We start from the raw sequence: 115,343 nt of genomic DNA on the forward strand, positions 1-115,343 counted from the left end.
ACGCGGCGCTGGTCAACATGGGCTTGACGGAAGAGCCGCTGCGCCTGCTGTTCAGCGAGTTCGCCGTGTTTGTCGGCCTGCTGCAACTGCTGCTGCCGCTGATGCTGATGTCGCTGGCGGGCGCGCTGGAAAACCTGCCGCGCGACGTGGAACCGGCTGCCGCCACCCTGGGCGCCAATCCATGGCAAGTATTCTGCAAGGTCACCCTGCCGCTGACGCAGGAAGGCCTGGTTGTCGGCGGCACCCTGGTGTTTACGGGCTGCGTGACGGCCTATGTGACGCCGGCGCTGCTGGGCGGCACCAAGGTGCTGATGCTGGAAACCCTGCTGTACCAAAAGGTCAGCGTGGAGAGCGATTTCGGCGCGGCGAACGTCATCGCCGTCATCCTCGTCTGCATGACCTTGCTGGTGAATGCCGGCCTTAAACGTATTTCCTCGAGCCGGAGTTCCGTATGAAAGAAAGCCTGTTTTCACGTGCCGTTTTATGGCTGGTATTCCTGTTCCTGCTGGGGCCTTTCGCCATCGTCGTGCTGGCCGGTTTTTCCGGCGGCGAAACCCTGGCGTTTCCGCCCGAGTCGTATTCGCTGCGCTGGATTCTTGAAGTGTGGTCGGCGCCCGAGTTCCGCCGCGCCTTCCAGACCAGCCTGGAAATCGGCCTGATCGCCACCGTCATCGCGCTGTTGCTGGGCATACCCGTCGCGTATGCATTTTCGCGCATGCCGCCGCCGGGCATCGGCGCCATCCGGCAGATACTGACGTCGCCGCTGATCATTCCCGCCATCCTCGTGGGCCTGGGCTTGCTGCACCACCTGGTGCTGACCATCAATGCGCCCGTCTACGTGGGCCTCTTGATCGGCCATATCGCGCTGCTGATTCCGTACTCGGTGCGCGTCGTGTACGCCAGCCTGGTGAACCTGCGCGTCGATATCGAGGATGCCGCCATCACGCTGGGCGCGTCGCGTTTGCGCGCGTTCTTCATGATCGTGCTGCCGAATATCCGCAACGCCGTGATCGCCGCCTTCTTCCTCGCCTTCGTCACCTCGTTCAACCAGGTGCCCGTCTCGCTGTTCTTGACGGGCCCGGGCATCAGCACCTTGCCGATCGAGATGCTGGGGCATATGGAAAACAGCTTCGACCCGTCGATCGCTGCCCTGTCGACCTTGCTGGTCTTGTTCACCATGGCCTTCGTGATGGTGACCGAGAAGGTGCTGGGCATTTCTAAATACATGTAAGAGGCAACACACCATGAGTTATCTGGAACTGCACAAGCTGAACCTCGGCTACGCCAAGAACACGACGTCCGTGAAAGACCTGGACCTGCACGTCGAGCAGGGCGAGCTGATTTCCCTGCTGGGCCCCAGCGGCTGCGGCAAGACCACCACCATGCGCGCCATCGCCGGCCTGATGCCGCTGCAGTCGGGCCGCATCGTGCTCGACGGCCGCGAAATCGGCAAGCTGGCGCCGAACAAGCGCAATATCGGCATGGTCTTCCAGTCGTACGCGCTGTTCCCGCACTTGAATGTATACGACAACATCGCTTTCGGTTTGCGCTTGCGCAAGGTCGCGCCAGCTTTGCTGAAAACGAAGGTGGAAGCGGTGATCGCCGCCGTCGGCCTGACGGGTTTTGAAACGCGCCTGCCGGCGCAGATGTCCGGTGGCCAGCAGCAGCGCGTGGCGTTGGCGCGCGCCATCGTCGTCGAGCCGGCCCTGCTGCTGCTCGACGAGCCGCTGTCGAACCTGGACGCCAAGCTGCGCGTGCAGATGCGCGCCGAACTGCGCCGTATCCAGCGCGAGCTGGGCATCACCATGCTGTATGTCACGCACGATCAGGAAGAAGCGCTGGCCCTGTCCGACCGCATCGTCGTCATGAATGGCGGGCGCATCGAGCAATTGGCCGCGCCGGAAGCCGTCTTCAATACGCCGTCGACGCGCTTCGTGGCCAACTTCATGGGCTTCGAGAACCTGTTCGACTACCGCGACGGCGCGCTGCACCACGCGGGCGCCAGCCTGCCGTACACGTCGCCCGTCGCGGCCGGCACCACGGTGCTGGGCTGGCGTCCGGACAAGGTGCGCGTCTGCGCGCCCGACGACGCGGCGGGCCAGTATCCGGGTACCGTGCTGGCACGGGGCTTCCTGGGCGACACCGTCGAATACCTGCTGCAAACGCCGCTGGGCCAGGTCAAGGGTATTTGCGCGGCCGGTGGCGCCGCCTGGCGCGAAGGCACGGCCGTCTCCTTCGTGCTGCCGTCCGACAGCGCCCTGTGGCTGGGCGCGTAATTTCTTACTGGAAAGCATCATGACCCAATCCTTGAAAAAGATCTGGCTCGATACCGATCCCGGTTTCGACGACTGGCTGACGATGTTGCTCTTGGGCAGCAATCCCGATATCGAGTGGCTGGGCGTGAGCGTGGTGGCGGGCAATGCGCCCGTCGATATCACCTACGACAACGCCTTGCGCATCAAGGCCCATGATGGCTTGACGGTGCCGATTTACCGCGGCTGCGAAGAGCCGCTGGCCGGCGTCATCGAAACGGCGCAGCGCATCCTCGGCGACAGCGGCATGCCGACGACGGGCGAGATCCTGCCGCCCGGCGCCGCCACGGATGCTGCCGGCCACGCCGTCGACGCGCTGATCGCCGCCGTGCGCCAGTATCCTGGCCAGATCACCATCATGGCGATTGCGCCGATGACCAACCTGGCGACAGCCTTGAGCCGCGCGCCGGACATCGCGGAAAAAATCGTCGAAATCATCCTGATGGGCGGCTCGACCGACCAGGGCAACCACACGGCGGCGGCGGAATTCAATATCTATGCGGATCCGGAAGCGGCCGCCCAGGTCTTCCAGGCCGGCATCCCGCTGCGCATGTTCGGCTTGAACCTGTGCCGCCAGCTGCTGGTGACGAACGTGGAAGTGGAACGCCTGCGCGCCATCGGCACGCCGCGCGCGCAGCGTCTGGCCGGCTACCTGGAAGCGTATGTACGCATCCGCAGTGCCGACGGTTCCGTGCCCATGCCCATGTACGACCCCGTGGTGGCCCTGTACCTGGAAGCGCCGCAGCTGTTCCAGTTCCAGAGCGCCCACGTGGCCATCGAATTGACGGGCGAACTGACGCGCGGCATGACGGTGTGCGAGTTCCGCGTGCCGCGCCGCGCACCCATCAACACGCAAGTGGCGATGCTGGCCGACGGCCCGGCCGCCATCGAGCGCCTGATGCGCCGCCTGGCCGCCATTCTCGTCTGACCCACTTCACTACGAAACGAGCTTCATGTCTAATTCACCCCTGAGCATCGAACAGTTTTTACGCGCCATGCCGAAAGTGGAGCTGCATTGCCACCTGTTCGGCACGGTGCGGCAAGCCACTTTCCGTGCGCTGGCCGCCAAGACGGGCAATGTCGTCACTCCCGAGGAAATCGACGCGTTTTACACGCGCGGCGACAAGCCCGTCGGCGTGCTGCGCGTGCTGCGCGCGCTCGACGCGCACCTGATCGTCTCGCCGACGGACCTGTATTGCCTCGCCTACGAATACCTGGAAGACGTGCATGGCCACGGCGTGCGCTACGCGGAATTCTTTTGGAACCCTACCGGCACCGTGCGCGTGTCGGGCATCCGCTATGACGCGGCGCAAGACGCCATCGTGGCCGCCATCCGCGACGCGCAGCGCGATTTCGGCGTGATCGGCCGCCTGATCCCCAGCATCGACCGCGAAGCGAGTCCCGCCGAAGCCGTGCAGATGGTGGAATGGATGAAGGCTTACCGCGCGCCGGAAGTCATCGGCATCGGCATCGATTACCGCGAAAACGACCGCCCGCCAGAACTCTTCATCGAAGCCTACCGCGCTGCGCGCGAGGCCGGCTTCAAGTGCACGGCGCACGCGGGCGAATTCGGCATGCCGTGGATGAACGTGGAGACGGCCATCGAGCAGTTGCAGGTGGACCGGGTCGACCATGGCTACACGATTGTTGATAATCCTCAATTGGCGCAGCGCTGCGTGGAGCGCGGCCTCGTATTTACGGTCGTGCCGACCAATTCCTACTATCTGCGCACCCTGGCGCCCGAGCGCTGGGCACTCGACCACCCGATCCGCGCCATGGCCAAGCTGGGCCTGAAACTGCATCCGAATACGGACGACCCGACCCTGCACCACGTGACGCCGACGGGCGCCTGGATGATGATGCGCGAATTCGGTTTCGGCCTCGATGACATGCGCGGCTTCATGCTCAATGGCCTCGACGCGGCCTGGATAGCCGAATCCACGCGGCGCGACTGGCGCGCGGAATTTGCGCGTGAATTCGACGCGCTGCGCGCCCGGCTCGTCGAGTAAGTCAGGCGGACGCTGGCGGCGGTGCCAGCAGCGATGGAAACGCCCGCTGCGGGCAGCTTTGGCGCTCGCACACCTTGCAGCCCGTGCCGATGGGCGTGGCGCTGGTGGGGTCGTGCAAATCGAGTCCCTTCGAATAGATCAGCCGGTGCGCCTGCGAGATATCGCAGCCCAGCGCCACGGCAAAGGTCTTGCCCGGCGCCCGGAAGCCCGGCGACGCCGTGCTGACCTGGCGCGCGATCCACAGATAGGTGCAGCCGTCGGGCATGCTGGCCACCTGCGTCAGTACCTGGCCCGGATGGCTGAAGGCGTCGTAGACGATCCACAGCGGACACGTGCCGCCCACCCTGGAAAAATGGAAGTCCGTGGCCGACTGGCGCTTCGAGACATTGCCGGCCCGGTCGACGCGCACGAAGAAGAAGGGCAGTCCCGCCGCCTCGGGGCGCTGCATGGTGCTCAGGCGGTGGCATACGGCTTCGAAGCCCACGCCGAACTGGTGCGCCAGGCGCTCGATATCGTAGGCGCGCGTTTCCGCCGCCTGCAGGAAGCGCTGGTAGGGCATCAGCAGGGCGCCGGCGAAATAATTGGAAAAGGCCAGGCGCGCACTCGTTTGCGCGGCCGCGCCGGAGAATCCCGCCGCCAGCACCAGGGCGTCGATCAGCTCGCTGTGCTCGAGCAGGCTGATCTGCGCCGCCATCTGGAACGCGCGCTGGCCGCCCGTCAGGGTGTCGGGCAGCCACAAGATGTGTTGCTGGGCATCGTAGCGGTGCTTGCGCACCATGCCCGCGTCGCCATCGGACAGTTGCACCCGGATGCCGTGGCGTTCCAGCAGACGCCCTTGCAGCGCATCGAGCGTGCGCAGGGCCGGATCGAGTTCGCCCGCCACGCTTTCCGCCGCTCGGTCCAGCTCGTCGATGTAATTTTGCCGCCGGTTCAGGTATTCGCGCACTTCCTCGTCCGTGGACGGCGCCGCCGAACTGGCGCCGCGGCTGCCATCGTCGAGGCGCGCGGCCAGCGTGTCGGCCCGCTCCGCCATGACGCGGTAGCGCCGCTGCAGCAGCAAAATCGAGCGCGCCAGTTCCGGCATGTTTTCCACCAGCATCTTCAATTCCGCCATCGAGGTGGGCGGCGCGTCGGGCAATTCGCCGAACACGTCGCGCACGTCGGCCACCAGGCTGGCGCTGTCGTGTTCGGAAAAGATTTGCGGATCGACCCCCAGCACGCTGCCGATGCGCAGCAAAATGGGCACCGTCAGCGGGCGCTGGTTGCGCTCCATCTGGTTCAGGTAGCTGGGCGAAATGCCCAGGGACTTGGCCAGCGCCACCTGCGTCATGCGCCGTTCCTCGCGCAGGCGCTGCAGGCGCACGCCCATGAAAACCTTCGCCATCGCGCTTCTCCTTCCCCGGTTTGTGGAATCTGCAAATTTACAATCTTTGCAGATTAACAGATTCAGCTTTGCATTATCTCGCATTTTCACGCCTTGTTTGCGGCCCGTATTGTGCGAATAATGCAAACAGACCTATACCCCCAACGAGGAGACACCGAGTGACCACGCAAACTGCCATCCCTACCGTTCCACTGCTGATCAACGGCGAGTGGGTCGAATCGACCACCACCGTCTGGCGCGACGTCGTCAACCCTGCCACGCAGGAAGTCCTGGCCCGTGTGCCGTTCGCCACGCCGGAGGAAGTCAATGCCGCCATCGCCTCGGCCCAGCGCGCCTTCAAGACCTGGCGCAAGACGCCGATCGGCGCCCGTGCCCGCATTTTCCTCAAATTGCAGCAGCTGATCCGTGAAAACATGGCCGACTTGGCCGCCACCCTGACGATGGAACAGGGCAAGACCCTGCTCGACGCGGAAGGCGACGTCTTCCGCGGCCTGGAAGTGGTGGAACATGCGGCCAATATCGGCACCCTGCAAATGGGCGAGTACGCGCAAAACGTGGCCGGCGGCGTCGATACCTACAGCGTGATGCAGCCGCTGGGCGTGTGCGCGGGCATTACCCCGTTCAATTTCCCCGCCATGATCCCCCTGTGGATGTTCCCGATGGCGATTGCCTGCGGCAATACTTTCGTGTTGAAACCATCGGAGCAAGACCCGCTGGTGACGGAAAAACTCGTGCGCCTGGCCTTGCAGGCGGGCATCCCGGCCGGCGTGCTGAACGTCATCCACGGCGGCGAAGACGTGGTCAATGCCCTGTGCGACCATCCGGACATCAAGGCCATCTCGTTCGTGGGTTCGAGCAAGGTGGGCACGCATGTGTACCAGCGCGCCAGCCTGAACGGCAAGCGCGCGCAATGCATGATGGGCGCCAAGAACCACGCCGTCGTCTTGCCTGACGCAAATAAGGAACAAACCCTGAACCAGTTGCTGGGCGCAGGCTTCGGCGCCGCCGGCCAGCGCTGCATGGCCGCGTCCGTCGCCGTGCTGGTGGGCGAAGCGCGCGACTGGCTGCCGGAACTGGCGGCCAAGGCGCAAACCCTGACGGTGGGCGCGGGCAAGGACAATCCGGACCTGGGTCCCGTGATTTCCTGCGCAGCCAAGGATCGCGTGCACAGCCTCGTCGCCAAGGGCATCGAGCAGGGCGCCGTGCTGACGCTTGATGGCCGCGACGTGAAGGTCGATGGCTATCCGAACGGCAACTTCGTCGGACCGACGATTCTGTCTGGCGTCAAACCCGGCATGGTCGTATATGACCAGGAAATCTTTGGCCCCGTCCTGATCGTCGTCGAAGTCGATACCCTGGATGAAGCGATTGCCCTGGTGAATGCGAATCCGAACGGCAATGGCACTGCCCTGTTCACGCAAAGCGGCGCGGCCGCCCGTTATTTCCAGGAAGAAATCGACGTGGGCCAGGTGGGCATCAACGTGCCCATCCCCGTGCCCGTTCCCCTGTTCAGCTTTACGGGTTCGCGCGGCTCGAAACTGGGCGACCTGGGCCCGTTCGGCAAGCAAGTCGTGCTGTTCTACACGCAGACGCAGACGATCACCCAGCGCTGGTTCACGGACGCGGCCTCGGTGGGCAAGGTCAACACCACCATCAGCCTCAAATAAGGAGCTGGCATGGACTTTGAACTGAGCGACGAGCAGCGCGAGTTCCAGCAGGCGGCGCGCGCGTTTGCCGAAGGCGAACTGGCGCCGCACGCGGCGCATTGGGATGCGGAATCGATTTTCCCGGTGGAAACCATCGCCAAGGCGGGCGAGATGGGCTTTTGCGGCCTGTACACGCCGCAGCGCTGGGGCGGCCTGGGCCTGTCCCGCCAGGATGCGGCCATCGTCTTCGAGGAGCTGGCCGGCGGCTGCACCTCGACCACGGCCTACATCACGATCCACAACATGGCCACCTGGATGCTGTCGCGCTGGGGGCAGGAAGCCCTGTGCGACGAGTGGGTGCCGGCCCTGGCGGCCGGCCAGAAGCTGGCCAGCTATTGCCTGACGGAACCGCAATCAGGCTCCGACGCGGCCTCCCTGCGCACCAAGGCAGTGAAAGAGGGCGATTTTTATGTTCTCGACGGCACGAAGGCCTTCATTTCCGGCGCGGGCCAGACGGACATGCTGATCGTCATGGCGCGCACGGGCGGCGAGGGCGCGGCCGGCATTTCCGCGTTTGCCGTGCCGGCGAATTTGCCCGGCATCGTGTATGGCAAGAAAGAAGAAAAGATGGGCTGGAACAGCCAGCCCACGCGCATCATCAGCTTCGACCAGGTGAAAGTGCCTGTTGGCAACTTGCTGGGCGCGGAAGGCGAAGGCTTTGCCATTGCCATGAAGGGCATCGATGGCGGACGCATCAATATCGCCGTGTGCTCGGTGGGCACGGCGCAGGCGGCCCTCACACGGGCGCAGACCTACATGAAGGAGCGCACGCAGTTCGGCCGCGAGCTGGCCCAGTTCCAGGCCCTGCAATTCAAGCTGGCCGACATGCTGACGGAGCTGGTGGCGGCGCGCCAGATGGTGCGCCTGGCTGCCTGGAAACTGGACCAGGATAGCCCGGACGCCACGGCATATTGCGCCATGGCAAAACGTTTCGCCACGGATGTGGGTTTCAATGTGGCCAACGATGCGTTGCAATTGCATGGCGGCTACGGCTATATCCGCGAGTATCCGCTCGAGCGCCACGTGCGCGACACGCGGGTGCACCAGATCCTGGAAGGGACGAATGAAATCATGCGCCTGATCGTCGCGCGAGCGATCTTGAAAGACGGCGCCACGGAGACCTTACGATGACCAGAGTGTATACCAATCTGCTGCTGGAACGCCGTGGCCATACGGCCCTGGTGACCCTCGACAACCCGCCCGCCCACACGTGGACCCTGGCCAGCCTGAATGCGCTGAGGGACCTGGTGGCCGACCTGAATCTTGATCCGGACGTGTATGCGCTCGTGATCACGGGCGGCGGCGCCAAGTTCTTCTCGGCCGGCGCCGATTTGAAAGTGTTTGCCGACGGCAACAAGGACACGGCGTTCGCCATGGCCGCCGCCTTTGGCGAGGCGTTCGAGGCGCTGTCCGCGTTTCGCGGCGTCAGCATCGCCGCCATCAATGGCTACGCCATGGGCGGCGGCCTGGAATGCGCGCTGGCGTGCGATATCCGCATTGCCGAGGAACACGCGCAGATGGCCTTGCCGGAAGCGTCCGTCGGCCTGCTGCCGTGCGCGGGCGGCACGCAGCACTTGCCGTGGCTGGTGGGCGAAGGCTGGGCCAAGCGCATGATTCTGTGCGGCGAGCGGGTCGATGCGGCCAAGGCCCTGGCCATCGGCCTCGTCGAGGAAGTCGTGCCAACCGGCAAGGCTGCCGCCACGGCGCTGGCCCTGGCCGCCAAGGTGGCCCGTCAAAGCCCCAGCAGCGTGACGGCGTGCAAGACCCTGATCCAGGGCGCGCGCAGCCATCCGCTGGTCGCTTCCTTGCCCGATGAACGCACCCTGTTCCTCGGCCTGTTCGATACGCAAGACCAGAAAGAAGGCGTGCAAGCGTTCCTGGAAAAACGTCCGGCGGAGTGGAAGAATGGTTGAGACCGTTAATATTGTTGAAACTGTGAAAATCGACGAGCGCGATTGTCCCGGCGGCATGAAGCTGGGCGTCATCACCCTCGATGCGCCAAAATCCTTGCACGCGCTGACCCTGGACATGATACGCGCCATCGATGGCGCCCTCGTGCACTGGGCCGGTGACGACGCCATCGCCTGCGTGGTACTGCAATCGTCGACCGACAAGGCCTTCTGCGCGGGCGGCGACGTGCGCAGCCTGCGTTCGGCCGTCGTCGAGCAAGCGGGTGTCGTGCCGAATCCGCAGGCGCTGGCCTTCTTTGCCGAGGAGTACCGGCTCGACCACCGCATCCACACGTATGCGAAGCCGCTGCTGGTGTGGGGCGGCGGCATCGTCATGGGCGGCGGCCTGGGGCTGATGGCGGGCGCCAGCCACCGCGTCGTGACGGAAGGCACGCGCATCGCCATGCCGGAAATCACGATTGGCTTGTTCCCGGACGTGGGCGGAAGCTGGTTCCTGGGCCGCATGCCGGGTCGCAGCGGCCTGTTCCTGGGGCTGACGGGGGCACCGCTGAACGCGGCTGACGCCTTGTTTGCGGGCCTGGGCGACTATTTCCTGCGCCAGGAAGAGCGGAACATGGTGCTGGACGCGCTGGCGCTGACGCAATGGCAAGCCAGCCCGCAGGCGAACAGCGAGCAGCTGGACCGCCTGCTGCGCGGCTTCTCGGCTCCTGCGTCCTTGCTGCCCGTGTCCGAAGTGCGCGCCAACTTCGACGCCATCGCCGCGCTGACGCAAGCGCCCACCTTGCCCGAAGTGGTGGCCGCCATCGCCGCGTATGACGGCGATTCGGCCTGGCTGCGAAAGGCGGCCCACTCGCTGCACAAGGGCGCGCCCAGTTCCGCCGCCCTGGTCTGGGCCATGCGTGTACGCACGCGTCACATGAGTTTGGCGCAAGTGTTCCAGCTGGAATTGATCGTTGCCGTGCAGTGCTGCGCCCATGCGGACTTCAGCGAAGGCGTGCGCGCCTTGCTGATCGACAAGGACAACGCGCCGCAGTGGCAGCCAGCCAGCCTGGCCGACGTCGGCGACGCGTATCTCAATGGGTATTTCACGGCGCCGTGGGATAGCCATCCTTTGCGCGACCTACATTAAAAGAACAACAGGAGACTTCAAAAATGCAACATATCGCTTTCATCGGCTTGGGCAACATGGGCGCGCCGATGGCCCGCAACCTGGTGGCCGCCGGCTTCCACGTATCCGTATTCGACCTGACGCCGGCGGCAGTGGCGTCGCTCGTCGAGGCGGGCGCCACGGCGGCCGCGTCCGCCAGCGCGGCCGTGCAGACGGCCGACGCCGTCATCACCATGTTGCCAGCCAACAAGCATGTGCAGGAGCTGTACCTGGCGGCGGGCGGCGTACTGGACTCGGCCAAGCCCGGCGCCCTGTTCATCGATTGCAGCACCATCGCCGCCGATGTGGCGCGGCAAGTGGCGCAGGCGGCCAGCGAGCGGGGCTTTACCATGATCGATGCGCCCGTCTCGGGCGGCACGGCGGGCGCGGCGGCCGGCACCCTGACCTTTATCGTCGGCGGCAGCGAAGCAGGCTTGCAGCAGGCGCGTCCCTTGCTGGAAAAGATGGGCAAGAACATCTTCCATGCGGGCGAGGCGGGCGCGGGCCAGGTGGCGAAGATTTGCAACAACATGCTGCTGGGCATCTTGATGGCGGGGACGGCCGAAGCGCTGAATCTTGGCGTGGCGCATGGCCTGGATCCGAAAGTGTTGTCCGACATCATGGCCAAGAGTTCGGGCCGCAACTGGACACTGGAAGTGTATAACCCGTGGCCCGGCGTCATGGATGGCACGCCCGCGTCGCGCAATTACACGGGCGGCTTTGGCACGGCGCTGATGCTGAAAGACCTGGGCCTGGCGCAGCAGTCGGCCCTGTCGGCGAACGCGCCCACGCCCTTGGGCGGGCTGGTGCGGCAGATGTACCAGATGCATGCGCAAGCCGGTTATGCGCAGCAGGATTTTTCCAGCATCGTGCAGATGTTGCAGCCGGGCTTGAATAAACCCGCGTGAGAAATTCTGGGCAAAAAAAAGCCCGCTGGTAAAAGCGGGCTAAATCCAATTCTTGGAAGAGTTGGAGGAGACAGATGCATTATGCTGCATCGCCACATATAACTCCAATTTATCTTTGGAATATCAATTATAGATTCCCATGATATCTCTTCCCGGTAGCCGCCTGGCGGCTACCGTTGCCGCAACTCAGACGGGTTTGCAGGCGATCTTCACCGTCGTTACATTCCCTTCGCCCATGGTGCCTTTTTCGGTACCTGGGGCCAGGTCGCACTGCAGACCCTTCGGCTGAACGGAGACGCTGACGGCATAGGTGTCGCCATAGTCGACTGGGCCGGCCATGGTAAACGTCGTGGTGTCCTTGGCCACCGTTGTTATTGTACTACCGTTAATCAGCACCAGGCCATCCACGGTCAGGCCGGAAATCGTGCCGCCCACGGTATATTTGTTTTGCAAGCAAGTAACAGCGGCGCTGATATTGATGTAATGACCAGCCGAGCCGGAACCGCCGCTGATGCTGCAAGTCATGTGGGCCGGTTGTTTGTTGAAGGTGATGTTGTAGTCGGTGCCATAGTCGATGCGCTTGATAAAAGTGAACGACGTTTTGCCCGCAGGAACCGGGAGGGTGTCGCTGCCATTTGCCAGGATCAGCCCTTCATTGGTCAAGCCAAAGATCGTTCCGCCGACCTCATACGAGGCCTTGCCGCCGCAAGCGGCCAGTCCCAGGGTCAGCAGCAGCGCGGCGAGTGGGCGCAAGCAGGATAACTTCATGTATTTCTCCAAAAAATAGGTGACGGATCGCAAGGATTACTGCGGCGTGCAGTCAAGTGTGGCCGCGGTCGTGGCGGCAGAGCCCATCGTGCCGACCGTATCGCTGGCGTCGGTACTCTTTGAACCCTGGAAGCGGCACGTCAGGCCCGTTGGCTGAGCCAGTATGGAAATACCGTACGGGGCGCCGTCAGCTACCGAAGTGAATGTGTAGGCGGTGGCGCCAGCCGACAGGGTGATGCCTTTGGGGCCCATCACCAGGCGCAAGCCATCGGCGCTCAGGCCTGTGATCGTGCCATTCAGCGGGTAGCTGTTGGTTGTGCAGCTCACCAAGGCCGTGTTCACGGAATAGCTCGATGCCTTGCCGGCGCCATTGGCGATGGTGCAAACGGCGCCCTTGGGCTGTTCCGCGATGGTAATATTGTAGCGGTCATCGTTCTTGACCAGCTTGGTGAAGACGACGGTGCCCTGGCCCACAGGAACCGGCAAGCGTTCCCCGTCATTCAGGAGAATCAGGCCATCCTTGGCCAGGCCGCTGACTGAGACTTGCAGATACAGGTTGCCGCCGCTGCCGCCGCAGGCTGCCAGGGTGACGGCGCAAGCCGCCGCCAGCATCGAGCGCAGGTACAAATTTTTCATACATTCTCCAAAACGAATTAAGTTGGGTAGCGCAACGCGGACGCTGGCGCCGCATTGGAATGGCGCCTATTTTAGTCTATCTGGCAAGCTGGATGACCTTGCCTTGTATCACCCTGTAACAATTTTTCGCCGGGAAGCGCTGGCCCGGCCCCATTTCACGGGGGCGCAGCCATGCCGGCGGCGTCGATCGGTGCGACAATAGACGCACCCTGCGCAGCGTGACGCAGCATCCCATTGTGAGTCCCATGTCCCTTGCCCCTGTAAAACCCGCCGTGCCGCCCAAGGCCATCCTGTTCGACCTCGACGATACCTTGTGGCCCATCGCGCCCGTGATCGCCGCCGCGGAAACCCTGCTGCACGACTGGCTGGCCACGCATGCGCCCAAGGTGGCGCGGCAGTTTTCCATCGAGGTGCTGCGCCAGCACCGCCTGGCCATGCTCAAGGAACAACCGCATTTCCATGGCAACCTGATCGAGTTGCGCCGCGCGGGCCTGCTGGCCGCCTTCGAGGCTGCCGGCGAGGATCCCGCCCTGGTCGACGGCGCTATCCTGCAATTCCTGGCCGCGCGCAACCGCGTCCAGCCCTATGACGACGTCTTGCCGGGCCTGGCCTGGATGCGCCAGCGCATGCTGGTCGGTTCGATCTCGAATGGCAATGCGGACCTTGACATTATCGGCCTGGCGCAGCATTTCAAGGTATCGATCGCCGCCAGCGATTTTGGCGTGGCCAAGCCCGACGCCAGCATCTTCCTGGCAGCTTGCGCCGCGCTGGACGTCGCGCCCCATGAAGCCGTGTATGTCGGCGACGACCTGTATTTCGACGTGACGGGAGCGCAGGGGGCGGGCATGCGCGCCGTCTGGATGAACCGCAAGGGCAGCGATGCGCACCTGGCCACCGGCGTGCAGCCCGACGCCATCTGCGCCAACTTTGATGAATTGTTGCTGTGGCTGCAAGGGCAACTGGAAGATTGATCGCCGCAGGCCGGGCGAACGTGCATAATAGGCGCTGTTGACGCACGTTCGGCCGCTTTCGTTGCCGCTTGCTTAACAAAATACTTGCCTAAATAAAACACCATGCAACTCGATACACGTGCCCAAACACTGCTGAAAGCCCTGGTCGAGCGATATATCGCCGACGGCCTGCCGGTCGGTTCGCGCGCCTTGTCGAAAATTTCCGGCCTGGACCTGTCGCCGGCCACGATCCGCAACATCATGGCCGACCTGGAAGAGCTCGGTTATGTGTCCAGTCCGCACACCTCGGCCGGACGCATCCCCACGCCGCGCGGCTACCGCATCTTTGTCGACACCTTGCTGACCGTGCGGCACCTGGACGAGCACTTGGTGGAATCGCGCATGCGCCTGCAGACGCCGCAACCGCAAAAAACCATCGCCAACGCGGCGCAGATGCTGTCGTCGCTGTCGCAATTTGCCGGCGTCGTGCTCAGTCCGCGCCGCGAATCCGTGTTCCAGCAAATCGAATTCCTGCGCCTGTCGGAAAAACGCATCCTGCTCGTCATCGTCGCGCCCGGCGGCGACGTGCAGAACCGTTTATTGCTGACGGAGGCCGACTATACGCCGGCGCAACTGGTGCAATCGGCCAATTACATCAACCAGAATTATGGCGGCCTGTCCTTCGACGCCGTGCGCGTGCGCCTGCAGGGCGAATTGCGCCAGTTGCGCGACGATATGGGCAGTTTGATGCAGGCGGCCGTGGAAGCGGGCAGCGAAGCGATGGCCGACCATAGCGATGACATGGTGATTTCCGGCGAGCGCAACTTGCTCAGCGTGAGCGATCTGTCGTCGAACATGCATTCGCTGCGCCAGATGTTCGACATGTTCGAGCAAAAAACGGGCTTGATGCAGTTGCTCGACGTGTCGAGCAAGGCGACGGGCGTGCAGATTTTTATCGGCGGCGAATCGAACCTGGTGCCGATGGATGAGATGAGCGTGGTGACGGCGCCGTATGAAGTCAACGGCAAGATCGTGGGAACGTTGGGAGTGATCGGGCCGACGCGCATGGCTTACGAGCGCGTCATCCCGATCGTCGATATCACGGCCAAGCTGCTGTCAAGCGCGCTGAGCCATCATTGATCATACTGCCTGGCGCGCCGGCCGTTCCCTTGCGGAAACGGCCGGCTTGGGTCAGGCTGTTTTGTGCGGGCAAGCCGTCTTGATGCAGTTGCCATAGATGGCCAAAGCGTGTTCGGCGATCTTGAAGCCGCGTTCTTCGGCGACCTTTTGCTGGCGCACTTCGATGTCTTCGTCGAAGAATTCTTCGACCCGGCCACAGTCGAGGCACACCAGATGGTCGTGGTGGGAGCCTTCGTTGAGCTCGAAAATCGCCTTGCCGGTTTCAAAATGGTTGCGATTGAGCAAGCCGGCCTGTTCGAATTGCGTGAGGACGCGGTAGACAGTTGCCAAGCCGACATCCATATTGTCGGCCAGCAGAATCTTGTAGACGTCTTCCGCGGTCAGGTGGCGTACCGGGCTACTCTGGAAGATATCGAGTATCTTCAGCCGTGGCAGGGTGGCTTTCAGGCCGCTTGCCTTGAGATCACTAGGATTGTTACTCATGTTTGTTGCTCGTATGTGGGTCAGGTGCTTTATCATATAGCGTTTTGTCGGGGAGTGCCAAAATATGCTTTTTTTTGGCGGGCCGGTCACTCCTGGCGTTTTGTTCATCCAATTGAGGTCATTTATGCGCGTAACACCGGCTGTATTGCCATCTCTCTGGCACCGTATTCCATTTCGAGCACCAGTCTTGGCAGGCATGGTCTGTGTCGCGCTGGCCATGTCCGGCTGCGCCAACCGTGGCATCCTGGGCGAAAAGCCGGCAGCTGCTCAAAAAGAAGGCAAGGAACTGGTTCCCGAACAGGGCGCACAAACGACCACCATTACGCCGCTGCAAAAATTCATGTGGTTTTTCTCGCCCTACCGTCCTGACATTCAACAAGGCAACTTTGTCTCCGAAGAGATGCTGGCCCAGTTGAAAGTGGGCATGACGCGCGACCAGGTGCGTTTCGTCCTCGGCACCTCGCTGCTGACTGATATCTTCCATGCCGACCGCTGGGATTATCCATTCCGCCTGGCACGGGGCAGTGGCGAAACCACCAGCAGCCGCGTGGTCGTGTACTTCGGCAAGGATGGCAAGGTTGAACGTTTCGAAGGCGGTAACTTGCCGACGGAGAAAGAATACATCGACCGCATCGCCGGTCCGTCGCCGTTCGCCAAGGTCGCCAAGGCCGACGCGCCAGCCGCCGCCGTGCCGTCGCCCGTGGCGCCGAGCGCCGTGCCCGTGCCGGCCGATGCCGCCCCTGCCATTCCTGTGAGCAAGCCGGAAGTGACGCCTGCACCTGCCGCCGAGCCTGCACCTGCACCTGCTGCCGAACCCACCAAATAAGTTGCTGTAAGAGAATAAAATGACTGAACTGAAAATTGCCATCGCTGGCGCCAGCGGCCGCATGGGCCATATCCTGATCGAAGCGGTCAGCAATGCGCCCGACGCCGTGCTGGCCGGCGCGCTCGACCGTGCCGGTTCGCCATCGATCGGACAGGATGCCGCCGCCTTCCTCGGCAAGCCGGCCGGCGTGCTGACGCAGTCCGACCTGGCGAAGGGCCTGGCGAACGCCGACTTCCTGATCGATTTCACGCGCCCCGAAGGCACTTTGCAGCACCTGGCGTATTGCGCCGAGCACGGCATCAAGATGATCATCGGCACCACCGGTTTCGATGACGCTGGCAAGGCCGCCATTGCCGCCGCCGCCGAAAAGACGGCCATCATGTTCGCGCCGAACATGAGCGTGGGCGTGAATGTCACCATGAAATTGCTGGAACTGGCCGCGAAAAGCTTGTCCGAAGGCTACGACATTGAAATTATCGAAGCCCATCACCGCTTCAAGGTCGATGCGCCGTCGGGCACGGCCCTGCAAATGGGTGAAGTGGTGGCCGGCGCCCTGGGACGCGACCTGAAGGAATGCGCCGTGTACGGCCGCGAAGGCGTGACGGGCGAACGCGACCCGTCGACCATCGGCTTTGCCACCATCCGCGGCGGCGATATCGTGGGCGACCATACGGTGTTGTTTGCCGGCATCGGCGAGCGCATCGAGATCAGCCACAAGTCGAGCAGCCGCGTCACCTACGCCCACGGCGCCCTGCGCGCCGCGCGTTTCCTGGCCGACAAGCCCACCGGCCTGTTCGACATGCAGGATGTGCTGTCGCTGAAGAACTGAGGAAGACCATGGCCACTGCCATCCTGAATGGAAAAGACATCACCGACGCAGCGAGCTTCCACGCGCAATGCGTGCAAGCCTTCGGTTTCCCCGAGTTTTACGGCAACAGCATGGATGCCTGGGTCGATTGCCTCAGCTACCTGCGCGACGACGAAAACATGACGCAATTCCGTTTGAAGCCGAACGAAGTGCTCGACATCGTGGTGCAGGACGCCGAAAGCATGAAGGCGCAAGTGCCTGATTTACTGGAAGAAATCACGTTTTGTATCGCCGGCATCAACGAGCGCTATGAAGATTACGGTGAAAAACCGGCGCTGAAACTGGTGCTGAAATAAGGCTGAAATAAGGCTGAATCAATAAAGAACGCCGGACAGTGTTGCCACTGCCCGGCGTTTTTCTTTAGACGACCTTGCGTTCGCGCAAGCCGTCGATCTGGCCGCCATCAAGGCCCAGCCATTGCTGCAACACCTCGTCCGTATGCTGCCCCAGCAGCGGCGGCGGCAAGCGGTACTGCACCGGCGAGCCCGACAGGCGCACGGGATTGGCCACCAGCGCCACCGTGCCCGCCGTCGGATGCGGCATCTCCACTTTCAAGCCGCGCGCCACCACTTGCGGGTCGGCAAAGACCTGGTCGATGCGGTTGACGGGGCCGCACGGCACGGCTTGCGCCTCGAAGGCGCTGATCCACTCGGCCGTCGTGCGCATGACCGTGGCCTGGCGCATCAGCGGAATCAGGATTGCGCGGTGCGCCACGCGCTGCGGATTGGTGGCGAAACGTTCGTCCTGCGCCCATTCCGGGTGGCCGGCGACGGCGCAAAAGCGCGAGAATTGCCCATCGTTGCCGATCGCCAGAATCATGTCGCCGTCGGCCGTGGGGAAGTCTTGATATGGAACAATGTTCGGATGCGCATTGCCCATGCGCTGGGGCACCTTGCCGCCGCACAGGTAATTGGCGGCCTGGTTGCCCAGCGCGGCCACTTGCACGTCGAGCAGGGCCAGGTCGATATGCTGGCCCAGGCCCGAGCGTTCCCGTTCGGCCAGCGCCGCCTGCACGGCGATGGTGGCGTACAAGCCCGTCAGGATGTCCGTCTGCGCCACGCCCACTTTTTGCGGCCCGGCGCCCGGCTGGCCGTCGGGCACGCCCGTGATGCTCATCAAGCCGCCCATGCCCTGGATCAAAAAGTCATAGCCGGCGCGCGCCGCGTACGGCCCATCCTGGCCGAAGCCGGTAATCGAGCAATACACGAGGCGCGGGTTGAGTTCCAGCAAGCTGGCCGCATCGAGGCCGTATTGCTTCAAGCCATCCAGCTTGAAATTTTCCAGCAGCACGTCCGCCTCGGCGGCCAGCCGGCGCACCAGGGCTTGCCCTTCCGGGGCGGCCAGGTCGATGCACAGGGAACGCTTGTTGCGGTTGGCGCACTGGAAGTAGGCGGCCTCGGCGGTGTCGCGGCCATCCTCGTCTTTCAGATACGGCGGCCCCCAGGAGCGCGTGTCGTCGCCGCGGCCCGGCTGTTCAACCTTGACGACGTCGGCGCCCAGGTCGGCCAGCATTTGCCCGGCCCACGGGCCGGCCAGCACGCGCGACAGGTCGAGCACGCGCAAGCCGGTCAGCGGTGCGGGCCGCAGGGTGGAAGCCAAGGCGTCCATTAGTTGAACGCGGCGATGCCGGTGATGGCGCGGCCGATGATCAGCGCGTGCACATCGTGCGTGCCTTCGTAGGTGTTGACCACTTCCAGGTTGACCAGGTGGCGGATGACGCCGAACTCGTCGGAAATGCCGTTGCCGCCCATCATGTCGCGCGCCACGCGGGCAATGTCCAGCGCCTTGCCGCAGCTGTTGCGTTTCATGATGGACGTGATTTCCACGGCCGGCGAGCCTTCATCCTTCATGCGGCCGAGGCGCAAGCAGCCTTGCAAGCCCATGGTGATTTCCGTCAACATGTCGGCCAGTTTCTTTTGCACCAGTTGATTTGCAGCAAGAGGGCGGCCGAATTGCTGGCGGTCCATCGTGTACTGGCGTGCTTTCAGGTAGCAGTCTTCTGCCGCGCCCAGTGCGCCCCAGGCGATGCCGTAGCGGGCGCTGTTCAGGCAAGTGAACGGGCCTTTCAAGCCGCGCACGTCCGGGAAGGCGTTTTCTTCCGGGCAAAATACTTCATCCATGACGATTTCGCCGGTGATGCTGGTGCGCAAGCCGACCTTGCCGTGGATTTCCGGCGCCGACAGGCCTTTCCAGCCTTTTTCCAGCACGAAGCCGCGGATCGCGCCTTCATCATCCTTGGCCCAGACGACGAACACGTCGGCAATCGGGCTGTTGGTGATCCACATCTTGGCGCCGGAGAGACTATAGCCGCCCGGTACCTTGCGCGCGCGCGTGACCATGCTGCCAGGGTCGGAGCCGTGGTTCGGTTCCGTCAGGCCAAAGCAGCCGATGTATTCGCCGGTCGCCAGTTTCGGCAGGTATTTCTGTTTGGTTTCTTCGTTGCCGAAAGCGTTGATCGGCACCATCACCAGCGACGATTGCACGCTCATCATTGAGCGGTAGCCCGAATCGACGCGCTCGACTTCGCGCGCGGCCAGGCCGTAGCAGACATAGTTCAGGCCGGCGCCGCCGTATTCCTCGGGAATGGTCGTGCCCAGCAAGCCCAGTTCTCCCATTTCGCGGAAGATGGCCGCGTCCGTGCGGCCATGGCGGAACGATTCGAGCACGCGCGGCACCAGGCTGCCCTGGCAATAGTCGCGGGCCGCTTCCAGCACGGCGCGTTCGTCGCCCGTCAGTTGTTCTTCCAGCAGCAGGGGGGAATTCCAGTCGAATACGGTTTTGCTCATGACAGGCCTCGCAGGTGAGCGCCGGTGATCGGCGCAAGATTGAATATGGCTCATGGTAGGTTTTTGCCTAGCCTTGCGCAAACGATTTTTTCGCACCCAGACATGCGTGCTACGCATATCTTGCGGCATACTGGCGTTCTTTTACCGGCCGGATATTCCCATGTCACGCAAAATCCCCATGCTGCAAGCGCTGAACTGCTTCGAGGCGGCCGCGCGCCACCAGAGCTACACGCATGCGGCGCGCGAACTGTCGCTGACGCAAAGCGCCGTGTCGCGCCAGATTTCGTCCCTGGAAACTTTTCTTGGGGTGCAACTGTTCCAGCGCACGCGCCATGGCGTGCTGCTGACCAGTGCCGGCGCCGCGTATGCACGGCAGATCGCCGCCCGCCTCGATGGCTTGGAGCGCGACACGCTCGACACCATGGCGCGCCAGGGCGGCGGCGGGGCCTTGCAGCTCGCTTCCGTGCCCACGTTTGCCACGCGCTGGCTGATGCCGCGGCTGTCTTCGCTGGCAGGCTTGCATCCGGACATCGTCGTGCATATCGACGCCTATACAAAACCGTTCATGTTTGCCGATACGGAATACGACGGCGCCCTGTACGCGGGCACGCCCGAGCAGCTGGCGCGCTGGCCCGGCACGCGCGCCACCTTGCTCATGCACGAAGAAATCGTGCCCGTCGCCAGCCCCCGCCTGCTGGCGGCGCGCAGTCAGTGGCAGCCGCAGGATTTATTGGAATTGACCTTGTTGCAACAAAGTACGCGCCCGGGCGCCTGGCGCCAGTGGTTTGACGCCATGCAGGTCGAGGGCGAGGGGCGCGACGGGGCGCACTACGGCGCCCGCTACGAACTGTTTTCCATGCTGGCCATGGCGGCCGTGCAAGGGCAGGGCGTGGTCTTGCTGCCACGCATGCTGGTCGAAGCGGAACTGGCGCGTGGCGAATTGCAGATCGCATGCGAGCGCCCACTGCGCGGTCAGCGCGCGTATTACCTGATCACGCCTGAAACGGCGCATGAAAAGACGGCCTTGCAGCAGTTCCGGCTATGGCTGCAGGGCGAAGCGGCCTGAGGCAATTCAAACCACCTTGGCCGTATCGAAATGGGGATTGTCGATCAGGCCGATCTGGTTGCCGAACGGGTCGAGCAATTCCACCGTGCGGATGCCGTCGCCCACGTCCGTGATCGGGTGGTGCAGGGTGCCGCCCAGCGCAACGATGCGCTCGACTTCCTGTTCGATGCCGTCCACGCCCCAATACGTCACGCTGCCCTGCGTGCCCGCTTCGCCGCCCGGCAGCAAGCCCAGCTCGAAGCCGCCGATGGCAAAGCCGACATAGAACGGCTGGTCGAAATAGGGCGCCGTGCTGAAAACCTGGCTGTACCAGGCCTTGGCTTTGTCCAGGTCGGGGACGGGATAGGTGACGGTGCGCAAGCCCTTGATCATGTTCTGCTCCTGTTGGTTGAAATGCATGACGCCATGATGCCACCGGCGCGCGCCGCGCGATTGGAAAAATGGAAGGTGGTCATGCACGCCGGCCCGTCAGCCACGCCTCGGGCGAGCTGCGGGTGAAATCCTGGAAGTCGTGGATCAGGTGCGACTGGTCGAAATAACCATATTGCAAGGCCACTTGCGCCCAGTCCGGCTGTCCCGCCAGGCTTGTCAGGCCCTGGCTGGCGGCGCGAAAACGGCAGATGCGGGCAAACAGCTTCGGGCTGATGCCGACTTGCTGGCGAAATTGCAGCGCCAGGTGCTGGCGCGATACGCCCAGTTGCTGCGCCAGGCCCTCCACGCGCACCTGGCCGGATGCGCGCTCGATGGCCGCGATGGCATGTTCGGCCGCGCCGGCCTGGCGCCGTGGCGGCGCGGTGCGCAGGCGCAGCAGCAGATAATCTTGCAAAATAGAAATTCTTTGCGCATTGGACAAGGACTCGCTCCACAGCGCGTCAGCCAGGCGCGCCGCCAGCTCGCGGCCCCACAGTTGCTGCAAGCCCGTGCGGCCATCGCTGAGTTCGCACAACGGCAGCTGGAAAAAGCGTGCGGCCGCGCCCGGCTTGAAGCGGGCCGCCACCGTCTGCACGAGACCCTGGCTGAGGACGGCAATCGGCGCCGTCATCATGCCTACGGCAAAGCTGGCGTCCTGCTGGTCCTGGCACAGGATGTCGATGCAATTGTCTGGCAAGACCTGGTGCGTCAGGGGCGTGGCGCCCGTTTGCACGCGACACGTCCAGACGCAGTCCAGCCATGGCCACAGGGCGGGGATGGGCGGATATTCCTGGTAGACGATCATGGTCGGCGTTGATGCAAAGAACAAGATTGTGGCATATGTATTGTTGCATACGGCATAGCATAATTGTGCGCCGGCCGAAATATGCGAGACCGGGCCGCCGGCGCGCCGCGCTATCGGGCGGCGACAACCAGTATAATGCTCGGTTCATATCCACTATTGGCCGCACATCATGCAAGATAAATATAGTCCCGCCGACGTCGAACAAGCCGCCCAATCGCACTGGAAGGCGATCGACGCCTATAAAGCCGTCGAACACGACCCGCGTTTCCCAAAAGGCAAGTATTTTGCCTGCTCGATGCTGCCTTACCCTTCGGGCAAGCTGCACATGGGTCACGTGCGCAACTATACGATCAATGACGTGATGTACCGCTACCTGCGCATGAATGGCTACAACGTGCTCATGCCGATGGGCTGGGATGCGTTCGGCATGCCGGCGGAAAACGCGGCCATGGCCAACAACGTGCCGCCCGCGCAATGGACGTATTCGAACATCGCCCACATGAAGCAGCAGATGGAATCGATGGGCCTGGCCATCGACTGGTCGCGCGAAATGACCGCCTGCAAGCCTGAATACTACAAATGGAACCAGTGGATGTTCCTGAAGATGCTGGAAAAAGGCATCATCTACAAGAAAACCGGTACCGTGAACTGGGACCCGATCGACCAGACCGTGCTGGCCAACGAACAAGTCGTCGATGGCCGCGGCTGGCGTTCGGGCGCGCTGATCGAAAAGCGCGAAATCCCCATGTACTACGCGCGCATCACCGATTACGCGGAAGAGTTGCTGGCATATGTGGATGACAAGCTGCCGGGCTGGCCCGAGCGCGTGCGCACCATGCAGACCAACTGGATCGGCAAGTCGACGGGCGTGCGCTTCGCCTTCCCGCATGACATCAAGGACGCGAATGGCGCCCTGATCGGCGACGGCAAGCTGTATGTGTTTACCACCCGTCCGGACACCGTCATGGGCGTGACCTTCTGCGCCGTGGCCGCCGAGCACCCGCTGGCCATCCACGCTGCGCAAAGCAATCCTGCGCTGGCCGCCTTCAACGCCGAATGCAAGCTCGGTTCCGTGATCGAAGCGGACATGGCAACGATGGAGAAGAAGGGCATGCCGACCGGCCTGTTCGTCACCCATCCGCTGACGGGCGCGCAAGTGGAAGTCTGGGTCGGCAACTACGTGCTGATCACCTACGGCGATGGCGCCGTGATGGGTGTGCCGGCGCACGACGAACGCGATTTCGGCTTTGCCAAGAAATACGACCTGCCGATCAAGCAAGTCATCGAAGTCAAGGGCCAGGAATTCTCGACGGACGCCTGGCAGGAATCGTATGGCAGCAAGGACGGCGTTTGCGTCGCTTCCGGCAAATACGACGGCCTGCATTTCGCGTCCGCCGTCGATGCGGTGGCCGCCGACTTGGCCGAACTGGGCCTGGGTGAAAAGAAAACCACGTTCCGCCTGCGCGACTGGGGCATTTCGCGTCAGCGCTACTGGGGTACGCCGATCCCGATGATCCATTGCGCCGATTGCGGCGTGGTGCCGGTGCCGGAAAAAGACTTGCCGGTGGTGCTGCCGGAAGACTGCGTGCCGGACGGCACGGGCAATCCGCTGAACAAATACGAAGCCTTCCTGCAGTGCGACTGCCCGCAGTGCGGCAAGCCGGCGCGCCGCGAGACGGACACCATGGATACCTTCGTCGATTCGTCGTGGTATTACATGCGCTATACCTCGCCAGGCTCGAACGACGCGATGGTCGACGCGCGCAACGATTACTGGATGCCGATGGACCAGTACATCGGCGGCATCGAACACGCCGTCATGCACTTGCTGTACGCGCGCTTCTGGACCAAGATCATGCGCGACTTCGGCCTGGTCAAGTTCGACGAGCCATTCGTCAACCTGCTGACGCAAGGCATGGTGCTCAACGAAACATATTATCGCAAGGACGCGGTGGGCAAGACCACCTGGTTCAACCCGGACGACGTGCGCCTGTCGCTCGATGACAAGGGCCGTCCGCAAAGCGCCGTCCTGGTGGCCGACGGCCAGCCGGTAGAAATCGGCGGCACGGAAAAAATGTCGAAGTCGAAGAACAACGGCATCGACCCGCAAGCGCAGATCGAGCAGTACGGCGCCGACACGGCCCGCCTGTTCACCATGTTCGCTTCGCCGCCGGAACAGACGCTGGAATGGTCGGGCAGCGGCGTCGAAGGCGCGAACCGCTTCCTGCGCCGCGTGTGGAACTTCGGCTACGCCCAGTCGGCGACGATTCAAGCCGCGCTGGCCGGCGGCGCCGCACCGGCCACGGGCGACGCGCAGAAAAACCTGCGCCGCGAATTGCACAAGCTGCTGCAGCAAGCCGATTACGACTTGAAGCGCATCCAGTACAACACCGTGGTATCGGCCTGCATGAAGATGCTCAACACGCTGGAATCGGCCAAGCTGGACGATAGCGCGCAGTCGAAGGCGCTGATCGCCGAAGGCTTCTCCATCTTCCTGCGCCTGCTCAACCCCGTCGCGCCGCACATCACCCACGTGCTGTGGCAGGAACTGGGCTACGCGGGCGTGCACGGCGACCTGCTCAACGTCGCCTGGCCGCAAGTCGACCCGGCTGCATTGGAGCAGTCCGAGATCGAGATGATGATCCAGGTGAACGGCAAGCTGCGCGGCTCGATCACCGTGTCCAAGGATGCGGACAAGGCCAGCATCGAAGCGGCTGCGCTGGCGTGCGAAAGTGTGCAGAAGTACGTCGAGACCACGCCGAAGAAGATCATCGTCGTGCCAGGCAAGTTAATCAGCATCGTGGTGTAATCATGACGACTTCCTCTTCCGTATCGCTGTTGGGCCGCCGCGCCGTGCTGGCCTTGGGCCTGACTGTTTTGCTGTCGGCCTGCGGCTTCCATTTGCGCGGTTCGAACGGCAGTTTCATGCTGCCGTTCGCGACGATGTACATCGGCTTGCCCGACACGTCGCCGCTGGCGATCGGCCTGAAGCGCTATATCCGCGCCATTGGCAGCACGGAAGTGGTCAACACCAGGGATGGCGCCGACGCCGTCCTTGAAGTGCTCAGCGACCCGGAGAGGAATCAGACCAAGACCATTTTGTCGCTGAACAAAAATGGCCGGGTACAAGAGTATCAACTCGGCTACTCGATCAATTTCCGCGTGGTGGACAAGGCCGGCAACCAGTTGCTGGCGCCGACGACCATCAGCCTGGTGCGTCCGATCACCTTCGACGACTCGCAGGTACTGGCCAAGGAAACGGAAGAAGCGGCGCTGTACCGCGACATGCGCAATGACCTGGTGCAGCAGATCATGCGCCGCCTGGCCGCCATCAAGCCGGTGCTGCCGGCCATGTCGGTGGCGCCAGTGGCGCCCGTGACGCCGGTTGCGCCGGCAGCCCCGCAGCAGTAACGGGGACGCCATGCAATTGCGGATAGACGCGCTCGATGGGCATGTGGCCAAGCCGCTGGCGCAGCTGTATGTGATCACCAGCGACGAACACCTGCTGGCGCTGGAAGCGGCCGACAAGATCCGCCGCGCGGCGCGTGCGCAGGGATACTCCGAGCGCGACGTGCTGACGGTGGAGCGCAGCTTCAAGTGGGGCGAGCTGCTGGCGGCGAACCAGGAGCTGTCGCTATTCGGTGACAAGAAAATGATCGAGTTGCGCATCCCCACCGGCAAGCCGGGCAAGGATGGCGGCGCGGCGCTGCAAAGCTACGCGAAAAACCTCAGTCCCGACAACCTGACCCTGATTACCTTGCCCAAGCTGGATTGGGCCACGCAGAAGGCGGCCTGGGTCGCCAGCCTGCAGCAGGCGGCCGTGTATATCGACATTCCGAATGTGGAACGGGCGCAGTTGCCGGCGTGGATAGGCCAGCGCCTGGCCGCGCAGGGACAAAGCGCCGAACGGGCCAGCATCGACTTCATCGCCGAACGGGTGGAAGGTAACTTGCTGGCGGCGCACCAGGAAATCCAGAAACTGGGCTTGCTGCATGCCGTGGGCAAGCTGACGTATGAACAAGTGCAGGACGCGGTGTTGAACGTGGCCCGCTATGATGTCTTCAAGCTGTCCGAAGCCATGCTGGCCGGCGATCCGGCGCGCCTGGTGCGCATGCTCGAGGGCTTGAAAGGCGAGGGCGAGGCGCTGCCGCTGGTCTTGTGGGCCGTCTCCGAAGAAATCCGCACGCTGTTAAAATTGAAGGCGGGCATGGCGCAAGGGCGTCCATTGGGCGCGCTGCTGAAGGAATACCGCATCTGGGGGCCGCGCGAGCGGATGATGGAACCGGCCCTGCGGCGCATTTCGCTACCCGTGCTGGAAGCGGCGCTGCAGCAGGCGGCGCAGGTGGACAAGATGATCAAGGGCTTGCGCGCCAAGGGCTACGCGGGCGATGCCTGGGATGCCATGCTGCAGTTGGGCCTGAAGATCGCCCGAGGCTAGTTTTTTACTATATGGATACGAGCATGGACATCACAGAATATATGCAGGACGTGGGCACGCGCGCACGCGCCGCCTCGCGCGCCATGGCGCGTGCCGACAGCGCCACGCGTAACCGCGCCTTGAGCCTGATTGCCGCCGCCATCGTGCGCGATGCCGACCTGCTGCGCGCGGCGAACCAGCGCGACCTCGATGCGGCCGCTGCCGCCGGCCTGGCGCCGGCCATGCTTGACCGCCTGACGCTATCCGACGCTGCCATTGCCACCATGGTCGAAGGCTTGACGCAGATCGTGTCGCTGGCCGATCCGATCGGCGAAATCTCGAACATGAAGTTCCGCCCGACGGGCATCCAGGTGGGGCAGATGCGCGTGCCGCTGGGCGTCATCGGCATCATCTATGAAGCGCGTCCGAACGTGACGGTGGATGCCGCCGGCCTGTGCATCAAGAGCGGCAACGCGACGATCTTGCGCGGCGGCTCGGAAGCGATTCACTGCAACCGCGCGCTGGCCAAGCTGGTGGCCGAGGGCTTGCAGGGAGCCGGCTTGCCGGCCGATGCCGTGCAAGTCATCGACACCACCGACCGCGCCGCCGTCGGTGCCCTGATCACCATGCCGCAGTACGTGGACGTCATCGTGCCGCGCGGCGGCAAGGGCCTGATCGCGCGCCTGATGGACGAGGCCACCGTGCCGATGATCAAGCACCTCGATGGCATTTGTCACGTCTATATCGACGCCAAGGCCGATATCAGGAAGGCGATCGATATCGGCTTCAACGCGAAGTGCCACCGCTACGGCACCTGCAACACCATGGAAACGCTGCTGGTGTCGCGCGCCGTCGCCGCGACCGTGCTGCCGCAGCTGGCCGAACTGTACCTGACCAAGCAGGTGGAACTGCGCGCCGATCCGGAAAGCCATGCGATCCTGGCCGCCGCTGCCTATCCTCACCTGGTGGCCGCCACAGAGGAAGACTGGCGCACCGAATACCTGGCGGCGATCCTGTCGGTGAAGGTCGTCGACGGCATCGACGAAGCGATGGACCACATCAACCAGTATTCATCGAAGCACACGGAATCGATCATCACGGAAGACTACAGCGATGCGCTGCGCTTCCTGCGCGAAGTCGATTCCGCCTCGGTGATGGTGAACGCGTCGACGCGTTTTGCCGACGGTTTTGAATATGGCCTGGGCGCCGAGATCGGCATCTCGAACGACAAGCTGCATGCGCGCGGCCCGGTGGGACTGGAAGGCCTGACCTCGCTCAAGTACGTGGTCTTTGGCCACGGCGAAGTACGCAAATAGTCTCTTTCGCGGGCTGCCCACAAGGCGGCCCGTGCTCTCGTTTCTCTCCACTTCTGACACTGGGAACCCCATGCTCTTTCTCTGGACCAAAGCCTTCCACATCATCTTCGTCATGTCCTGGTTTGCCGGCCTGTTTTATTTGCCGCGCATCTTCGTGAACCTGGCGATGGAGACGGAAACGGTGGCCACCGAGCGCCTGTTGCTGATGGCGCGCAAGCTGTACCGCTTCATGTCCCTGCTGGCGCTGCCGGCCATGGTGCTGGGGTTGGCGTTGATGTGGATGCTGTACGGCGGGGGCGAAGGCCGCATGAAGATGCCGGGCTGGATGCACGCCAAGCTGACGTTCGTGGTGCTGCTGCTCGGCTATCACCACGCTTGCGGCGCCATCCTGCGCAAGTTTGAAAAAGGTCTCAACAAGCGCAGCCACACCTGGTTCCGCTGGTTTAATGAAGTGCCGGTGGTGATGCTGCTGGCCGTCGTCGTGCTGGTCGTGGTCAAGCCTTTCTAAGGGAGTCGAGATGAGTGCAAGTCAGAACAAAGTCGTGCAGTATTTCTTCGCGCCCCACTCTCCATGGACTTACCTGGGGCACGCACGCCTGATGGCCATCGCCGCGAAGACGGGCGCACAGATCGACGTGCGACCCTTCGACCTGGGCAAGGTTTTCAGCGTCTCGGGCGGCCTGCCGCTGGCCAAGCGTGCACCGCAGCGCCAGGCGTATCGCCTGGCCGAACTGGGGCGCTGGTCGGCCTTTTTGCAAGTTCCCCTGACCTTGCAGCCCAAGTTTTTTCCCGTGTCGCCGGAAGCGTCGGCCAAGCTGATCATCGCCACGCGCCTGGCGCACGGCGTGGAGGCGTCGCTGAACCTGGCGCACGCCATCATGCGCGGCTTGTGGGCGGAAGAGCGCAACATCGGCGACGAGGAAACACTGGTGCAGATCGCGCTCGACGCCGGTTTCGATGGCCGCCAGTTGCTGAAAACGTCGGAAACGGCCAGCGTGCAGGCCGAATACGACGCCAACACGGAGGCAGCGACCGCCGCTTCCGTGTTCGGCTCGCCGTGGTACATCGTCGATGGCGAAGGGTACTGGGGCCAGGACCGCCTCGATTTTGTCGAACGGGCGCTGGCAGGGTAGTCAAGCAAAAGCAGTTTTTTTAAACGTAGTAAGCAGCGCCTGTAATTTAGCGGGCGTTCAACACAATGGAATAAGGGTACACCAACCATGGCTTCATATTTTTGCCCATGCCCGCGCGGTATGGAAGCGGCGCTGGCCGAGGAACTGGGCGAGATCGCCCACGATAGTTCGACCATGAAGGTCCACAACCAGGTGCCGGGCGGCGTACACTGCTCGGGCGACCTGCTGGACTCCTATCGCATCAACCTGCATTCGCGCATCGCTTCGCGCGTGCTGATGCGCATGGCCCATTCCGGCTACAAGACGGAAAACGATATTTATGACCTGACCCTGGCGCAATCCTGGGAAGACTGGTTCGGCGTGCACCACACGATCCGCGTCGACGTCACGGCCGTCAAATCGCCGCTGCGCAGCCTGGAGTTCACGACCCTGAAAATCAAGGATGCGATCTGCGACCGCTTCCGCGACCAGTTCAACGAGCGTCCGTCGGTCAACACCAAGACGCCGGACATGCGCATCGTCGGCTTCCTCGACGCGCATACGTTTACCGTGTACCTCGACACCTCGGGCGAAGCCCTGTTCAAGCGCGGCTGGCGCGAAGAGACGGGCGACGCGCCGCTGCGCGAAAACCTGGCCGCCGGCCTGCTGCGCGTGTCGGGCTGGAAGCCTGGCATGGTGCTGTTCGACCCGATGTGCGGTTCCGGCACCATCCTGGCCGAAGCGGCGCAGATGCTGCAGGGGATTCCGCCGGGCGCCTCGCGCCAGTTCGCGTTTGAAAACTTCCATGACTTCGATCCGGCGCCGTGGAATGCCATGAAAAACGCCATCAAGGTCAATCCGCTGCCCGCCGAGCCGACCATTTTCGGCAGCGACATCTCGGGCGACATGGTCGCCATGACACGCCATAACCTGCGTTGCGCCGGTGTGCGCTTCGACGTGCCCTTGAAACAGATCGAGGCGCAGGAAGTCAAGCCGCCAAGCGACGTGCCGGGCATCATGCTGACCAACCCGCCGTACGGCGAGCGTATCGGTGTGCGCGGCGACAGCACCATCCCGGAAGACGAACTGTCGACGTCATTCTATTCGGCCATGGGCACGACCCTGAAGCAGCGTTTCGCCGGCTGGACCGTGTTCCTGTTCACGGCCGACCTGGGCCTGCCCAAGCTGCTGCGTTTGAAGGAAGCACGCAAGACGCCATTCTTCAACGGCGCGCTGGAATGCCGTCTGTTCCGCTTTGATATGGTCGCCGGCTACAACCGTAGAGAAGAAGCCAAACCGAAAAACATCTGATTAAACCTACTGCGCGTTGCCACTTGCGGCTTGCGATGCTCACCGTACTTTTGTACGGTTGCGCTTCTCGGCCACAATTGGCGGCCGCTCGCTACGGTTTTCTCAGGTGTTTTACGCGCTAAAAAATGCAGTATCACGCGCGCGGACCGTAACCGGTCCGCGCGCCACTTTGGATCCGCCATGTTTCCCACCCCTCCGGCCGATGTGCCGCCCGACCCGGTTACCCCCGTTCCTCCTCCCACGCCGAGCCACATGGCGCCGCTGAGCCGCGGTGCGCTGGCGATGATGCTGGCCGGGCTGTCGATGCTGGGGCCCCTGTCGATCGACACGTACCTGCCCGCGTTTGGCGCGATCCAGGGTTCGCTGCAAGCGTCGCCGCTGGAAGTACAGCAGTCGCTGACGTTCTACATGCTGGCCTTTGCCGGCATGGTGCTGTGGCATGGCGCGATCTCGGATACTTTTGGCCGGCGCAACGTCATTCTTGTGTCACTGCTGATGTTTGCCATCGGCTCGCTCGGCTGCGCTTCCGCGCACACGGTGCACTACCTGTGGTTCTTCCGCATCATGCAGGGCGTCTCGGCCGGCGCCGGCGTGGTGATCAGCCGCGCCATCATCCGCGACCTGTATGCCGATGCGGCGGCGGCGCGGCTGCTGTCGCTGGTGACGATGATCTTTTCCATCGCCCCGGCGGTGGCGCCGATTCTCGGTGGCTGGATCGTCATCTGGTTCGACTGGCGCTCGATCTTCCTGTTCCTCGCCTTTTACACGCTGGTGCTGCTGGCGTTCTGCTACTGGCGCCTGCCCGAGACCCTGCCGATGGAAAAGCGCCAGCCGTTCAATCCCCGCTTCCTCGCCTCGAGCTATGGCCAGATCCTGCGCTCGCCCCTGTTCCACATCAAGGCTGGCATCGTCGCCCTCAATTTCGCGGGCCTGTTCCTGTTCATCACGGCCGCGCCGGAAATGCTGCCCAAGCAGCTGGGCCTGGGGCCATCGCAATTCGGCTGGCTGTTCATTCCCTGCGTGAGCGGCATCTTCATGGGCGCCGCGGCGGCCAACCGCATCGCCGGCAAGGTGACGTTCGCGCGCCAGATCGGCATCGGCTTTGCTTTTCTGCTGTGCGCCGCCAGCGTCAATGTCGTGTATCACCTGTTCCTGCCGCCCTCCTTGCCCTGGTCGGTGCTGCCGCTGTTCTTCTACACCTTCGGCATGTCGCTGGTGGGGCCGGGCGCGACCCTGCTGGCGCTCGATCTGTTCCCGCATATCCGCGGCACGGTGGCTTCGTGTCAGTCGTTTGCCAGCACCTTGCTGGGCGCCGTGGTGGCCGGCGTGATCTCGCCGCTGCTGTCCGGTTCCGTGCTGTGGCTGGCCTCGGGCCAGTTGGCGTTTACGGGCCTGGCGCTGGCGCTGTGGCTGATATCGCGGCGCTTTCGTCACCGTTTGCTGGGTTCCTTCAAGGCATAAGTTTCCACTGCAGAACGCTAGATTTATTTCAACTTAATTTTCTATATTGCAAGTAATATTCGGCGCTTATGATAAGATGACTTCTTTTCCCGGCATCCTCTCAGGCGACATTTTTTGGGTTACAGGAGTAGAGGATTCCTCTGACGTGGCCGCGCTTCGCTGCTAAGCGCTCATCCTTTTCGAACCGGCAATGCCTGATACGATGCATCAATCTGATCAAGATATTCGCAATCGCCTGCTGATTGCCCGCCTGCCGGCCATGCCGCAGATACTCATCAAGCTGATCGCCCACCTGCAGGCCGACGATGCCGGCATGCCGGAGCTGGCCGCCCTGATCGCCAAGGATGCGGGCATGACCAGCAAGATACTCGGCGTGGCCAACAGCTCGGCCTACCATCGCCAGGGCAAGGTCGTCAGCCTGGAGCAATCGCTCGTGTCGCTGGGTACGGACATGATCAAGACCCTGGTCATCAGCGAATCCGTCTTTCAGACCTTCAACAGCTTTCCCCATTCCGGCAGCACGGATTTGCGCGCCTTCTGGAAAAGTTCGCTGTCGGCCGCCGTCATGGCGCGCGCGCTGGCCAAGGCCATGGCCTATCCGCACGTCGAGGAAGCGTATCTGGCCGGCTTGCTGCACAACGTGGGCCGCCTGGCCTTGCTGGCCACGGCGCCGAAGGAATACGCGTTCAATTTCACGGCGCGCGACGATGCCGCCCTGTGCGCGGTGGAGCAGCGCACCTTGCAGATTACGCATGCTGAAGCGGGCGCCTGGCTGATCGAGCGCTGGCATCTCGATTCCTTCCTGGCCGACAGCGTGCTGTATCACCACGAACCGCTGGCGCGCCTGGAAGCGAGCCATCCCCTGATTCGCATCGTGCGCCTGGCGCACCTGCTGTGCTGCCATGCCGATGATGCGGAATCGATCACGCAGGCGGCAAGCCTGTGCGCGCTGGATGTCGACGTACTGCAAGACCTGGCCGGCAGCGTCGCGCGCCAGGTGGCGCAGGCCGCGCAGCACCTGGGCATCGACCTGGCCGGTGCGGATGATATCGCCACGCCACCCGCGTATGCGCCGCCATCCGTCGATCCGGTGCAGCAGCGCCTGTCCGATGAAGTGCGCAATATGGTGCTGGTGTCCGAAGTGGGCCAGACCTTCGCCCGCCAGCAGGGAGAAAGCAGCCTGCTCGAAGCCATCACGCGCTCGGCGCGCATCCTGTTCGATTTCGACACGGCCGTCATCCTGCTGCAAAACCCCACCGGCCATGCGCTCGTCGGCGTTGCGGCGGGCGAACATCAGCAGCGTCTGGCCGGCTTCTCGATCCCGCTGGCCAAGGGCGGGCTCCTGGCCGCTTCGGCGCTGGAGTGCCAACTGGCGTTCCTGAAGCGCGACATGCCGGCGCTGGGCATCGTCGAAGAGCAGTTGTTCCGCATTCTCGGTACCGACAGCCTGGTTTGCGTGCCGCTCGTGGCGGGCCAGCGCAGCCTGGGTGTGCTGATCGGCGGCGTGGCGGCGTGGCAGATTCCCGCCTGCCAGAAGCGTGAGGGTTTTCTGCGCGCGTATGCCAACCAGGCCGCCACGGCGCTGGAAACGGCCATCAGCGCGCGCGGCCTGGCACGGCGCCAGCTCGATCACGTGGCCGAGGAATACCGCGCCGCGTCGCGTCGCGTCGTGCATGAAGTGAATAACCCGCTGTCCATCATCAAGAACTACCTGAGCGTGCTCGATCACAAGCTGGAGAAGCAGGAGCCGGTCACGGGCGAGATGTCGATCCTGAACGAGGAAATCGACAGGGTCGGCCAGTTGATCAGCGGCCTGGCCGACCTGCAGCCGGTGGCGGCCAGCGGCGTGACCGATTGCGCGCGCGTGGTCGACGATGTGCTGCGCCTGTTCCGCGCCACCGACTTCCTGCCGCCGAAGATCGAGGTGGTCACGCGCATGCAGGATGCACCATGCGAAGTGGAGGCCGATGCCGACATGCTCAAGCAAATCCTGCTCAACCTGCTGAAAAACGCCGTCGAAGCCTTGCCCGATGGCGGGCGCATCGAAGTGGCGAACCGTGGCCACGTCAACCGCGACCGTCGCCTGTACCTGGAATTGTGCGTCAGCGACAATGGCGCCGGCCTGGCGCCGGAAGTGCTGGCCAATCTGTTTTCCCCTGTGCGCAGCAGCAAGGAAGGGGCGCATCACGGCCTGGGCCTGTCCATCGTGCATGACCTGGTCACCCGCCTGCATGGCGTGATCGGCTGCCGCAGCAGCAAGTCCGGCACCTCGTTTGAAATTCTGCTGCCCATTCCCTTGCCAGCGAGTGCTGCAGCCGCGCTGCCCGCGCCCGGCAATACCGCTTTGTCTTCGTAACGTCCATGAACTCCTCCGCCATTCCGTTTGACCTGGAAAACAGCCCGCGCATCCTGCTGGTCGACGACGAGCCCCGTTTGCTCGCCTCCCTTCACGAATTGCTGAAGGACCGCGGCTACCAGCTGTACACGGCCACCTGCGGCAGCGAGGCGCTGGCGCAGTTGTCGAAACTGCGCTTCGACCTGATCCTGCTCGACTTGCGCCTGCCCGACATGAGCGGCCATGAAATCATGGACCACATCAACCGGCGCGGCATCGAGGGCGACGTGATCGTCATGAGCGGCGACGTCGGCATCGAGGCGGCCATCGGCGCCCTGAAACGCGGCGCTTACGATTATCTGCGCAAGCCCTACAGCCGCGAAGAGCTGCTCAAGACGGTGGAGAATGCGCTGCAGAAGCGCAAGCTGGCGCTGGAAAACGAGCGCATCGCGCTGCAGCTGGAAAATTCGGAAAAGATGTACCGCTACCTGGTCGACAGCTCGCCCGACATCATCTACACCCTGAACCACGAAGGCCGCATCACCTTCATCAACGATCGGGTGCACCAGTTGCTGGGCTTTAGCCGCGAAGAGCTGATCGGCAGCCATTATTCGATCCTCGTGCACGATGAAGACCAGGAGCGGGCGCGCTATGCCTTTAATGAGCGCCGCATCGACGAGCGCGCGTCGCGCAATGTGGAACTGCGCCTGAAGTGCCATAGCGGCAGCGGCAGTGACCGTACCTTCAACAACACCCTGATGACGGTTCCGCTCAATTCGATCGGCATGCACAGCCACGATCACGAAGCCCGGAAGCAGGAATACTTCGGCACCTACGGCGTGGCGCGCGACATCACCGACCGCAAGCGCGCCGAAGAAGTCATTTCCTACCAGGCCTATCACGACATCCTGACGGACCTGCCGAACCGCATGCTGTTCAAGGACCGTCTGGGGCTGGCCGTGATCCAGGCGCGGCGCAAGCTGACGGAGCTGGCTGTGATGTTCATCGACCTCGATCGCTTCAAGCTGGTCAACGATACCCTGGGCCACGTGAAGGGCGACGAGCTGCTGCAGCAGGTGGCGCTGCGCCTGAAGGATTGCCTGCGCCGCGGCGATACCCTGGCGCGCCAGGGCGGCGATGAATTCACCATCGTGCTGCCGGAACTGCGCGACCGCCAGGATGCGCGCCTGATTGCCGACAAGTTCCTCGAATGCCTGCACCAACCCTTCGACCTCGATGGCAACCAGGTGCATATTTCGGCTTCCATCGGCATCGCCATCTATCCGGGCGACGGCGAGACCATCGACGAACTGCTGCGCCACGCCGACATCGCTATGTACCAGGTCAAGGCGCTGGGCAAGAACGGCCACAGTTTTTATCACGAGTCCATGCTCGACGTGTCGCACCAGAAGATCGCGCTCGAACAAAGCCTGCGCAAGGCGCTGGAACTGAACCAGCTGGAGATGTATTACCAGCCGCAGGTGGACGTGATGACGGGCCGCATCGTCGGCGCCGAAGGCCTGATGCGCTGGAACCATCCGCAACGGGGCTTGCTGACGGCCGGCGAATTCCTGCCGTTCGCCGAGGAAAACGGCTTGATGCTGCCGATCTCGGACTGGATGCTGGGCGCCCTGTGCCGTGATCTGGTGCAGTGGAATGCGGCCGGCGGCGAAGCCGTGCGCCTGTCGCTCAATCTGTCGCCGCAGTACCTGGACCGGGGCGACTTTTTCGAGAAGATGCGCGGCGCGCTGACGCGCTATGGCATCGCGCCGGAAAAGATCGAAGTGGAGATCACGGAAAACATCTGCATCCGCAACCCGCAGTATGCGATCGAGCAGTTGAACAAGCTGTGCCAGCTGGGCGTGTCGGTGGCCATCGATGATTTCGGCACCGGTTATTCCTCGCTGTCGTACCTGCACCGCTTCCCCATCCACACCATCAAGATCGACCAGTCGTTTGTGAAGGAAATCCACGACGAGCATGGACACTATCCCGTCATCCTGGCCATCATCTCGATTGCGCGCGGACTGGGCCTGCACCTGATCGCCGAGGGCGTGGAAACGGAAGGCCAGGCGCGCTATCTGCAGGACAAGGGCTGCACCACGATGCAGGGCTATCTGTACCACCGGCCCATCTCGCTGGGCAGCTTCATCGGCGTGCTGCAGGAGCAGAACCGCCTGATCGCCGATGCCGCTCCCGCGCTGTCGCAGACGCTGGCCATCGAAGCTTGACCATGCCGCTTGCCGACCCCCGCTACACGGCTGCTCATTACACGGCTGACTACCTGCGCCTGAAAGGGCTGGCCGAGAAGGGCAATGCGAACGCCCAGCACAGCCTGGGCTTCATGCATTTCAATGGCCAGGGCATTGAGCAAAGCTATGCGCTGGCGCTGCACTGGTATGGCCTGGCCGCCGCGCAGGGCCTGGAGCATGCGCAATACAACCTGGGTGTGATGTGCCAGAAGGGACAGGGCGTGGCGCAGGATTTTGCGCAGGCGGCGCACTGGTACCTGCAGGCGGCCGAGCAAGGTTACGCTGCGGCCCAGTACAACCTGGGCTGGCTGTATGCAAAGGGCCAGGGACTCGCGCAAGATAGCGGGCAAGCCATGCTGTGGTTCAGCCGTGCGGCGGAACAGGGCGACGCGGGCGCACAGAACAATCTGGGCATGATGTATGACAATGGCAAGGGCGTGCCGCAGGACTTCGTGCAAGCCATCGCCTGGTACCGCAAGGCGGCCGAACAGGGCTATGCACGGGCGCAGTTCAACCTGGGCCTGCGCTACGATAATGGCCAGGGCGTGCGCCAGGACCGCCAGCAGGCGACGGCCTGGATGCGCAAGGCGGCCGAACAGGGCTATGCGCCTGCCCAGTTCAACCTGGCGCTGCGCTATGAAAATGGCGACGTGCTGCCGCAGGACAGCGGGCAGGCGATCACTTGGTACCGGCGCGCGGCCGAGCAGGGCCACGCCAGTTCGCAATTCAACCTGGGCTTGATCTACGATAATGGCCAGGGCGTGCCCTGCGATAAGCAGGCGGCACTCGCGTGGTACGTGAAGGCAGCGGGCCAGGGACACGCGGCGGCCCAGCATAACCTGGGCCTGCACCATGAGCATGGCGCGCAGGACTATACCCAGGCACAAGTGTTCTACCGCCAGGCGGCCGGGCAGGGTTTTCCCGCAGCCCAGTATCAGCTGGGACTCCTGTATGAGCATGGGCAGGGCGTGCCTGCCGATGCGCAGGAAGCCATCTTCTGGTACCGCAAGGCGGCCGACCAGGGACATGTGCGGGCGCAGTTCGACCTGGGCCTGCGCTATGAACATGGCCAGGGCGTGCCGCAGGATCTGTCGCTGGCGCTGGAGTGGTACCGCCGCGCCGCCGAGCAGGATTACGCGCCGGCGCAATACATGCAGGGCGTGCTGCACGACCGCGACGATGGTCCGGCACCCGATAGCCAGCTGGCCTGCGCTTGTTACTGCCGCGCGGCCGCGCAGGGCCACAGCCTGGCCCAGTTTGCGCTGGGCCTGAGGCATGACAATGGCCAGGATGTGCCGCAGGATTATGCCGCGGCCTGGGACTGGTATGCGCTGGCCGCGCGTCAGGGCCATGCGCGGGCGCAAATGAATCTGGGCTTGATGGCGGCCAGCGGCCAGGGTGGCCCGCTCGATTTGCAGCAGGCGTATATCTGGCTGTCGATGGCGGCGGCGGCCGGCGTGGCGGGCGCGGAAAAATCCCTGTGCCAGACGGCGGCGCGCATGCGCGAGACGGATCTGGCGCGGGTGCGCGAACAGCTGGCGGCGATAGCAGCCTAAACTATGCCGCCGGCGTTAGCGTGCGCGGATACAACAGCCGGTGTTGTATAGTCCCTTCCCTTCGCCATCTGTGGCACCCCTTGTTTCCCCCAACACGCAAAAAATTGCTGCAGTATTTGCAGTTTTGATGTGCTAAGGTTCCAGCAGAAGGTAGTCTGTCTATTCTTTAGAAAAGGAAAACTATGCGCCTGAACCCTTTCCCTGGCCGTTCGGCCGTCCTCCTGTGCGCGTTGGTGTTGCTGTCGTCGGGCGCAGGCGCCGCCGGTCCCCTGGATGCCCTCAGTAACCAGGATGCGAGCAATGGCTTGAAGGCGGCGCTGGAAGCCGGATCGGCCGCCGCCGTTGCCAAGTTGGGCATCGAAAATGGTTTTCTCAATAACGACAAGGTGAAGATCAAGTTGCCCGGCATCCTGGAACAAGCCAAGCCCTTGCTGAAAATGACGGGCCGCGGCCAGCAACTGGACGATCTGGTGGTGTCGATGAACCGTGCCGCCGAATCGGCCGTACCCATGGCCAAGCCATTGTTGCTCGACGCTGTCAAATCGATGAGCGTGAGCGATGCAAAAAATATCCTGTCCGGTGGCGATACCTCCGTCACGGATTTCTTCCGCCAGAAGACATCGGCACCCCTGGCCGTCAAATTCCTGCCCATCGTGAAATCCGTTACCGACCGTTCCGGCCTGGCCAGCAAGTACAACAGCACCATGAGCCAGATCGGCAAGACGGGACTGATGCCGCAGCAGCAATCGACGGTGGAAGGCTATGTCACGGACCGTGCGCTTGACGGCCTGTACCTGATGATCGGCGAGGAAGAAAAAGCCATCCGAAGCAATCCGCTCGCATATGGCAGCAAGATTATCGGCAAAGTATTTGGCAGTTTGAAGTGACCTTTCCCGCCTGCCGCAGCGCCGCAGGCGGCGTTTGCGGTGCAGGGGCAGGTGTGGCGCTAGGGAAACAAGTTAAGCATTTGCTACAAGAAAACAATGTTAAAATTCCGCGACATATATTCCTGAGGCATGATTAAGCAACGATCTGTTGCCCGGGAGTGCCTAGTTTTAGTGGCGAACTGATACGTGGCATTGCAAGATGCCCGTGGGTTGGCCTTTTTTCGTTTCATTCACTTTTCCCCAAGCTCATTGATTTTCTGAAGACATTGTCAGGAATTCCAGGTGCAGGATCTTTAGGTAGCCGGATTTGTTAAGCGTACTCAGAAAATCAATCAAATATACCTGGTGTGGCTGTCTGGTGCTTGGCGCGCCTTCGGTGATGGCCGCGACCCCGAATCATGGTGGCCAGTCCGGGTATATCAATATGCCCAGCGCCGTGGTGGAAACGGATGGTACCTTCAGCGTCGGCTACAGCTACGACAGCCCGTATGGCCAGTTATGGGCGACGGCGAATATCCTGCCTTTCCTGCAAATGACGGGACGTTATGTGTCGATCACGGGCATACCCGGTTTTACCAATGTGCCCGGTGAATATGGCAGTGGCTATGGCCGCTACAAGGATAAAGTCGTCGACGGCAAATTGCGCCTGTGGACAGAAACGGAGTGGATGCCGTCCGTTGCCGTCGGCATGACGGATTTGTTCGGTACCGAGCTGTTCAAGGGCCAATATGTGGTTGCCACCAAGACATTTGGCGTCAGCAAGAATATCGAAGCGAGCCTCGGCTATGCTCATAAACGCCCGGACGGGGTGTTCGCCGGCGCGCGCTGGACGCCGGCCGCGCTGCCACGCTGGTCGGTGGTGGCCGAATACGATACAACGAATTACTTGCGCGACTTCCGTGCCAGCGAAACGGACGCCGGCAAGCGCCGCAAAGGCGCGTCCGTGGGCCTGGAGTACCGCTGGGGCTGGCTTGCCTTGCAAGCAGCCCGTAACCGCGACCAGTTCAGCGTGAACGCCTATATCAGCATTCCGTTTGGCGAACGCGAGTTTGTCCCCAAGGTGTACGAACCGCCGTATTTCGTGGATGACAAGAATCCGCCACCGCTGCCAAGCAAGGAAGAATGGCACCGCGACGCCGTGTATGGCGCCGACCTGGTCAATGCCCTGGTGAAGCAGGACTACAAGAACATCCGTGTCGAGCAGGAAGGCAATGTCCTGAGCCTGAGCCTGACCAACAGCCGGATTTCGAACATGGGTCGCGCCGTTGGCCGTGCCGCGCGCACGGCTGTCGCCTTCGCGCCAAAGGGCGTGACGACCTTGCGCATCACGTATACCAAGCTGGACCAGCCAATCGCCACCTACGAATTCTTTGATTTGCCAAAACTGAATGACTATTTGGCAGGCAAGATCGACCGCAAGGCCTTCCTCGACGTCGTGCTGCTGCGCTACCCTGAAAAAAGCGATGTCATCCGGGACGATCAGCAAGGCTGGCTGCAGGAATTCCTCGACAAGCCGGCACCCGTCGTTGCCGCAGCACCTGCACCAGTACCTGCGCCCGCGCCGGTACTTGCCGCCGCTTCCGCGACTGCCATGGCGCCCGCGGCGTCTGCTCCTGCCGTTTCCGCACCGGCTCCCGCCAACGCCGCCAATGTCCTGCAGGACGATGGCAAGCTGGCCGTCGGCGTTGGCGTCGATGGCGACGTGGTGCAAATCAAATCGCTGGACCGGGAAGCGAACCGTTTCAAGGTCGCTCCCAAGGTGGGCTTCTTCTTCAATGACCCGAGCGGTGCCTTCCGTTATTCGATCTCGGCCGTGGCCAACTACGACCGCCGCCTGGGCGACGGCCTGTACCTGAATAGCGCCGCCAGCCTGCAGTTGCTGGAAACCGTATCGGGCGTCAAGCAGCCATCGAACAGCAATTTGCCGCACGTGCGTACCGATATCGCGGAGTATTTGCGCGGCGGGCGGTTCTCGCTGAGCCGCGTCTTGCTGAACAAATACAACAATCCCGCCGAGCGCGTGTATACCCGCATGTCGGCCGGCCTGTATGAAGACATGTTCCGCGGCGTGGGCGGCCAGGTGCTGTACCTGCCGAAGGATAGCCGCTGGGCGGCCGACGTGGCTGTCGATGCCTTGCAGCAGCGTGGCTACAAGGGCTTGCTCGATTCGCGCGACTACAAGACGGTGACGGCGATCGGTTCCCTGCATTACCGCTTGCCGCACGATATTACCGTGACGGCGCGCGCCGGCCGCTTCCTGGCCAAAGACACGGGCGTGCGCGTGGAGTTCAAGCGCCGCTTCCAGTCCGGCATCGAAGTCGGCGCGTGGTACACGCATACGAACGGCAACGACATCACCAGCCCTGGCACGCCGTCGAAGCCGTATCAGGACCGTGGCATCTTCCTGTCCGTGCCGCTGAACAGTATGTTGCCGATGGATACGCAATCAACGGCCGGCTTTGCCATTGCGCCATGGACGCGCGACGTGGGGCAGATGGTGGCCTCGCCTGGCGACCTGTACGACATGTTCGAGCGCCCGCGTGCCGACATGCACAGCTACGATGGCCTGGGCAACTTTGCCGAGCGCCCGGACGAACAGCACCTGCCTGCCGTCAATCCGCCAGACCGGCCGTTTGTCAGTCCATGGCCCGCCATGCGCGCGCGCCTGGAGCAATCCGCATCTGCGACGCCCAGCGCCCCTGAGTGGCTCAAGGCGACGGCGGTGGTCGGGGGCGTGGTGCTGGCATCAGCCCTCAGCGACAAGCCCGTCGACCGTTTCGTCAAGAAGCACGAGGATTCCAAGGTCTACCGCAACTGGGACAAGCTGGGCAAGGCCATGCCATACGCGGCAGTGGGCGCCGCTGCCGCCGCCTTCGCCTTGGGCGATGAGCGCATGCAAAATACGGGACTCATTTCCCTGCAATCGGTTGCCGTGGCAACGGGCGTGGCAGTGGCCGGAAAATATGCGTTTGGCCGCGCCCGACCCGAGGAAGACCTCGGGACGTGGAGCCGCGTCGGCAGCGGCAGTTCCCGTTCGAACTCGTCGTTCCCTTCCGCGCATGCCGCGATCGGCTTTGCTGCCGTGACGCCATTTGCCAAGGAATACGATGCGCCCTGGCTGTACAGCGTGGCCGCCGTGGGTTCCGCCGGCCGCGTGTTTGGCCGCAAGCACTGGGTGTCCGACACGGTCGCCGGCGGCATCCTGGGCTACGCCATGGGCAGCTGGCTGTGGCACGCGCAGCGCGACCAGAGCAAATCGGGTTTGTCGATCAATCCCGGCCCGAAAGAAATCAGCGTGACTTGGCAGGGCAAGTATTAAGCGCGCATGGCGCTCCCTTTACTCATACAACATTCATCCAGACAAAGACCAGCATGAAAAAGCAATTTCGTACTCCCCCGCCTTTCGTGAAACACATGATTTTCTCGGCTTTCCTGCTGGGTGCAACTTCGGCCTATGCCGTCGAACAGGAACTTGGCGTAACTGACATGCCCCGCACGGATATTTCTCGTGCACAGGCGAATGAAATGGGCGGCAGCAGTTTGCCCAGTATTCGCAGCGGACGCGGTGAGCAGCGTCAGGCAAAAAAAGTCCCCGTCAACAGTAACGGCAAACGGAGCATTGTGGGTACTGGTACTGATGTTGATGCGCCAGTCGGGGCTTTCGAAGAGTATGTCGATGGCGTGACCGGTAAGAAATTGAGGATCTTTGGCCAGGATCTGTTCGGCGACGTGCCGTCCACCTTTGCGCCGCTCGATGGTGTCCAGGTGAACCAGGAATACGTGATTGGCACGGGTGACGAGTTGCAGGTACGCGGCTGGGGCATGGTTGACATTGACGTCAGCGCCACGGTTGACCGCAGCGGTGCGATTTTCATCCCACGCGTCGGCTCCATCAAGGTCAGCGGCGTGCAGTACAAGGATTTGCAGGGCTATTTGAAAAAGGCCATCGGCAAGATATACACCAATTTCGACTTGACTGCGAGCATTGCGCAAACGCGTGCCGTGCAGGTCTACGTGGTTGGCCATGCCGTTCGTCCCGGTACGTATACCCTCAATTCCATGAGCACCCTGCTCAACGCCCTGTTTACCTCGGGCGGTCCGGACGCTACCGGCAGCATGCGCAGTATTCAGCTCAAGCGCGGCAAGGATACCGTCACCACGTTCGACCTGTATGACATGCTGGTCAACGGTGACAAGAGCCGTGACGTCACCTTGCGCGACGGCGACGTGATCTATATTCCTGAGGTGGGCCCGCTGGTGGCCTTGACGGGCAGCGTGAAGCAACCGGCCATCTTCGAGTTGAAAGGCAACGCGACACTGGCTGATGTACTGAGCTGGGCCGGCGGTTTTGATTCGGCGGCGGAAACCAAGCAGATCGTGGTCGAAAAGAACATCGACAATCAATATAAAACCGTGCTGGAACTGGTAGCCGACAAAGGCGTTTCCAACAGCCAGTTGGCCGGCATTGCCGTCAAGCCTACCGATATTCTGCGCGTGTTCGCACCAGGCGCTGTACCCGTCCAGGCACAAATCCAGAATGAATACGTGCGCGTGGCTGGCGAAGCAAAGCAAAGCGGTATTTTCCTGTTGAAAAAAGGTGAAACCTTGCGCGAACTGATCGCCCGTGTCGGTGGTGCCAATGAAAACGGCTACCTGTACGCCACCCAATTGAACCGCGAATCCGTACGCCGCGCCCAGCAAATCAAATTGAACCAGGTGGCCGACCGCTTTGAGCGCGACCTGGAATCGAATGCCACCCAGCGCATCTCCTCGAGTGGCGACAAGGAGAATGCGGCAAAAACGGCTGCTGAAGTCGAGCAGCAGCGCCGCATCGTGCAAAAACTGCGCACCGTCAAGGCAGAAGGCCGCATTGTGCTCGATTTGCCTGGCGTCGATACGCAAGTGAAAAACCTGCCCGATTTGCCCTTGCAGGACGGCGACTCGATCCTGATCCCGCGCCGCCCCGGCACCGTGGATGTGCTGGGTTCTGTCTTCCAGCAAAACGCGTTCGTTTATCGCTCACAGCGCACGGTCAACGACTATGTACAGCAAGCTGGTGGCATCACCGCGAATGCGGATAAATCCGAAATGTACGTGATTCGTGCGGATGGCACGGCGAAAAGCGGCCAAGGCACCGGCTGGTTCGGTGGCCTCGGCGGCACGGCGTTGAATCCGGGTGATACCGTCGTGGTGCCTGAAAAAATCGAACGCAGCACGTTCATGCAGAGCTTGAAGGAATGGACAGCTATTTTTTATCAGTTTGGTTTGGGTGCGGCTGGTTTGAAGGTGCTGAAAGACTAATGTCAAGTAGATGCCAGGGTATCTTGATAGTTATGCGATATGCGTAAGACAAACGAACCTTGGTGACGCTGAAAATATGACGGGTTATCAACCGAGAGAAAAAGATGTCTGAGCAATTAAAAAATAGAGAGCAGAGCGTACCGATGAATGAAAATAATGATGAAATTCACTTATTGGATATATTGACTGCACTTGCCCGGCAAAAAAAAATATTGTTTATGGTGCCGTTGGTAACGGGAGTATTGGCAATCGCTGTTGCATTCCTGATTAAGCCGACTTTTTTATCGACAGCAGTCATTTTACCTCCTCAGCAGCAAAGCTCGGGAGTCTCTGCCATGTTGGGACAGCTTGGCGGGCTGGCTGGAGCCGCCGGCGGCATTGCAGGGTTGAAAAATCCTAATGATTTGTATGTTGCCATGTTGCAAAGTCGAACCATCGCAGACAAACTGATAAGTCAATTTGATTTGAAAACACGCTTTGATGTGGAAACATTAGACGAGGCGCGCAAGAAATTGGACGGCATGGCGACTGTCGTTAATGATAAAGCCGGAACTATTTCTGTGCTTGTCGAAGATAAAGATCCGAAATTTGCGGCCCAAATAGCCAATGCCTTTGTCATTGAGCTGTCGAATTTGACCAAGGGCCTTGCGATAACCGATGCTGCGCAGCGCCGCCTGTTTTTTGAAAAACAGTTAGTCGCGGTTAAAGACGACTTGGCGAATGCCGAAATTGCTTTGCGCAAGACACAGGAAAGTACTGGCATGCTGCAATTGGATGGACAAGTCGAGGGCATTATCCGTAACGTTGCCCAGTTGGAAGGAACGATTGCAGCCAAAGAAGTGCAACTGAATGCAATGCGGAGCTTTGCAACAAATAACAATCCAGATCTTATGCGTTTGCAGGGGGAAATACAAGGATATCAAGCTCAACTTGGTAGATTGAAAACAGGGAAATCATCCAAGGACGGCGATTTGATGGTGCCAACCGGAAAGATTCCTGAGGTGGGGGTTGAATATATACGAAGCTTGCGTAATGTTAAATATCAGGAAACCATATTTGAATTGCTGTCAAAACAGTATGAGTTGGCAAAAATAGACGAGGCCAAAGAATCGTCGAACATACAAATTCTCGATAGTGCAGTACCGGCAGAAAAAAAATCAAAACCGAAAAAAATGATTATTATTATTTTGGGATTTGTCGGTGGTGGATTCTTGGCATTGTTTTTGGCATTGATGCGTGATGCATATTTGCGGTCTGCTCATGATGAGGGCAGCAAATATCGTTGGAGCGCTCTGAAAAATGCTTGGGCGGGAAAAAATAATTGAATAGCGGGTATGCCTGGGCCTGCCTGCGGGTAGTAAATTGAAGAGTAAGGGAATTAAATGAAAGCTGTTATTCTGGCGGGAGGATTGGGAACCCGTATTAGTGAGGAAACATCAACAAAGCCCAAGCCGATGGTGGAAATTGGTGGCAAACCGATCCTCTGGCATATCATGAAGTCCTATTCTGCACATGGTGTTAATGATTTCATCATCTGTTGCGGCTACAAGGGCTATGTCATCAAGGAATATTTCGCGAATTATTTCCTGCACACGTCGGACGTGACGTTCGATATGCAGAATAATCAGATGGAAGTGCATGCGCGCAATGCCGAGCCGTGGAAAGTGACGCTGGTCGACACGGGCGACGAGACCATGACCGGCGGGCGTCTGAAGCGTGTCCAGCCCTACCTGGAAGGCGAAGAGGCATTCTGTTTCACCTACGGCGATGGCGTGAGCGATGTCAACATTACTGAATCGATCGCCTTCCACAAGGCGCACGGCAAGCTCGCCACCCTGACCGCGACCCAGCCGCCCGGCCGCTTTGGCGCGCTGAATCTGGATGGCAACAAGATCAACAGTTTCCAGGAAAAGCCGCAAGGCGATGGCGCCTGGATCAACGGCGGCTATTTCGTGCTGTCGCCGCAAGTCATCGACTATATCGCCGAAGACAGTACCGTGTGGGAAAAGGCGCCGATGGAGCGCCTGGCGCGGGAAGGCGAAATGCATGCCTTCTTCCATCATGGCTTCTGGCAACCGATGGATACCCTGCGCGACAAGGTACATCTGGAAGAACTGTGGCAATCGGGCAAGGCCCCCTGGAAGGCGGCTTGATGAATCCTGCATTCTGGCAAGGAAAACGTGTTTTCCTCACCGGCCATACCGGCTTCAAGGGTGGCTGGCTGAGCCTATGGCTGCAGCAGCTTGGCGCCGACGTGACCGGCTATGCGCTGGCGGCACCGACCACCCCCAGCCTGTTTGAGGTCGCCGACGTGGCCAGTGGCATGCAGTCGATCATCGGCGACGTGCGCGATGGCGACGCAGTCAAGCGCGCCATGGCCGCCGCGCGCCCGGACATCGTCATTCACATGGCCGCCCAGCCGCTGGTGCGCTACTCGTACGCCAATCCGGTGGAAACGTATTCCACCAACGTCATGGGCGTGGTGCATGTGCTCGAAGCCGTGCGCGCCACGCCTGGCGTGCGTGCGGTGGTGAACGTCACCAGCGACAAGTGCTATGAAAACCGCGAATGGCCGTGGGGCTACCGCGAAAACGAGGCCATGGGCGGCTACGATCCCTACAGCAACAGCAAGGGCTGTGCCGAACTGGTGACAGCCGGCTACCGCAGTTCCTTCTTCCATGCCGACAAATACGCCGAACACGGCGTGGCTCTGGGCAGCGGCCGCGCCGGCAACGTCATCGGCGGCGGCGACTGGGCGCTGGATCGCCTGATCCCGGATATGCTGCGCGCGATCGGCGCCGGCGAGCCGGTAATGATCCGCAATCCCCATGCAATCCGCCCGTGGCAGCATGTGCTCGAGCCGCTTAGCGGCTATCTGACCCTGGCGGAAAAGCTGTATACGGCAGGCCCCGTGCATGCCGAAGGCTGGAACTTCGGTCCGCACGATACCGACGCCAAGCCCGTCGAATGGATCATCGAGCGCATGACGCAAGAATGGGGCGCGGGCGCCTCCTGGTCGCTCGATGGCCAGGATCATCCGCATGAAGCGACCTATCTGAAGCTCGATTGTTCCAAGGCACGCGGCCAGCTGGGCTGGCATCCGCGCTGGGACATCGGCCAGACCATCGCCAAGATCGTCGAATGGCATAAGGCCTGCGACCAGGGCGCGGACATGCGGGCAATGACGCTGGCGCAAATCGCCACCTATCAAAATACCTGATTAATTACCTAATAAATTGAAGGCTGTATCATGAGCGAACAACTGACCCAACAACAAATCCGCGAGCAGATCGCTGCCCTGGTGGCGCAATACGGCGCACTGGCCAGCGTGCCGAAACCCTTCGAGCCGGGCGTGACGGTGATTCCACCGGCCGGCAAAGTCGTCGGCGCCCCCGAGATGGGCCTGATGGTCGAAGCCTCGCTCGACGCCTGGCTGACCACGGGGCGTTTCAATGACGAATTCGAACAGCGTCTGGCCAAGTTTATCGGCGTCGAATTCCTGATCACGGTGAACTCCGGCTCGTCGGCCAACCTGGTGGCCTTCTCGGCGCTGACGTCGCCGAAACTCGGCGCGCGCGCCATCCAGCCCGGTGACGAAGTCATCGGCGTGGCGGCTGGTTTCCCGACCACCGTCAATCCGATTTTGCAATATGGTGCGGTACCCGTCTTCGTCGACGTGGAACTGGGCACCTACAATATTGACGCCAGCAAAATCGAAGCGGCCATCACGGACAAAACCAAGGCCATCATGCTGGCCCATACCCTGGGCAATCCGTTCAACCTGGAAGTCATCGTCGCGCTGTGCAAAAAGTACAATCTGTGGCTGGTGGAAGATTGCTGCGACGCCCTGGGCGCCACGTACAACGGCCAGATGTGCGGCACCTTCGGCGATATCGGCACCATGAGTTTCTACCCTGCGCACCACATTACCATGGGTGAAGGCGGCGCGGTGTTCACTAACAATCCGGAACTGAAAGCGATTGCCGAATCGTTCCGCGACTGGGGCCGCGACTGCTATTGCGCGCCAGGCAAGGACAACACCTGCGGCCAGCGCTTCTGCTGCAAGCTGGGCACGCTGCCGGACGGCTATGACCACAAGTACACCTACAGCCACCTGGGCTACAACCTGAAGATTACCGACATGCAGGCCGCCTGCGGCTTGGCGCAGATGGACCGCGCGGCCGGTTTCGTGCAGGCGCGCAAGGACAATTTCAACTACATGAAAAATGGCCTGCAGAGCTGTGCGGAGTTCCTGATCCTGCCGGAAGCGACGCCGAACTCGGATCCCTCGTGGTTCGGTTTCCCGATCACCCTGCGTCCGGAAGCGAATGTGGACCGTGTCAGCCTGCTGACCTTCCTGGACCAGCACAAGATCGGTACGCGTCTGCTGTTCGCCGGCAACCTGACGCGCCAGCCGTACATGATCGGGCGTAACTACCGTGTCTCGGGCGAGCTGACGAATACCGACCGCATCATGCACGACACGCTGTGGATCGGCGTCTTCCCGGGCCTGACCCGCGAAATGATGGATTTCTCGATCAGCAAGATCGAAGAATTCTTTGGCGTGAATTTCTAATACATCTGAGTATGCATATCGTCGCTGAACTTTTGCAGAGCACTCTTTTGTTGCAACCAGATCGCTTCGATGAGATGTGGAGCTTTTTTGTCAAAACCTGCAATGAAAAATTATTGCCCGCGCTCGATATCGATTTTGAGTTGAAAGACGACGTTTAGTATGCTTCTCAAGTACAACATGCTCGCGGTTCTCGGCGCCGGAATTGGCCTGATGAACTCGGTGCTGGTATGGAAACTGTTTGGTACGGATATTAACTCTGATATCTGGTTATTGAATGTTGGAGTTATAGCGATACTAAGCTTGTTGGTACTGATTGGAGTAGAGCAGTTCCAGGTATTTTATACCGAGATATATCTAAGAAATAAAGAGGATGCTGCTGATTTCTTGGGAGGTGCATTTGTATGGGCAATAGTCAGTGGCTTAGTATTTAGCGCAGTTTGCTTTGTAATTGTTGATGCAATAATGGATGGATTTGCAGGAGGATTTGGAAGGCAAGCCAAGGAACTTGCCATCCCCGTATTTTTAATATTACTAATCCAGGTAGCTTTTTCGCCGCTGCTTCATGTAGTGCGCTGCACCTTGAATGTGCATCACTATTATGGTGCATCTTATTGCCTATCCTTGATATTGCCTTTAGGTCAATTATTAAGTTTGCTTGTTTTTATTTTTCTTGATGAGCATGATGTTGTTGAACTTGCTAAATGGAGCAGTTTTTCGATATTGGTGCAGTTGGTGTTGTATCCATTAATTTTGATCAAATGGGCAAGTTTCCCCAAAAATATAGATGCAAAATTTTTCATTTCGTTCATAAAAAATAGTTTTACGATGCGCATTGGACATTCCTTTCATAATTTCTTTGTCGGAATGATATTAAACAATGCGCTTTCATATCTGGCGCCAGGAATGATATCCATTTTCCAATATGCCAAGAAGTTTTCGGACGGTTTGGCTGGCGTTGCAATAGGCCCGCAAGCCAATATATATCATGCCAGGCAGGCCAAAGCATGGGTTGAGCGTGATAAAAAACTATTTTATGTCAATGTAAAAGTTTATTTGAAAAATACCCTCCCGATTTATATGGTGGGAGTATTTTTAGTTTGGTTTATTATGCCATGGCTTCTGGAGATTCTATCCCAAGGACGTGATGCCGACAGCGTTATCGGGATTAAATTTGTATTTCTTGCTTTGGCTGCATGGCAAGGAATTATTTCGATAGAAACAATATTCGCGGGAGTCGTCGTTATCGCAAAGCGCAGTATGATTCTATGGATGGTCAATGGATTATTTATTATCAGCTTTTTTGTTACGGTAAAATTTATTCCAAATAATTTTTCTGTATGGTGGCTTGCCATTGCTGGACTGCTAACCCAGTGCATAAACTTTATTTTTTACGCTGCCTTTGCATGGCGATTAACCAATAAACATTTTCCATAAAGATAAATTATGCATTTGCCAAAAATTAGTGTGGTTATCCCTACTTATAATCGTGCTAAATATCTTGATCAAACAATAGGTAGTGTAATCTGCCAAAAGAATGCCGATTTCGAAATAATAATTTCTGATAATTGCTCAATTGATAATACTTTTGAGGTGGTCGAAAAATATTTAATGAATCCACGTGTTAAGTATTTTAAAAATGCAACAAATATTGGGATGGTAAATAATTGGAAAGAGGCAGTGTTTAATCGCTCTAGCGCGGAGTGGTTTATTATTTTATCGGATGATGATTATTTTGTTAATGATGATTACTTGAGAAGTGTATTAAGCTGCATAGAGAAAAACGAAAATATTGTACTTGTGTACGGTGAAGGTACTATTTTTGATGAAACAAAGAAAGAAAGTACATTTCTTTCCTTGCCATTTCCCGATGTTGTTTCAGGAATAGATATTTTTATGTCGCGGGGTACAGTGAAACCCCAAGATGCAACTTTATGCAATATGGCATTCAATCGAAGATTAGCGATGGAGTTGAATGCATTCTCCAATCCGGATAATTTATCCTGCGACTCTGAATTGTACCTAAAATGTGCATTGCTTGGAAATGTTGGTATTGTCAAGGGAAACAATTCTGTCTATCGGTTTCATTCAAGCAACTTGGTTAATACAATTTCATCTTCACCATCGTTAAGATTGGGAAATCTCGATTTTATTTTTAATGTGCATGATTTTGCAAAAGATAAATTAAATGCAAGTCAGATTCATAAATTTCTTGAGAATGTGAATGCAAAAAATGGAGTCCAATCATGCTTGTTGAAATCTGCAGCTATTGGTTTGGATCAATACATCCTGTGCAAAAAATATTTGCTTGAAAAAAATCATGGTTTGACAAAATTATTTATTGAAGAACCTGCTTTCAAAATAAAACTATTTTTATGTCGTTATTTTGGAAGGGTATTACCTTTTTATCTTGGTTTAAAAATGAAATTTTTACGGATGAAAATATCCAATTCTATTGGATGATAAATGATGATTTTGAAAATTGTTAAATTTCTCCATTTGCCATTCCATGAGAAAATTAATAGATGCTTTCTAATATTGGCTATTTTAAAAACAAAAATTTATTATAATTTTGTTTTTAAGAAAATTGGCAAGCGATCTTTATTATTTAAGCCACTTTACATCGGAAATCCTCAATGTATAGAAATTGGGAATAATACGATGATACGTTCGGGGGCTCGACTGGAAGTTGTTGGAGAGAATAATGCATGGGAGCCAGAATTGTTAATTGGCGATAATGTAAATATAGAGCAAAATGTACACATTGTTTGTGGTTCGAGAATATCGATAGGGAATAATGTTTCGATAACGGGGCATGTTGCTATTGTTGATGTGAATCATCCTTATAATGATATTTATAATTCAATAAAGGTTGGAGACAGAGTTCAATGTGAAGGTAATTATGTTGAAATCGGCGATGGTGTTTTTATCGGCTATGGTTCGATAATTCTACCAAATACCAGGATCGGAAAAAATTCTATCATTGGTGCTCATACGGTAGTTAATTCTGACGTACCAAGTTACTGCATAGTTGGTGGGAATCCGATGCGGATTATAAAAAAATATAATTTTGAGTTAAACGAGTGGGTAAAGATGCAATGAATATATTGATAACAGGTGGTGCAGGTTTTATCGGATCAAATCTTGCTTTGCAATTAATAAAAGCAGGACATGTAGTTACGATTCTGGATAATTTATCCCCACAAATTCATGGCCCGAATCCAGCCGTAACATCAATGCTGTATCGCAGTATCAAAGACAAAACAAATTTTGTACTTGGGTCTGTTACGGACCGCGCCGCTTGGGAATCTGTTTTACCTGGTCAAGATGCGATTGTGCATCTTGCTGCGGAAACTGGTACTGGGCAATCCATGTATGAAATACGCCGTTACGTAGATGTTAATATTGGTGGTACGGGTTTGATGCTGGATTTATTGGCAAATGGTTCATATCAAATCAAAAAAATTGTAATAGCGTCGTCGCGCTCGATTTATGGCGAAGGGAAGTATCATTCTTCTGCATTGGGCATTATCTATCCCGGTGCACGCAAGGATGAAGATATGCAAGCAGGTCGATTCGAACCTTTATGTCCAAAGACGGGAGAACCGTTGATGCTGCTTGCTACCGATGAAGACTCAAAAATTCATCCATCGTCAGTTTATGGTATTACCAAACAAAATCAGGAACAGATGGTAATGACGGTCTGCGCTTCAATCGGAATTGGCGCCACAGCTTTGCGCTATCAGAATGTCTATGGCCCTGGCCAGTCCCTGAGTAATCCTTATACCGGTATTTTGTCGATTTTTTCAACCCGGATTAAAAATGGAAATGGTCTGAGTATTTTTGAAGATGGTAAGGAGAGCCGTGATTTTGTATTCATTGAAGATGTCGTTGCTGCAACGACCCTTGCATTGACGAGTGACGCGGCGAATGGAGAAGTATTTGGTATCGGAGCTGGCGTTGCGACGGATGTACTCACTGTTGCCAAGTCATTGGTCGGTCTGTTTGGCAAGGAAGTACCCATCGAGGTGACCGGTGCTTATCGTCTCGGTGACATTCGTCACAATTATGCTGATATAGCCAAAGCGAAACGTTTACTTGGATTTCAACCTAAAGTGCCGTTTAGCGAAGGCATTGCTAGTTTCACAGCTTGGGTAAACGAACAGGAAGTACAGACGGATAACTACGAGTCAAGCATCGAAGAAATGAAAAAACGGGGATTGTATAAATGACCCCTCAAGTTGGTTTGGTAACTGTTTTATTCAACAGTGCTGATGTCTTGCCTGGTTTTTTTGAAAGTTTAACACGTCAAAAATTCTTGGATTATTGGCTATTCATCATTGATAATAGTTTAGATGATCTATCTTTTTTAAAGTCGCAAGAGTTGATAAAAAAGACTGGCATGCAGAATGTTACGTTGATAAAAAATGATCAGAATGTCGGTGTAGCAAAAGCGAATAATCAAGGTATTGCACTTTCACTGAAAATGCAGTGTGAATATGTCTTGCTTCTTAACAACGATATTGAGTTTAAAGATGCCGATTTATTGAGTCGCATGCTTGCATTGGCGAAAAAACGTGATGAGAAAATAGTTGTTCCAAAAATCTACTTTCACGACTCTGGATTGATCTGGTGTGCGGGTGGAGAGATTAAGAAGTGGCGCGGCAGCACGATTCATCGAGGCGAAGGTGATGCTGATATTGGGCAATATGATATGGCCGAATATACAGCTTATGCTCCAACATGTTTCATGTTGATCCACGCATCGGTATTTGAAAAGGTAGGAATCATGGATGAGCGGTATTTCGTATACTACGATGATACCGATTTTGTACTGCGTTGTAACCAGAATAATATTCATGTTTATTATTGGCCCGAAGGCCAGGTATGGCACAAAGTAAGTAGCAGTACCGGAGGGGATATGACACCTTTTTCGGTATATTTCGGATCGAGAAATCGTATATATTTTATAAAGAAAAATTACCCTGCATTCGTAGCGTTAGTTGCTTTGACTTTTTTTATTTTGACAAGGTTTTTGAAATTTAAGCTATATAGGTTGGATTTACGTAAGAAGTTAATCTCAGGTATTTTTGATGGTTTCAAGATGTAATATCTTCCACTGCGTGGTAGAAGCAGTGCCATTTAAAGATATGCTGTATTGCAATATGCCACTACTGAAGAATTCACTGAGAGCATTGTCATGCCAAAATGACTGTGATGTATCTCATGATAGTCGGCGACGTTGTCAACAGCACTTCTTTCAGATTTATTTTTAGTTGTATTAGCATTTGGCAAAATAGATGAAAAATTATTTTTTGCTTGAGAAAAATAATCAAATGGGGTTGATGCAGGGTCTGTTTATTGCAGCAGCTTTTACATCCTCATTCGATATTTTTTTAATTATAAATCTTGGTCTAAATTTCAGAATTTCACAAATATTTTTGCTATTTCCTATTTGTATAGTGATGGCGAGCATGCTTGAGAAGAAATTTACTGTGCCATTGGGACTGAAGTGGCTGTGTTTATGGGCAGTATTTATTTTATTGTTTATTCCCAATGGAAGTTTCCCTGAGCGGAGTATTGGATATTTTGCCTGGCTAGTTATCAATATTGCCACTATTTTCGCATGCGTCCAGATTTTTTCCAGTAAGGAAAAGGTAAGGCTGCTGATGAGATGGTATATTTATTCTTTTGTTGCCATTGCATTATATGGGGTGCTGCAGTTTATTTCTCCATTGATTGGCCTTGGTAGTTTTTTACTGGTTCAACAATGGTGGATTCCTGGTGTTTTGGCCAGGATCAATGGATTCTCATATGAACCATCTTTCTATGCCACTTATCTGTTAATGGGCTGGGTTGTTTGCGCATATTTTATGGAAGTTAAGAATACATTATTTTCCAGAAGAATTTTGAAATTTTGCTTCTTAACAATTACCCTTTCAATAGTCCTAAGTTCTTCGCGAATGGGACTGCTGATGATAATTCTTTGGTATTTACAGCACCCTGTACGTTTCTTCGTGAAACTCGCATGCGGAAAAGTGGATCGAAAACTGGCGAAAATCGTATTATTCATGAGCGCCCTATTGATTTTCCTGGTGTCAGCTATCGTATATGTGATTGGCATCGACAATATTGCTTTTTTGTTTCAAGGTGTTGGGTTATTTGGCGGATCTTCTCACTCGGTCAATGATCGTGAGAATGGATTGCGTGATACTTTAACGCTGTTTCTTAATAATCCGATTATTGGCACAAGTTTGGGAGGGATTGCTCCTGGAATTGCCAAGTTACACGGAGTAACCAGTCTCGATTTTGAAACTGTCAAATTATACGAGGGTAATGCAGTATTTGCAGAAGTTTTAGCTGCCAGCGGATTTTTTGGATTCATTCCCTTCATGATTTATATCTTCATGATCGTTGTCGAACCCATGCGCCTAGCCAGAAAATTGCCGCCTGAGCAGGCACAGATTTTGAAAGGTCTGGGTCTGGCACTGCTGTTTGAGTTTTTGATATTGCAATTTAATCAAAACATTTTACGTCAATATTTATGGATACATATCTCAGTAATGGCAGCCGTTTATGCAGTATTCAAACGCCAAAACTTGTCTGTAATAATTCTTGATAACCAAAATTCTTTGAAGGTATAGTATTTTGAAATTTTTCTATGACGCCCGCTGGATTGGGGATCATGGCATTGGCCGGGTTGCTCGCGTATTGGACAATGCGCTGAAATTTCCCCATCTGGAGGTGGAGGGCTCGCCCTCAGCACCGTTTGACGCGTTGCGTTTGTGGTTGGCAACATTGAAACGTATTCCAAAAGGGAGCGGTTTATTCAGTCCAGGTTATAACGCACCGCTGTTTTTTTCGCGCCGCTTTGTGTTCACGATTCATGACCTAAATCATATTGATCGCACAGAAAATAGCAGTTGGCTGAAGACATTGTATTACACCATAATTATGCGTCGCGCTTGCCATAATGCTTCGGCAGTATTAACCGTCTCTGATTTTTCCCGGCAGCGAATTATCGATTGGTCGGGCATTAACCCTTCCAGGGTAATTAATGTCGGCAATGGAGTCGATCCATCATACAACGTTAATGTTGCACCGTATAGTCCTGGTTTTTCTTATCTGTTGAGTGTAAGCAATCGAAAACCACATAAGAATGAGCCACGCATATTACAGGCATTTGCATTGTCCAATATTGATCCAGAAATTCGTCTGGTATTTACGGGGAAGCCGACTGAGGAGTTACTGCTTCAGGCGAAGACGCTGGGAATTTCTGAACGACTGGTATTTGCCGGACGGGTTGAGGAAAGCGAATTACCTGGACTTTATCGCGGAGCGCTAGGACTGGTTTTCCCGTCTCTCTACGAAGGATTTGGTTTGCCCGTGATTGAGGCGATGTCATGTGGTATTCCGGTATTGACGTCGAATACCACTTCATTACCGGAGGTAGCGGGCGATGCCGCATTGCTGGTAGATCCGGATTCGGTCGAGTCTATCGCCAAAGGTATTTATACCTTGTGTAATGATACCGACATGCGTGGATCCCTGTGCACCAAGGGCTTGCTCCAGGCCAGAAAATTTTCTTGGGACGAAACAATCCGCAAGGTACAGGCAGCCTTGGCTAGCGTATGAAAAACTTTGGCTGTTAATGATTGCATGTCAATAATTAGAGCAAGTTAATGGCTTATTTGAAATTTCTTTATTTAAAGGTGTTTAATGAGTATTGCCCTGATCAGAAATTCCTTGCTGGAAGCACAGTCAGCTCTCAGTGACTTGCTCAACAATGAAGTGGTGCTTGCAAATGTAGACCGGGCGGCGAATCTGATCGTTGAATCGTTGCGCAATGACGGTAAGGTGCTTTCCTGTGGTAACGGTGGATCGATGTGCGATGCAATTCACTTTGCTGAAGAACTATCCGGCCGCTACAGGAAAAACCGCAAGGCGCTGGCGGCTATGTCCATCAGTGATCCAGCCCACATTACTTGTGTGGCGAATGATTATGGCTATGACTACGTGTTCTCGCGTTTTATCGAAGGTCATGGTCGTAAAGGAGACGTCGTGTTGGCAATCAGTACCAGCGGTACCAGCCCGAGCATTTTGAACGCGGTCAAAGCCGCCCAGGACAAGGGCATGATCGTGGTTGGCCTGACAGGGCGTGCTGGTAGCGCTCTTGACGTCATGGCAGACGTCAGTATTTGCACGAAGGCCGGCCAGTTTGCAGATCGTGTTCAAGAACTGCATATTAAAATGTTACATATCATTATTGAACTTATTGAGGAAAAGCTGGGTTTGTCCTGATTGTTAGGGAATTTATGTCGAATGATGGGAATGCTTGTTTGCAATTGAATGGTGCGCGGGTGCTGGTAAAGGGGCGATTTAATGCTGGATCGTTACTGGTTTGGCAGTACGGGCCGTATATCATCAGAGGCGCCAGTGCCACTGGTTAATATTGCCAAGGACGACTTGCGTCCGGGCGGTGCAGCCAATGTTGCAGTGAGGGAAGTTCGGTACCGCGACTGTGACGTCACTGGAACTTGAGCGTGTCATGCATCTATCTGGTGGTGAGCCCTCGTTGGTGTTGCGGGAAGGGGACTTATTACAACGGGTACTCGAAGCAAAGGCGGCGGGAAAACGCATTGTATTTACCAATGGCTGCTTCGATATTCTGCATGTTGGGCATGTCCGCTATCTGGCCGCTGCAAAGTTGTTGGGCGACTTGTTAGTAGTGGCTGTCAATGAAGTTGCATCGGTTAAACTAATCATTGCTCTGACCGGATGCAAGTCTTGGCGGGGGGGGGGGGAAGCGTCGACTGGGTGGTCCAATTTTCGGAGAGTACACCCGAGCGTTTGATCAATCTGTTTGTGCCCGACATCTTGGTCGAGGGAGGTGATTATGTTCCTGAAAAATCGTTGGCTATGATGCGGTTAAAAATGCAGGTGGCAGAGTTATCGCGCTGGAATTCCATAATGGATATTCGACGACAAAGATACTTGACCGTTCCAAATTGACGTGAGTCTGGTAATTCTCCGCTATTGACGCACCTTCCTTGCATTCTAGGGGCAGGCTGCAGCGCTACTGGCTGCTATTCTTACGGCAGCAAGCCTGACCTATGTGTTCAAGACAGGAAGTGAAGTGTTGCTACCTGTGCTTCACTTCACATCGCTGGCATGCACCTGGTTGACCTGATCAGTTGCTTGCTGTCCAGCAAAGCAGTTCACGGCTGGCATTTATGACGTCACCGTCGTCGATGCCGCTCATGTAATCGGTTTCAAGAGTGTATTCAAAGCCCAGATTCAAGGTCCCTGCACCTTTGCTTTTACTGACGACTGAGCGAGTACGTGGACCGACAGGCCCCCAACGTCTCGGGTTCGTCGGGCCGTGCAGGCCAACAGTTGGCACTCCCATTGCCGCCCCCACATGCATGATGCCTGTATTGACGCTGACCAACAGCGCAGCTTGCTGTAACAACGATAGTGTGTTGCTGAAAGATGTCCCCGCGTGACTGATAAATCGCGGGCGCAGTGACGCCGGCAGGGTTGCTAGAAAAGCTTCGCAGCCGGAAATGTCTTCTCGTCCCCCAGTCAAGACGAACGAGTAATTTCCCAGTAATAGCAATTCGTTCGCAAGAGTGTGCCATTTTTCGGCCGGCCATTCTTTCAGATGACTCTGGGTGCCACTTGGCCACATATGGAAGACGATGGTGTTTCCACCTTCTTTCCAAGAGTGCTGTAATTGCTGCGGCAAATTTGCAGCATTCAGGCCAATCACTCCAAGCAGGTCGCGATAGTTCTCCAGTTCATGCTGGTCATTACGGTGAAGTACGGGGATGTCTTGCATGAAGTGGCGATATTGCTGCGATGTGTTGAAGCCAATCCGTATTTTTGCACGCGACAGTGCTGCGAGTAGAGCACTGATACGTGGCCACGAGTCGAAATCAATAAAAATGTCGATTTGATGGGAGCGTATGATTTTGACGCAGGCGAAAGGATTGGTCAGCGGTAGCTTGACGATCTGGTCGGCGCCCGATAACAGCTTGGCAAACTCAAAATTTGAGGCGCCGGTGAACAGAACAATTTTCATATCTGGATTGGCGACACGTAGATCGGTGATGGCTGCGGATAGCAACACGGTATCGCCAATGGCTGCTGTTTTCAGCAATGCAACCGAATTGATTAACTTTGGCACTTGCCTGGTGCGAAATAAACGCAAGGGGGTCAGAGCGAGTAATAGGACAGGCCCGAGATATTTGTCAAAAAATTTCAGTTTTGTATTTCCGCGTTCCATGAGAATTCAATATAGTAAACGTAAGATTAAAAGAGTGAGGGGCTGTTGCAATGAATATAGGAAAATTAAGAATTACATTGTTGCGGTGCCGTTTGTGTCGTTTGTTTTTGAATGATGATTAATTACCTGCCGCCAGTAATTGCGGCAGTAAATTTTGGGAATGTTTTTATTAGTATTTTATGTAGAGCTATGGATGTGATGATGGTAATGATTGCCGAGAAAAAATAGATAAAAATAATTGATGAGTTATGTTCTGGCTGGATTAGTTTGTACGATATTTTTTTGAATATAGTAAGTGTCGGTTCATGCATGGCATATAAAAAGAAACTGGTGGATCCAAGAGCAATAAGCATTTTTTTCAGACGGGGAAGGGCCAACGCCGGTTGCGTCAAATACAAGATGATCGGTATCCCGAGAATAATGCCGGTCTTGTGCATGTATTGATAACTTGGTGCTTCCGGGAATAATGCATTGGCGATGATCAGAAGAGTATAAATTATTAGCGTTGGCGTTAGAAATTTTGAGAGTGGCTGGTCAAGCAAGAAGATGCTTTGTGAATAGATGCCGAAATAACAGCCAAGTACGAAAAAGAATGCTGATTCAGAACTGTTTTCTCCAATATTCAAAAACCACAGAACAAATAGTGCTCCAAGCACAGTTTTTGGCAGCCATTTGAGGGAGAAATGTATCAATGGTGTCAATAGAGCCAATATCATCAAATCTCGGATGAACCAAAATTGATAGGAAATAGGATATCTGGTAAGCCCGAAGATTGCATTGAGGTAGTCGAAGAAACTATAATTGGCGATTAATGTTTTATTGCCGGAGAAGTATGACAGTGTTGCCGGAACTGACTGTGCGAGAAAAAAAATCAGTAACGTCAAAATGTTCCAGAAAAGAAATGGAAACAATAGTGTGCGGGTGCGGGAGATGATTTTCTTGACGTAGCTTTCGGTTGACCATTGTGTGTCATGAAAGAATAAATAGCCAGAGATGAGAAAAAAAAGGGGGACGGCGCAACGTGCAATTTCCTGTGAAATAACAGATTGAATGAAATCGCTAATATGATTCTTCTCACCTGCTCCAGTGGTGATCCCGGAAAACATCAATGTGGCGCCATACACATGAATGAAAACGACGCCAACAATCAAAGGGAAACGCAATAGTTGTAGTCTCAAAGATTGTTCATTGCTTAGGGATTTTTTTATCATGGAAAATGAAGTTAATTGTTGATTTTTGAGACGGAAAAATCACGAGAGGGAGATGATAAAAAAATGAATGGGCCAATACGGGGGCAGATAGCAACTTCACGGTCCTCTGTATTGGCTGACCTGGCGATTACGCCCATGTATCGCCAGATCGTTGCTGCCGATGCGCGTTCTGGCGCAAACTCATTTGAGTCATACACTACGCCGTAGTGCTCGTTAGCATTGCTCAACGTGAAAAGATTGCTGTCAGCGCATGCGAAGATACATCCCGAGCACGTGGCTCCAAGATGGCGTCGCTGCTTGAGCTACCTCCGTGGGCCGCGCGGACTTTGCACTGAGTATGCAAAACGGAATTGGGTCGAGCTCAATCCTGGCACAGTTTCAGCGCATCTTGCCACTGCGGCAAACTACAGAAGGTATTGATAAGACGCTGCGACGATAGTACTGAATTGTTCGGCCGCTTTGCTGGTACCGGATAGTCGCGCGCCAGAATCGGTTTCACGCGGGGTTTTTTCTGAACCGACGTATGTGCCATGATCGCTTCGGTAAAGCCAAACCAGCTTGTCTTTCCTTGGGCCGTCAAATGGTACAGGCCCGAACGTTCTTCCCACCATCCTTGTCGGTCAGCCGTGGCCAGGCTTTGCGCCACGATATGCGCCGTGGTATCGGCAATGGTGCGGCTCCATGTCGGCGCGCCGAACTGGTCGGAAACGATACTCAGTTCGTCACGTTCCTGGGCCAGACGGAGCATGGTCAGCAGAAAGTTCTTGCCGTGCGTACTGTAAACCCAGCTGGTGCGCAGGATCAGATGCGGGATGCCGGTCGCCTGGATCGCCTTTTCGCCGGCCAGCTTGCTGCTGCCATACGCATTCACGGGGCAGGTCGGATCGGTTTCGACGTAGGCACCGTCTTTCGACCCGTCAAAGACGTAATCGGTGCTGTAATGGATCATCGCAGCGCCCAGTTTCTTTGCTTCTTCCGCCATGACACCCGGCGCTTCGCCATTGATTCGCAGCGCCAGTTCCGGTTCACTTTCAGCCTTGTCGACCGCCGTATAGGCTGCCGGGTTGACGATCAGCGTCGGCTTGATGCGGCGGATGACGTCGCGCACCTGGTCCAGGTCAGCCAGGTCCATCTGGCTGCGGTCCACCGCGATGATCTCGCCCAGGCCCTGCAGGCTGCGTTCTAGTTCGTAACCGACCTGGCCGGTTTTTCCTGTGATTAAAATACGGCTCATGAAATAGTTTTGTTCCAGTGTGTCAGATTGGTCGGTAACGGTCAGGCAAAAACGTCGGCATTGGCCAGCAAGGTACCGACTTTATCTTTGCCAGACAGCAGTGGTTCGCCATCGAGCGGCCAGTCGATACCGATGGCTGGATCGTTCCACAGGAGGCTGCGTTCGAACTCCGGTGCCCAGTAGTCGGTCGTCTTGTACAGGAACTCGGCGCTGTCGCTGGTGACCACGAAACCGTGGGCAAAGCCTTCTGGTATCCACAACTGGCGTTTATTGGCCGCTGATAAGGTCACGCCTATCCAGTGGCCAAACGTCGGCGAGCTTTTGCGCAGGTCGACGGCGACGTCGAAGACTTCGCCAGCGGTCACACGCACCAGCTTGCCTTGCGGTTGCTGGATCTGGTAGTGCAGGCCGCGCAACACGCCCTTGGCCGACTTGGAATGATTGTCCTGCACGAAATCGCGCGTGACGCCGGTCAGTTCGGCAAAGCGCTTCTGATTGAAGCTTTCGTAGAAAAAGCCCCGGTCATCGCCGAACACGGTGGGTTCAAGGATCAGGACGTCCGGTATGGCGGTGGTTTGAATTTGCATGGTGTGAAATGAGCCGTTCAGGCTTTAGTATATTTTTTCTTCGAGCAAGCGCAGCAGGTATTGACCGTAAGCGTTCTTTTTCAAGGGTTGTGCCAATGCTTCGAGCGTGGCTGCATCGATGTAGCCACGGCGGTAGGCGATTTCTTCAGGGCAAGCAACTTTCAAGCCCTGACGGTTCTCGATGGTGGCGATGAATTGGCTCGCTTCGAGCAGGGATTCATGCGTGCCGGTGTCGAGCCAGGCCATGCCGCGGCCCATCAGTTCTACGTTCAACTGCCCGCGCTCCAGATAAGTACGGTTGACATCCGTGATTTCCAACTCGCCACGTGGTGACGGGGCGATGCCGGCGGCGATATCGCACACCTGGCTGTCGTAGAAATACAGGCCGGTGACGGCGTAGTTCGATTTTGGCTTGAGCGGCTTTTCTTCAATGCTGATGGCCCGGCGCTGTGCATCGAAATCGACGACGCCATAGCGTTCCGGATCGGTGACATGATAGGCAAACACGGTCGAGCCGCTGGTGCGCGCCGAGGCCTCGCGCAACTGCGATTCAAAGTCGTGACCGTAATAGATGTTGTCACCCAGAATCAGCGCCGATGGTGCATCGCCGACAAACTCTTTGCCGATGATGAACGCCTGTGCCAGGCCATCCGGGCTGGGCTGCACGGCATAGGTCAGGCTGATACCCCACTGGCTGCCATCGCCCAGCAACTCCTGGAAGCGCGGCGTATCTTGTGGCGTGGAAATGATCAGGATATCGCGTATGCCGGCCAGCATCAGGGTGGTCAGCGGATAGTAGATCATCGGCTTGTCGTATACGGGCAGCAGTTGCTTCGAGACGGCCATGGTGACAGGGTACAGGCGCGTGCCGGAACCGCCAGCCAGGATGATGCCCTTGCGTTCGATGGGGGTTGCCATTATTGCTGCTCCTTGGCCGTGTCGCGTGCCGCGTAGTTTTTCTCTACCCACTTGAGGTAGTCACCCGACTGGACATCGCGTACCCAGGCCTGGTTGTCCAGGTACCATTGAACGGTCTTGCGGATGCCGGTGGCGAAGGTTTCGGCTGGCTTCCAGCCCAGTTCGCGCTCGATCTTGCGTGCGTCGATGGCATAGCGACGGTCGTGCCCAGGGCGATCCTGTACATAGGTGATTTGTTCGCGATAGCTGCCGGACGCCTTGGGATCGAGCGTATCGAGGATGTCGCACAAGGTATGCACGACTTCCAGATTGGCCATTTCATTCCAGCCGCCCACGTTGTACACCTCGCCCAGACGACCTGCTTCCAGGACGCGGCGAATCGCCGAGCAGTGGTCGCCCACGTACAGCCAGTCGCGCACTTGCATGCCATCGCCATAGATAGGCAAGGCCTTGCCGGCGCGGGCGTTGCTGATGATGAGCGGAATCAGTTTTTCCGGGAAATGGAAGGAGCCATAGTTGTTCGAACAGTTGGTCGTCAGCACGGGCATGCCATACGTATGGAAATACGCACGCACCAGATGATCGGACGCCGCTTTCGATGCCGAGTAGGGGCTGTTTGGCGCATACGGCGTCGTTTCCGTGAATGGCGGATCATTCGGTCCCAGGGTGCCATACACTTCGTCGGTCGAGACGTGCAGGAAGCGGAATCCATCCTTGGCTTCGCCCGTCAAGCCGCTCCAATAGGCGCGTGCCGCTTCCAGCAGGCTGAAGGTACCGTTGACGTTGGTCGAAATGAATTCGCCGGGGCTATGGATCGAGCGATCGACATGGCTCTCTGCGGCAAAATGCACGATGGCGCGTGGCTGGTGTTCTGCCAGCAGGCGCGAGATGTGAGCGGTATCGCAAATATCGCCACGCACAAAGATATGCCGCGGGTCTTGCTCCAGGCTGGCCAGATTGCTGAGATTGCCAGCATAGGTCAGTTTGTCAAAATTGATCACGGGCTCATCGTTGAGCGCCAGCCAGTCGCGTACAAAGTTGGAGCCGATGAAGCCGGCGCCGCCAGTCACTAAAATCATGTTGTTATCCTTTTTTACTTGAACATCGTCACGATGCTTCACTCTTCTATTTCCGAAATGAAATTATTTGAAATTTTATTTGATCATGTAGTTAATACGCGCCATCTTTCTTGAAAATGACTTTAACCGTTTTCAGTAGAATAACAATGTCATTGAATAAAGACCAGTTCTTGACATACCATGCATCCAGATAAACGCGCGTATCATAGCTGACGTCGTTCCTGCCGCTGACTTGCCATAGACCCGTGACGCCGGGTTTCGCTTCCAGGTAATAGTCTACTTGGGGGCCATAACGCTCCAGTTCCGCATCAACAACCGGGCGCGGCCCGACCAGGCTCATTTCGCCTTTCAGTACGTTCCATAGCTGCGGCAATTCATCAAGACTGGTCCGGCGCAGGAAGTGGCCGATCGAGGTGATGCGAGGGTCGTTCTTCAGTTTGAAATCACGGTCCCACTCGGCACGGGCTTCAGGGTCGCGCTCCAGCAATTCTTTCAGCAAGACGTCTGCATTTACGGCCATGGTACGGAATTTGTAGCAGAGAAAATGCTTGCCATTCTGCCCCACACGTTTGTGGCCGTAGAAGATGGGGCGGCCAGAGGCCATGACCTTGGCGGCGATCCACAGCAGGATGGGCGCCCCGACGACCATCACGGCGATCGCCGTCGTCAGATCAAAGCAGCGCTTGATCATTTGTAAACCTGGCCGTGCCAGGTTGTTGCGCATGGTCAGCAGCAGCACCTCATGTGTAAAGAAATGGTTGACCTCCATGCCATACAGGGGCAGGCCGCGTACGGCAGGTACCACTTGCATATTGGCAACGCAACGGCTGACTTGCTGGATCATGCCCTGATAGGCATCGATGCCGCCTTGCTCCAGAGCGACAACTGCATGCGGATCACCCAGCAGCTTGAGCGTTTCTTCAGGATTGACACCAAGCGGAATGCACGGCACCGCCTGTTTGCTACGGTTCACGTAGTGTTGCTCCAGGCGGCCTTGGCCTTCGGGGATCAGGAAGGCAATCAGGCGATAGCCCATCAATGCTTCCTCATCGAAGGCCCGCGCTGTTTGCAAGGCATTGTCACCCCATCCGATGATGACCATGGGGCGTATCCAGCCGCCAGCTTTCATCAGCAGGTATTTGACCATGCCGCGCAGCAGCAGGACACAGCATGGCACCAGCAGCCAGGTGGCCAACAGTGCCTCGCGCGAAGAGTCGCGCTTGTCGAGGAAGACCAGGGCCGCGTCGATCAGGCCCATGACCATGGCGATCTTCAGCAGTTCCTTGATTTCATTCGAGTACGGGCGGCGTTTGGCATGATGGCCCTTCAGCTTGAAGATCGCCACAGTGACCACGGATAGCAGGCTGTAACTGAGCAGGCGTGAGCTATCCAAGCCCCAGTTGTTCAAATCGCCGCCATCGAGGGTCCATGTGCCGGCGAGCCAGAATGCCGTGAACATGGCTAACGCATCGGCAAAGGTGAGGAAATATTTTTCTACCCTGCTGCTGCAATACCATTTTATTTCTTGTACAAAGATGCCTTCGATTGGTTTCATGATGACTTGCTAAACCTTATAAACTTCAGTGTAAATTCTTGTGGTGCCGTATGCATGGTGCTTACGTATCTGCTCGGTCAAGTGCGGCCGTAGCGGTCTTCAAAGCGGACAATGTCGTCTTCCCCAAGGTAGCTACCCGATTGAATTTCAATCAATTCCAGCGGCAGCTTGCCCGGGTTGGCCAGCGAGTGGACGACGCCGAGGGGAATATAGGTAGACTGGTTTTCGGTCAGCAAATATTCCTTGTCGCCATTCGTGATCTGGGCAGTGCCGGAGACCACGATCCAGTGCTCGGCGCGGTGGTGATGCATTTGCAATGACAGCTTGGCGCCAGGCTTGACGGTGATCCGCTTGACCTGGAAGCGCTCGCCATTGCCGATGGAATCATAGGAACCCCACGGACGGAAGACTTCACGGTGCATGGTGGCCTCGGGGCGCTGCCTGTCGACCAATTGCGCGACCATGGTTTTCGTTTGTTGTGCCTGATCCGCATCCATGACCAGCACGGCATCGGCGGTTTCCACGATGACGGTATTGCGCATGCCAATGGCGGTGACCAGGCGGCTAGTGCTGTGTACCAGGCAATCGTTGCAATCCTGGATCAGTACATCGCCCTGGGTGCTATTCTGGCCGGCATCCTTTTCCGCCACGTCGAGTACGGCTTTCCAGGAACCGATATCATTCCAGCCTGCATCGAGGGCGACGGTCGAAGCATGGCTGGTGCGCTCCATGACGGCGTAGTCCACGGCGATATCGGGACTGGCGGCGTAGGCATCCTTGTCCAGGCGAATGAAGTCGAGGTCGTTTTTCGCGGCGCTGATGGCAGCGCGGCAAGCTGCCAGAACAGCGGGTTGGAAGCACGCCAACTCTTCCAGGTAGCGGCTGGCGCGGAACAGGAACATACCGCTGTTCCAGAAGTAGTCGCCGCTGGCGACATATTGTTCCGCGAGCGTCAGGGCCGGCTTTTCCACGAATTCAAGCACGCGTTGGACTTGCCCGCTTGCAGCGCCCTCGACGCGAATATAGCCGTATCCTGTCTCTGGTCCCGTTGGCGTGATGCCGAACGTCAGCAACTGACCTGCCTCTGCTGCAGTACGCGCCAGCGCGACGGCGCGATGGAAGGCCGGGGCGTCCAGAATGACGTGGTCCGAAGGCAGCACCAGCAGGAGCGGATCCTCACCACTCTCCATCGCATGCAAGGCTGCCGAGGCGATTGCTGGAGCCGTATTGCGGCGCATGGGTTCAAGCAGCATGCGGCTATTTTCCAGACCGATCTCACGCACTTGCTCTGCGACAACAAAACGCGAGGATTCGTTGCATACCAGCAGTGCTGGCGACACGGTGTCTATGCCTGCCAGGCGCTGCAGCGTTTGTTGCAGCATGCTGCCCTGAGTGGACAAGCGCAGAAACTGTTTCGGGAATACCTCGCGCGAAAGCGGCCATAAACGTGTGCCGGAACCACCACAAAGAATTACCGGTACGAGGGGAATAGTCATTTATGCTTCAATGTAAATGTAATTATTGCCAATGGGAGCAATATTTTTAATAAATTACAGGAATCTTTGTATTTTCTCCGGACTCCATGGAGCCTGAGAGACACGCACTTTGGCGCGTCCTGTATTGTAGTTTGCTGCCCCGGTATTTCTGCTTAGCACGCAACGTTTTCAAGCAAAAAAGCAACAAACACGCATAGGGCACTGATACTGAGAATGAGCACGGCTCCTGCGGCGCAGTCCTTGACGATCTTGATGCTGGGATGGAGGGCCGGATGAAGGTGATCAATCAGATTTTCGAGAGCGGTGTTGAAGAGCTCCGCCGCGAGGACCATGCCACAGTTGAGCAATAACAAAGCCCACCAGATCATCGCTGGCCGGTACCAGGCAAGTACAAGCAATACCAGGAGGGCGGCAAGGCATTGCAGCCGAAAGCTCGATTCCATGCGGAAGGCGGCACCCAAGCCTTGCAGGGCAAATCCCATGCGTTTATGGAGAGGCTGGTTCTTCATGGCAACTGAAGCGATGGTGCGCAATATTTTACTGACATGAAGGCGGATCTCTCAATGAATAGATGAGGAACGCAGGCATGGCCATACGATATGACATCATTTGTCCACAGCAGAAAGACTGGTGCCAATCTTTTTGATGTTTGATAAAAAGTAAAAAAGCCCGTTTTCAAATGAAAAGGGCTCTTATTGCAATAGTTGGCATATTAAAGTATGTGAACTATTGCGGTGTCAGGCCTTCACCTTTCGGCTTTACATCAAGCTGCAGGATGGGCCTACCTGTCGCTGCCTGAGCAGCCAGGTATTAATGGTGGGTTGGGGTCGCGTGCGCGGTGGTCGAGTCCGAGCTAGCTGCACCGGCCACAACGGCAACTGCTGCGCCGATAGCGATCAGGGTGCTAACGCTCAGGCCGGCAACAGTGGCGCCGGCAGCGGCGCCAGCAGCAGCAGCACCACCAGCAGCTGGTGCCGCTGCGACTGGTACAGGAGCTGGAGCCGATTGAGCCATGGCTTGTGCGGAAGCGAAGCACAGGATTGCCGAAGCGATCAGAATTTTCTTCATGGGATATCCTTTTAGGTTGAACAGCGGGAATGCTAAACTGTCACATGATTGTAGCAACATTTCTCTTGCTAGTCTGCGCCGTACAGTCCGTGGCAACGATAATTTATTCTATTTTAGCTACATACCGGACTATTCTGCGTGTCTGGCGGCCTGAAGATGTTGTTCTCTATCAACAAAAACGGCACCATGCCGAGGCTGCGGTCCATGTTTTTGTCAAATATCGCGGGAATTGCTGATGCATTCGAAAGCGATCCACAAGTTTGCCAAGTCCTCGTCATCCCGCGTAAAATGCAGGCTTCGCGGGTGTAGCTCAATGGTAGAGCAGAAGCTTCCCAAGCTTACGACGAGGGTTCGATTCCCTTCACCCGCTCCATTTTTCGTTGGCGCCTGGCTTGATGCGGCGCAGCCACTTATTTCTCCATTCCCATGTCTTCTGATACCCCAGCAAACGGCCCGGCGCGGCCGATGATGTACGATCCGACCGAACACCGCATCCGCAGTTTCGTGACCCGCGCGGGACGGCTTTCCGTGGCGCAGGCGCGCGCGCTCGAGACCCTGGGCCCGCAGTTTCTATTGCCTTTCGCCAAAGAACCGATGGATTTCGAGCAGGTGTTCGGCCGCAAGGCGCCCGTCATCCTGGAAATCGGCTTCGGCATGGGCGCGACGACCGCGCATATCGCCAAAGCCATGCCGGAGAAGGATTTCATCGGCGTCGAAGTGCATACGCCCGGTGTCGGCAGTCTGTTGAAGCTGATCGGTGAAGAGTCGCTGACGAATCTGCGTCTGCTGCAGCACGATGCCGTGGAAGTGCTCACACACATGATTCCCGCCAATTCGCTGGCCGGTATCCACGTTTTCTTCCCCGATCCATGGCACAAGGCGCGCCACAACAAACGCCGCCTGATCCAGTCGCCGTTCGTCAAGCAATTGACCGATCGCTTGGCGCCGGGCGGCTATCTGCATTGCGCCACCGATTGGGAAGATTACGCGGTGCAAATGCTGGAAGTACTGGGCGCCGAGCCGCAGCTGCACAATAGCGCCGATGGCTATGCGCCGCAGCCGGCGTATCGTCCTCTGACCAAGTTTGAAAACCGTGGCTTGAAGCTGGGCCATGGCGTGTGGGATCTGGTGTTCATCAAGAAATAACCTGGCGGTTTGCCCACCCGTGCCGTTTGCACGAGAACAAGCCTGCCGCGGCGACGCCGCAGGCTTTTTTTAATGCGCGCTAGTGCGCTGGCTAGGCAAGGCGGGGGAATTACGGTAGTCTTATCTTTTTTGCATTGATTGATATTATGTCCAAGAAAATACTCGTGACGGGCGCATCCGGTTTCATCGGCTCGCATACCTGTGTCGAATTGCTGGCTGCCGGCTTTGAGGTCGTCGCGGTGGATAACCTGTGTAATAGCGCGCGCGAAGCGATGGCGCGCGTGGAGCGCATCTCCGGCAAAAGCGTACCCTTCTATGCAGCGGACGTGCGCGACCGCGCGGCCATGGCCGCCGTCCTGCGCGAGCACGCCATCGATGCCGTGATCCATTTCGCAGGCTTGAAGGCGGTGGGCGAATCCGTGGCGCAGCCACTGATGTATATGGACAACAATGTCACGGGCACCGTGGCCTTGCTGGAAGTGCTGGCGGCGGCGAATGTGAAACGTTTTGTGTTCAGCTCGTCGGCCACCGTGTATGGCGACCCGGAGGCCTTGCCGATTCTGGAATCGTCGCGCCTGTCCGTGACCAACCCGTATGGCCGCTCGAAGCTCATGGTCGAGCAGATCCTGGCTGATCTCGTGCATGCCGATGCCCAGTGGCAAGTCGGCGTGTTGCGCTACTTCAATCCGGTCGGTGCGCATGCCAGCGGCTTGATCGGCGAAGATCCGGCCGGCATCCCGAACAACCTGATGCCGTTCATTGCCCAGGTGGCGGTGGGTCGCCGCGAACGCCTGGCCGTCTTCGGCAACGACTACGCCACGCCGGATGGCACGGGCGTACGCGACTATATCCACGTGGTCGACCTGGCGCTGGGCCACGTGGCCGCGTTGAACCGCCTGTTTGCCACCGACGGCGGCTTTACCGTCAACCTGGGCACGGGCCATGGCTACAGCGTGCTCGATACCGTACGCGCCTTCGAAGCCGCCAGCGGCCGCCGGGTACCGTACGACATCGTGCCGCGCCGCCCCGGCGACATCGCCAGCTGCTACGCCTCGGCCGACAAGGCAAAGGAACTGCTGGGCTGGCAAGCGCAGAAAAACATCGACGACATGTGCCGCGACCACTGGCGCTGGCAGCACCAGAACCCGCAAGGCTACGCAGCGTAAACAAGTCCGCAGATACAAAAAATCCCGCTCACACGCAAGTGTGGCGGGATTTTTCTTTAGAGCGCCAGCAACCTAATGGCGCCTGAAAAATGCCCGGGGCTAGGCACGGCAACAACGCCCCGGGCTTTTTCTCAGGCAGCCATTATGGGTACAGGCCGCGCACTTCGCGAGCCTGGAGAACACGGGTGCACGCCAGGATGAAGGTCGCGGTACGCATCGACACTTTCTTCTCTTGCGACACTTGCCATACGGCGTCGAACGCTTCGCGCATGATGCGGGTCAGGCGGCTGTTGATTTCTTCTTCCGTCCAGAAGAAGCTCGAGAAGTTCTGCGCCCACTCGAAGTAGCTGACGGTCACGCCGCCGGCGTTGGCCAGCACGTCCGGCACGATCAGTACGCCGCGGTCGGTCAGGATGTCGTCCGCTGCCGGCAGGGTCGGGCCGTTGGCGCCTTCCAGGATGATCTTGGCGCGAATGACTTGAGCGCGTTCAGCCGTGATCTGCTGTTCCAGCGCGGCCGGGATCAGGATGTCGCAATCGATGCCCCAGAAATCTTCGCGTGGCACGAATGCCTCGGCGCCTGGGAAACCTTCGACGCTGCCCACTTCGGCCACGTGTGCCAGCAATTGCGGGATGTTCAAGCCGCCAGCGTGCACGACGGTGGTCTTGTGGTCTTGTACCGCCACCACTTTCGAGCCGGCTTCAGCGAACATGCGTGCAGCGACGCCGCCCACGTTGCCAAAACCTTGCACGATGACTTTTGCGCCTTCGAGCGACATGCCGACCTTGGCGGCCGCATCGCAACCGACGACGAACACGCCGCGGCCCGTCGCATCGCGGCGGCCCAGGCTGCCGCCCAGCGAGATTGGCTTGCCCGTCACCACGCCGGTCGACATATTGCCGCCGATCATGGCGTAGCTGTCCATCATCCACGCCATGACTTGTTCATTCGTGTTGACGTCCGGCGCCGGGATATCCTTGTTCGGTCCGATGATCATGCTGATCTCGCTCGTGTAGCGGCGGGTCAGGCGTTGCAGTTCGTTGCGCGACAGGGTTTTCGGATCGACACGGATACCGCCCTTGGCGCCGCCGTATGGCACGTTGACCGCGGCATTCTTGACCGTCATCCAGGCCGACAGGGCCATCACTTCCGACAACGTCACGTCCTGGTGGAAGCGCACGCCGCCCTTGCCCGGGCCGCGCGACAGATTGTGCTGCACGCGGTAGCCTTCGTAGTGGGCAATGGTGCCGTCATCGCGCTCGATGGGCACGTCGACCGTCAGGATGCGCTTTGGACGCTTCAGCGTTTCCACCCAGCGCGACAGGTTGCCCAGGTACGGCGTAACGCGGTCGATCTGCTCGAGGTAGACGCCCCATGGGCCAAGGTCTTCAGGATTCAGGTAGGAAGGAAGTGCGTGCTTGCTGGTCATGCTTGATAAGCTCCTGGACAATACGAATACGTTAGAGGCACAGCCGATATGCAGCTGCGCGCAGCGGAACCGCATCGTAGGCGATAGCCTCATGCCCCGGCCAATGCTTTGTGCGCATCCGGTTATGCATTTATTGCATAGTTGTGTTGCCAGGATTGCCAGTCAGGACTGGGGGGCCTCGGTGGCGCGTTTGCGGCGCTTGCCCATGCGCGCCTTGCCATCCTGCGACTGCACCAGGTATTGCCACAGGCTTTCGACGATCTGCTTGCCGGGACGCAGGCTGGACGGGCGTTCACGGTACAGGCGGATTTCCAGCTCGATTTCCCAGCCCGGCGCGCCGCCGTCGGCGCGCGCCAGGTGCTTGTATTTGACGTCGCGCATGACGGCCGATTCGGGCAGGAAGGCGATGCCGCGGCCTTCCAGCGCCATCATCTTCAAGCCTTCGGCCATGTCCGTTTCGTAGCAGGTTTCCAGGAACAGCGGCGCCTTGGCGTCGGCCACCAGCAATTCCACCATGCGTCCCAGGTAGGCGTTGCTGGTATAGGAGAGGAAGGGCAGCGGCTCCTTGGCGCTGCCGGGCAGGACGAAGTCCGGCACCTTGTCCTGGCCGCAGCGCGCATAGGCGCGCAGGGTTTCGCGGCCCATCACCAGCATGTCGTAGCGGCCCGGGTCCAGCTGCACCGGCTGGCGCGGATGGTGATAGCACAGCAGCAGGTCGCAGCCGCCGTCGACCAGTTGCAGCACGGCGTCGTGCACGTTCAGGGCCATCAGGCGGCTGTTGATCGGCGCAAAACCTTCTTCCAGCGCCGTCAGCCATTTCGGCATGAAGGTCAGCGACAGGGTATGCGGCACGGCGAAATCCACGCTCGTTTGCGTGGCCGCGCGCTTGCCACGCAACAGGGCGCGCACGCCGTTGATTTGCCCCAGCATTTCCAGCGCCTGCTCGTAGAACACGGCGCCGGCCGGCGTCAGGCGCGTCGGGTAGGACGTGCGGTCGACCAGGTCGATGCCGAGCCAGTTTTCCAGCGACTGGATGCGCCGCGAGAAGGCCGGCTGGGTGACGTGACGCAGGGCCGCGGAACGGCTGAAGTTATGCGTTTCAGCGAGCGAAATGAAGTCTTCCAGCCATTTGGTTTCCATCGCGGCAGCGTTCCGTTATCAAGGACAAGGGCAAAGTGTAGTGGTCAGGCCGTGCTGGTCGATGCCGCCGGCTGGTACAGCGATGCCGGCAGGCCGAAGAAGGATGGCGGACCCAGGGTCGTGCCTTCGAGCGAGCCGCCCGCATTCAAGGCCTTGTTGATGGCCGACAGCAGGGAGCTGCGGCTGGCCAGGTTTTGTATCAGCGCGCGCGGGCCGTTGTGGAAGGTATGCTGGGCGATATCCGCGGCGACGACAAAGATCGGCTCGCGGCGCATGGGAAACTCCACCCATTCGCCGTCCTCGTCCTGGGCGCAGAAGGTATGGGGCAGGGTCATGTTTTCGGCGCCGGGAAGGTGCGACGCCAGCACCAGGCCGAAGGCTTCCGGCACCACGTCGGCCAGGCGGCGCACGGTGAGATCGTCCTGCACCAGTAACCGTACTTGCGCTTCCACCTCGTCTTCGGCGTCGGGCTGGGCGCCGAGAATTTTCACGGCCTGATAGATCAGGTCGGACGAGAGTGCTTCCATCAAATCTTGCATCAAATCATCTCCAGGATCATGGCGACGATTTCGTCGCCGTACGAGGCCAGTTTTTTCTCGCCCACGCCGCTCACGCCGCGCATCTGCTCGAGCGAGGTGGGCTTGGCCTTGGCGATTTCGCGCAGGGTGGCGTCGACAAAAATCACGTAGGCCGGCACGTTGTGTGTGCGTGCCGTCTCCACGCGCCACCAGCGCAGCTTGTCGAAAATCGCCTGTTCGCTGGTGGACAGATCCGTCTCGACATAGCCCTTCGCCACGCTGGTGCTGCGCTTGCTGGTTTTCACCGGTTTCTGGTACTGGCGCAGCTGCACTTTCTGGCCGCCCTTGAGCACGGGGCGCGAGGCATCCGTCAGTTTCAGCGAGCTGTATTGTTCATGGTCGACCGAGACGAGGCCCAGCGCGATGGCCTGGCGCAGAATCGATTTCCATTCCGCTTCGCCCAGGTCCGAACCGATGCCGAAGACGGACAGTGCATCGTGGTGCCAGGTCTTGATGCGTTCCGATTCCACGCCGCGCAGCACGTCGATCACGTGGCCGCCGGCGAAGCGCTGGTCGACGCGGTAGATGGCCGACAGCAGTTTTTGCACGGGCACGGTGCCGTCGAACGAGATTGGTGGCACCAGGCAGGTGTCGCAATTGCCGCACGGCGAAGCCGGTTCGCCGAAGTATTCGAGCAATCGCATGCGGCGGCAGCTGAGCGTTTCGCACAGGCCCAGCATGGCGTCGAGTTTGACGCCCAGCACGCGCTTGAAGGTGTCGTCCGCCTCGGACTCGTCGATCATGCGCCGCTGCAGCACCACGTCCTGCAAGCCGTACGCCATCCACGCGTTGGCGGCCATGCCGTCGCGGCCCGCGCGCCCCGTTTCCTGGTAATAGCCCTCGATGCTTTTCGGTAGATCCAGGTGGGCGACGAAACGCACGTCGGGCTTGTCGATGCCCATGCCAAAGGCGATGGTGGCGACCATGACGATGTTTTCTTCGCGTAGGAAGCGCGCCTGGTTGGCGCTGCGCTTCGCGTACTCCATGCCGGCGTGATAGGGCAGGGCGCGGATGCCGCTCTGGTTCAGAAATTCTGCCGTCTCTTCGACTTTCTTGCGCGACAGGCAGTAGACGATGCCGCAGTCGCCCGCGTGTTCCGTGTTGATGAAGTCGAGCAACTGCTTGCGGCCATTCGCCTTTTCCACGATCTGGTAGCGGATGTTCGGGCGGTCGAAGGACGAGACGAACTGGCGCGCGTCTTCCAGCTGCAAACGCAGCGCGATTTCGGCGCGCGTCTGCGGGTCGGCCGTGGCCGTGAGCGCGATGCGCGGCACGTCCGGGAACTGCTCGTGCAGCACCGACAGCTTGATGTATTCGGGACGGAAGTCATGGCCCCACTGGGCCACGCAGTGCGCCTCGTCGATGGCGAACAGGGATATCTTCGAGGCCTGGAACAGGTCCAGGCAACGCTGCGTCATCAGGCGTTCTGGCGCCACGTAGACGACGTCGATGCCGCCCGTGCGCACCAGGCGCTCGATGCGGCTCGCTTCTTCGTAGGTTTGCGTGGAATTGAGGAAGGCGGCGCGCACGCCGACTTCCTCCAGCGCGTCCACCTGGTCCTGCATCAGCGCGATCAATGGCGAGACGACGACGCCGACGCCGTCGCGCAGCAGGGCGGGAATCTGGTAGCACAGCGATTTGCCGCCGCCCGTGGGCATCAGCACCAGCGCGTCGCCGCCATGGCTGACGTGGTCGACGATGTCGGCTTGCTGGCCGCGGAAGGCCGGGTAGCCGAAAACCGTTTGCAGCAGGTGCAGCGCGCGCTGGTTAAGATATTGATTCATAGTGCCTTATTCTGCCCAAACAACCCAGCCGTAGTGGGCGCTGGCCAACACCAGCAAGCCGAACACGATGCGGTACCAGGCAAAAAACGTGAAGTCGTGCGAGCTGATGTAGCGCAGCAGCCAGCGCACGCACAGGAAGGCGGAAATGAAGGCGGCCACGGTGCCCAGGCCGAACAGGGGCACGTCGGTGGCCGACAGGATGTCGCGCGCTTTGTACAGCGAGTAGAAGGTGGCCGCGAACAAGGTCGGGATGGCCAGGAAGAACGAGAATTCGGTGGCTGTCTTGCGCGACAGGCCCAGCAGCATGCCGCCGATGATGGTCGAGCCGGAACGGCTGGTGCCCGGAATCAGCGCGAATGCCTGCGCGCAGCCCACCTTCAGGGCGTCGAACGGCGTCATTTCATCGACCGAGTTGACGCGCACGGTGACGGGGTTGGTGCGCGCGCGGCGCTCCACCAGCAAGATGATGATGCCGCCGATGATGAAGGCCATGGCGACCGGTACTGGCTTGAATAGCGCATGCTTGATCATCTTGCCGATGGCCAGGCCGATGACGGCCAGCGGAATGAAGGCGATGGCCACGTTCAGCACGAATTTGCGCGACTTGACTTCGGTGCTGAAGGTGGACAGCACGCTGCCGATGCGCTGGCGGTATTCCCAGCACACGGCCAGGATGGCACCGGCCTGGATGGCGATCTCGAAGACGTCCATGACTTCTTTCGAGACATCCTTGGTAAAGTCGAGCAGACTGCCGGCCAGGATCAGATGCCCCGTGGACGAAATCGGCAAGAATTCGGTAAAACCTTCGACCAGCCCCATGATGATGGCTTTTAACGCAAGAATGAGATCCATAGATGTATAAAAGGGTATAAGTACGGGTATAAGTGACAGGATGGGATGACCGCGTGGCGCCAGCAATGTGCGCGGGGTCGAAGCTTACCATGCCGCAGGCCCGCGGACCTTATTTGGGCGCAGTTGGGCGGCGCTTTTTTAGCGCCGTCCGCCAGGCAGGAGGAAGGATCAGGATACTTGTTTTGCCTGCGCCACCAGGCGCGCGCTGGCCGCCACCAGCAGCAGGGCGGCGCCCAGCATGGCAAAGGCGATATTCAGGCTGGTGGCGTGGGCGACGAAGCCGATCACGGCCGGGCCGGCCAGGATGCCCGCGTAGCCGATGGTGGTGATGGCCGCCACGGCCAGGCTGGCCGGCATGGCATGCTGGTTGCCTGCCGCCGTAAACAGGATGGGCACGATATTTGCCGCGCCCAGGCCGATCAGCACGAAGCCAAGCATGGCCAGGCTGGCGTGCGGCGCCAGCACGGCCAGGAAAAAGCCCGCCGCTGCGCACAAGCCGCCAAAAGTGAGCACACGCTTGCCGCCAAAACGGCTGACCACCTTGTCGCCGGTGAAACGGCCCACCGTCATGGCGATGGCGAAGGCGGCGTAGCCGAGGCCGCCCTTGGCTTCTTCCACGCCGCGCGTGGTGGTGAGGAACAGGGCGCTCCAGTCGAGGATGGCGCCTTCGGCCAGGAAAACGATAAAGCACAACAGGCCAATGAAAATGACGGCGCCATGCGGCATGACGAACAGCGGCGTCTTTTCGCCGGAGGCGGACGCCGTCGGCAGCAGATGGCCTTGCGCCGCGCCCAGGACGCCGCACAGCAGCAGCATCACCACCACGCAGGACCAGGCCGGCGTCAGGCCCAGCCACAACAGCAGGGCCATGCAGGCCGCACCGGCGAAGCCGCCCACGCTGAACAGCGCATGAAAGCCCGACATCATGGCGCCGCCGTTGGCTTTTTCGATGATCACGGCCTGGATATTGATGGCCACGTCAAACGTGCCCATGGCCGCGCCGAACACCAGCAGCACTAGGCCCAGTTGCAGCGGCGTGGCGGCCAGCGCCAGGCCGGGCAGGATGGCGGTCAGCAGCAGGCCGGCGCCGACGATGACCTTGCGGCAGCCGAAGCGTGCCGTGAGCACGCCCGTAAACGGCATCGCGCACAGCGAGCCAGCGCCCAGGCACAGCAGCAAAATGCCGAGGGTGGCTTCATCGAGGCCCAGGCGCGACTTGGCGTAGGGAACCAAGGGTGCCCAGGCGGCCATGCCGAGGCCGGCGGCGAAGAAGACCAGGCGCGTGGCGCGTTGTTGCAGGGTGCCGGTGAGATGCATGGGGGAGCTTTTCAAAGTCGGGGTGGATAAAATCAGGCGCGGGCGCGCAACACTTGTACGCCCAGCCGTTCAAAGGCGGCCACGTGGGCAGCGTCGGCATCGGCTTCCAGCACCAGGTGCTGCAGCAAGCCCGTGGCCAGTACGCCAAAGGGTGCGGCGGTGCCCAGCTTGTCGCTGGTGACGGCCACGACCACCGCCTTGCTGGCGCCGGCGATGCTGCGCTTGAATTCCGCCTCGTCGTAATTGAACGCTGTCACGCCCGCGTCCGCATCGGCGCCGCAAGCGCCGAGGAAGCACAGGTCGGGATGCATGCGCTCGACGGTGCGCAGCGCCTGCGGCCCCAGGCTGGCGCCGGCGCGACGGTCGACCCTGCCGCCAGCCATGATCAGTTCGATTTCCGGGCGTTCCATCAGGGTCATGGCAATGGCTGGCGCGTTGGTGATGACAGTGAGCGCTAACTCTGGCAAGGCGCTGGCGATGGCGAGATTGGTCGAGCCCGCATCGAGAAACAGCACCTGGCCCGCGCGCAGGAGGGAGACGGCGGCCTGCGCCAGGCGCGCCTTGCGTTCCGGCGCTTCCTGCTTGCGCTGGCTCAAGGTGCCGCCGTCCGGCGCCAGCGGCAGGGCGCCACCATACACGCGCTGGCACAGGCCGGCCGCCGCCATCTCGCGCAGATCGCGCCGTATCGTATCTTCGGATACGTCGAGCTGGCGCGCCAGGTCCAGCGCTAGCACGCGACCGTCGGCATGCAATTGTTGCTGGATCAGCGCGTGGCGTTGTTTGAGGAGCAGGGTGGCGGACATGGTGAACCTATAAACGTGCAAGAATGTGCATGAATATACGCAAACGTGCAAACAGAGTCAAGCGTACGCAGGTTTCCATCAAATATTGCCGAAAAGATATAAGTTCTGTTAGTGTTGTAAAAAATGGAATGAAATAAGGGAAGCCATGTTTTCAAGTACCTCTTTCAAGGCAAGCTTGCCGGGCCGCGCCCTGCGCCGCAGTGGATGGTTGATCCTGGGCATGATGATCGTGTTGAATGCGCTGCATTGGATGCGTCATGGCACGCTGGGCTGGAGCGATGCACGCGACTCCGTGTGTCTGCTGCTGATCTATCTGGGGATTGCCACCTTGCTGGAATACAAGCGGCAGCGCGACGCCGAGGAAGCGGAAGACGCGCGTTAAGCGCAACGCAAGCAGGGACGCCGTGCGCGCCGCCGCTCAGGGCGCCGTCAGCCGTTCCAGCTCGGCCAGCCAGTGCACCGCGTGTTCGCGGCTGTCGCCGCACATCTCCGCGGATGGCTGCAAGCCGCCGCAAAACGCGGGCCGTTCCGGCTGGCCAAAGATCTTGCAACGGTTGTCATCGGCCAGCTGCACGCAGCGCACGCCCGCCGGTTTCCCCCCCGGCATGCCGGGAATCGGGCTGGTGATGGACGGTGCGGTGCAGCAGGCGCCGCACGAGGGACGGCATGCCAGGGTGGCAGATGGTGACATGGGAGTTCAGACGGGCGGGTGAGGAGCCGACAGTATAGCAAGCCGGCTCCCATGTGTTGCCCGGGCGCGTTCAGCGCACGATGCTGACGCGCTTGCCCGATAAAGTGCGGCGGGCCGGATCGCCATGCACGGTGATGCGGCCGGAACCGCTGGCGCGGGCGTTGACTTCATTCTGGACGCTGACGTCGATGTCGCCGGAGCCGTTGCTCGCCAGATAGGCAACGTCGCTGCGCAGCGACGCCAGGTTGACATCGCCCGAGCCATTCACGTTGGCGTCGAGGCGCTGCACGGCGCCGTTGGCGCTGATGCTGCCCGAGCCGTTGACGGCCACGTTGATGCGTTCGCCGTGCACGCTGCCCAGCTGGATGCTGCCCGAGCCGTTCTGCACCGCGTCCGTGTTGCCGCTGGCGAGGGCCGCCGCGTTGATGCTGCCCGAGCCATTGTTGGCCACGTCGAAGCGTCCCGTCGTGCCCGACAATTCGCTCTTCATCGACCCGCGCTGTTCCAGGCTGAAATCGTCGCCATTCAGGCCGCTGACCACCAGGCGGCCCGAGCCGGAGATGTTGATCTTCCTCAATTGCGGTGTCGTATAGATGACGTGGATGCCATTGCTGCTGCGAATGTTCGTGTCGCTCCACAGGCGCAGCGTATTGCCGTTCACGTCGCTATGGATCAGCGGTTGCAGATTGCTGTCCGCTTCGATCACCAGCGATGCCGTCGGGCCGACGCGCACGTCGATCTTGATGTCGATGCGCTTCATGTTGTCGATGTCGAGCGCGCTGATGGTGCTGACCTGGCGCACGTCGCGGCTCACTTGCCCATTTCCCTGGATGACATTGCTGCTGGAATCGGCATAGCGTACTTCGCCATCGTTGGGGTTGATGACGATGGCGCAACCGCCAAGGGCAACGGCACAGCACAGGGCCAGCAAGGTACGCATGGTGTTTCCTTTATGATTGTTTTAGTTCGGGACAAGAAAAGAGCCGGCAGCCGCGCCGCGGCTGCCGTGCTGTCGATGAGAAGATAGCAAAGCGGTGCGCTGGGTTGCAGGGAAATGCGACGAACTGCGTAAAACGCGGGGTGAACTGCAGGCGCGTGCGCCTGACGCGGTGCCGTCCGCCTTAAAAGCTGAGCAGGAAGCAGGCGCCGGCGCCGACGGGCCGCGCATGGCGCAAGGTGCCGCCGTTGGCATGGGCCAGGTGGCGCACCAGGGCCAGGCCGATGCCGCGCCCTTGCTTCCTGGTCGAGAAAAATGGCATGAAGATGTGCACGGCCAGCGTATCGGGCACGCCATGGCCATTGTCGCGCACTTCGATGCGCAGGCGCGCGCCCCGGCTCAGGCGGGCGCTGACCGTGACGCGCGGCGCGGCAATCCCCTGCGTGGCTTCGGCAGCGTTCTTGAGCAGATTGATCAGCGCCTGTTCCAGCTGGCCTGCATCGATCCGCACTTCCAGCGATGCCGGTTCGACGGAAAATTCCGCCCTGCCGCCGCGCGCCTGCCAGGCCGGCGCCAGCAGCGCTTCCAGGCGCTGGAACAGTTGTTCCAGGCGCACCGCTTCGGGTTGCGGCGCGGGCACGCTGGACAGGCTGCGGTAGCTGGCCACGAAGTCGGCCAGGCTGGCGGCGCGGCGGGCGATGGCGTCGAGCGCCGTCGCCAGGTCGGCATGGGTGTCGTGCGGCAGCAGGGGGCGCACGTCCGCCAGCAGGTCGCAGGCCGTGCGCGACAGCGAGGCGACGGGCGTCAGCGAATTCATGATTTCATGCGTCAGCACTTGCACCAGGTCGCGCCAGGCGTTGAGCGCCTCGGCTTCCAGTTCGCTCTCCACCGGCATCAGCGCGGCCAGGTGCTGCGGTGCGCCTTGCAAGGTCAGCGCCGCCACGGCCACCAGCGCCCGCTCCACGCCCCGCTCCGTGTCAAAACTGAGCAGGCGGCGCTGGCCGGGCGGCTGCGCCGCCAGCAGTTGCTGCCACCGTTGCGGTTCGCTCGCATGTCCGGGCGCCAGCTGGCGCCGTGCGCTTGCATTGAGCGGCGTTACCTTGCGTTCCTCGGCGTCGTTCCGGATGCGGAACAGGGCGATGGGCGCGTGCTCGAGACAGGCTTCGAGCGCCCTCAGCGATTCTTCATCGGGCGTAGGCGACGGCGCCGCCGTCATTGCCGTTGCCATCGTCGACTCTTGGCGCGACAGGCGCGGCGCGAGGCGTGTCAGGCAGCGGGACAGCAGCCACGCCGGCGCTATCGACAGCAGCAGGCACAATACGCTCAGGCGCGGCGACGCCAGCGCGACAAAATACCCGGCGCCGCCGGCCAGCGCCAGCATGGCGGCGATGCTGGCGCTGGCCGTCGTCTTGAGGCTGCGCTCAGATGCCATGTTTGTTCAGCTTGCGGTACAGGGCGGCGCGGCTGATGCCCAGCGCCTTGGCCGCATGGCTGATATTGCCGTCGACCTGCTCCAGCGTGCGGTGGATGGCATCGCGTTCCAGCGCGCCCAGCGTCTGGCGTGCGTGGGCGGGCGCCGTTGGCGCCTGGCCGGCGCCGTCGAACAGGCCGAAATCGCCGCGCGTGTAGTGCGCTTCGTTCCCCAGGATGACGGCCCGTTCGCAGGCATGGCGCAGCGCGCGCACATTGCCAGGCCAGTCATGCTGTTGCAGGTAGTCGAGCGCCTCCGCCGCGGGCGCGCGCGCGGGGCGCTGGTACTGGCTTTCGTAGTGCGCCAGGTAGTGCCGCAGCAGCATGGCGATATCCTCGCGGCGCGCCCGCAGCGGCGGCACGCGCAGCACGATGGTATTGAGGCGGAACAGCAGGTCGGGCCGGAACACGGCCGGATCGAACAGCCGCGCTTCATCGACATTGGTGGCGCTGAGGATGCGCACGTCGATCGCTTCCGGACGGTCGGCGCCGAGCGGCGTCACTTCGCGCCGTTCCAGCGCCGTCAACAGCTTCGCTTGCGCCGCCAGCGGCAGGTTGCCGATTTCATCGAGAAAGAGCGAGCCGCCGCGCGCCGCCTGGAAGCGTCCTGCGCGTTCATGCCTGGCATCGGTGAACGCGCCCTTGCGGTGGCCGAACAATTCGCTTTCGAAGGTTGTCTCCGGCACGGCGCCCATGTCCACCGGCAGCAGGGGACCGGCGGCGCGGCGCGAGGCCTGGTGCAGGGCGCGCGCCACCAGTTCCTTGCCGACGCCGTTTTCACCGAGCACCATCACGTTTGCCTCGGTGGGGCCGACGCTGGCGACCATCACGCGCAGCGCGCGCATGGCCGGGGAGTCGCCCATCAGGTCCGGCGCGGCCGTGCCTGGCGATGCCATGCCGGCGCGGCGCGCCAGCGCCTGTTCCACGGCGGCGGCCAGGCGCGCGTTGTCCCAGGGCTTGGTGATGAAATCGCCGGCGCCGCGCTGCAGCGCCGCCACGGCCAGCGGCACGTCGGCATACGCCGTCATGGCGATCACGCAAGGCGGCCGTGGCAGCGCGCGCAGCAGGTCGAGCAAGGCCAGGCCTTGTGCCCCATCGGTCTGGCCGGGCTGGAAATTGAGGTCGAGCAGCACCACGTCGGGCACGGCCCGGGCCAGCAGCGCGGGCAGCCCCGCCGGGTCGCACAGCGTATCGACCTGGCCGTCGCGGTAGCGCCGCCGCAGCAGCAGCTGTGCGGCGCAGGCGACATCGATATCGTCGTCGAGGATCAGGACGTGGGCTGCGGTGTGGGTCATGGAGAGCATAGTGAGCGTCGGTCGGTGGCGCATTCTAGCAGCCGCGCAGGGGGCGTGGCTGCTGCTGCGGGCATGCCCGTTTGCCGGCGCTGTGCGCTTGCGAACAGCCGCTGTCCGGAAATGGACACTGCGGGACACCGCGCCGCGCCGCCCGTGCCGGCGCGCGGCTGCAGGGCGCCTGTCTGCGTGGCGCCTGCCGCTGGCACGCTGCTTGCTGATGCAGGGACAAGACCAGTGCGAAAGACGTGAAAATAAATATGCATGCTCCCCGATCTTCGATCCCCCCTTTGCCGGCCAGCGGCGCCGCCATGGATACGCGCGTGCCGCGCAGCCGGCGCAAGCTGGTCGCCGCCGGCCTGGCGGGCGTGTTGCTGCTGGCCGCGCTTGCCGCCGCGGGGTGGTGGGCCATGCCGCGCGGCTTGCAGGTGCCTGCCGCTGAATTGCGCATCGGTATCGCAGAGCGCGGCATTTTTCTCGATGAAGTGGTGGTGCGCGCCAGCGCCGAGCCGCTGCATTCCGTGCTCCTCGATTCGGTCGAGTCGGGCCGCATCGACGAGGTGCTTGCCAGTGACGGCGCGCTGGTCAGGAAGGGCCAGCTGCTGTTCCGCATCTCCAATCCGCAGCGCAACCTGGAACTGCTGGCCCGCAAGGCCGAACATGCGCAGCAGATTTTCAACTTGTCCAACTTGCGCGTGGCGCAGCAGGCCAGCGCCAGCGAGCACCAGCGCCGCCTGGACGACCTGGCGTTCGCGCTGCAGCAGGGCGGCAAGCAGCATGCGCGCCATGTCAGGCTGGCGGCGCAGGGTTTCATTTCCAGCGTGGCGCTGGAGGAGTCGGCCGACAGCCTGCTGCAGCAGCAGCGCGCGCTGGCGCAGGAACAGCAGGCGGCGCAGGCCGAGGCGCGGGTGCGCCGCGATGCGGCCGCCCAGCTTGAGGCATCCATCGCGGGCCTCAGTTCGGGCCTGCTGCTGGTCGGCGCCACGGTCGATGCCCTGGCCGTGCGCGCGCCGTCCGCCGGCCGGCTGACGGATTTCCGGCTGCAGGTGGGCGAGTCGATTGCGACGGGCAAGAATGTGGGCCGCATCGACGACCCAGTGCGCTACAAGCTGTCGGCCAGGGTGGACGAGTTTTACCTGAACCGCATGGCGGCGGGACGGCAAGCCAGCATCGTCCAGGATGGCCGCGCTTATGCGCTGAGCGTGCAGACGATTTATCCGCAGATCAAGGAGGGCCGCTTCACGGTGGAACTGGTGTTCACGCACGGCCAGCCGCCCGTGCTCAATCCGGGACAAAGCCTCGATGCGCAGATCACCCTGGGCGAGCCGGCCGCCGCGCTGCTGCTGCCGAACGGCGCTTTCGTCAACGACAGCGGCGGCGCCTGGGTCTACGTGCTCGATGCGTCCGGCGGCCAGGCGCAGCGGCGCGCGGTGCGTATCGGCCGGCGCAACAACAGCCAGCTCGAAGTGCTGCAAGGGCTGCAGGCAGGCGAACGCGTGATCCTGTCCGCCTACGCCGCCTATGGAAATTCCCCCAGATTGCACATAAGCCGGTAAATTCCCTCTCATCTTCCATAAAGGTTCCACCCATGCTCAAACTAGTCGGCGTCAGCAAGCTGCATCAGTCAGGCGATATCCAGACCAAGGCCCTGGACCGCATCGACCTCGAAATCGAGGCGGGCGAATATGTGGCCATCACGGGCCCGTCGGGCTGCGGCAAATCGACCCTGCTGGGTCTGCTGGGCTTGCTCGATATTCCCAGCCAGGGCGAATACTGGTTCGAGGGCCAGAACGTGGCAGGCTGGAGCGAGGCGAAGCTCAATGTGCTGCGCCGCGGGCGCATCGGCTTCATCTTCCAGAGCTTCAACCTGATCGAGGAACTGAGCGTGTTCGAGAACGTGGAGCTGGCGCTCGAATACAACGGCACGCCGGCACGCGAACGGCGCCAGCGCGTGGCCGCCATGCTCGACAAGCTGGGCGTGGCCCACCGCGCGGGACACCGGCCGTCGCAGCTGTCCGGCGGCCAGCAGCAGCGCGTGGCGATCGCGCGCGCGCTGGTGGCCGGGCCGGCCGTCTTGCTGGCCGATGAACCGACGGGCAACCTCGATACGGCGCACGGCAATGAAGTCATGCGCCTGCTGCGCAGCATCAATGCGGAGGGCACGACGGTGGTGATGGTGACCCACTCGCCCGACCATGCGGCGCAGGCATCGCGCACCCTGCATTTGCTGGACGGCCGCGTCGTGGTCGACGCCTTGCAAGCCGCATGAAGGCGGCCGATTTCCGCATCGGCTGGCGCCTGCTGGCGCAGCAGCGTGGCGCCTCGGTGGCCGTCATCCTGGGCCTGGCGGTGGGTTTCGCGGCCTGCTTTCTGCTGCTGGGCTTTGTCGGCTACAGCCTGGGCTACGATAGCCACGTACCGCAGCGCGAGCGCGTGCAGCTGGTCAAGCAGCGCATCAATCTGTTCATCCGCCCCGAGTGGCAGAACTACGCCTATCTGTCGCTGCGCGACGTGGCGCGGCGCAGCGGTGCGGTGGAGATGGCGAGCATCGTCAGGCAACTGGCTTTGCCCGTGCAGCGCGGCGAGCGCCCGTATGCACTGAACGTGCAAGCGGTCGATGCGGATTTTGCCAGCCTGTTCGGCGTGACGGCGCTGCAGGGCGACTTGCGCTCCACGCTGGCGCAGCCCGATGCCGTGGCGCTGACGCAGACGGCGGCGCGCAAGCTGTTTGCCGACGGGCCCGCGCTGGGCCAGTTGCTGCGGGTCGGCGGCGTCACGCTGCAGGTGCGCGCCATCCTGCCCGACCATCAGCGCAACACCACCGTGCCGTATGAAGTGCTGGTGGGCACGCTCAGCAGCGCCTGGCCGGCGGCGCAGCGCGAGGCCGCTTTTTCCGGCACGGGGCGCGGCGCCATTTACCTGCGGATGCGCCCCGGCGCGGATCCCGATGCGCTGGCGGCGCTGCTGCAGCGGGCCGTCAACGATTCGCCGCAAGACCGGCAGGTGCGCGGGGCCTCGATGGGCCGCGCGCTCGAGGGGCGCAACGTCACCGACATCGCGCTGCTGCCGCTGGCGCAGGCTTACTTCGATGCGGACCTGTACAACAGCCGCGCGGCGGCGCGGCATGGGCAGCGCGCCAGCGTGGCGGGACTGGCCGTGCTGGCGCTGCTGATACTGGCCCTGGCCGTCATCAATTACGTCAACCTTGCCACCGTGCGCACCTTGCGCCGCCAGCGGGAAATCGGCGTGCGCAAGCTGCTCGGCGCCAGTGCGGGGCGCCTGGTGCGGCAGTTCCTGGCCGAGTCGGTGCTCACGGCGCTGCTGGCGGCCGCCGCCGGCTTGCTGCTGGCCTGGCTGGCGCTGCCGCTCTTCGCCGAGCTGGTCCAGCGGCCGCTGGACGATATGTTCACTGCCTGGCGCTGCGCCGGCGCCTTGCTGTCCGGCGTGCTCACGGGCTTGTGCGCGGGCGCCTATCCCGCCTGGTGCGCGCTGCGCGTGCGGCCCGGTCCCGCGCTGGCTGGCCGCGGCAACAGCGAAAAGGCGGCTGGCCTGTGGCTGCGCCGCGTGCTGACGGTATTGCAGTTCGGCGCCGCCATGGCGCTGTGCGCCGCGACCCTGGCCGTCGGCTGGCAAGCCTGGTATGGCAGCCATGCCTCGCCGGGCTTTGCGCCGGATGGCTTGCTGGTGCTGGACTTGCCGCCTGGGAGCGAGGACAGCCCGCAGGCGCGCGCGTTCGAAGAGGCGCTGGCGCGCCTGCCCGGCATCGCCGGCGTGGCGGGCATCCTGGAAGCGGTCGGGCGCGATGGCAGCAAGGTCGTCGGCAGCGTCAGGACGCGCGACGGGCGCGACGTGCGCCTCGAATACAAACCCATGACGCCGGGCTGGTTCGACCTGCACCGCATCGTGCCCCTGCACGGGCGATTGTTCGACGCGGCGCGGGACAGGGTCGGCAGCCAGGTGGTGGTGCTCAATGTGGCGGCGGCGCTGGCGCTGGGCTACCCCACGCCGCAGGCCGCCGTGGGGCAGGCGATGCCGGACGGGCAGGTGATCATTGGCATTGCGCCGCCGATCCGTTTCCAGGACATGCGCCAGGCGGCCCAGCCGATGCTGTTCGATTTGCGCCATGGCGGCACGCTGTCCCTACGCAGCGCAGACGCCGTGGCAGCGGCCCATGCGCGCATCGAACCGCTGTGGCGGCGCTATTTTCCGGAGCGGATGCTGGAACTGCGTACGGCGCAAAGCCTGCTGACGGGGATGTATGCCGAAGATCTGCGCCTGGCGCGCATGCTCGGCCTGGCCAGCCTGATCGCCCTGCTGCTCGCCGCCTTCGGCATCTACGTGCTGTCGGCCTACAGCGTGCAGCGCCGCAGCCGTGAAATTGTGCTGCGCAAGTTGCATGGCGCCGGCCGCGCCGCCATCGCGCGCCTGGTGGGACGCGAGTTCATGCTGCTGCTTGCCGCCGGCGCCGTATTGGGCCTGCCGCTGGCGGCCCTGGGCATCGCGCACTACCTGGCCGGCTTTGTCGAGCGCGCGCCGCTGGGCGCCTGGCCCCTGGCGGCGGCATTGCTGCTGGCCCTGCTGGTGGCCCTGCTGGCCACCGTGCGGCACACCTGGTCGGCCATGCGCATGGCGCCGGCGCTGGCCTTGCGCGCTGACTGATACTTCAAGGGATAGCATGATGTCTGCACGAGATTTTCGCATCGGCTGGCGCTTGCTGGCGCAGCAACCGGCGTATTCCGCCGCCGCGCTGGGCGGGCTGGCGACGGGTTTTGCACTGTGCCTGTTGCTGCTTTGCCTGGTCCGCTATTCCTTCAGCTTCGATGCCGCCGTGCCGCAAGCCGAGCGCGTCTATGTGCTGAAGCACCGGCTCAACTTCATTCCGCAGCCGCAGTGGCTGGAATACACGCCATTTGCCCTGCGCGACGTGGCGCTGCGCAGCGGTTTCCCCTTGCAAGCGAGCGTGTTCTGGCCGCGCAAGGCGACCTTCGAGCAGGATGGTCGTCAGCAGGAACTCGAGATCACGGCCGTCGATCCCGCTTTTGCCGCCATCTTCCAGCCGCGCGTGCTGGCCGGCGACCTGTCGGCGGCGCTGAGCCGGCCCGATGGTCTGGCCGTGACGGAGTCGATGGCGCGCCGCCTGTTCGGCCACGCCGACGTGCCGGAGCGCGTGCTGGGGCGCGATATCGCGCTGGACCGGCAACGTCTGCGCGTGCGCGCCGTGCTGGCCGATCCGCCGCTGGCCAGCACGGTGTCCTATGCGCTGCTGGCGGGGACGGGCAGCGTGCTGTGGCCGGCGCCCCAGCGCGACGCGGCGCTGGCCAACTGGATGGGCATCGCCGGCAAGATTTATGTCAAGGCGGGAGCGGGCGTGAGCGCCGAAGCCTTGCGCGGCGCGCTGCAGACTGCCACTGACCAGGGGCCATGGAACAGCCTCGTGCCGCCGCAGCAGCGCGCCGCGCTGGGCGAGCGCAAGCCCGTCGAAATCGCGCTGGGGCCCCTGCGCGACGCCTATTTCGACACCACGGTGGCCAACACCATCGGCAGCGGTCCGCGCGCCGACCGGCGGCTGGTGCTGGGACTGGGCGCCGTCGGCCTGCTGATCCTGCTGCTGGCCGTGTCCAACTACATCAGCCTGGCGGCCGTGCGCACCTTGCAGCGCCAGCGTGAAATCGCCGTGCGGCGCGTGCTGGGCGCTTCCTCGGGGCAGTTGCTGGCCCAGTTCCTGGCCGAATCGCTGTTGCTGTCGCTGGGGGCCACGGCGCTGGGCGTGCTGCTGGCCTGGTTGCTGCTACCCCTGTTCGCCGCGCTTGTGGCGCGGCCGCTGGATGACATCTTTGCACCGCTGCCGCTGGTGCTGTGCGTGCTGGCCGGCACGGCGGCGGGCGCCTATCCGGGTTGGCTGGCCTGTCGTGTCGACATGCGCCAGGCGCTGGCGCAGCGCAGCGGCGACACCCGCGGCAGCGCCGGCCTGCGCCGCGTGCTGACGGTGTCGCAGCTGGCCCTGGCGATGGGCCTGGGCAGCGTGGCGCTGGCGGTAGCCTGGCAGACGCGCTATGCCAGCGAGGCTGCTCGCGGCTTCGATGCGGCGCCGCTGCTGGTGCTGGAATTGCCGAAGGGGCAGGATATGCGCCAGCCGGCCAGCGTGGCCTTCCGCGACGCCGTGCTGCGCCTGCCCGGCGTGGCGGCGGTGGCGGACAGCCGCGACGTGCCTGGCCGCGACGGGGGCGGCGGCACGCGTTCCAGCGATATCGTGCAGCGCGGCGACGGCGGCAGCATCTCGCTGGAGATCCGCGAAGTCAGCGCCAGCTTTTTCGACGCGTACGGGGTGGCCGCGCTGGCGGGGCGCGCGTTCGATCCCGCCATCGAGCGTGCGCCGGGGGCGAGCGCCATCGTCATCAACATGGCGGCCGTGCGCGCGCTGGGCATGGCCACGGCGCAGCAGGCGCCGGGACGCTGGCTCAATGGCCAGGCCTTGCAGATCGTCGGCGTCGTGCCGGACATCCGTTGGCAAAGCTTGCGCGAGCCGCTGCTGCCCGTGATGTACCGACTCGACCCTGCCAATGCGATGCTGACCGTGCGCCTGGCGACGGGGGCGGACGGTGCCAGCGTGACGGAAGCCGTCGCCCCGCTGTGGCAGCGCTATTTTCCGGGACAAGTGTATGCGCCCAAGCCGCTGACGGCGTATGCCGCCAGCGCCTATGCCGACGATCGCCGCATGGCCAGCCTGCTGGCCTGGGCCAGCGCCGCCATCTTCGTGCTGGCGGCCTTTGGCGTGTATGTGCTGGTGGCGCACAATGTGCAGCGGCGCGCGCGCGAGATCGTGTTGCGCAAGCTGCATGGCGCCGGGCGCCTGGCCATCGGGACGCTGGTGGTGCGCGAGTTCCTGTGGCTGCTCGCCATCGCCGGCGTGGCGGCCTTGCCGCCGGCCGCGTTGGCGATCGCGCGCTACCTGGCGGCCTTCAGCGCGCATCCGCCCATCGGTGCCTGGCCTCTGGCGCTGGCGTTGCTGGCGGCCGCGTTCGTGGTGGCCCTGGCGACTGCGCGCCACGCCTGGCTGGCCATGCGCATGGCGCCGGCGCAAGCCTTGCGCGATTGAGACGGGCTTGCCGCATGGCGTCAGCGTCGGACGCTCCCAGCCGATGGGCGCCATGCCACAGCGACGCGTTACAATGGCGAGCGTGCGGATCGGCCAGCCGGCGAGGTGCGGCTGCTTATATGTATACGCATCAGTGTACTTCTGCGCCCTTTTCGTGCGATCAGGATGGGTCTGGCAACCGGCGCTTGACCTTGACGGTAGACCGGTCTACCATTAATGACTCAAAAGTAAGTTACTTGGAAAGACACATGCAAGCCCCGATTGATACCAAGCCCCGCTGGGAGCGGCGCAAGGATGCCCGCCCGCAGGAATTGCTCGCCGCCGCCCTCGACCTGTTTGTCGAACGGGGCTTCGCATCGACGCGCCTGGAGGATGTGGCCAAGCGGGCCGGCGTGTCGAAAGGCACCCTGTACCTGTACTTTGAGAACAAGCAAGAGCTGTTCAAGGCCGTGGTGCGCGACAATATCGTGCATTCCATCGGCGAGGCGGAAGACAGCATGGCCGCCTCGGACAGCACCAGCGCCGAGTTGTTGCGCAGCATGATGATGCAATGGTGGGAAGAATTCGGCGCCACCAAGCTGGCCGGTTTGACCAAGCTGATGTTGGCCGAAGCGAACAATTTCCCGGAACTGGCGCAGTTTTACAACGAAGAGGTGGTCACGCGCGGCAATGCGCTGATCGCCACCTTGCTGGAACGGGGCATGCAGCGCGGCGAATTCCGCCAGGTCGATCCCGTGCTGGTCAGCACCATCCTCAGCGCGCCCGTCACCATGCTGATGATGTGGACGCACTCCTTCTTGCCGTGCGAGGTCAAGAACATCGATCCCGTCGCCTACATGGATGCCTTTATCGACATGAGCTTGCGCAGCTTGCAGGTGGAGGCGCCCGGGAAAAGTTGATATGTAGAGCTTGCCTCTACCGTTCAGTTGCCCCTTTTCCAAGGTTCGCCCCCCCAAATCTGCAGATCGTCGCAAATTTCCTCCATTCCCCGCCTTTATGGTTAACATGTGCTTTCAGCCAGTTCAACGATAAAATGGCGGATTATTACTTCACTTACCGAGTCCAAAGATGAATATCGAACAAGCCCGCTTCAATATGATCGAACAGCAGATCCGTCCATGGGACGTACTGGATATCGACGTATTGGAGCTGTTGAACGTGGTCAAGCGTGAAGATTTCGTGCCGGCCGCCTATAAGAACCTGGCCTTCGTCGATACCGAAATTCCACTGGGCGGTGGCGAATGCATGTTGACGCCGAAGCTGGAAGCGCGCATTTTGCAAGACGTAGCCGTCAAGAAGCATGAAAATGTGCTGGAAATCGGCACCGGCAGCGGCTACATGGCCGCGTTGCTGGCGCACAAGGCACGTCATGTGACGAGCGTGGAAATCGTTCCCCAATTGAAAACCCTGGCCGAGCAGACCCTGGCCGCCAACGGCGTGACGAATGTCACCGTGGAACTGGGCGACGGCGCCCAGGGCTGGAGCAAGGGCGCACCGTATGACGTGATCGTCGTGTCTGGCGCGCTGGCCGTGTTGCCGGAAGCACTGTTGCAACAAGTGAAAGTCGGCGGCCGCATCCTGGCCATCATCGGCGAAGCGCCGATCATGTCGGCGCACCTGATCACGCGCAGCTCGGACAAGGCCTACGACACGCGCAAGCTGTTTGAAACCAATGTCACGCCGCTGCAAGCCGTGGCACCGTCGCATTTCCAGTTCTGAGGCGACCGATTCGATGGAGCATTTGAGTGCACCGCAGCTGGCCGCCTGGCTGGCTGACCCTTCCCGCCCGCGCCCCTTGTTGCTGGACGTGCGGGAACAGTGGGAGTTCGACCTGTGCCACCTCGACGGTGCCACCCTGATGCAGATGAATTCGATTCCTGCGCGCATCGATGACCTCGATGAAGACGCCGAGATCGTCTGCATCTGCCATCACGGCATGCGCAGCATGCAAGTGGCAGCCTTCCTGGAGCGCAATGGTTTTGGCAAGATCAGTAATTTGACGGGCGGCGTGCATGCCTGGGCGCTGCAAGTCGACAGCGCGATGCCTAAATACTAAGTTATTTTGCAGTAGATGCACCCAGGCATGTTTTCCTGCATGCCTGCGGAGGCCTGTACCCCGCTCACCCGGCGGGCGCAAGGCAAGCGGTAGCAGATTTTTGATTCCATCAACTTTTGACGACTCCAACGGAGAAATGCAATGCGGAAACCCCTTATCGCCGTGCTGATGACCAGCGCCTTTGTCTCGATGACATACTCGCTGCAAGCGCAGGCGGCCGATCTCATCCAGGTGTACCAGCAGGCGCTGGCCAATGACGCGCAGTACGCCAGCGCGCGCGCGGCCTTGTCGGCCGGGATGGAGCGGGTTCCGCAGGGACTGGCAGGCTTGCTGCCGCAAATCTCCGCGTCGGGCAGCAATACGCGTGGCAACCAGGAACAGATCGCCCAGAATAATGGCGGCAACAAGATCACCTCGCCGTCCGTGAATGTGCGCACGAATGCCTACAATTTGACACTGGCGCAACCGCTGTTCCGCTGGGATCGCTGGGAAACCTATCAGCAAAGCAAGCTGGCGCAGGCGATTGCCGAAGCGCAATTTGCACAAGTGCAGCAAGACCTGATCACCCGCGTGGCGCAGGCGTATTTCGACGTGCTGAGCGCGCAGGACAACCTGGGCGCCACGCAGGCGCAAAAGGTCGCCACGACGGAGCAACTGGCATCGGCCAAGCGCAACTTCGAAGTCGGCACGCAAACGATTACCGACACGCACGAAGCGCAAGCGGCCTACGACCTGGTGGTGGCGCAGGAATTTGCCGCCATCAATGACCTGGCCAACAAGCGCAGCGCCTTGCAAACCATCATCGGCGAAGCGCCGACCACCCTGGCGCCGATGCGCACGGGCGTGGTCATCAGCGCGCCCGAACCGGCTGCCGTCGAGCCGTGGGTGTCGTCCGCCGAAGAGCAGAACTACGGCGTCGTCACGGCCCAGTTCAATGTGGAATCGGCCAAGCGCGACATCGGCCGCAACCGCGCCGGCCACTACCCGACCGTGGACCTGATCGCCAACGCTGGCCATACCTATTCTTCGGGTGGCGGCAATGGCAACGGCAATAACAATAATGCCATCGGCGTACAGTGGAGCATCCCGATCTTCAGCGGCTTTGCCGTCACCAGCAAGGTGCGCGAATCGATCGCGCTGGAAAACAAGGCCCGCAACGACCTGGAAACGGCACGCCGCACGGCCTCGCAAGGCGCGCGCCAGGCTTTCCTGGGCGTCAATAGCGGCCTGGCGCAAGTCAAGGCGCTGGAAGCGGCGGAAGTGTCGAGCAAATCGGCGCTGGAGTCGAACCAGCTCGGCTATCAAGTGGGCGTGCGCATCAATATCGACGTGTTGAATGCGCAGAAACAATTGTTCTCGACGCAAAAAGACCTGTCGAAAGCCCGCTACGACACCATCATGAACGGCTTGCGCCTGAAGGCGGCGGCCGGCACCCTGAAGGAAACGGACTTGATGCCGGTCAATGCCTTGCTGGACAAATAATCCAGTATTGCGCACGATCAAAACCAGCACCGGCGACGGCGCTGGTTTTTTTTCGTCTTGCCGTGTTATCACACGGCGCGGCTGTTGGCCACTTGCGTCAGGATCACGCCCGCCACCACCAACCCCGCACCGGCCCAGTGCAGCGGAGAAATTTGCTTCACGGCAAAGCCCAGCAAGCCGTAGCGGTCGATGGCCAGCGCGGCCAGCATTTGCCCGCCGATGACGGCCGCCATGAAGGGGCCGGACCCCATGCGCGGCGCCAGCATCAGCGCGGCCGTAATATAAAACACGCCGGCCGCGCCGCCCAGCCAGGACCAGCCCGGTCCGCGCATGGCGAGGCTGACATCGGGCGCCGGCACCCGCCAGAGCAGCATCACGAGGGACGCGAGCACGGCGCTGACGGCCAGCGAGGCGAGGGTGGCCCACAGCGGGTGGCCCAGGTTGCGGCCCAGCGCGGCATTCGCGCCCGCCTGGAAGGGAACGACGGCGCCGGCCAGCATGGCCAGCGGGGCAAATACGGTGATCCATCCATGCATGTGCTACTCCATCTTTGTTGAGTTGATGCGATCATCGTATTATGCTGTCATGATTAAATCCAATTCGTAGTTTGTCATCCAACTATGCATGAAATGAATAATCTGCGCGCCGTCGATTTGAACTTGCTGGTGATCCTGGATGCGTTGCTCAGCGAGCGCCATTTGTCGCGCGCGGCCGAACGGTTACATATGAGCCAGCCTGCCGTCAGTCATGCGCTGGCCCGCTTGCGCCACCTGCTCGGCGACCCGCTGCTACTGCGCGGCAAGGGCGGCTTCCAGCCGACGGCGCGCGCGCTGGAATTGGCGCGGCCCTTGGCCGAAGCCCTGCAAAGCGTGCGTTCCGTGCTGGGCGGCGCCGTCTTCGAGGCGGCCACGGCGCAGCGCGTGTTTCGCCTGGCCATGTCGGATTACGGCGCGGCCATGCTCTTGCCCGCTTTGCTGCGGCGCTTGCGCGCGGACGCGCCCGGCATCGACCTGGTTGTCAGCTATGCCAGTCGCCCGGCCGTGATCGCTGGCGTGCAGGACGGCGAGATCGACCTGGCGCTCGGCGTGTTCCCGCAACTGCCCGAGCAGCTGCACAGAGAAACTTTATTTGAGGAAACGTTCGCGTGCGCGCTCGATCCGGCCAGCCTTGCGGCCGGTGAAATGCTGAGTTTGGACACCTATCTGGCGCGCCCCCATGTGCTGGTGGCGTCCAGCGAAGGCGGCATGGCGGCCGAAGTCGACGCGGCCCTGGCCCAGCTGGGACAGACGCGCCGCATCGCCGTGCGCGTGCCGTACTGGACGGTCGCACCGGATGTCGTGAGGGGGACGGACTTGATCCTGACGGTGGCGCGGCGCGCCTTGCAGGGCAGCGCGGCGCAAGGGCTGGCACAGTACGCTGCGCCGTTTGCCATCGCGCCGTTTGCGTTTGAAGTGATACGGCACCGCCGCACGGACGGCGATGCGGGCATCGCCTGGCTGCGCGCGGCCATTGCACAGGCCGCCGAGCCAGGCTGAGGTATTACAGGCCGCCGCCCTGGCCGTCGAACTTGCGCTCGATCAATTCGATCTTGTAGCCGTCCGGGTCGGTGATGAAGGCGATGACCGTGTTGCCGCCTTTCACGGGGCCCGGTTCGCGCGTGACGTTGCCGCCATTCGCGCGTGCCGCGTCGCAAGCGGCGACGATGTCATCGGCCGAGATGGCGATGTGGCCATACGCCGTGCCCAGCTCGTAGCTGGTGGTGCCGTAGTTATACGTCAGTTCCAGTTCCGCGTGGTCGGGATTCGATCCATAGCCGACGAAGGCCAGCGTGTATTGGTATTCCGGGTTGTCGCTGGTGCGCAGCAATTTCATGCCCAGGACCTTGGTGTAAAAATCGATGGAGCGCTGCAGGTCGCCGACCCGTAACATGGTGTGCAAAATACGCATCGTAAATCCTTGAGGGTGATAGGGGAATGGCAGGATTTTATGCGTTTTACGGCTTTCTTGCCGAGGCCGCCCCTGCCGTCCTGCGATGGGACGGTAGCGGACGGCATGCCGGCATTACTCCAGATGGGCGTCCAGGGTGATTTCCGTGGCCAGCAATTTGGACACGGGGCAGCCGAGCTTGGCGCGCAGGGCCGCGTCCTGGAACGCTTCGTCGGTGGCGCCGGGGATGCTGGCCACGAGGGTCAGGTGCACGGCCGTGATGGCATAGCTGCCATCGATTTTTTCCAGGCTGACGTCGGCCGTGGTTTTCAGGGCCGTGGCGCGCAAGCCCGCCTCGCCCAGCTGGCCGGACAGGGCCATGGTGAAGCAGGCCGCATGGGCGGCGCCGATGAGTTCTTCCGGATTGCTGCCTGGACCGTCTTCGAAGCGTGTGTTGAAGCCATAGGCTACGTTGTCGAGCGCGCCGCTTTGGGTGGAAATAAACCCTTTGCCATCTTTAAGGCCGCCACTCCAGACGGCTGATCCTGTTTTTTTCATGATGTACTCCTTGCGTGGTTCGAGCGTCCATCATGCGCGCCGGGGCTTGCCGCTTCCGTTCGTTGCGTCACACTGCGGGAGCATGCGCGGCCCACGACAGTTCGACTCAGCGCGCCTTCTTTGGTTCCAGTTCTGCGTCGGGACGCGCCTGTTTCGGTTCGGCCGGCTTGACCTTTTCCACGCCGGGCTGGGCACGCCGGTCCGTATCGACCAGGCCTTGCTCCAGGTCACTGGCTGCCTGCTGCATGATCTTGCGCGGGCGCACGTTTTGCGCATCGGGCGATTCGTCGCGCTCGTGCGGCAGGCGGTCGACGCCGTCATTGCTGACTTTTTCCTCGGTATTGATCTTGCGCTCGCTTGGCTGGGTAGCCATATGGCCTCCTGACAGTAAAAATGACGTGCCATCAGTGTCCCGCCGGGACAGGCCGCCCGCAAGCGGATTTGTCCGGGCAGGGAGCGCTGGCGCACGCATGGACGATTCTTTTTCTGCGCTACACTGCGTGCAACACCAAGAACGCCCCTTGCAGGCACGCGGCAGCCGCACTATACTGTGCATATATACAGTATTATGCGATGCCGGCGTGCGATGCGACAGCCTGGGGCGGTTTGCCACCGAATTCACTACCGAGACTCTTATGCCCGTCGATACACACGCCGAACAGCCAGCCGCGACCTTGCCAGCCCCGGGAGAGCGCTTCAACCTGGGCGCCAAGACCATCGCCCTGGTCGTGCGCCAGAATACGGATGGCATTGCCGAGCCCGTGAAAAGCATCGTCGATTTCCTGCAAGTGCTGGGCCACACGGTGGTCTTCGAGGCGGAGACGGCCGCGCACCTGAACCTGGCGTTTCCCGGCGTGCGCGCCATGTCGCCGGCCGAGATCGGCGCCGCCGCCGATTGCGCCATCGTCATGGGCGGCGACGGCACCATGCTGGGCATTGCGCGCCAGCTGGCGCCATTCGACGTACCTTTGATCGGTATCAATCAGGGGCGTTTGGGTTTCATGACGGATATTCCGCTCGAGCGCATGCTGCCCGTGCTGGCGCAAATTCTCGGCGGCCGCTTCAAGGCCGAACGACGCACCTTGCTTGAAGGCAGCGTGCTGCGTGACGGCGAGTCGATACACGTGGGCATGGCCGTCAACGATGTCGTCGTCTCGCGCGGCGGCGGCGCCGGCATGGCCGAATTGCGCGTCGAGGTCGACGGCCACTTCATGTACAACCAGCGCTCGGATGGCTTGATCATTTCCACGCCCACGGGCTCGACCGCGTACTCACTGTCGGCCGGCGGCCCCCTGCTGCATCCGACCCTGGGCGGCATCGTGCTCGTGCCGATCGCCCCGCATGCGCTGTCGAACCGCCCCATCGTCCTGCCCGATTCCAGCCAGATCGTCGTGGAAATCGTGCGCGGGCGCGATATCAGCGTCAATTTCGACATGCAGACCTTTGCCAGCCTGGTGCAGCAAGACCGCATCCTCATCCGCCGTTCGCCGCATGCGATTACCTTCCTGCATCCGGAAGGGTGGAGTTACTACAACACCCTGCGTGAAAAATTGCACTGGAATGAGTACCCGTCGGGCGAGGGCAAGCTCAGCTAACATTTTCTCTAAGTCAACCCGCGGTGCGCCGCCCAACCACAGAAGCCATGCTCCATACACTGTCCATTCGCGATTTTGTCATTGTCGATACCATTGAACTGGAATTTTCCGCCGGCTTCAGCGTGCTGACGGGGGAGACGGGCGCCGGCAAGTCCATCCTCATCGATGCGCTGACCCTGGCGCTGGGCGGGCGCGGCGACGCCAGCGTGGTGCGCGAAGGCGCGGCCAAGGCCGACATCACGGCCGATTTTTCCGTCAGCGAGGTGGCGCAAGCGTGGCTGGCCGCCAATGAGTTCGCCAACGACGAGGGCGGCGCCCTGTTGCGCCGCGTAATCGACAACGCGGGCCGCTCGAAAGCGTATATCAACGGCATCCCCGCCACGGCCGCGCAGTTGCGCGAGCTGGGCGACATGCTGGTCGACATCCACGGCCAGCATGCGCACCAGTCCTTGCTGAAAAGCGAGGCGCAGCGCGCCTTGCTCGACGGCCAGGCGACGGCGCGCGAAGCGGGTGCGGAGCAGGATGCGCGGCAAGTTGCCGCCCTGCACAAGCGCTGGCGCGCCCTCGTGCGCCAGCGCGAGGAATTCGAAACCAACGCCGCCAACGTGCTGTACGAGCGCGAACGCCTGGAATGGCAAGTGGGAGAATTGGAAAAACTGGCCGCCAAGCCCGGCGAATGGACGGAGATCACGAACGAGCACAGCCGCCTGTCGCACGCGGCCAGCCTGCTGGAAGGGGCGCAGGAAGCCTTGTCCATCATTTCTGAGCAGGAAGACCATCCGATCGTGTCGCAACTGTCGGCCCTGAACCAGAAGCTGGGCAAGCTGGTGTCCGTTGATGCGGAATTGCAACCGATTGTCGACCTGATCGAATCGTCGCGCATCCAATTGCAGGAATCCGTGTACGCGCTGAACAATTACCTGGACCGGGTCGAACTGGACCCGGAGCGCCTGCACCAGCTTGACGCGCGCATGGAAGCCATGCACAGCACGGCCCGCAAATTCCGCGTCACGCCGGAAGAATTGCCCGAGGAACACGCGAAGCTGTCGGAAAAGCTGCAGCACCTGGCCGACGCCTCCGACATCGAGGGCTTGCTGCGCCAGGAAGCGAAGATCGAGGCGGAATACCGCGGCGTGGCCGAACGGTTATCAAACACGCGGCGCGCCGCCGCCCTGGAACTGGGGCATGCCGTCACGCGCGCCATGCAGGAACTGAGCATGACGGGCGGCAGCTTTGAAATCGCCCTGCACCCGTGCGAACCGGCCGCGCATGGCCTGGAGCAAGTGGAATTCCTCGTCGCCGGCCATGCGGGCACGGCGCCCCGCTCGCTGGCGAAAGTCGCATCCGGCGGCGAACTGGCGCGCATCGCGCTGGCCATTTCCGTCATCACCTCGCACGCCACCACCACGCCGACCCTGATCTTCGACGAGGTCGACAGCGGCATCGGCGGCGCCGTCGCCGAAGTGGTGGGGCGTTTGTTGAAACGCCTGGGGCAGGGACGGCAAGTGCTGTGCGTGACCCACTTGCCGCAAGTGGCCAGCCAGGCGAATCAGCATTTCCAGGTGGCAAAAAGCACCCTGGACAATGGCAAGACGGCGTCGCGCATCGACATGCTCGACGCCAAGGCCCGGGTGGAAGAAGTGGCGCGCATGCTGGGCGGCCTGGAAATCACGGCCACCACGCGCAAGCATGCACGCGAATTGCTGGCTATCTAGTACACCTAACCAAACCTACTGCGCGTCGCGGGTCGCGGCCTGCGATGCTCACTGCCTCGGCGGCCCCATGCTTCGCACAGCTGCGCTGCTCGGGCCAACGGGGGCGCCGAGCCTCGCTGCCGCTCGCTACGGTTTTGTTAGGCGTTGTTAGCGTAAACCGGTCTGGTGAGAATGGCAGTTAGCCTTATGCCGTTCCTTTCCATCTTTCCCAATGTTGACGCAATGTAACTATAATGGTCGGCTAATCCATCCAACGCCTTCGAAGAGCTTTCATGTCATTTCAAACAGAACCGTCGTACACGCATGGCAGTATCGACCGCAGCGCCGTGGTGCTGGTCAACCTGGGCACGCCCGATGCGCCGACCTCGTCGGCCGTGCGGCGCTACCTGAAGCAATTTTTGTCCGACCCGCGCGTGGTGGAGATTCCCCGTCTCGTCTGGTGGTTCATTTTGAACCTGATCATTTTGCCCTTCCGCTCCGGCCAGTCGGCCAAGAAATATGCGTCGATCTGGACGCGTGACGGTTCGCCCCTGAAAGTGCACACGCAAAAGCAGGCGAAATTGCTGGCCGGCGCCCTGGCCGAGCGGGGGCACGATGGCGTCACCGTGGCCATGGCCATGCGCTACGGTTCGCCTTCGCTGCCGGAGGTGCTGGCCAGGCTGAAAAGCGAAGGCTGCGAGCGCATCGCCATCCTGCCTGCCTATCCGCAATACTCGGGCACGACGACGGGTTCCATCTACGACGCCGTGTTTGCCCATTACGCCACGGTGCGCAATGTGCCGGAATTGCGCTTTATCAAGCAGTATCACGAGCACGACACGTATATCGACGCCTTGCGCGATTCTGTGCTGAACCATTGGGAAGCGCATGGCCGTCCCGAAAAACTGGTGATGAGCTTTCATGGCGTGCCCAAGCGCACCTTGCTGCTGGGCGATCCCTACCACTGCCAATGCCTGAAAACGGCGCGTTTGCTGGCGGAAAAGTTGAAGTTAAGCAAAGATCAATACGTGGTGACCTTCCAGTCGCGCTTTGGCAAGGCCGAATGGCTGCAGCCGTACACGGCGCCCACCCTCGTGGCGCTGGCGCAACAGGGTGTCAAGCGCGTCGACCTGCTGTGTCCGGGCTTTACCAGCGATTGCCTGGAAACCTTGGAAGAGATCGCCATGGAAGCCAAGCATGACTTCGAAGCGGCAGGCGGCCAGCAATTTCATTACATCGCTTGCCTGAACGAAACGCCAGCCTGGATCGCTGGCCTGGCGGAAATTGCCGAACAGCACATGATTGGCTGGCCGACGATGAAGACGGCGGCGCAGCGCGAAGCGGACAAGAAGGCGGGCGAGCAGGCGCGCACGGCGGCCCTGGCCCTGGGCGCGCCGAATTAAAGGCAATTATTTTTTTAGCAATAAAAAGCCGCGCTTGCGCGGCTTTGTCATGTCTGGCGCAGCCAAGGTGTTTTCCGAATAGCAACATCGCCAGTGGCGATGGCTGCGGCGGGGCTGGTAGAATGCCCGCTTTGCCGTGGGAAGCCTGGAAAATCAAGGGGGGGGCGCGCACGGATCGCTGCCCGAAATGGGAAGTGCTTTGTAATAAGCTGTAACATGGATCGCTGTAATTCCGGTTTTGCCATGCATACCCCTTGAAACAATAGGATATAGCCCCATCTGCCCGTTAGTGTTGTAAAGATAGTTAGACTAACTCATTTAAGTCATTGATTGTAGGAGCTTTTCAGATGCAAGATCAGGAAAACCACGCTGTACCTAATCCGCAAGCGGACGCCGCGGCGACTGCCCCATCGACTCCCGCAGAGCCTACTTTGGAAGAGCAGCTGGCGAGTACCGAAGCGCGTCTTGCAGAGATGCACGATGCCTTCATGCGTGCCAAGGCCGATGGCGAAAATATCCGCCGCCGCGCGCAGGAAGATGTTGCTAAAGCGCATAAATTCGCAGTGGAAAGCTTTGCCGAAGCCATGGTGCCGGTGAAAGACAGCCTGGAAACGGCGCTGACGGTGGAAACACCGACCATCGACTCGCTGAAAGAAGGCGTCGAGATGACCCTGAAGCAACTGAACGCCGCGTTCGAGCGCAACCGCCTGGTGGAAGTGTTGCCGGTGCAGGGCGAGAAGCTCGATCCGATGAAACACCAGGCTGTTGCCGTGGTGCCAGCGGACCAGGAAGCCAATACCATCGTATCAGTCCTGCAAAAGGGCTATATGATTGCGGACCGCCTGCTGCGTCCAGCCATTGTAACGACCGCGCAAGCAAAATAATCAGAGGGCGGCATCAAGCAAGCCTTGAAACCATGCCGCTTTGCCACATATAAGAACCATCTGAAATCTAGCAAATAAAAGGAAAAAAATCATGGGTAGAATTATCGGTATCGATCTGGGAACCACGAATTCCTGCGTTTCCATCATGGAAAACGGTCAACCAAAGGTAATCGAAAACGCTGAAGGCGCACGCACGACGCCGTCGATTATTGCTTATCAAGAAGATGGCGAAATTCTCGTCGGCGCGCCAGCGAAACGCCAGGCCGTGACCAATCCGAAAAACACGCTGTACGCAGTCAAGCGTTTGATCGGTCGCAAGTTCGACGAAAAAGAAGTGCAAAAAGACATCGCGCTGATGCCGTACCAAATCATGAAAGCCGACAACGGCGATGCATGGATCGGCGTACGCGACAAAAAACTGGCGCCGCCGCAAATTTCGGCTGAAGTCCTGCGCAAGATGAAGAAAACGGCAGAAGACTACCTCGGTGAAGAAGTCACCGAAGCCGTCATCACCGTGCCTGCGTACTTCAACGACTCGCAGCGTCAAGCTACCAAGGATGCCGGCCGTATCGCTGGCCTGGACGTCAAGCGCATCATCAACGAGCCAACTGCGGCAGCGCTGGCGTTCGGCCTGGACAAGACCGAAAAAGGCGACCGTAAAATCGCCGTGTATGACTTGGGTGGCGGTACGTTCGACGTGTCGATCATCGAAATCGCGGATGTTGATGGCGAGAAACAATTTGAAGTGCTGTCGACCAACGGCGACACCTTCCTGGGCGGCGAAGACTTCGACCAGCGCGTCATCGATTACATCATCGACGAGTTCAAGAAGATCAACGGCATCGACCTGAAAAAAGATCCGATCGCCCTGCAGCGCATCAAGGCTTCGGCCGAGCGCGCGAAGATCGAATTGTCGTCGTCGCAACAAACCGAGATCAACGAGCCGTACATCGCCATGGCGAACGGCGCACCGGTCCACTTGAACCTGAAGATGACCCGCGCCAAGCTGGAGTCCTTGGTGGAAGAGTTGATCACGGCCACGATGGAACCATGCCGTACCGCCATCAAAGATGCTGGCGTGAAAGTGTCGGACATCGATGACATCATCCTGGTCGGCGGTATGACGCGTATGCCGAAGGTACAGGAAAAAGTGAAGGAATTCTTCGGCAAGGATCCACGCAAGGACGTGAACCCGGACGAAGCCGTCGCCGTGGGCGCAGCGATTCAAGGTTCGGTCCTGTCGGGCGAACGCAAGGACTTGCTGTTGCTGGACGTCACCCCTCTGTCCCTGGGTATCGAAACCCTGGGCGGCGTGATGACCAAGATGATCCACAAAAACACGACGATTCCGACCAAGTTCAGCCAGGTCTTCTCGACGGCCGACGACAACCAGCCTGCGGTGACCATCAAGGTCTTCCAGGGTGAGCGCGAAATCGCCGCCGGCAACAAGGGTCTGGGCGAATTCAATCTGGAAGGCATCCCGCCAGCATCGCGCGGCACGCCGCAGATCGAAGTGACCTTCGACATCGACGCCAACGGCATCTTGCATGTCGGCGCGAAAGACAAGGCCACCGGCAAGGAAAACAAGATCACGATCAAGGCCAATTCCGGCTTGACCGAGGCTGAAATCCAGAAGATGGTGAAAGACGCCGAGTTGAACGCGGAAGAAGACAAGAAGGTCAAAGAATTGGCCGAGTCGCGCAACCAGGCCGATGCTCTGGTACACTCGACCCGGAAATCCTTGACCGAATACGGCGACAAGCTGGATGCGGGCGAGAAAGAGAAGATCGAAGCGGCGATCACCGACCTGGAAGCAAGCATCAAGGCGGGCGACAAGGCTGAGATCGACGCCAAGGTGGAAGCACTGTCGAGCGCATCGCAGAAACTGGGCGAAAAAATGTATGCCGACATGCAAGCGCAGCAAGCTGCCGGCGGCGCGGAAGGTGCACAGCAAGCTGCTGGCGCATCGGACGCGGGCGCCAAGCAAGACGACGTTGTCGACGCTGACTTCAAAGAAGTCAAAGACAGCAAGTAATTGTCTTGCGCTCCCATGAACTGGGGGTAGCCGGGCTGAACGCTACATCGCGGGATTAGCCGCGAAGACCGGCCGAGCCGAGTCGCTGCGCCTAGCGCAGCACTCGACTCGGCTTTTTCGTGTAATTTTTACATCAGTAGATAGACTGCAAGGTGCCGACAACATGGCAAAGCGTGATTTTTACGAGACACTCGGTGTCGCAAAAAATGCTTCGGAAGAAGAGATCAAAAAGTCTTACCGTAAACTGGCGATGAAATACCATCCGGACCGCAATCCGGATAGCAAGGAATCGGAAGAAAAGTTTAAGGAAGTCAAAGAAGCCTACGAGATGCTGACCAATCCGGAAAAGCGCGATGCGTATGACCGTTACGGTCACGCTGGCGTGGACCCGAACATGGGCGGCGGTGGCGGCTTCGGCGGCGGTGCTGGCGGCTTTGCCGACAGCTTCGGCGATATCTTCGGCGACATCTTTGGCGGTGGCGGTGGACGCAGCCGCAATGCGGGTCCACAGGTGTACCGTGGCGCCGACTTGCGCTACAACCTGGAAATTACACTGGAGCAAGCTGCTCACGGCTTCGACACGACCATCCGCGTGCCGAGCTGGGACAAGTGCGACACTTGCCACGGCAGCGGCGCCAAGCCGGGCACTTCGCCCACCACCTGCGGTACGTGCGGTGGCCACGGCCAGGTGCGCATGCAGCAAGGTTTCTTCAGCATCCAGCAAACCTGCCCGAAATGCCATGGCAGCGGCAAGGTCATCACCGACCCGTGCACGCCATGCGGCGGTGCCGGTCGCATCAAGCGCAACAAGACCCTGGAAGTGAAAATTCCAGTCGGTATCGACAACGGCATGCGTATCCGTTCGTCCGGCAACGGCGAACCGGGCACGAATGGCGGTCCGTCGGGCGACCTGTATGTGGAAATCCACATCAAGCCGCACGCGGTGTTCCAGCGCGAAGGCGACGACCTGCATTGCGAAATGCCGATCTCGTTCGCCAAGGCGGCCCTGGGCGGCGAAATCGAGGTGCCGACCCTGAACGGCAAAGTGTCGTTCACGATTCCCGAAGGCACCCAGTCGGGCAAGACCTTCCGCCTGAAAGGCAAGGGCATCAAGGGCGTGCGCTCCGGTTACGCGGGCGACCTGTTCTGCCACGTGGCCATCGAAACACCGGTGAAACTGACGGAAAAACAGAAAGACCTGCTGCGCGACTTTGAAAAGTCGACGACCGAGGGCGGTGCGAAGCACAGTCCGCAAAGCAAGACCTGGAAAGACAAGGTCAAGGATTTTTTTGAGTAAGCACACGTAATACCATGCGCCGGGATGCTGAAACATCCCGGCGTTTTTTTCACCACGACTGAGAAATGTGCGCGCATCGCCGGCCTATGGGCGCGATCTGCCGCCAACTCAGTCGTACGCACACAATGGGAGCGATATGACCGAACCGAAAAATGGCCTGGCCCTGGCGGAACTGCTGCAGCGTAACCGCCGCTGGGCCGACTCGATGGTGGCGAAAGACCCGAACTTCTTCAAGAATCTGGAAGCGCAAACGTCGCCCGAATACCTGTGGATCGGCTGCTCCGACAGCCGCGTGCCCGCCAACGAACTGCTGGGCATGGCGCCTGGCGACGTGTTTGTACACCGTAATATTGCCAATGTGGTCGTGCATTCCGACCTCAATTGCCTGTCCGTCCTGCAATTTGCCGTGGACGTGCTGAAAGTCAAACATGTCATCATCGTCGGCCATTACGGCTGCAAGGGTGTGCATGCGGCCATGACGGGCACGCGCATCGGCCTGGTCGACAACTGGCTGCGCCACGTCCAGGACGTGGGCCAGAAGCACGAGCGCTACCTGGGCGACGTGCTGACCAGCCGCCAGCGCGGCGACCGCCTGTGCGAACTGAACGTGGTGGAACAAGTCTTGAACGTGTGCCAGACCACCATCGTGCAAGATGCGTGGGAACGCGGCCAGGAACTCAGCGTCCATGGCTGGGTCTATGGCTTGAAGGATGGCTTGCTGAACGACCTGGAAGTGACCGTCAAGGCCGGCCACGAGCTGGCGCCGCGCATGGCGGCCCGCCTGGCCCGCTATGAAGCAACGGCGTAAGCCAGCAATGCTGGCGCGGCGCTAAGGTGCCGCGCCTTCCAGGCGGCCCAGGTAGTCGGCCGCCTCCCGCACGCCCTCTTGCGCCGCCTGGCGCAGCCAGGTCTTGGCCTGGGGAATGTCCTGCGGCGTGCCCCGGCCTTCGGCCAGCGCCACGCCATAGTGGTAGCGCGCCAGCCGTGCATAGGCGGCGTCATCATTCGTATGCGCGCCGCGCCGCATCAGCGCCGTCGCCTGCGCCAGGTCCTTGGTCACGCCGATGCCGGTTTCATACAGCTGGGCCAGCCAAATCATCGAATACACATCGTTCCAGCGCCGGATGCAATCTTCAAAGATGGCGACGGCGGCCGCATGGTCGCCCGTCTTGTCGGCCGCATAGCCGTACAAACACTTGATGCGCTTGTCGCTGTGCACATAGGCTTTGTAGCTGAGATCACTTTCACCCTGGCTATCCTGGGCATGGACGGGAACGGTAAACAGCAAGGCGAGCAGCAGGGCGTAGGTGGGCATGGCTTTCCTGGGCTAGGGTTAAAGCTTGATGGATAAGCAAGTTGCGTGCTAGCGCCATTCCCGGGCAAGGCCGGTACTGCTGTGCCAATTCGTGACAGCCGCTGTGGCAGCGTGGCGCAACGCGCCGCGCATATCCATATAGTAAATGCTTCGTTTGCAAGCAAGGCTGGCCGGCATACAGTGGACTTCCCCTGACTCTTGGCGAATTCCCATGTCGGCCGTCCTGAAACCCGCGTTTTCTTCCAGCCCGTTCCGTATCGAGACTTTCGATGCGCCGCTCGGCGCGCAAGTGCTGGGGCTGGACCTGGCGCAGCCGCTGTCGCTGGGCGACTTCCAGCGCCTGCACCACGCCCACCTCGACCATCACGTGCTGGTGTTCCGCGACCAGCGCATCACGCCGCAGCAGCAAGTCGATTTCAGCCGCCGCTTCGGCCCCCTGCAAATCCACGTGCTGCGCCAGTTCCAGCTGCCCACGCAGCCGGAAGTGCTGATCATCTCGAACATCGTCGAGGATGGCCAGCCCATCGGCCTGGGCGACGCGGGCCATTTCTGGCATTCCGACCTGTCGTACAAGGAAGTGCCCAGCCTCGGTTCCATGCTGCACGCGCAAGAGTTGCCGCAGGACGGAGGCGATACCGTGTTTGCCAACATGCACCTGGCGTGGGAAAGCTTGCCGGCCGCGCTGCGCCACGCCGTGCGGGGCGCCCGTGCCGAGCACAGCTATCTGAGCCAGTACGAGGAATTGCGCCGCCGCAACCCATGGCGGCCCGCGCTGACGCAGGCGCAGGTCGATGAAGTCAAACCCGTGACGCACCCCGTCGTGCGCGTGCACCCGGAAACGGGCCGCCGCGCCCTGTTTGTCAGCGAACACTTCACCACGCGCATCGTCGGCTTGCCCGACGATGAAAGCCGCGCTCTGCTCGATGAACTGTTTGCCCACAGCGTGCGCCCGGAGCATTTATATGTGCACCGCTGGCAACCGCACGACCTGGTGTTCTGGGACAACCGCTCGCTGATGCACCTGGCGACGGGCTGCCCGCCCGACCAGCGCCGCAAGCTGTATCGCACGACCATCGAAGGCGATGCGCCGTACTGATTTTGACTGTTGATCTGACCCAAGGAGTGTCCATGTTGTCGATTGTTACCTTTGCCCGCCGCCTGCTCGCCGCCATCGCCCTGCTGTGCATGGCCATGCCCATGGCCCGGGCCGAAGGGCAGATTCGCATCGCGGGCCAGCATGGCATCACCTTCTTGCTGCTCAATATTGCGCAGGAACAAAAGCTGATCGAAAAGCATGGCAAGCAGCAGGGCGTCGATGTCAAGGTCGAGTGGATCACCCTGTCCGGCGGGCCGGCCATCAATGACGCTTTGTTGTCCGGCAATATCGATATCGCGGGGGCTGGGCTGGGGCCGCTGCTGACCATCTGGGACCGCACCAAGGGAAGGCAGAACGTGCGCGGCGTGGCTTCGCTGGGCAATTTCCCCTACTATTTGATCAGCAACAACCCCAAGGTGAAAACCCTGGCGGACTTGACGGACAAGGACCGCATCGCCTTGCCCGCCGTGTCCGTTTCCGTGCAGGCGCGCATCCTGCAGATGGCGGTGGCGAAGCAGTGGGGCGACAAGGAATTTGCCCGCCTCGATAAAATCACGCAAACCCTGCCGCACCCGGACGCGGCCGCCGCCATCATCGCCGGCGGCACGGAGCTGACGGGCCACTTCGGCAATTCGCCGTTCCAGGAACAGGAACTGGCGCAAAACCCGAACGCCCACATCATCCTGAACTCGTACGACGTGCAAGGCGGGCCCAGCTCGTCGACCCTGTTGTATGCGACGGAAAAGTACCGCAAGGACAATCCGAAGACTTACCGCGCCTTCATCGCCGCCTTGGCGGAAGCGGCGCAGTACGCGAGCAGCAATCCGCAGGGCGCGGCCGACATCTATATCAAGGTCAACAAGAGCAAGGTAGACCGCAACCTGCTGCTGAAAATCTTTGCGAATCCGCAAGTGCAATTCAAGATCGCGCCGCAAAACACCCATGGCCTGGCGCAATTTTTGCACCGCGTGAACGCCATCCGCAACCTGCCCGACAGTTGGCGCGATTACTTCTTTGATGACCCTGCCATTACGCAAGGAGGCTGACATGAACGCACCCGCTTTTCACCTGCTACGTCCGCCAGTCGCCTTACAGCCTTTGCTCAGCGTCAAGAATGTCAGCCTGGAATATCGGACCGAACAGCGCACCGTGCGCGCCACGCATGACGTCAGTTTCGACGTGTTCCGCGGCGACCGTTTTGTGCTGCTGGGGCCATCCGGCTGCGGTAAATCGTCCTTGCTGAAAGCCGTGGCCGGCTTCATCGCGCCGCGTGCGGGCAGCATCGCCATGCAGGGCCAGCCCATTCAGAAACCGGGGCCGGACCGCGTCGTCGTATTCCAGGAATTCGACCAGTTGCCGCCATGGAAGACCGTGCTGGAAAACGTCATGTTCCCCTTGCTGGCTAGCAAGCGGCTGGACAAGGTGGCGGCCCGCGAGCGCGCCCATCACTGGATCGCCAAGGTGGGCCTGGCCGGCTTCGAGGATGCCCATCCGCATACCTTGTCGGGCGGCATGAAACAGCGGGTAGCCATCGCCCGCGCCCTGGCCATGCAGCCGGAAGTGCTGCTGATGGACGAGCCGTTTGCCGCCCTCGACGCCTTGACGCGGCGCAAGATGCAGGAAGAGCTGAGCCGCTTGTGGGAAGAGCTGCGTTTTACGCTCGTGTTCGTCACGCATGCGATCGAGGAAGCCTTGGTCGTGGGCAACCGTATCCTGCTGCTGTCGCCCCATCCGGGCCGGGTGCGCGCCGAACTCAACAGTCACCAGTTCGGCCTGCACAGCGCCGGCAGCGCGGAATTCCAGGCCGCCAGCAGCCGCATCCATGGTTTGCTGTTCGATGAGGAAACCGTTGCCGTCCCGCCAGCACAGACCGCGCACAGGGAGGCCGTATGAGCGCGCTGCTGGAACCGCCGATCCGCCAGGAATTCGTCTACGCGGCGCCGCCGCCGGCCGGCGTCACCGTCGAGCGGCCGCTGTCGCGCTGGCAGCGCCTGGGCCAGCATGCGCTATGGCGCAAGGCCTTGATTTTGCTCAGCCTGGCCCTGCTGTGGGAAGGCGCGGCGCGCTGGACGCACAATGATTTATTGTTGCCCGGTTTTCTGCAGACGGCGCAGGCATTCATCGGCGGCATCGCCAGCGGTGAGTTGCTCACGCGTACGGCCGCGTCCCTCGTCGTCTTGCTGCAGGGCTATGCCGTGGGCGTGCTGGCCGCCTTCGTGCTGACTTTGCTGGCCGTGTCCAGCCGCATCGGGCGCGACGTGCTGGAAACCCTGACGGCCATGTTGAATCCCTTGCCGGCCATCGCCCTGTTGCCGCTGGCCTTGCTGTGGTTTGGCCTGGGGCGCGCCAGTTTGATCTTTGTCATCGTTCATTCCGTGATGTGGCCGCTGGCCCTGAACACGTATGCGGGCTTCCAGGGCGTGCCCGAGACCTTGCGCATGGCAGGGCGCAACTATGGGCTGAGTGGCTTGCGCCTGGTGCTGCACATCCTCGTGCCAGGCGCCTTGCCCTCCATCGTCTCGGGCCTCAAGATCGGCTGGGCGTTTGCCTGGCGCACCCTGATCGCGGCCGAGCTGGTATTCGGCACCACGTCGGGACAGGGCGGCCTGGGCTGGTACATCTTCCAGAACCGCAACGAGCTGTACACGGACAAGGTGTTCGCGGGCCTGGCCGCCGTCATCGTCATCGGTCTGCTGGTGGAAAACATCGGCTTTCGCAGCCTGGAGCGTGTGACTCTCAAGCGCTGGGGCATGCAGCGGTAGCTATTTCAGCATGCTGCGCGCCGCCGCGACGATTTGCCGCGACAGCTGCTCCAGGCGTGGCGACTGCACCTTCCACGTGTGCCAGTACAGGGCCACGTCGGCCGGGGTCTTGGGCGTGAGCATTTCCACCAGCTCGCCGTCCGTATTTGCCTTCAGTAACAGCTCGGGCACCATGCCGTAGCCGAGGCCGTAGCGGATGGCGTTGAAGTGCGAGGTGGCGCCCGGCACGTAATGGCAGGGATAGGCCCCTTCGGGCAGCCCCAGCGCCTCTTGCAGGAACGACGACTGCAAGGTGTCCTTGCGCGTGTAGGCGACGACGGGCGCCGTGCGCGCCGCCTTGCGCGTCAGGCCATGCGCGAACCACTGCTGGCGGAATGCCGGCGTGGCCACCAGCCAGTAGCGCATCACGCCCAGCGGTTCGGCCGTGCAGCCGCGCATGGGTTTGGGCTCCGTGCTGATGCAGCCGATCGCCATGCCCGTTTCCAGCAAGGTATACGTGTGGTCCTGGTCTTCCACGGTCAGGTCCAGCAGCACGCGCTCGCGTATCAGCACCTCGGACAGGGCGGGAAAGAACCAGGTGCCCATCGAATCGGCGTTCAGCGCCAGCACCAGGGTCAGCGGGGCATCCTGCTGTACCGCCAGTTCCGCCTGCAAGTCCGCTTCCAGCAGCTTGGCCCGTTTCAGATACTGCATCAGCCGCTGGCCCATGCGCGTGGCGCGCGCCGGACGGCTGCGCACGATCAGCGCATTGCCCAGCTGGCTTTCCAGCGCCCGCACCCGCTGCGAAATGGCGGGCGACGTCAGGTGCAGCCGCAGCGCCGCCTGCTCGAAGCTGCCCGTTTCGACGACGGCGCGGAACGCTTCCGTGTGCTTGGGATTGAGGTCCATGGTGCGCGCCTAACATAAGAAAAATTTATCAATACTAAATAATACTTACTTTTTATAAGGATAGGTGTGTTGCAGTGCACAATGCTTCTTTGATGGAGTGCCGCGCGCCTGCGCGGGGCCTCCTGGCAGCAAAGGAATGACAATATGGAAACGCAAGATACGGCGCAAGACAGCTCGCAGGACAGCGGCAAAAACAGCGCCACGGCGCGCAAGCCGCCATCCAAGCTGGCGCGCAAGCTGAAATTCGGCCTGGGACTGGCCCTGGGCCTGGGCTTGTCCGCAGCCCTGGCGGGCGGCTGGTGGCTGCGCCAGGCGTGGCAGGATTTGCCCGCCGTCGAACACCTGGCGCAATACAAGCCCGCGCTGCCGCTGCGCATTTTCTCCAGCGAAGGCGAGCTGCTGGCCGAATACGGCGAAGAGCGCCGCGAATTCCTGCCTTTGAAGGAGATCCCCCTGCGCATGCGCCAGGCCTTGCTGGCCATCGAGGATGCGCGCTTCTACGAACACGGCGCCGTCGATTTCTATGGCCTCACGCGCGCCACGCTCGCCAACGTCGTCACGGGCCACCACGCGCAGGGCGCCAGCACCATCACCATGCAGGTGGCGCGCGACTTTTTCCTGTCGCGCGAAAAGACCGTGCAGCGCAAGCTGACGGAGATGCTGCTCGCCTACAAGCTGGAACAGCACTACGGCAAGGACAAGCTGCTGGAGCTGTATATGAACCAGATTTACCTGGGCGAACGCTCCTACGGTTTTTCCGCCGCCTCGAACATTTATTTCGACAAGCCGCTGGCCGACGTCAGCATCGCCGAAGCGGCCATGCTGGCCGGCTTGCCGAAGGCCCCATCGGCTTACAACCCTGTCGCCAATCCGCAGCGCGCGACCGTGCGCCAGCACTACATCCTGCAGCGCATGCGCGAACTCGGTTACATCACGCCAGCCGAATACGATGCGGCGGTGGCGGAAAAACTGGCCCTGAACAAGGACCGCAACAGCTCCGTGCACGCGGCCGCGTATGCGGTCGAGGAAGCGCGCCAATTGATCCTGCAAAGCTATCCCGAGGGTGCCTACAGCATGGGCCTGGACGTGACGACGACCATCCGCATGGCGCCACAGCGGGCGGCCGACAAGTCGCTGCGCGATGGTTTATTGAATGCGCAGGCACGGCGCGGCTACCGTGGCCCGGAAGCGCGCCTGGCAGCCTCCGAAGACAGCGTGGCGCGCCAGCTGGCCGCCTATCCGGACAGCGGTGAATTGCGCGCCGCGCTGGTGCGCAAGGTGGAGACGAACGGTATGCGCCAGGTCAAGGCGCAGCTGCGCAATGGCGACGAGATCGTGCTGACGGCATCGGATGCGCGCCTGGGCGGCAAGCTGCAGTGGGATGGCAAGCGCGCCATCGTCGAGGGCAGCGTGATCCGCGTGATGCACGACGCGGCAAAGAACCGCTGGCTGGTGAGCCAGTTGCCCGAGATGGAAGGCGCACTGATTTCCGTCGAGGCGCACAGCGGCGAAATCGTCGCCATGGCGGGCGGCTTCGATTTCTACCGCAACCACTACAACCATGCCATGCAAGCCTACCGCCAGCCCGGTTCCAGCTTCAAGCCCTTCGTGTACTCTGCGGCGCTGGAAAAGGGATATTTCCCCGGCACGGCCGTTGACGATACGCAGCGCCTGCTGCTGCCGCAGGAGACGGGCGCGCAGCCCTGGCGTCCGCGCAATTACGGCAACAACTATGAAGGCTTCATCAGCGTGCGGCGGGGCCTCGTGCGCTCGAAAAACCTCGTGGCCGTCAGCCTGATGCAGGCGGCTGGTCCAGGCTATGTGCAGCACTACGCCACGCGCTTCGGTTTCGAGGGCGCGCGCAATCCCGTCTCCTTGCCGCTGGCGCTGGGCGCGGGCGCCGTCACGCCGCTGCAGCTGGCGCAATCGTATGCCATGTTTGCCAATGGCGGCGTGCAGATGCCGCCGAAATTGATCAAGGAAGTGCGCAGCCGCAGCGGAGAAGTGCTGTTCAGCGATGCGGCGCCACGCGCCAAGGGCGAGCCGGCGCCTGGCACGCAAGTCATCTCCACGCGCAACGCCTACGTCATGGACAGCATGCTGCGCGACGTCGTCAAGAGCGGCACGGGCCGCGGCGCGCTGGCGCTGGGACGCGGCGACGCGGCCGGCAAGACGGGAACATCCAATAACGCGTACGACGCCTGGTTCGCCGGCTATTCCTCGGGCCTCGTCTCCGTCGTCTGGCTCGGCTACGACCAGCCTAAGAGCCTGGGCAACGCCACCGGCGGCACCTTGGCGCTGCCCGTCTGGCGCGATTACATGCAGGTGGCCGTGCAGGGCCGTCGCGAACAGGTGCTGGCCGAACCGGCAGGCCTGGCCCTGCTCGACGGCGATTACGTGTATGCCGAATACCTGGCCGGTGACTGCCTGAAGGATAACTTTGCCTTTATCCACAGCAGCGTCAGCTGCGGCAGCCTGGGTGCGGATACGCGCATGGCGCACGGTGACGCTGGCAACGGCGGCTCCAGCACGGGCACGAACGAGGCGCGCACCCTGAGCGAAGCGCGCGAACGCGAACAAATTCTCAAATCATTTTCGGAAGAGTAAGAGCATGCTGTTATATACGATTTACCTGGTGGCGATTGTCGCCGAAGCGATGTCCGGCGCCATCATGGGCATGCGGCGCGGCATGGATTTGTTCGGCATCTGCATGATCGGCACCGTCACGGCGCTCGGCGGCGGCACGGTGCGCGACGTGCTGCTGGGGCACTATCCGCTGGGCTGGATCGCGCATCCCGAGTACCTGCTGTTTACCATCGGCGCGGCCGTCGTTACGGCCTTTGTCGCGCGCTACCTGCACCATCTGCGCGCCGTCTTCCTGCTGGTCGATGGACTGGGTCTGGTTGCGTTTTGCGTGATCGGCTGCGACATCGCCATGTCGGCCAAGATGCATCCGGCCATCGTCGTGCTGGCGGGGATGATCACGGGCGTTTTCGGCGGCCTGCTGCGCGATATCCTGTGCAACCAGATTCCCCTCGTGCTGCAGCGCGAAGTGTATGCCACCGTGGCCCTGTTTACGGGCAGCCTGTATGTCGGCCTGCTGTACTTCAAGGTCGACAGCTCGGTGGCGCAGCTGGCATCCATCGGCTCCGGTTTCCTGTTCCGCTTCCTGGCGTTGCACTTCGAGTGGCGCCTGCCGAATTTCAATGGTGACCGGATTCGGGGATTTGAATAGGGCGCTGGCTTCCTGAGTATTTTTACGCGCATTTAACCCCTTTTTCTCCGCCGCTGCGTTTCATGTTGGACACCCCAGCCAACCGGAGAAGAAGCGATGTCCAGCGCCCTCAAGATCACATTGATACTGCCCCTGCTGCTGTCGGCGGGCTGCCACGCCGCCGGCACGGCGCCGCGCAAGACCCTGGCGCCGTTTGCCAGCGAGCAAGCCTTGAGCAGCTACCTGCAGCAGTTGCAGGCGCGTCAGGCGGCACTGCAAAGGGAACAGCAGAAACTGCAGGGCGCCACGGCGCAGTACATGTCGGCGCCACCGCCTGCGCCGATGGTGGCGAAAGCCGCGCCGGCAGCGTCGGCAGAAGCGGCGGAATCCGTCACCAATGTGCAGACGGCGGGCGTGGACGAAGGCGGCATCGTCAAGCTGCATGGCAAGCACCTGGTGATGCTCCGGCGCGGCAAGCTGTTCACCGTGCAGGTGGGGGGCAAGGCCCTGCAGCCCGTCGCCTCGCTCGACGCGTTCGCGCCGGGCAGCGACCTTTCCGGCAGCTGGTATGACGAAATGCTGTTCGATGGCGACACGGTGGTGGTGATCGGCTACAGCTACAGCCGGGGCGGCACGGAGATCGGCCTGTTCGACATCGATGGGGACGGCAAGCTGGCCTACCGCGCCACCTACCACTTGCGCTCCAACGACTATTACTCGTCGCGCAACTACGCGAGCCGTTTGATCGGCAGCAAGCTGGTGTTTTACTCGCCCTTGTCGCTGAACTTGCGCCGTGGCGACCCGTTTGGCGGCTTTCCCGCGTTGCGCCGCTGGCGTCCCGACGCCGTGCCATCGGACTTCAAGCGCATCGCCCCAGCCACGCGCATCTACCGCACCGACGAAGCCCCCGAGATGGGCGCCGGCCTGACCCTGCATACGGTCACCGTGTGCGACCTGGCGCAGCGCGACATGCGCTGTGAAGCTACCGCCGTGATGGGACCGCAGGGGCGCGTGTTCTATGTGTCGGGCGAATCCGTCTTTGTCTGGACCACGCGGCGCGGCAGCGACTCGGGCGTGTTCCGCATCCCCCTCGATGGCACGGCGCCCAGCGCCCTGAAGGTGGCCGGCGCACCCGTCGACCAGTTCTCGTTCCTGGAAAGCGCGGATGGCCACCTGAACGTCCTGCTGCGCGCAGAAGGCCAGGGCGACGCCATGTGGGATGGCACGCGTGGCCGAGGCGACATGGCGCTGCTGCGCGTGCCATTGGCGTCGTTTTCCGATGGCCGCGACAGTGCGCCAGCCAGCAGCTACCGGCCGCTGCCCGGTGGTGGCGGCTATGGACTGCAGAATCGCTATGTGGGCGCC

At 60.4% G+C, this 115,343-nt stretch carries 104 protein-coding genes, 1 tRNA gene and 1 pseudogene (2 of these 106 cut by a window edge); 71 read left to right on the top strand and 35 right to left on the bottom strand.

Features of this window, described 5'->3' with window-relative positions:
- The 5 genes in view from CLU94_RS15535 to CLU94_RS15555 are tightly spaced (at most 25 nt apart) and all read left to right on the top strand, a layout consistent with a single transcriptional unit that may run on beyond the window.
- Positions 1-455 carry the 3' portion of an ABC transporter permease gene (locus tag CLU94_RS15535; RefSeq protein WP_099666257.1) on the top strand. It extends 385 nt beyond the left edge of the window, so the window shows 455 of its 840 coding nt (coding positions 386-840); its start codon lies beyond the left edge, outside the window; the stop codon is at positions 453-455.
- Positions 452-1,231, top strand: a complete 780-nt coding sequence (locus tag CLU94_RS15540; RefSeq protein WP_035822719.1) for an ABC transporter permease — start codon at positions 452-454, stop codon at positions 1,229-1,231. Before CLU94_RS15535 ends, CLU94_RS15540 begins: the two co-directional genes overlap by 4 nt.
- A 13-nt stretch (positions 1,232-1,244) precedes the next feature.
- The gene (locus CLU94_RS15545; protein WP_099666258.1) at positions 1,245-2,276 is read left to right on the top strand and encodes an ABC transporter ATP-binding protein; all 1,032 of its coding nucleotides are present in this window, start codon (positions 1,245-1,247) and stop codon (positions 2,274-2,276) included.
- Positions 2,277-2,295: 19 nt separating this feature from the next.
- The gene (locus CLU94_RS15550) at positions 2,296-3,240 is read left to right on the top strand and encodes a nucleoside hydrolase (protein ID WP_257218826.1); all 945 of its coding nucleotides are present in this window, start codon (positions 2,296-2,298) and stop codon (positions 3,238-3,240) included.
- Between the two features lie 25 nt (positions 3,241-3,265).
- Positions 3,266-4,321 carry an adenosine deaminase family protein gene (locus CLU94_RS15555; RefSeq protein ID WP_099666259.1) on the top strand — a complete coding sequence of 352 codons (1,056 nt, stop codon included), beginning with the start codon at positions 3,266-3,268 and terminating at the stop codon, positions 4,319-4,321.
- 1 nt (position 4,322) lies between these two features.
- Here CLU94_RS15555 and CLU94_RS15560 read toward each other — a convergent pair whose 3' ends face one another.
- Entirely contained in the window at positions 4,323-5,705 is a 1,383-nt protein-coding gene (locus CLU94_RS15560) for a short-chain fatty acyl-CoA regulator family protein (protein ID WP_099666260.1), read from the bottom strand.
- Positions 5,706-5,863: 158 nt separating this feature from the next.
- Here CLU94_RS15560 and CLU94_RS15565 point away from each other — a divergent pair, with 158 nt between their 5' ends.
- From CLU94_RS15565 to mmsB, 5 genes are read left to right on the top strand one after another with little or no spacing between them, the layout of a single operon-like run.
- The gene (locus CLU94_RS15565; RefSeq protein ID WP_099666261.1) at positions 5,864-7,372 is read left to right on the top strand and encodes a CoA-acylating methylmalonate-semialdehyde dehydrogenase; all 1,509 of its coding nucleotides are present in this window, start codon (positions 5,864-5,866) and stop codon (positions 7,370-7,372) included.
- Positions 7,373-7,381: 9 nt separating this feature from the next.
- Positions 7,382-8,542, top strand: a complete 1,161-nt coding sequence (locus CLU94_RS15570; protein ID WP_099666262.1) for an acyl-CoA dehydrogenase family protein — start codon at positions 7,382-7,384, stop codon at positions 8,540-8,542.
- Positions 8,539-9,324, top strand: a complete 786-nt coding sequence (locus tag CLU94_RS15575; RefSeq protein WP_099666263.1) for an enoyl-CoA hydratase — start codon at positions 8,539-8,541, stop codon at positions 9,322-9,324. The genes CLU94_RS15570 and CLU94_RS15575 overlap by 4 nt, the downstream gene beginning before the upstream one ends.
- Positions 9,317-10,450, top strand: a complete 1,134-nt coding sequence (locus CLU94_RS15580; RefSeq protein ID WP_099666264.1) for an enoyl-CoA hydratase/isomerase family protein — start codon at positions 9,317-9,319, stop codon at positions 10,448-10,450. The genes CLU94_RS15575 and CLU94_RS15580 overlap by 8 nt, the downstream gene beginning before the upstream one ends.
- Positions 10,451-10,473: 23 nt before the next feature.
- Complete coding sequence (mmsB, locus tag CLU94_RS15585) at positions 10,474-11,376, top strand: 3-hydroxyisobutyrate dehydrogenase (RefSeq protein ID WP_099666265.1); 903 nt, start codon at positions 10,474-10,476, stop codon at positions 11,374-11,376.
- Positions 11,377-11,562: 186 nt separating this feature from the next.
- On the opposite strand, the gene CLU94_RS15590 is transcribed toward mmsB, so the two are convergent.
- The gene (locus tag CLU94_RS15590; protein ID WP_143451433.1) at positions 11,563-12,177 is read right to left on the bottom strand and encodes a hypothetical protein; all 615 of its coding nucleotides are present in this window, start codon (positions 12,175-12,177) and stop codon (positions 11,563-11,565) included.
- Between the two features lie 3 nt (positions 12,178-12,180).
- Positions 12,181-12,780, bottom strand: a complete 600-nt coding sequence (locus CLU94_RS15595) for a hypothetical protein (protein WP_099666267.1) — start codon at positions 12,778-12,780, stop codon at positions 12,181-12,183.
- Between the two features lie 245 nt (positions 12,781-13,025).
- Here CLU94_RS15595 and CLU94_RS15600 point away from each other — a divergent pair, with 245 nt between their 5' ends.
- On the top strand, positions 13,026-13,751 hold the full coding sequence (locus tag CLU94_RS15600) for an HAD family hydrolase (protein WP_180278672.1): 726 nt from the start codon (positions 13,026-13,028) through the stop codon (positions 13,749-13,751).
- A gap of 102 nt (positions 13,752-13,853) precedes the next feature.
- On the top strand, positions 13,854-14,870 hold the full coding sequence (hrcA, locus tag CLU94_RS15605; RefSeq protein ID WP_034745713.1) for a heat-inducible transcriptional repressor HrcA: 1,017 nt from the start codon (positions 13,854-13,856) through the stop codon (positions 14,868-14,870).
- 51 nt (positions 14,871-14,921) lie between these two features.
- On the opposite strand, the gene fur is transcribed toward hrcA, so the two are convergent.
- Positions 14,922-15,353, bottom strand: a complete 432-nt coding sequence (fur, locus tag CLU94_RS15610) for a ferric iron uptake transcriptional regulator (RefSeq protein ID WP_034778781.1) — start codon at positions 15,351-15,353, stop codon at positions 14,922-14,924.
- A gap of 196 nt (positions 15,354-15,549) precedes the next feature.
- Between fur and CLU94_RS15615 the strand changes: the two genes are divergently transcribed.
- The 3 genes from CLU94_RS15615 to CLU94_RS15625 are packed head-to-tail and all read left to right on the top strand — an operon-like array spanning position 15,550 to position 17,343.
- Positions 15,550-16,179, top strand: coding sequence for an outer membrane protein assembly factor BamE (locus tag CLU94_RS15615; RefSeq protein WP_099666269.1), 630 nt, complete (start codon positions 15,550-15,552; stop codon positions 16,177-16,179).
- Positions 16,180-16,198: 19 nt separating this feature from the next.
- Positions 16,199-17,008 carry a 4-hydroxy-tetrahydrodipicolinate reductase gene (dapB, locus tag CLU94_RS15620; RefSeq protein ID WP_099666270.1) on the top strand — a complete coding sequence of 270 codons (810 nt, stop codon included), beginning with the start codon at positions 16,199-16,201 and terminating at the stop codon, positions 17,006-17,008.
- 8 nt (positions 17,009-17,016) lie between these two features.
- Complete coding sequence (locus CLU94_RS15625; protein ID WP_099666271.1) at positions 17,017-17,343, top strand: barstar family protein; 327 nt, start codon at positions 17,017-17,019, stop codon at positions 17,341-17,343.
- 64 nt (positions 17,344-17,407) lie between these two features.
- On the opposite strand, the gene CLU94_RS15630 is transcribed toward CLU94_RS15625, so the two are convergent.
- Both CLU94_RS15630 and CLU94_RS15635 read right to left on the bottom strand, forming a co-directional pair.
- A complete protein-coding gene (locus CLU94_RS15630) occupies positions 17,408-18,655 on the bottom strand; it encodes a CaiB/BaiF CoA transferase family protein (protein ID WP_099666272.1) in 1,248 nt (415 codons plus the stop codon).
- Positions 18,655-19,833 carry an acyl-CoA dehydrogenase gene (locus CLU94_RS15635; protein WP_034745726.1) on the bottom strand — a complete coding sequence of 393 codons (1,179 nt, stop codon included), beginning with the start codon at positions 19,831-19,833 and terminating at the stop codon, positions 18,655-18,657. The genes CLU94_RS15630 and CLU94_RS15635 overlap by 1 nt, the downstream gene beginning before the upstream one ends.
- A 160-nt stretch (positions 19,834-19,993) precedes the next feature.
- Here CLU94_RS15635 and CLU94_RS15640 point away from each other — a divergent pair, with 160 nt between their 5' ends.
- The gene (locus CLU94_RS15640; protein WP_180278673.1) at positions 19,994-20,899 is read left to right on the top strand and encodes a LysR substrate-binding domain-containing protein; all 906 of its coding nucleotides are present in this window, start codon (positions 19,994-19,996) and stop codon (positions 20,897-20,899) included.
- A gap of 6 nt (positions 20,900-20,905) precedes the next feature.
- Here the strand turns inward: CLU94_RS15640 and CLU94_RS15645 are convergent, their stop codons facing one another.
- Together CLU94_RS15645 and CLU94_RS15650 are read right to left on the bottom strand one after the other, a co-directional pair.
- Positions 20,906-21,298 carry a VOC family protein gene (locus CLU94_RS15645; RefSeq protein WP_257218827.1) on the bottom strand — a complete coding sequence of 131 codons (393 nt, stop codon included), beginning with the start codon at positions 21,296-21,298 and terminating at the stop codon, positions 20,906-20,908.
- A 52-nt stretch (positions 21,299-21,350) separates the two neighbouring features.
- Positions 21,351-22,139: a helix-turn-helix domain-containing protein gene (locus CLU94_RS15650; protein WP_257218828.1), complete on the bottom strand. Its 789-nt coding sequence runs from the start codon at positions 22,137-22,139 to the stop codon at positions 21,351-21,353.
- Between the two features lie 145 nt (positions 22,140-22,284).
- Here CLU94_RS15650 and leuS point away from each other — a divergent pair, with 145 nt between their 5' ends.
- From leuS to CLU94_RS28915, 28 genes and pseudogenes are all read left to right on the top strand, one after another.
- Positions 22,285-24,924: a leucine--tRNA ligase gene (gene leuS, locus CLU94_RS15655; RefSeq protein WP_099666274.1), complete on the top strand. Its 2,640-nt coding sequence runs from the start codon at positions 22,285-22,287 to the stop codon at positions 24,922-24,924.
- Between the two features lie 2 nt (positions 24,925-24,926).
- The gene (locus CLU94_RS15660) at positions 24,927-25,526 is read left to right on the top strand and encodes an LPS-assembly lipoprotein LptE (RefSeq protein ID WP_099666275.1); all 600 of its coding nucleotides are present in this window, start codon (positions 24,927-24,929) and stop codon (positions 25,524-25,526) included.
- Positions 25,527-25,536: 10 nt separating this feature from the next.
- Positions 25,537-26,553 carry a DNA polymerase III subunit delta gene (gene holA, locus CLU94_RS15665; RefSeq protein WP_099666276.1) on the top strand — a complete coding sequence of 339 codons (1,017 nt, stop codon included), beginning with the start codon at positions 25,537-25,539 and terminating at the stop codon, positions 26,551-26,553.
- Between the two features lie 23 nt (positions 26,554-26,576).
- Positions 26,577-27,848 carry a glutamate-5-semialdehyde dehydrogenase gene (locus CLU94_RS15670; protein WP_099666277.1) on the top strand — a complete coding sequence of 424 codons (1,272 nt, stop codon included), beginning with the start codon at positions 26,577-26,579 and terminating at the stop codon, positions 27,846-27,848.
- A gap of 70 nt (positions 27,849-27,918) precedes the next feature.
- Entirely contained in the window at positions 27,919-28,356 is a 438-nt protein-coding gene (locus tag CLU94_RS15675) for a CopD family protein (RefSeq protein WP_099666278.1), read from the top strand.
- A 10-nt stretch (positions 28,357-28,366) separates the two neighbouring features.
- Entirely contained in the window at positions 28,367-28,981 is a 615-nt protein-coding gene (locus CLU94_RS15680) for a 2-hydroxychromene-2-carboxylate isomerase (RefSeq protein WP_099666279.1), read from the top strand.
- Positions 28,982-29,068: 87 nt separating this feature from the next.
- Complete coding sequence (locus CLU94_RS15685) at positions 29,069-30,271, top strand: THUMP domain-containing class I SAM-dependent RNA methyltransferase (protein ID WP_373610056.1); 1,203 nt, start codon at positions 29,069-29,071, stop codon at positions 30,269-30,271.
- Positions 30,272-30,451: 180 nt separating this feature from the next.
- The gene (locus CLU94_RS15690; protein WP_218965298.1) at positions 30,452-31,732 is read left to right on the top strand and encodes a multidrug effflux MFS transporter; all 1,281 of its coding nucleotides are present in this window, start codon (positions 30,452-30,454) and stop codon (positions 31,730-31,732) included.
- A 202-nt stretch (positions 31,733-31,934) separates the two neighbouring features.
- Positions 31,935-34,088: an HDOD domain-containing protein gene (locus tag CLU94_RS15695; protein WP_257218830.1), complete on the top strand. Its 2,154-nt coding sequence runs from the start codon at positions 31,935-31,937 to the stop codon at positions 34,086-34,088.
- Positions 34,089-34,093: 5 nt separating this feature from the next.
- The gene (locus CLU94_RS15700; RefSeq protein ID WP_099666283.1) at positions 34,094-36,298 is read left to right on the top strand and encodes an EAL domain-containing response regulator; all 2,205 of its coding nucleotides are present in this window, start codon (positions 34,094-34,096) and stop codon (positions 36,296-36,298) included.
- Positions 36,299-36,300: 2 nt separating this feature from the next.
- A complete protein-coding gene (locus tag CLU94_RS15705) occupies positions 36,301-37,875 on the top strand; it encodes an SEL1-like repeat protein (RefSeq protein ID WP_099666284.1) in 1,575 nt (524 codons plus the stop codon).
- Positions 37,876-38,057: 182 nt separating this feature from the next.
- Complete coding sequence (locus CLU94_RS15710) at positions 38,058-38,762, top strand: DUF4197 domain-containing protein (protein WP_099666285.1); 705 nt, start codon at positions 38,058-38,060, stop codon at positions 38,760-38,762.
- A gap of 424 nt (positions 38,763-39,186) precedes the next feature.
- Positions 39,187-42,081 (top strand): YjbH domain-containing protein, encoded by a 2,895-nt coding sequence (locus CLU94_RS15715; protein WP_373610057.1) that lies wholly within the window; start codon positions 39,187-39,189, stop codon positions 42,079-42,081.
- Positions 42,082-42,134: 53 nt separating this feature from the next.
- The gene (locus CLU94_RS15720; protein WP_099666287.1) at positions 42,135-44,063 is read left to right on the top strand and encodes an SLBB domain-containing protein; all 1,929 of its coding nucleotides are present in this window, start codon (positions 42,135-42,137) and stop codon (positions 44,061-44,063) included.
- Between the two features lie 104 nt (positions 44,064-44,167).
- Positions 44,168-45,388 (top strand): GumC family protein, encoded by a 1,221-nt coding sequence (locus CLU94_RS15725; RefSeq protein ID WP_099666288.1) that lies wholly within the window; start codon positions 44,168-44,170, stop codon positions 45,386-45,388.
- Between the two features lie 57 nt (positions 45,389-45,445).
- Entirely contained in the window at positions 45,446-46,216 is a 771-nt protein-coding gene (gene rfbF, locus CLU94_RS15730) for a glucose-1-phosphate cytidylyltransferase (protein ID WP_099666289.1), read from the top strand.
- Positions 46,216-47,283, top strand: a complete 1,068-nt coding sequence (gene rfbG / locus CLU94_RS15735) for a CDP-glucose 4,6-dehydratase (protein WP_099666290.1) — start codon at positions 46,216-46,218, stop codon at positions 47,281-47,283. Before rfbF ends, rfbG begins: the two co-directional genes overlap by 1 nt.
- Before the next feature lie 30 nt (positions 47,284-47,313).
- On the top strand, positions 47,314-48,639 hold the full coding sequence (gene rfbH / locus CLU94_RS15740) for a lipopolysaccharide biosynthesis protein RfbH (RefSeq protein ID WP_077408253.1): 1,326 nt from the start codon (positions 47,314-47,316) through the stop codon (positions 48,637-48,639).
- Between the two features lie 177 nt (positions 48,640-48,816).
- Entirely contained in the window at positions 48,817-50,073 is a 1,257-nt protein-coding gene (locus CLU94_RS15745; protein ID WP_143451435.1) for a hypothetical protein, read from the top strand.
- Positions 50,074-50,082: 9 nt separating this feature from the next.
- Positions 50,083-51,099: a glycosyltransferase family 2 protein gene (locus CLU94_RS15750; protein WP_099666292.1), complete on the top strand. Its 1,017-nt coding sequence runs from the start codon at positions 50,083-50,085 to the stop codon at positions 51,097-51,099.
- A 3-nt stretch (positions 51,100-51,102) separates the two neighbouring features.
- Complete coding sequence (locus tag CLU94_RS15755) at positions 51,103-51,738, top strand: acyltransferase (protein ID WP_257218832.1); 636 nt, start codon at positions 51,103-51,105, stop codon at positions 51,736-51,738.
- Complete coding sequence (locus tag CLU94_RS15760; RefSeq protein ID WP_099666293.1) at positions 51,735-52,868, top strand: NAD-dependent epimerase/dehydratase family protein; 1,134 nt, start codon at positions 51,735-51,737, stop codon at positions 52,866-52,868. Before CLU94_RS15755 ends, CLU94_RS15760 begins: the two co-directional genes overlap by 4 nt.
- Positions 52,865-53,746: a glycosyltransferase family 2 protein gene (locus CLU94_RS15765; RefSeq protein WP_099666294.1), complete on the top strand. Its 882-nt coding sequence runs from the start codon at positions 52,865-52,867 to the stop codon at positions 53,744-53,746. The genes CLU94_RS15760 and CLU94_RS15765 overlap by 4 nt, the downstream gene beginning before the upstream one ends.
- 190 nt (positions 53,747-53,936) lie before the next feature.
- Positions 53,937-55,280, top strand: coding sequence for a hypothetical protein (locus CLU94_RS28065; protein ID WP_143451436.1), 1,344 nt, complete (start codon positions 53,937-53,939; stop codon positions 55,278-55,280).
- A gap of 4 nt (positions 55,281-55,284) precedes the next feature.
- A complete protein-coding gene (locus tag CLU94_RS15775) occupies positions 55,285-56,271 on the top strand; it encodes a glycosyltransferase family 4 protein (protein WP_218965299.1) in 987 nt (328 codons plus the stop codon).
- Positions 56,272-56,355: 84 nt separating this feature from the next.
- Positions 56,356-56,937: an SIS domain-containing protein gene (locus tag CLU94_RS15780; RefSeq protein WP_077408748.1), complete on the top strand. Its 582-nt coding sequence runs from the start codon at positions 56,356-56,358 to the stop codon at positions 56,935-56,937.
- Between the two features lie 14 nt (positions 56,938-56,951).
- Positions 56,952-57,132: pseudogene (locus tag CLU94_RS28855) on the top strand (D-glycero-beta-D-manno-heptose-7-phosphate kinase); the annotation flags it as partial.
- 52 nt (positions 57,133-57,184) lie between these two features.
- Complete coding sequence (locus CLU94_RS28915) at positions 57,185-57,490, top strand: adenylyltransferase/cytidyltransferase family protein (protein WP_099666297.1); 306 nt, start codon at positions 57,185-57,187, stop codon at positions 57,488-57,490.
- Positions 57,491-57,826: 336 nt separating this feature from the next.
- On the opposite strand, the gene CLU94_RS15790 is transcribed toward CLU94_RS28915, so the two are convergent.
- The 10 genes from CLU94_RS15790 to CLU94_RS15835 all read right to left on the bottom strand — a co-directional run bounded on the left by CLU94_RS15790 (position 57,827) and on the right by CLU94_RS15835 (position 68,072).
- Positions 57,827-58,924, bottom strand: a complete 1,098-nt coding sequence (locus tag CLU94_RS15790) for a glycosyltransferase family 9 protein (protein WP_099666298.1) — start codon at positions 58,922-58,924, stop codon at positions 57,827-57,829.
- A 122-nt stretch (positions 58,925-59,046) separates the two neighbouring features.
- Complete coding sequence (locus tag CLU94_RS15795) at positions 59,047-60,135, bottom strand: acyltransferase family protein (protein WP_099666299.1); 1,089 nt, start codon at positions 60,133-60,135, stop codon at positions 59,047-59,049.
- A gap of 361 nt (positions 60,136-60,496) precedes the next feature.
- The gene (gene rfbD, locus CLU94_RS15800) at positions 60,497-61,369 is read right to left on the bottom strand and encodes a dTDP-4-dehydrorhamnose reductase (RefSeq protein WP_099666300.1); all 873 of its coding nucleotides are present in this window, start codon (positions 61,367-61,369) and stop codon (positions 60,497-60,499) included.
- 41 nt (positions 61,370-61,410) lie between these two features.
- Entirely contained in the window at positions 61,411-61,956 is a 546-nt protein-coding gene (gene rfbC / locus CLU94_RS15805) for a dTDP-4-dehydrorhamnose 3,5-epimerase (RefSeq protein ID WP_099666301.1), read from the bottom strand.
- Between the two features lie 24 nt (positions 61,957-61,980).
- Positions 61,981-62,874: a glucose-1-phosphate thymidylyltransferase RfbA gene (gene rfbA / locus CLU94_RS15810; RefSeq protein WP_099666302.1), complete on the bottom strand. Its 894-nt coding sequence runs from the start codon at positions 62,872-62,874 to the stop codon at positions 61,981-61,983.
- The gene (gene rfbB, locus CLU94_RS15815; protein ID WP_099666303.1) at positions 62,874-63,953 is read right to left on the bottom strand and encodes a dTDP-glucose 4,6-dehydratase; all 1,080 of its coding nucleotides are present in this window, start codon (positions 63,951-63,953) and stop codon (positions 62,874-62,876) included. Before rfbB ends, rfbA begins: the two co-directional genes overlap by 1 nt.
- 91 nt (positions 63,954-64,044) lie before the next feature.
- Positions 64,045-65,508: an undecaprenyl-phosphate galactose phosphotransferase WbaP gene (gene wbaP, locus CLU94_RS15820; RefSeq protein ID WP_099666304.1), complete on the bottom strand. Its 1,464-nt coding sequence runs from the start codon at positions 65,506-65,508 to the stop codon at positions 64,045-64,047.
- A 77-nt stretch (positions 65,509-65,585) separates the two neighbouring features.
- On the bottom strand, positions 65,586-67,004 hold the full coding sequence (locus CLU94_RS15825) for a mannose-1-phosphate guanylyltransferase/mannose-6-phosphate isomerase (protein WP_099666305.1): 1,419 nt from the start codon (positions 67,002-67,004) through the stop codon (positions 65,586-65,588).
- A 152-nt stretch (positions 67,005-67,156) separates the two neighbouring features.
- On the bottom strand, positions 67,157-67,513 hold the full coding sequence (locus CLU94_RS15830; RefSeq protein WP_099668335.1) for a diacylglycerol kinase: 357 nt from the start codon (positions 67,511-67,513) through the stop codon (positions 67,157-67,159).
- Positions 67,514-67,814: 301 nt separating this feature from the next.
- Positions 67,815-68,072, bottom strand: a complete 258-nt coding sequence (locus CLU94_RS15835; protein ID WP_099666306.1) for a hypothetical protein — start codon at positions 68,070-68,072, stop codon at positions 67,815-67,817.
- Positions 68,073-68,371: 299 nt separating this feature from the next.
- On the opposite strand from CLU94_RS15835, the gene CLU94_RS15840 reads away from it, so the two are divergent.
- The 3 genes from CLU94_RS15840 to galE all read left to right on the top strand — a co-directional run bounded on the left by CLU94_RS15840 (position 68,372) and on the right by galE (position 70,384).
- A tRNA-Gly gene (locus CLU94_RS15840) sits at positions 68,372-68,445 on the top strand.
- A 92-nt stretch (positions 68,446-68,537) separates the two neighbouring features.
- Positions 68,538-69,218, top strand: a complete 681-nt coding sequence (trmB, locus tag CLU94_RS15845; RefSeq protein WP_099394995.1) for a tRNA (guanosine(46)-N7)-methyltransferase TrmB — start codon at positions 68,538-68,540, stop codon at positions 69,216-69,218.
- Between the two features lie 146 nt (positions 69,219-69,364).
- Complete coding sequence (gene galE, locus CLU94_RS15850) at positions 69,365-70,384, top strand: UDP-glucose 4-epimerase GalE (protein ID WP_099666307.1); 1,020 nt, start codon at positions 69,365-69,367, stop codon at positions 70,382-70,384.
- Positions 70,385-70,526: 142 nt separating this feature from the next.
- Here galE and CLU94_RS15855 read toward each other — a convergent pair whose 3' ends face one another.
- The 7 genes from CLU94_RS15855 to CLU94_RS15885 form a co-directional block, all read right to left on the bottom strand.
- Positions 70,527-71,813, bottom strand: a complete 1,287-nt coding sequence (locus CLU94_RS15855; protein WP_034785857.1) for a Glu/Leu/Phe/Val family dehydrogenase — start codon at positions 71,811-71,813, stop codon at positions 70,527-70,529.
- A gap of 162 nt (positions 71,814-71,975) precedes the next feature.
- On the bottom strand, positions 71,976-72,953 hold the full coding sequence (locus tag CLU94_RS15860; protein ID WP_077408735.1) for a LysR family transcriptional regulator: 978 nt from the start codon (positions 72,951-72,953) through the stop codon (positions 71,976-71,978).
- A gap of 44 nt (positions 72,954-72,997) precedes the next feature.
- Positions 72,998-73,492: a hypothetical protein gene (locus tag CLU94_RS15865; RefSeq protein ID WP_099666308.1), complete on the bottom strand. Its 495-nt coding sequence runs from the start codon at positions 73,490-73,492 to the stop codon at positions 72,998-73,000.
- The gene (gene recQ / locus CLU94_RS15870) at positions 73,492-75,315 is read right to left on the bottom strand and encodes a DNA helicase RecQ (protein WP_099666309.1); all 1,824 of its coding nucleotides are present in this window, start codon (positions 75,313-75,315) and stop codon (positions 73,492-73,494) included. Before recQ ends, CLU94_RS15865 begins: the two co-directional genes overlap by 1 nt.
- Before the next feature lie 6 nt (positions 75,316-75,321).
- On the bottom strand, positions 75,322-76,167 hold the full coding sequence (locus CLU94_RS15875) for an undecaprenyl-diphosphate phosphatase (RefSeq protein WP_099666310.1): 846 nt from the start codon (positions 76,165-76,167) through the stop codon (positions 75,322-75,324).
- A gap of 168 nt (positions 76,168-76,335) precedes the next feature.
- Positions 76,336-77,484, bottom strand: coding sequence for an MFS transporter (locus tag CLU94_RS15880; protein ID WP_099666311.1), 1,149 nt, complete (start codon positions 77,482-77,484; stop codon positions 76,336-76,338).
- 32 nt (positions 77,485-77,516) lie between these two features.
- On the bottom strand, positions 77,517-78,287 hold the full coding sequence (locus CLU94_RS15885) for a DeoR/GlpR family DNA-binding transcription regulator (protein ID WP_099666312.1): 771 nt from the start codon (positions 78,285-78,287) through the stop codon (positions 77,517-77,519).
- A 145-nt stretch (positions 78,288-78,432) separates the two neighbouring features.
- Here CLU94_RS15885 and CLU94_RS15890 point away from each other — a divergent pair, with 145 nt between their 5' ends.
- Entirely contained in the window at positions 78,433-78,669 is a 237-nt protein-coding gene (locus CLU94_RS15890; protein ID WP_077408729.1) for a hypothetical protein, read from the top strand.
- 36 nt (positions 78,670-78,705) lie between these two features.
- Here CLU94_RS15890 and CLU94_RS15895 read toward each other — a convergent pair whose 3' ends face one another.
- From CLU94_RS15895 to CLU94_RS15910, 4 genes are all read right to left on the bottom strand, one after another.
- Positions 78,706-78,978, bottom strand: a complete 273-nt coding sequence (locus CLU94_RS15895) for a YkgJ family cysteine cluster protein (RefSeq protein WP_099666313.1) — start codon at positions 78,976-78,978, stop codon at positions 78,706-78,708.
- Between the two features lie 70 nt (positions 78,979-79,048).
- Positions 79,049-79,918, bottom strand: coding sequence for a head GIN domain-containing protein (locus CLU94_RS15900; protein ID WP_099666314.1), 870 nt, complete (start codon positions 79,916-79,918; stop codon positions 79,049-79,051).
- Positions 79,919-80,099: 181 nt separating this feature from the next.
- Positions 80,100-81,347, bottom strand: coding sequence for a sensor histidine kinase (locus tag CLU94_RS15905; protein WP_099666315.1), 1,248 nt, complete (start codon positions 81,345-81,347; stop codon positions 80,100-80,102).
- Complete coding sequence (locus CLU94_RS15910; protein ID WP_099666316.1) at positions 81,337-82,680, bottom strand: sigma-54-dependent transcriptional regulator; 1,344 nt, start codon at positions 82,678-82,680, stop codon at positions 81,337-81,339. Before CLU94_RS15910 ends, CLU94_RS15905 begins: the two co-directional genes overlap by 11 nt.
- 257 nt (positions 82,681-82,937) lie before the next feature.
- Between CLU94_RS15910 and CLU94_RS15915 the strand changes: the two genes are divergently transcribed.
- The 8 genes from CLU94_RS15915 (at position 82,938) to CLU94_RS15950 (ending at position 93,311) form a co-directional block, all read left to right on the top strand.
- Complete coding sequence (locus CLU94_RS15915; RefSeq protein ID WP_257218834.1) at positions 82,938-84,233, top strand: efflux RND transporter periplasmic adaptor subunit; 1,296 nt, start codon at positions 82,938-82,940, stop codon at positions 84,231-84,233.
- 32 nt (positions 84,234-84,265) lie between these two features.
- Complete coding sequence (locus CLU94_RS15920) at positions 84,266-84,946, top strand: ABC transporter ATP-binding protein (RefSeq protein ID WP_099666317.1); 681 nt, start codon at positions 84,266-84,268, stop codon at positions 84,944-84,946.
- Positions 84,943-87,336 (top strand): ABC transporter permease, encoded by a 2,394-nt coding sequence (locus CLU94_RS15925; protein WP_099666318.1) that lies wholly within the window; start codon positions 84,943-84,945, stop codon positions 87,334-87,336. Before CLU94_RS15920 ends, CLU94_RS15925 begins: the two co-directional genes overlap by 4 nt.
- Positions 87,337-87,352: 16 nt before the next feature.
- On the top strand, positions 87,353-89,773 hold the full coding sequence (locus CLU94_RS15930) for an ABC transporter permease (protein WP_257218836.1): 2,421 nt from the start codon (positions 87,353-87,355) through the stop codon (positions 89,771-89,773).
- 248 nt (positions 89,774-90,021) lie between these two features.
- A complete protein-coding gene (locus tag CLU94_RS15935) occupies positions 90,022-90,672 on the top strand; it encodes a TetR/AcrR family transcriptional regulator (RefSeq protein ID WP_099666319.1) in 651 nt (216 codons plus the stop codon).
- 169 nt (positions 90,673-90,841) lie between these two features.
- Positions 90,842-91,492 (top strand): protein-L-isoaspartate O-methyltransferase family protein, encoded by a 651-nt coding sequence (locus CLU94_RS15940; RefSeq protein ID WP_034788761.1) that lies wholly within the window; start codon positions 90,842-90,844, stop codon positions 91,490-91,492.
- Between the two features lie 13 nt (positions 91,493-91,505).
- Positions 91,506-91,829 (top strand): rhodanese-like domain-containing protein, encoded by a 324-nt coding sequence (locus CLU94_RS15945; RefSeq protein WP_034745954.1) that lies wholly within the window; start codon positions 91,506-91,508, stop codon positions 91,827-91,829.
- A 141-nt stretch (positions 91,830-91,970) separates the two neighbouring features.
- Positions 91,971-93,311 (top strand): TolC family outer membrane protein, encoded by a 1,341-nt coding sequence (locus CLU94_RS15950; protein WP_099666320.1) that lies wholly within the window; start codon positions 91,971-91,973, stop codon positions 93,309-93,311.
- A gap of 68 nt (positions 93,312-93,379) precedes the next feature.
- Here CLU94_RS15950 and CLU94_RS15955 read toward each other — a convergent pair whose 3' ends face one another.
- Positions 93,380-93,847: a DMT family transporter gene (locus tag CLU94_RS15955; protein ID WP_099666321.1), complete on the bottom strand. Its 468-nt coding sequence runs from the start codon at positions 93,845-93,847 to the stop codon at positions 93,380-93,382.
- 93 nt (positions 93,848-93,940) lie between these two features.
- Here CLU94_RS15955 and CLU94_RS15960 point away from each other — a divergent pair, with 93 nt between their 5' ends.
- Positions 93,941-94,846 (top strand): LysR substrate-binding domain-containing protein, encoded by a 906-nt coding sequence (locus CLU94_RS15960; protein ID WP_099666322.1) that lies wholly within the window; start codon positions 93,941-93,943, stop codon positions 94,844-94,846.
- Positions 94,847-94,850: 4 nt separating this feature from the next.
- On the opposite strand, the gene gloA is transcribed toward CLU94_RS15960, so the two are convergent.
- The 3 genes from gloA to CLU94_RS15975 form a co-directional block, all read right to left on the bottom strand.
- On the bottom strand, positions 94,851-95,258 hold the full coding sequence (gene gloA, locus CLU94_RS15965) for a lactoylglutathione lyase (protein WP_010401713.1): 408 nt from the start codon (positions 95,256-95,258) through the stop codon (positions 94,851-94,853).
- Between the two features lie 114 nt (positions 95,259-95,372).
- Positions 95,373-95,795 carry an OsmC family protein gene (locus CLU94_RS15970; RefSeq protein WP_099666323.1) on the bottom strand — a complete coding sequence of 141 codons (423 nt, stop codon included), beginning with the start codon at positions 95,793-95,795 and terminating at the stop codon, positions 95,373-95,375.
- Positions 95,796-95,901: 106 nt separating this feature from the next.
- Positions 95,902-96,168: a hypothetical protein gene (locus CLU94_RS15975; RefSeq protein WP_099666324.1), complete on the bottom strand. Its 267-nt coding sequence runs from the start codon at positions 96,166-96,168 to the stop codon at positions 95,902-95,904.
- A gap of 262 nt (positions 96,169-96,430) precedes the next feature.
- Here CLU94_RS15975 and CLU94_RS15980 point away from each other — a divergent pair, with 262 nt between their 5' ends.
- From CLU94_RS15980 to can, 7 genes are all read left to right on the top strand, one after another.
- Positions 96,431-97,390: an NAD kinase gene (locus CLU94_RS15980; RefSeq protein ID WP_257218838.1), complete on the top strand. Its 960-nt coding sequence runs from the start codon at positions 96,431-96,433 to the stop codon at positions 97,388-97,390.
- Between the two features lie 47 nt (positions 97,391-97,437).
- Positions 97,438-99,105: a DNA repair protein RecN gene (gene recN, locus CLU94_RS15985; protein ID WP_099666325.1), complete on the top strand. Its 1,668-nt coding sequence runs from the start codon at positions 97,438-97,440 to the stop codon at positions 99,103-99,105.
- A gap of 272 nt (positions 99,106-99,377) precedes the next feature.
- Entirely contained in the window at positions 99,378-100,487 is a 1,110-nt protein-coding gene (hemH, locus tag CLU94_RS15990) for a ferrochelatase (RefSeq protein WP_099666326.1), read from the top strand.
- Positions 100,488-100,834: 347 nt separating this feature from the next.
- Entirely contained in the window at positions 100,835-101,371 is a 537-nt protein-coding gene (gene grpE, locus CLU94_RS15995; RefSeq protein ID WP_099666327.1) for a nucleotide exchange factor GrpE, read from the top strand.
- A 91-nt stretch (positions 101,372-101,462) separates the two neighbouring features.
- Positions 101,463-103,406, top strand: coding sequence for a molecular chaperone DnaK (gene dnaK / locus CLU94_RS16000; protein ID WP_070290878.1), 1,944 nt, complete (start codon positions 101,463-101,465; stop codon positions 103,404-103,406).
- A 163-nt stretch (positions 103,407-103,569) separates the two neighbouring features.
- Positions 103,570-104,703: a molecular chaperone DnaJ gene (gene dnaJ, locus CLU94_RS16005; protein ID WP_086147258.1), complete on the top strand. Its 1,134-nt coding sequence runs from the start codon at positions 103,570-103,572 to the stop codon at positions 104,701-104,703.
- A gap of 136 nt (positions 104,704-104,839) precedes the next feature.
- On the top strand, positions 104,840-105,511 hold the full coding sequence (gene can, locus CLU94_RS16010) for a carbonate dehydratase (RefSeq protein ID WP_099666328.1): 672 nt from the start codon (positions 104,840-104,842) through the stop codon (positions 105,509-105,511).
- 21 nt (positions 105,512-105,532) lie between these two features.
- On the opposite strand, the gene CLU94_RS16015 is transcribed toward can, so the two are convergent.
- Positions 105,533-106,018: a tetratricopeptide repeat protein gene (locus CLU94_RS16015; protein WP_099666329.1), complete on the bottom strand. Its 486-nt coding sequence runs from the start codon at positions 106,016-106,018 to the stop codon at positions 105,533-105,535.
- A gap of 211 nt (positions 106,019-106,229) precedes the next feature.
- On the opposite strand from CLU94_RS16015, the gene CLU94_RS16020 reads away from it, so the two are divergent.
- From CLU94_RS16020 to CLU94_RS16035, 4 genes are read left to right on the top strand one after another with little or no spacing between them, the layout of a single operon-like run.
- Positions 106,230-107,114 (top strand): TauD/TfdA dioxygenase family protein, encoded by an 885-nt coding sequence (locus tag CLU94_RS16020; protein ID WP_099666330.1) that lies wholly within the window; start codon positions 106,230-106,232, stop codon positions 107,112-107,114.
- A gap of 32 nt (positions 107,115-107,146) precedes the next feature.
- Positions 107,147-108,160 carry an ABC transporter substrate-binding protein gene (locus CLU94_RS16025; RefSeq protein WP_099666331.1) on the top strand — a complete coding sequence of 338 codons (1,014 nt, stop codon included), beginning with the start codon at positions 107,147-107,149 and terminating at the stop codon, positions 108,158-108,160.
- Between the two features lies 1 nt (position 108,161).
- Entirely contained in the window at positions 108,162-109,007 is an 846-nt protein-coding gene (locus CLU94_RS16030) for an ABC transporter ATP-binding protein (RefSeq protein ID WP_099666332.1), read from the top strand.
- Entirely contained in the window at positions 109,004-109,876 is an 873-nt protein-coding gene (locus CLU94_RS16035; RefSeq protein WP_099666333.1) for an ABC transporter permease, read from the top strand. Before CLU94_RS16030 ends, CLU94_RS16035 begins: the two co-directional genes overlap by 4 nt.
- Here CLU94_RS16035 and CLU94_RS16040 read toward each other — a convergent pair whose 3' ends face one another.
- Complete coding sequence (locus CLU94_RS16040) at positions 109,877-110,764, bottom strand: HTH-type transcriptional regulator ArgP (protein ID WP_099666334.1); 888 nt, start codon at positions 110,762-110,764, stop codon at positions 109,877-109,879.
- A gap of 144 nt (positions 110,765-110,908) precedes the next feature.
- On the opposite strand from CLU94_RS16040, the gene CLU94_RS16045 reads away from it, so the two are divergent.
- From CLU94_RS16045 to CLU94_RS16055, 3 genes are all read left to right on the top strand, one after another.
- On the top strand, positions 110,909-113,371 hold the full coding sequence (locus CLU94_RS16045; RefSeq protein ID WP_099666335.1) for a penicillin-binding protein 1A: 2,463 nt from the start codon (positions 110,909-110,911) through the stop codon (positions 113,369-113,371).
- 4 nt (positions 113,372-113,375) lie between these two features.
- The gene (locus tag CLU94_RS16050; protein WP_099666336.1) at positions 113,376-113,999 is read left to right on the top strand and encodes a trimeric intracellular cation channel family protein; all 624 of its coding nucleotides are present in this window, start codon (positions 113,376-113,378) and stop codon (positions 113,997-113,999) included.
- Between the two features lie 96 nt (positions 114,000-114,095).
- A protein-coding gene (locus CLU94_RS16055; protein ID WP_099666337.1) for a beta-propeller domain-containing protein crosses the window boundary here: on the top strand, positions 114,096-115,343 show its 5' portion. Its footprint extends 633 nt past the window's final position; only the first 1,248 of its 1,881 coding nucleotides appear in the window; it begins with the start codon at positions 114,096-114,098; its stop codon lies off the right edge, out of view.

Source organism: Janthinobacterium sp. 13, assembly GCF_002749695.1.
Taxonomy (GTDB): domain Bacteria; phylum Pseudomonadota; class Gammaproteobacteria; order Burkholderiales; family Burkholderiaceae_D; genus Janthinobacterium; species Janthinobacterium kumbetense.

Bases quoted from the DNA above. Each gene is read 5' to 3' on its own strand.
- CLU94_RS15540 (WP_035822719.1), top strand. From the start codon at position 452: ATGAAAGAAAGCCTGTTTTCACGTGCCGTTTTATGGCTGGTATTCCTG.
- CLU94_RS15545 (WP_099666258.1), top strand. From the start codon at position 1,245: ATGAGTTATCTGGAACTGCACAAGCTGAACCTCGGCTACGCCAAGAAC.
- CLU94_RS15550 (WP_257218826.1), top strand. From the start codon at position 2,296: ATGACCCAATCCTTGAAAAAGATCTGGCTCGATACCGATCCCGGTTTC.
- CLU94_RS15555 (WP_099666259.1), top strand. From the start codon at position 3,266: ATGTCTAATTCACCCCTGAGCATCGAACAGTTTTTACGCGCCATGCCG.
- CLU94_RS15560 (WP_099666260.1), bottom strand. From the start codon at position 5,705: ATGGCGAAGGTTTTCATGGGCGTGCGCCTGCAGCGCCTGCGCGAGGAA.
- CLU94_RS15570 (WP_099666262.1), top strand. From the start codon at position 7,382: ATGGACTTTGAACTGAGCGACGAGCAGCGCGAGTTCCAGCAGGCGGCG.
- CLU94_RS15575 (WP_099666263.1), top strand. From the start codon at position 8,539: ATGACCAGAGTGTATACCAATCTGCTGCTGGAACGCCGTGGCCATACG.
- CLU94_RS15580 (WP_099666264.1), top strand. From the start codon at position 9,317: ATGGTTGAGACCGTTAATATTGTTGAAACTGTGAAAATCGACGAGCGC.
- mmsB (WP_099666265.1), top strand. From the start codon at position 10,474: ATGCAACATATCGCTTTCATCGGCTTGGGCAACATGGGCGCGCCGATG.
- CLU94_RS15595 (WP_099666267.1), bottom strand. From the start codon at position 12,780: ATGAAAAATTTGTACCTGCGCTCGATGCTGGCGGCGGCTTGCGCCGTC.
- CLU94_RS15600 (WP_180278672.1), top strand. From the start codon at position 13,026: ATGTCCCTTGCCCCTGTAAAACCCGCCGTGCCGCCCAAGGCCATCCTG.
- hrcA (WP_034745713.1), top strand. From the start codon at position 13,854: ATGCAACTCGATACACGTGCCCAAACACTGCTGAAAGCCCTGGTCGAG.
- fur (WP_034778781.1), bottom strand. From the start codon at position 15,353: ATGAGTAACAATCCTAGTGATCTCAAGGCAAGCGGCCTGAAAGCCACC.
- CLU94_RS15615 (WP_099666269.1), top strand. From the start codon at position 15,550: ATGGTCTGTGTCGCGCTGGCCATGTCCGGCTGCGCCAACCGTGGCATC.
- dapB (WP_099666270.1), top strand. From the start codon at position 16,199: ATGACTGAACTGAAAATTGCCATCGCTGGCGCCAGCGGCCGCATGGGC.
- CLU94_RS15625 (WP_099666271.1), top strand. From the start codon at position 17,017: ATGGCCACTGCCATCCTGAATGGAAAAGACATCACCGACGCAGCGAGC.
- CLU94_RS15630 (WP_099666272.1), bottom strand. From the start codon at position 18,655: ATGGACGCCTTGGCTTCCACCCTGCGGCCCGCACCGCTGACCGGCTTG.
- CLU94_RS15635 (WP_034745726.1), bottom strand. From the start codon at position 19,833: ATGAGCAAAACCGTATTCGACTGGAATTCCCCCCTGCTGCTGGAAGAA.
- CLU94_RS15640 (WP_180278673.1), top strand. From the start codon at position 19,994: ATGTCACGCAAAATCCCCATGCTGCAAGCGCTGAACTGCTTCGAGGCG.
- CLU94_RS15645 (WP_257218827.1), bottom strand. From the start codon at position 21,298: ATGCATTTCAACCAACAGGAGCAGAACATGATCAAGGGCTTGCGCACC.
- leuS (WP_099666274.1), top strand. From the start codon at position 22,285: ATGCAAGATAAATATAGTCCCGCCGACGTCGAACAAGCCGCCCAATCG.
- CLU94_RS15660 (WP_099666275.1), top strand. From the start codon at position 24,927: ATGACGACTTCCTCTTCCGTATCGCTGTTGGGCCGCCGCGCCGTGCTG.
- holA (WP_099666276.1), top strand. From the start codon at position 25,537: ATGCAATTGCGGATAGACGCGCTCGATGGGCATGTGGCCAAGCCGCTG.
- CLU94_RS15670 (WP_099666277.1), top strand. From the start codon at position 26,577: ATGGACATCACAGAATATATGCAGGACGTGGGCACGCGCGCACGCGCC.
- CLU94_RS15675 (WP_099666278.1), top strand. From the start codon at position 27,919: ATGCTCTTTCTCTGGACCAAAGCCTTCCACATCATCTTCGTCATGTCC.
- CLU94_RS15680 (WP_099666279.1), top strand. From the start codon at position 28,367: ATGAGTGCAAGTCAGAACAAAGTCGTGCAGTATTTCTTCGCGCCCCAC.
- CLU94_RS15685 (WP_373610056.1), top strand. From the start codon at position 29,069: ATGGCTTCATATTTTTGCCCATGCCCGCGCGGTATGGAAGCGGCGCTG.
- CLU94_RS15690 (WP_218965298.1), top strand. From the start codon at position 30,452: ATGTTTCCCACCCCTCCGGCCGATGTGCCGCCCGACCCGGTTACCCCC.
- CLU94_RS15695 (WP_257218830.1), top strand. From the start codon at position 31,935: ATGCATCAATCTGATCAAGATATTCGCAATCGCCTGCTGATTGCCCGC.
- CLU94_RS15700 (WP_099666283.1), top strand. From the start codon at position 34,094: ATGAACTCCTCCGCCATTCCGTTTGACCTGGAAAACAGCCCGCGCATC.
- CLU94_RS15705 (WP_099666284.1), top strand. From the start codon at position 36,301: ATGCCGCTTGCCGACCCCCGCTACACGGCTGCTCATTACACGGCTGAC.
- CLU94_RS15710 (WP_099666285.1), top strand. From the start codon at position 38,058: ATGCGCCTGAACCCTTTCCCTGGCCGTTCGGCCGTCCTCCTGTGCGCG.
- CLU94_RS15715 (WP_373610057.1), top strand. From the start codon at position 39,187: ATGCCCAGCGCCGTGGTGGAAACGGATGGTACCTTCAGCGTCGGCTAC.
- CLU94_RS15720 (WP_099666287.1), top strand. From the start codon at position 42,135: ATGAAAAAGCAATTTCGTACTCCCCCGCCTTTCGTGAAACACATGATT.
- CLU94_RS15725 (WP_099666288.1), top strand. From the start codon at position 44,168: ATGTCTGAGCAATTAAAAAATAGAGAGCAGAGCGTACCGATGAATGAA.
- rfbF (WP_099666289.1), top strand. From the start codon at position 45,446: ATGAAAGCTGTTATTCTGGCGGGAGGATTGGGAACCCGTATTAGTGAG.
- rfbG (WP_099666290.1), top strand. From the start codon at position 46,216: ATGAATCCTGCATTCTGGCAAGGAAAACGTGTTTTCCTCACCGGCCAT.
- rfbH (WP_077408253.1), top strand. From the start codon at position 47,314: ATGAGCGAACAACTGACCCAACAACAAATCCGCGAGCAGATCGCTGCC.
- CLU94_RS15745 (WP_143451435.1), top strand. From the start codon at position 48,817: ATGCTCGCGGTTCTCGGCGCCGGAATTGGCCTGATGAACTCGGTGCTG.
- CLU94_RS15750 (WP_099666292.1), top strand. From the start codon at position 50,083: ATGCATTTGCCAAAAATTAGTGTGGTTATCCCTACTTATAATCGTGCT.
- CLU94_RS15755 (WP_257218832.1), top strand. From the start codon at position 51,103: ATGATGATTTTGAAAATTGTTAAATTTCTCCATTTGCCATTCCATGAG.
- CLU94_RS15760 (WP_099666293.1), top strand. From the start codon at position 51,735: ATGAATATATTGATAACAGGTGGTGCAGGTTTTATCGGATCAAATCTT.
- CLU94_RS15765 (WP_099666294.1), top strand. From the start codon at position 52,865: ATGACCCCTCAAGTTGGTTTGGTAACTGTTTTATTCAACAGTGCTGAT.
- CLU94_RS28065 (WP_143451436.1), top strand. From the start codon at position 53,937: ATGAAAAATTATTTTTTGCTTGAGAAAAATAATCAAATGGGGTTGATG.
- CLU94_RS15780 (WP_077408748.1), top strand. From the start codon at position 56,356: ATGAGTATTGCCCTGATCAGAAATTCCTTGCTGGAAGCACAGTCAGCT.
- CLU94_RS28915 (WP_099666297.1), top strand. From the start codon at position 57,185: ATGCATCTATCTGGTGGTGAGCCCTCGTTGGTGTTGCGGGAAGGGGAC.
- CLU94_RS15790 (WP_099666298.1), bottom strand. From the start codon at position 58,924: ATGGAACGCGGAAATACAAAACTGAAATTTTTTGACAAATATCTCGGG.
- CLU94_RS15795 (WP_099666299.1), bottom strand. From the start codon at position 60,135: ATGATAAAAAAATCCCTAAGCAATGAACAATCTTTGAGACTACAACTA.
- rfbD (WP_099666300.1), bottom strand. From the start codon at position 61,369: ATGAGCCGTATTTTAATCACAGGAAAAACCGGCCAGGTCGGTTACGAA.
- rfbC (WP_099666301.1), bottom strand. From the start codon at position 61,956: ATGCAAATTCAAACCACCGCCATACCGGACGTCCTGATCCTTGAACCC.
- rfbA (WP_099666302.1), bottom strand. From the start codon at position 62,874: ATGGCAACCCCCATCGAACGCAAGGGCATCATCCTGGCTGGCGGTTCC.
- rfbB (WP_099666303.1), bottom strand. From the start codon at position 63,953: ATGATTTTAGTGACTGGCGGCGCCGGCTTCATCGGCTCCAACTTTGTA.
- wbaP (WP_099666304.1), bottom strand. From the start codon at position 65,508: ATGAAACCAATCGAAGGCATCTTTGTACAAGAAATAAAATGGTATTGC.
- CLU94_RS15825 (WP_099666305.1), bottom strand. From the start codon at position 67,004: ATGACTATTCCCCTCGTACCGGTAATTCTTTGTGGTGGTTCCGGCACA.
- CLU94_RS15830 (WP_099668335.1), bottom strand. From the start codon at position 67,513: ATGAAGAACCAGCCTCTCCATAAACGCATGGGATTTGCCCTGCAAGGC.
- CLU94_RS15835 (WP_099666306.1), bottom strand. From the start codon at position 68,072: ATGAAGAAAATTCTGATCGCTTCGGCAATCCTGTGCTTCGCTTCCGCA.
- trmB (WP_099394995.1), top strand. From the start codon at position 68,538: ATGATGTACGATCCGACCGAACACCGCATCCGCAGTTTCGTGACCCGC.
- galE (WP_099666307.1), top strand. From the start codon at position 69,365: ATGTCCAAGAAAATACTCGTGACGGGCGCATCCGGTTTCATCGGCTCG.
- CLU94_RS15855 (WP_034785857.1), bottom strand. From the start codon at position 71,813: ATGACCAGCAAGCACGCACTTCCTTCCTACCTGAATCCTGAAGACCTT.
- CLU94_RS15860 (WP_077408735.1), bottom strand. From the start codon at position 72,953: ATGGAAACCAAATGGCTGGAAGACTTCATTTCGCTCGCTGAAACGCAT.
- CLU94_RS15865 (WP_099666308.1), bottom strand. From the start codon at position 73,492: ATGCAAGATTTGATGGAAGCACTCTCGTCCGACCTGATCTATCAGGCC.
- recQ (WP_099666309.1), bottom strand. From the start codon at position 75,315: ATGAATCAATATCTTAACCAGCGCGCGCTGCACCTGCTGCAAACGGTT.
- CLU94_RS15875 (WP_099666310.1), bottom strand. From the start codon at position 76,167: ATGGATCTCATTCTTGCGTTAAAAGCCATCATCATGGGGCTGGTCGAA.
- CLU94_RS15880 (WP_099666311.1), bottom strand. From the start codon at position 77,484: ATGCATCTCACCGGCACCCTGCAACAACGCGCCACGCGCCTGGTCTTC.
- CLU94_RS15885 (WP_099666312.1), bottom strand. From the start codon at position 78,287: ATGTCCGCCACCCTGCTCCTCAAACAACGCCACGCGCTGATCCAGCAA.
- CLU94_RS15890 (WP_077408729.1), top strand. From the start codon at position 78,433: ATGTTTTCAAGTACCTCTTTCAAGGCAAGCTTGCCGGGCCGCGCCCTG.
- CLU94_RS15895 (WP_099666313.1), bottom strand. From the start codon at position 78,978: ATGTCACCATCTGCCACCCTGGCATGCCGTCCCTCGTGCGGCGCCTGC.
- CLU94_RS15900 (WP_099666314.1), bottom strand. From the start codon at position 79,918: ATGCGTACCTTGCTGGCCCTGTGCTGTGCCGTTGCCCTTGGCGGTTGC.
- CLU94_RS15905 (WP_099666315.1), bottom strand. From the start codon at position 81,347: ATGGCATCTGAGCGCAGCCTCAAGACGACGGCCAGCGCCAGCATCGCC.
- CLU94_RS15910 (WP_099666316.1), bottom strand. From the start codon at position 82,680: ATGACCCACACCGCAGCCCACGTCCTGATCCTCGACGACGATATCGAT.
- CLU94_RS15915 (WP_257218834.1), top strand. From the start codon at position 82,938: ATGCATGCTCCCCGATCTTCGATCCCCCCTTTGCCGGCCAGCGGCGCC.
- CLU94_RS15920 (WP_099666317.1), top strand. From the start codon at position 84,266: ATGCTCAAACTAGTCGGCGTCAGCAAGCTGCATCAGTCAGGCGATATC.
- CLU94_RS15925 (WP_099666318.1), top strand. From the start codon at position 84,943: ATGAAGGCGGCCGATTTCCGCATCGGCTGGCGCCTGCTGGCGCAGCAG.
- CLU94_RS15930 (WP_257218836.1), top strand. From the start codon at position 87,353: ATGATGTCTGCACGAGATTTTCGCATCGGCTGGCGCTTGCTGGCGCAG.
- CLU94_RS15935 (WP_099666319.1), top strand. From the start codon at position 90,022: ATGCAAGCCCCGATTGATACCAAGCCCCGCTGGGAGCGGCGCAAGGAT.
- CLU94_RS15940 (WP_034788761.1), top strand. From the start codon at position 90,842: ATGAATATCGAACAAGCCCGCTTCAATATGATCGAACAGCAGATCCGT.
- CLU94_RS15945 (WP_034745954.1), top strand. From the start codon at position 91,506: ATGGAGCATTTGAGTGCACCGCAGCTGGCCGCCTGGCTGGCTGACCCT.
- CLU94_RS15950 (WP_099666320.1), top strand. From the start codon at position 91,971: ATGCGGAAACCCCTTATCGCCGTGCTGATGACCAGCGCCTTTGTCTCG.
- CLU94_RS15955 (WP_099666321.1), bottom strand. From the start codon at position 93,847: ATGCATGGATGGATCACCGTATTTGCCCCGCTGGCCATGCTGGCCGGC.
- CLU94_RS15960 (WP_099666322.1), top strand. From the start codon at position 93,941: ATGAATAATCTGCGCGCCGTCGATTTGAACTTGCTGGTGATCCTGGAT.
- gloA (WP_010401713.1), bottom strand. From the start codon at position 95,258: ATGCGTATTTTGCACACCATGTTACGGGTCGGCGACCTGCAGCGCTCC.
- CLU94_RS15970 (WP_099666323.1), bottom strand. From the start codon at position 95,795: ATGAAAAAAACAGGATCAGCCGTCTGGAGTGGCGGCCTTAAAGATGGC.
- CLU94_RS15975 (WP_099666324.1), bottom strand. From the start codon at position 96,168: ATGGCTACCCAGCCAAGCGAGCGCAAGATCAATACCGAGGAAAAAGTC.
- CLU94_RS15980 (WP_257218838.1), top strand. From the start codon at position 96,431: ATGCCCGTCGATACACACGCCGAACAGCCAGCCGCGACCTTGCCAGCC.
- recN (WP_099666325.1), top strand. From the start codon at position 97,438: ATGCTCCATACACTGTCCATTCGCGATTTTGTCATTGTCGATACCATT.
- hemH (WP_099666326.1), top strand. From the start codon at position 99,378: ATGTCATTTCAAACAGAACCGTCGTACACGCATGGCAGTATCGACCGC.
- grpE (WP_099666327.1), top strand. From the start codon at position 100,835: ATGCAAGATCAGGAAAACCACGCTGTACCTAATCCGCAAGCGGACGCC.
- dnaK (WP_070290878.1), top strand. From the start codon at position 101,463: ATGGGTAGAATTATCGGTATCGATCTGGGAACCACGAATTCCTGCGTT.
- dnaJ (WP_086147258.1), top strand. From the start codon at position 103,570: ATGGCAAAGCGTGATTTTTACGAGACACTCGGTGTCGCAAAAAATGCT.
- can (WP_099666328.1), top strand. From the start codon at position 104,840: ATGACCGAACCGAAAAATGGCCTGGCCCTGGCGGAACTGCTGCAGCGT.
- CLU94_RS16015 (WP_099666329.1), bottom strand. From the start codon at position 106,018: ATGCCCACCTACGCCCTGCTGCTCGCCTTGCTGTTTACCGTTCCCGTC.
- CLU94_RS16020 (WP_099666330.1), top strand. From the start codon at position 106,230: ATGTCGGCCGTCCTGAAACCCGCGTTTTCTTCCAGCCCGTTCCGTATC.
- CLU94_RS16025 (WP_099666331.1), top strand. From the start codon at position 107,147: ATGTTGTCGATTGTTACCTTTGCCCGCCGCCTGCTCGCCGCCATCGCC.
- CLU94_RS16030 (WP_099666332.1), top strand. From the start codon at position 108,162: ATGAACGCACCCGCTTTTCACCTGCTACGTCCGCCAGTCGCCTTACAG.
- CLU94_RS16035 (WP_099666333.1), top strand. From the start codon at position 109,004: ATGAGCGCGCTGCTGGAACCGCCGATCCGCCAGGAATTCGTCTACGCG.
- CLU94_RS16040 (WP_099666334.1), bottom strand. From the start codon at position 110,764: ATGGACCTCAATCCCAAGCACACGGAAGCGTTCCGCGCCGTCGTCGAA.
- CLU94_RS16045 (WP_099666335.1), top strand. From the start codon at position 110,909: ATGGAAACGCAAGATACGGCGCAAGACAGCTCGCAGGACAGCGGCAAA.
- CLU94_RS16050 (WP_099666336.1), top strand. From the start codon at position 113,376: ATGCTGTTATATACGATTTACCTGGTGGCGATTGTCGCCGAAGCGATG.